This is a genomic window from Fodinicola acaciae (genome assembly GCF_010993745.1).
Lineage (GTDB): Bacteria > Actinomycetota > Actinomycetes > Mycobacteriales > HKI-0501 > Fodinicola > Fodinicola acaciae.
In genome coordinates this window covers 2416044-2529210 of record NZ_WOTN01000001.1, presented here as the reverse complement: position 1 = coordinate 2529210, position 113167 = coordinate 2416044, and the positions used below count along the sequence as shown (strand labels likewise).

Here is a 113167-nt window from a genome sequence, read left to right as displayed (position 1 = left end):
GCCGTTCAGATATGTGCGCACCAGGTCCGTCGAGACGGTCGCCTCGGCGTCCTGCCAGGTTTCCACCAACTGGAGTGCCACTGCCTTCGCCTCCTTCTATCCCCGCCGCCCCGTTCGGCGGTGTTGAGGAGGACTCTGCCTGGTGAGGCGTGAAGCGGCGGTAAGACGAATGTGTGATCCATGTGAGGTTTCCGCGCGGATCCACAGACTCTGGCCCGATTGGCGGTATCTGCTCTCCAGTGTGCGGTTCGTTGTCAAGCGCGGTCGGTCACCAGAGTTCTACTCGACGTAGAATGGGGTCGGGTCCGGGTGAGGTCTCGTCCGGCGAAGTGATAGCTCGGCTGGCGTCGTTGCCGGAGAATGGGACGACCGCTTGGCCATGCGAGAGGAGCCGGATGCTGCGCCTTGGTGAGCTCGAACGCGCGGTGATGGATGTGCTGTGGTCGGCCTCCGGCCCGGTCACGGCGCGCGTCGTCTCGGACGCGCTGTCCGACCGCGAGCTGGCACTGACCACGGTGTTGACCGTGTTGTCACGGCTGGAGGCCAAGGGTTATGTTGCGCGTACGCGTGACGGTCGGGCGCACCACTACGCCGCCACCGCGACCCGTGAGGAGCACGTCGCGGGCCTGATGCACGAGGTGTTGGACACCGCGGGAGAATCCGCGGACAACCGGTCGGCGGTGCTGGTCCGGTTTGTCGGACAGGTCAGCCGGGAGGAGGCCGAGGCTTTGCAGACCGCGCTCGCCGAGGCACTCGACCGCCGAGAGGCATCACCAGAGTGATCGCGCCGGCGATCTTTCTCGGCATGCTGGCCGTCGTGCTGGTTCTGCCAGCCGCGCACTGGCTGGCCTCGGCCAGGTGGACGGTCCGCGAGCCGCGCGCCGCGCTCGTGCTCTGGCAGGCGCTCGGCCTGTCCTCCGGTCTGGCCGCGGTCGGCGCCGTGCTGATGCTCGGCCTGTCTCCGCTCGGCTCGACCGTCGCGGAGGCCGCCTCGGCGTGGCTGGCCGCGATCGCTCGCGGTGACCTGACCGCCGGCCTTGGTCCGGTGCACCTGCTGTTGGTCTGCCTCGCCGTCGTGCTGTTCTCCCGGCTGGTCGGTGTGTTGCTGCTGTCGCTGTGGCGTACGGCCCGCACGCGCCGGCGGCACCGTGAGGTCGTCGACCTGGTCGGCACGCCGTACGAGCGGGACCGGTCGGCGACGGTGCTCGACCATCCGCACGCGGCGGCCTACTGCCTGCCCGGCGTACGCGGCCGGGTCGTGCTCACCCAGGGCGTGATGCACCTGCTCGATGACGCGGAGCTGGACGCCGTGTTGGCGCACGAGCACGCGCACCTGTCCGAGCGGCACGACCTGGTGGTGCTGCCGTTCGCCGCGTGGACCGCCGCGTTGCCCTGGCTGCCGCCGGTCCGCGCCGCCGGCGGCGCGGTCGGCCGGCTGGTCGAGATGGTCGCCGACGACCGCGCGTGCTTCGGCTGCGAGCGGCACGTACTCGCCGCCGCGCTGGCTCGGCTCGGCTCGGCGGCGCGCGGCTCGGCCCCGGCCGGCGCTCTCGGCGTCGCGGAGGCCGCCGTGCTGGATCGCGTACACCGCCTGCTGGCCCCGCCGCGGCGCACGCCGTGGCGTCGCCGTACGGCGTATCTGGCGGCGGCCGGGATGGTCGCGCTGGCCATGATCCTGCCCTGGGTCTCCCTGCCGCTGTAGACGACGCAATCGGATTCCGATTTCGTCGTCGGATGGTGGCTGACCTGCGTAAATGCTGCGCCAGGTGACATTCGGGCATGCCGCCGCGCGGCGGTCGGGCGAGGCGGTGGTCAGGCGAGGTCGAGCAGGATCGTCTGCGGTCCGTCGTTGACCGACTCCACCAGCATGTGGGCGCCGAACCGGCCGGTCTCCACCCGCGCGCCGAGCTCGCGCAGCGCGGCGACGACGGCGTCGACCAGTGGCTCGGCGACCGGTCCCGATGCGGCCGCCTGCCACGACGGGCGGCGGCCCTTGCGGGTGTCCGCGTACAGCGTGAACTGGCTGACCACCAGGATCTCCGCGTCGAGATCGGCGGCCGACTGCTCGTCGCCGAGGATCCGCAGCTGGTGGATCTTGCGTGCCATGGCCGCCGCGGTGGCCGGCGTGTCGGCGTGCGTGACGCCGACGAGTACGAGCAGGCCGGCGCCGATCTTGCCGACGACCTCGTCGTCGACGGTGACCGACGCGCGGGTGACGGTCTGTACGACGGCTTTCACAGTGGCCTCAGCAATCCATGCCGTACGAGCGGACCGACGACGAGCTCGGCGGCGGCATGCAGCGTCGCCGGATCGGTGTCATGCGCCTGCGCCAGCATGGTCAGCTGGTCGCGCAGCGACAACGTGCCGTCGCAGCCACCGACCAGCGCCACCACCAGAGGATCGACGGCATGGGCCGCGCGCAGCCCACCGCCAGTCAGCAGCTGCTCCTCGACCTCCCAGCCATCGGCACCACGTACTGCCTCCTGCGTCAGCCGCACCGACGGGTCGGCCACAAGATGCAGGTCGAGCAGACCACCGCGTACGGCCGAGAGCCGGCCGAAAAACTCGCGCACCTGGATGCCGAGTGGATGGTCGGTCTGCTGGCGCAGGTCTTCCAGCACCTGGCTCGGCGAGTCCACATTGGACGCTCGTACGGTCACCAATCCGAAGCCGACGCCTTCCACGTCGTGCTCGGCAAACCAGTCGAGCCAACGGTCCGCACGCGTCGCGTCCTCGCCGGCGTCGCGCAGCCACATCGCCACGTATTCGGCCGGGTCCAGCACCTCGCGTTGTACGACCCACGCGTCGCAGCGTTCCGGCAGCCAGCCGCCGACCCGCTCGGTCCACTCCTGGCCGGCGACGTGCAGCCAGTTTCCGAGCAGCTGCAGCCATCCGCCGTCGGTCAGCAGGCCGGTCGCGGCGCCGAGCATCTCGGCCACCACGCCGTCGGCTGACCGGCCGGAGTCGCGATAGACATGCGTCGCCTCGCCCGTGCCGATCACGAACGGCGGATTGGACACGACCAGGTCGAAGCGCCGGCCGGTCACCGGCTCGGCGAGATCGCCCTCCAGCAGCTCCCAGTGCAGGCCGTTCAGCGCGGCCGTGGTCGCGGCCATCGCGAGCGCCCGCGGATTGATGTCGGTGCCGGTGATCTTCCTGCTGTGCCTGGCCAAATGCAGTGCCTGGATGCCGCAGCCGATGCCGATGTCGAGCGCGCTGCCGACCTCCTGCCGGACGGTCGCGCTCGCGAGCGTGAGCGCGGCACCGCCGATGCCGAGCACGTGGTCGGCGGCCAGCGGACCGGGACGTACGTCCGTGCCGAGGTCGGACACGACCCACCAGTCGCCGTCGTCATCGCCGTACGGCCGGAGGTCGATCGCCGCGCGCAGCCCACCGCGTGCCGGCTCCAACAGCCCGACCGACAGCGCCTGGTCGACGCGCAGCGGCTCGATCGCGGCTTGTACGGCCGGCGTCGACAGCACACCGCCACACACGAAGAGGTTGATCAGCGTCTCCAGCGGCGAGCCGCCACTGGTCGCGCGCCGCGCCGGGAGCAGGTCGCCGCGTCCGAGCGCCGCGGCCGCCTGCGGTCCGAGCGCGGCGTTGACCCCGTCGACGGTGTAGCCGGCCTTCTCCACGGCCTCGCGCAGCTTGCCGATGACATCACTACTGAACAGCGGATCCACGCACTCATCCTGCTGCATGCCTGTCGACCGGCCGGGCCGCAGGGCCACCCGACGTGCGTGTGGTGCACGCAGGGTGGCCCTGCGACGGGTCCATTCCAAAGCGAATAGTCAATTCTGAATAGTCTGCTACGATCATCGAGTGAAACGAAGCCTGTTGGCGCTGGCGGCGCTCGGAGTGCTGGTCGAGCGGCCGATGCATCCGTACGAGATGGCCGCCGCGCTGCGCAGCCAGGGCAAGGAAGGCGGCCTGCAGCTGAAAGGCGGCTCGCTCTACGCCGTCGTGCAGACGCTGGAAAAGCACGGCTACGTCGCGGCCACCGGCACCAGCCGGCAGGGCAATCGGCCGGAGCGCACGGTGTACGCGATCACCGACGCCGGCCGCGCCGAGCTGACTGGCTGGCTGACCGACCTGCTGGTAGCGCCGGCGCGGGAATATCCGCGGTTCGAGGCGGCGCTGTCGCTGGTCGCCATCATCGCGCCGGAGACCGTGCAGACGTTGCTGAGCCGTCGTCTCGCCGAGCTCGACACCGTGATCACCGCCGAGCGCTCGCAGCTCGCGGCGGCCGCGTTACCGCGTGTTTTGTTGTTGGACAACGAATACCGGATCGCGCTGCTGGTGGCCGAAGCCGACTGGCTGCGCGCGGTGCTGGCCGATCTGGCGGATGGGACTTTCCACGAGCTGGCCGGCTGGCAGGAGTTTCACCACACCGGCCAGGTCCCGGCCGGGCTCGCCACCCCGACCGAGGAGGACACACCGTAAAACCCGGCCCGCCGGATGCGCGAACATCCGGCGAGCCGCGTCCACGAAACCGTCCCGCGCGAACGAGACGCACTCCGTGAGGTGTCGCAACCCGGAGTCTAGTTCCCGCGGACAGACAAAGGGATTTGCCATGCCACGACAGCGTTTCCACGTCATGATCATCGGTGCCGGCACCGGCGGGATGTGCCTCGCGCACGGCCTGCGCCGCGCCGGCGTCAGCGTCGCCGTCTACGAGCGCGACCGTACGCGTTCGGACTTCCTGCAGGGATTCCGCGTCGGGATCAACCCCGACGGCGTACGCGCGTTGCACGAATGCCTGCCGCCGGAGCTGTTCGCCACCTTCCTGGCGACCTGTGCCGCGCCGATGCGCCGCGGCAATCTCTACACCGAGCAGCTGGCCGAGCTGTGTTCGCTGAGTTTTCCGCTGGACCGCGGCGATCTGGACAGCGAGCGGTCAGTGAGCAGAGTGACGCTGCGCCAGGTTTTGCTGACCGGCGCGGAGGATTTCGTGCATTTCGGCAAGAAGTTTCACCATTACCAGAAAAACCCCGACGGCACGGTCACCGCGTATTTCGAGGACGGCACGTCGGCCACCGCCGACATCCTGGTCGCAGCGGACGGCACGCGGTCGCGCGTACGACAGCAATATCTGCCGCACGCGCGCCTGGAGGATGCCGATGTGGCCGGTGGTGGTGGAAAAGTGCCGCTGACCGATGAGGTGCGCAGGCTGCTGCCGCCGCACATGCTGCAGGGAATGTCGTTGATTTTCGCGCCGAAAGGCTATTTCTTCATCATGCACGTGATGGAGTTTCGGTGGGATCGCGACGGTGTGGTGAAACCCGGCACCGACGCGGAGCTGTTGCGCAACTGGCCGGGACTGTTGTTCGACAACACGCGCGACCACGTGAGCTGGGGACTAGCCGCGCCGTTGGACGCGCTGCCAGCCGATCTCGGTGAGGTGACCGGCGTCGCGGCGATCGAGATGGCGAAGCGGATGACCGCCGGCTGGTCGCCGACGCTGCACCGGCTGTTCGAGCTCAGCGATCCGGGCGCCTGCGCCATCAGCAACCGGAGCCAGGCCACTTCCGCGCCGGTGCCGCAGTGGGACACCACCAACGTCACGCTGCTCGGCGACGCGATCCACACCATGACGCCGGGCCGTGGTGTCGGCGCCAACACGGCTCTGCGGGACGCGCGCCTGTTGTGCCGCAACCTGGCGAAGGCCAGCCACGGCGAGTGGCCGGTGCTGACGGCGATCCACGACTACGAGACGAAGATGATCGACTACGGCTTCACTGCCGTACGCGACTCGTTGCGCAATCATGGCAAGGACAACCCGCTGCAGAAGCCGGTCGTCGGCGGCCTGATGCTGGCCGCCGTACGCGGCGGTGCGCGGCTGGTCAACGCGCTGCCGCCAGTCAAGCGCAAGCTGGTCGACAACCTGCTCAAGTCGCGTGGCGCCGGTCGGGAGGACTGAATTCATGGCACGATGATCGGCATGAGTCCCAAACGTGCCGCCGCACAGCTGCGCCTGGCGCTGCAGCCGGAGGCGGATGCTCTGCTGTCGAAGGATCCGTTGGCGCTGCTGATCGGCATGTTGCTCGATCAGCAGGTGCCGATGGAGAAGGCGTTCGTCGGGCCGTACGTGTTGACCCAGCGGATGGGGAAGGTGACCGCGCGGGGGATCGTCGAGGCCGGTGAGGACCGGCTGGTCGAGCTGTTCGTGGAAAAGCCGGCCATCCACCGTTTTCCGGCCGCGATGGCGCGCCGCGTGGTGGCGCTGGCCGAGCAGCTGGTGGCCGACTACGACGGCGAGGCGGCGAACGTCTGGAAAGGTGTCGACACCGGCGCCGAGCTGCTCGCGCGGGTCAGGAAGCTGCCCGGCTTCGGCGACGCGAAAGCGCGGATTTTCGTTGCGTTGCTGGGCAAGCAGCTCGGCGTACAGCCGAAGGGCTGGCGCGAGGCGGCCGGTGACTATGGCGTCGAGGGGGCGATGAAGTCGGTCGCGGACATCGTGGACGACGACAGCCTGGCCGAGGTCAGGTCATACAAGAAGGAGATGAAGGCGGCGGCGAAGGCGAGCAAGTGACGGCCGACCGTTCCTGGTGGCCGTTGTTCGACCTGCGCGTCAGCGCCACTGCCGCCGGCCACGACCTGCTCCTGCGTACGCCGACCGACGCCGACCTCCCCGCGCTGCTGGCGATCGCACCGGCGGAGCTGGAGATGGATCCGACGCTGCCTGGTGGCTCGCTGGCCGAGTGGGTCCCGCGGCACGTCTGGCGGGCCAGGGCCGAGTCGGGCCCGGACCGCTGGCGGTTGGTGTTCCTGCTCGAATGCGACGGCGAGCTCGCGGGTACGCAGGACCTGAAGGCGGTCGACTTCCCGCGGCTGCGGATCGTGGAGACCTCGTCGTGGCTCGGCTTGGCCTATCGCGGCCGCGGCCTGGCCAAGGCGATGCGCGCGATGGTCCTGCACCTGGCGTTTACGCAGCTCGACGCGGTCGCCGCCGAGTCCGAGTCGGAGGAGCACAACGACGCGGCGCTCGGCGTGACCAGGTCGCTGGGCTATCAGCCGTGCGGCGACACGTACGCGGCGCGTACGGACCGCGTCGACCACATGCTGCACGCGCGGCTGACGCGGCAGCGATGGGCTTTGCTACGCGGCGGCTATGGCGTCGACGATCTGCGCATTTCCGGCGCCGAACAGGCTCTTGCGTTGCTGGTTGGATAAAACTCACCCCCGCGCATCGCATCCTCGGCGCCGAAGGAGGACGATGGTGGGTGAGCCCGGAGAAGGAGGAGATCAGCGTGGCTAACTCGCACGCTCGGGATCCGATCGTGATCACCGAGGCGAAGGAGAGCCTGCCTGATCAGCTGCGGCGCCGGGAGATCCGCTACGTCGTGATGATGGGCCTGCGCGTGGTGTGCCTGCTGGCGGCGGTGATCGTTTTCGCCCTGCAGGTGCCGCTGACGCCGCTGTGGGTCGCGCTGTGCCTGGTCGGGATGGTCGCGCTGCCGTGGATGGCGGTGCTGATCGCCAACGACCGGCCGCCGAAGCAGGCCAGCCGCTTCCGCAACCGGCTGCACGGCCATCCCGCGCCGGACCGCGCCATCACCTCCGGCGAGTCCACCGACGGCATCGTGGTCGGCGAGATCGTGGACCCGCGCGACCTCAAGCGTTGAGCGTGCCGTCCAGCACGGTCACCGCCTGACCGGTCAGGTGTACGCGGTCGCCGCGCAGGGCCGTGCGCACCAATCCGGTACGTTTCGACGCCTGCAGGCCCACGAGCTCGTCGCGTGCGAGCCGCTGTGACCAGTACGGCGCGAGCGCGGTGTGCGCGCTGCCGGTCACCGGGTCCTCCGGAATGCCTTGGTGCGGACAGAAAAACCGCGACACGAAGTCGTACGCGCCATGGTCGGCCCGCGCGGTCACGATCACGCCGCGCGTGTCGGTGCGGCGGCCGATCTCGGCGATCGCGTTGAGGTCGGGCGTGAGCGTACGCACCGCGTCTTCGCTGGCCAGGACAACTACGACGTCGCGGAGCGCCCCGGTCTGGTAGGCCGCCAAGGCCTTCGCGCCGAGCGCGTCCGTCAGGCCGTCCGGCATCGCCGCCTCGACTGGCGGGTTGGCCGGAAAGTCCAGCGTGATCGCCCCATCGTCGGTCGGCTGCGCGATGAGTACACCGCTGCGCGTACTGAACCGGATCGCCTCCTCTGGTGCGATCACGTGCGTGGTCGCCAGCGTCGCGTGGCCGCACAGGTTGGTCTCGACCGTCGGCGTGAACCAGCGCAGCCCCCAGTCGGCCTCCGGGTCGTCCGGCGTCGGCCGGGCGAACGCCGTCTCCGACAGGCTCATCTCCATCGCCACCCGCTGCATCCATGCCTCGTCCGGCCAGTCGCCGTCCAGCAGGCACACCGCGGCCGGGTTGCCGGCGAACGGCCGGTCGGTGAAGGCGTCCACGACTCTGATCCTCATGCCGCGCAGCCTAAGCATCGGCGACCGTACGGGTCCAAGGCCAATCCGCGCCTCTTGGTGCTCCGACCGCCTGTCGCGCTGCTCGATGTCGAGTGTGCAAAGTTTGCCCACCTTCCTCGCTGAAAGTGGTCCTGCTTTGCACATTCGACTCGGGACACTAGAGAGCGGCGATCGGTACGGCGTCGGCCATCGCCTGGTAGCCGGCGTCGCCGGGATGCAGGTGGTCGCCGGAGTCGTAGGCCGGCAACATCCGATGCGGGTCCTGCGGATCGCGTACGGCCTTGTCGAAGTCGGCGACGCCGTCGAAGACGTGAGTCGTACGGACCCACTGGTTGACCGCCTCGCGCACATACTCAAGATCACCGGTGTAGTTCGGCGCCGGCGTCATCGTCCCGCCAATCACCCGCAACCCACGAGCGTGCGCGCGCTGCGCGATCTGGGTCAGGCCGTCGATCAGCAGCTGCGGGTCGCTGACCCGCGTGTTCTGGCCGATGTCGTTGATGCCTTCGACGACGATGACGGTGCGTACGCCGGTGCGGTCGAGCACGTCGCGGTCGAGGCGCGCCAGCGCCTTCTCGCCGGCCCACGCGCCGGGGCCGCCGGGCCGGGTGCCGTCGGCGAGGATGCAGTTGCCGCCGATGCCGGCGTTCATGACACCGTGCCGCTGCGGCGCCGGCCGCTGGTTGAGCCGCGCGGCGAGCCGGTCCGGCCAGCGGCTGTTGGTGTTCGGGGTGGACAGCGCGCCGTCGGTGATCGAGTCGCCGAGCGCGACGACGCTGTTCGGCGGTCCGCCGCGTACGTCCACTTCGTTGACGTAGTACCAGGATCCGGTCGCCTGCGTGTACGCCGCTGCGGACTCCTCGGCGCTGTGGTCGGTGCCGTCGCTGGTGAAGTACGAGGTCTGCCGCGCGTCGGAGTGGAAGGTCACCGGTCCGGCGTCGGCCGACACGTACGTGGTGACCAGCAGGTTGGTGCCGGCGCCGACCGCCATCGGCACCGGGTCGCTGACCGTCTCGCCGCCTTTGGCGATCGTCGTTTTGGCCTGGCCGTTGAAGGTCAGCGTACGCATCGACCCCGCGCGCGCGGCCGGCGACGCGGCGCCGGTGGAGACCGCGACGGTGGCGTGGTCGAGCGGTAACGCGCCGGTTCCCCAGGCGTTGGAGAAGTGGATCCGCAGCTGGCTGCCGCCGACGCTCAGGTGCAGCTCGTTACGCAGCGAATAGCCGGGATATCCGCGTCCCTGCAGACCGGGATCGCCGGCCGCCGGCGCCGCGGCCCAGCTGCCGGTCCAGGTTGGCGCCGCCGAAGCCGGCGCCGGAGCCACCAGTGCGGCGGCGACCAGCACCGCCGCCGACCATCTCGCCAGGCGCATCGCGAAACCTCCGTGTCAGAGTGGGCCAGCTCACTCTTACCGGCCAAACCGGCAAAAACCAGGTCCGTTAGCGGACAGGCCGAGCTCCCGGATGCGCGATGCAACGCGCGGCGAGCGCGCAGCCGGCCGCGAGCGCCGCGGCAGGTCCGTCCGCCAGCGAGGCGAGTACGCCAGCGGCGAACGCGTCGCCGGCGCCGGTCGTGTCGACGACAGTCGCTCGCGCGGCATCGCAAGCGACAACACTGTCGCCATCGGACCAGACCGCACCACGAGCGCCGCGCGTGACGACGGCGGCCGTACGACCACGTGCCAGGACCTTCGCGGCCACCTCGGACTCGCCGGTCACGACTGCCGCTTCGTCTTCGTTGGCAAGCAAAAGGTCGACGCCGTCGAGCCAGTCGAGGATCTTCGGGCCGACCGCCCGCAGCGGCGCGACCGAGGCGAGCGTCGCCGACGAGGTGACGGAGTGCTCGCGGCTCCACGCGATCGCCGCGAGACCGGCCGCGCGCGATCCGCGCCCCATCAGCGCATAACCGGAGACGTGTACGTGCGCTGGCCGCCGCTCGTCGAGCGCGCGCCGCACATGATCGGCAGACAGACCCTCGTTGGCGCCACGATCCGGCAGCAGGCTGCGGCCGCCGTCCGGCCGTACGAGCACCACGATCGTGCCGGTCGGCTCGCCTACGACCTGCGCCGCCACGTCCACGCCGGCCAGCTCGTCGATCCGTGCCTGGCCGTCGCCGCCGACCGCGCAGATCAGCGTTACGGGCGTGCCGAGCGACCCCAGCCAGGCGGCCGTGTTGGCGGCCGCGCCGCCGCCGGTGATCCGTACGCGTGCCGGCGTGTCGGTGTCGGCCTCCACCGGTCCGCTCAGCAGCGCCACCACATCGGTCACCAGGTCACCGACGACCGCGATCGGGGTTGGTCGCATGGCCACCATGCGTGCGTCCGACGCACGCATGGTGGCCATGCGCGCATCCGTCACCTCACTCAGCGGGCGGCCGCGGCCACACCGAGATGCCGGCGACCGGCACGTTGGCGCGCGCGGCACCGTCGGTCGCCGCGGCCACCGCCACCTGCGCGGCCAGCTCGGCGTTGCGCCGTACCAGCTCGATGTTGAGCTCCAGGCTGACGCCTTCGGTGTCCTGGTGAAACCTGGCCAGCAGATACGGCGTGACGTCCTTGCCGGTGACGCCTTCGGCGGCGGCGTCGGCCAGCGCGCGGGTCAGCACGCGGTCGTGCAGAGCCGGGTCCATCTGCCGGTCGGCCGGCACCGGATTGGCCACGACGATCGCCGCGCTGCCCAGCCCCAGCAGGTCGCGCGCCGCGGCGGCCGCGGCGACCTGGGCCGGGCTGTCCAGCGTCCACGGCACCGCGCAGCCGGAGTCGGTCAGGTAGAACCCCGGAAACCGGTCCGTACGATAGCCGGCGACCAGCACCGACAGCGTCTCCAGCCGCTCCAGCGTGGCCGGCACGTCCAGGATCGACTTGACGCCGGCGCACACCACGGTGATCGGCGTACGGCCAAGCACCCCGAGGTCGGCCGACTCGTCGTAGGTGCCGCCGCGATGCACGCCACCGAGCCCGCCGGTGGCGAACACGCCGATGCCGACGCGGTGGGCGATCGCCGCCGTGCTGGCGACGGTGGTGGCGCCGTCGGACTTGGTCGCCACCGCAAACGGCAGGTCGCGCGCGGACAGCTTCGGGATCTGCTCGGACAGCGCGATCCGGCGCAGCTGGTCGTCGTGCAGGCCCACCACGACACGGCCGTCGAGCACGCCGATGGTCGCCGGCGTGGCACCGGCGGCGCGTACGACCGCGCCGAGCTCGCGCGCGACCTCCAGGTTGCGCGGCCGCGGCAGTCCATGCGCGATCAGCGTGCTTTCCAGAGCGACCGTCGGCAGGCCCTGGGCCAGCGCGACGGCCACCTCGTCGCCGACCGCGATCTCGGGAGGAAACGGCAGGCAGCGCGCTGTTCCGGTCACGTCCGACACGCTATTACATCCGCGGCCCCGCTGGCGTCAGGTCGCCGGGTCGAAACCGTATCGCCGAAGACACGTCAGGAGGCTGCGCGCGGTCCGCGAAATCCCGTGCCAGACTGGAGAGCGGCCTTGAGAGGAGTGCGGTGTGAGTACGCAGACCGATGTCCGCCCGGAAACGCAGGACACCGAGACCGGTCCGGACATGTTCCATTACGTGGACAAGGACAAGATGGTCGAGAGCGCGGTGATGGGTAACTGGGTGATCGCGATCTGCGGCTACAAGTTCCCGGTCACCAAGGCGCCCAAGCCGGGCTCGCCGGTGTGCCCCGACTGCAAGGAGATCTACGAGTCGCTGGAGCCGTAGAGGTAGGCTTCGTCGGGCCTCCGCCGGCCGTCGCCGCGGGGGTCTCGTCATGTCCTGGGGGGAGTGCGCGGAATGTCGCTTGCGGCGGGGGTGTCGCAGGAGGATGAAGCAAGACCGGCGGCGCCGGGCCTGCGGGCCTGGCAGCGTAAGGCGCTGGTCGACTACCTGCGGAGGCGGCCACAGGACTTCCTGGCGGTCGCCACGCCGGGTGCCGGCAAGACGACCTTCGCGCTGCGGGTGGCGACCGAGATGCTGGCCGACGGCACGGTCGACCAGCTCACCGTCGTCGCGCCGACCGACCACCTGAAGTCGCAGTGGGCTCAGGCCGCCGCGCGGGTCGGCATCCAGCTCGACCCGACCTTCTCCAACACCGTCGGCGGCACGTCCAGCGACTTCCACGGCATCGTCGTCACATACGCGCAGGTCGGCCTCGCGCCGGCCGTGCACCGGCGGCGTACGACCTCGCGGCGCACGCTGGTGATCCTCGACGAGATCCACCACGCCGGCGACGCGCGCACCTGGGGTGACGGCGTGAAGCTCGCCTTCGACCCGGCCGTACGCCGGCTGGCGCTCACCGGCACGCCGTTTCGCAGCGACGACAACGCGATCCCGTTCGTCACATACGAGCGTGACCGCGAGGGTCTGCGGCGCTCGCAGTCCGACTACTCGTACGGCTACGGAGACGCGCTGCGCGAAGGCGTCGTGCGACCGGTCATCTTCATGGCGTACTCCGGCGAGACCCGCTGGCGCACGTCCGCCGGCGAGGAGCTGTCCGCCCGGCTCGGCGAGCCGCTGACCAAGGAGCAGACCGCGCAGGCCTGGCGGACCGCGCTCGACCCCAAAGGCGAGTGGATGCCGGCGGTGCTGCGCGCCGCCGACGCGCGCCTGAAGACCATCCGTCAGCACGTGCCGGACGCGGCCGGCCTGGTGATCGCCTCCGACCACCAGGCCGCCAAGGCGTACGCGGAGCTCCTGCGCAAGGTGACCGGCCAGACGCCGGTGACCGTCCTGTCCGACGACCGGACCGCCTCGGCCAAGATCGCCACCTTCACCGCCAGCGAGGACCGCTGGATGGTCGCTGTGCGGATGGTGTCCGAAGGCGTCGACATCCCGCGGCTGATGGTCGGCGTGTACGCGACGAGCGCGAGCACTCCGTTGTACTTCGCCCAGGCGATCGGCCGGTTCGTACGGGCGCGGCGGCCGGGGGAGACGGCCAGCATCTTCCTGCCGAGCGTGCCCAACCTGCTCGCGCTCGCCGAGGAGATGGAGGCGCAGCGCGACCACGTACTCGACCGACCGCACCGTGAGTCCGACGGCCTCGACGACGCGCTGTTGGAGGCCGCCAACAAGGAGGAGAACGAAGGCGGCGCTGATGGAGACCTGCCGAAGTTCACCGCGCTTGAGGCGTCGGCGCAGCTCGATCAGGTGATCTACGACGGCGCGTCGTTTGGCACTGGCGCGGTCGCCGGCACCGCCGAGGAGGAGGAATATCTCGGCCTGCCCGGCCTGCTGGAGCCCGACCAGGTCGCGATGCTGCTGTCCAAGCGGCAGGCCGACCAGATCGCCGCTCAAGCCAAAGCGCCCAAGCCGAGCGCGCCGCCGCTGGAGCAGGTGCGTACGACCTACCAGCGCCGCGCCGACCTGCGCCGGCAGCTGAACACGCTGGTCGCCGCGCACCACCACCGTACTGGCCGGCCGCATGGCCAGATCCACGCCGAGCTGCGCAAGATCTGTGGCGGACCGCCGAGCGCGCAAGCCTCGATCGAGCAGCTCGAGGAGCGCATTGTCGCCGTGCAGCAGCTCTGACTGGCTCGGGGCCATCCCGCGTGCGCCGGGCGCACGCAGGGCGACCCTGCGGTGTGGTCCTCAGAAGTGTCGTACGCGGCGAGGACTCTGGTTTGGGGGCAGCTTTTCATCCGACGACGCAATCGGATTCCGTTTGCGTCGTCGGGGCGTCGCTGACCTGCGGAAATGTCATACTGGCAACATTCGAACCTCGCCTCCGGCACCCGAATGTCACCTTGTCGGCCCCTACCCACCAGTAGGCGGTCAACAAAGCAGCAATCGGACGAACTACGCCACCCGCGCGGTAAGCACCGAGCGCCAGCTCGTCACTCATCGCCAGGATCGCCGTCGGCCCGCCGACCCGCACCGCGGTCGCGGTGCCCAACACCGCGACCGTGGCCGCATAACCAGCCGCGCGACCGTACGGCGACGCCTCCATGACGACCACCGAACCCCAGTCCAGACCGGCCGCCTCCACCTCGTCTCGATAACCCCGCAGCCGCTCCTGCCACGTAGTACTCACGCCTCCTGCCGCGCCGCATCGGCCTGACCGGCAAACCCGTCCGGCACCAGCGCCGACGCGATCACAGCGAGATCGCGGTGTCCCAGCTCCAGCACGTGCCGAGCAGCAAGCGCCGCCGCCGCGCGGTCGTCGATCGTGACATGACCGGCTCCATCACGGCGCGGGCCGTCCACGATGACGACGGGGTACGCCACGATCCATCGCGATGTCGACGCGCGGATCGCCACGCAGATCGCAGTGGCAGATGAATCCGTCGACCAGCGCGCCGGCGTGTTCGTTGGACCGGCGGCGATCGGCGTCATCGCCACCGGCAGCTTGCTGACGATCGCGCTGCTGCTGCCGGTGGCGTGTTGTGCGGCGGCCGCGGTGGCCGGTCTCAGCGGTACGTCAGAGTCCAGGTGATCGACTCGTCGTACTCCGGAGTCGCGACCGCGTTGAGCTCGTCGAGCTTGCGGTGTACGTCGTCGACGCTGATCAGGCAGTGGTGCGCGATCTCCTGCACGGACATGCCGAGCGTGTGCGCGTGGCGCATCGCCAACTCCAGCTCGTTGGACGCGCAGTCGGCGACAAAGCGCAGGTCACGCATGTGCTGGCGGACGCGCTCCATGCGAAAGTCGGTGATTTCCTCGGCCACGGGACCTCCGGTTGTGTGACGGTGCCATCACATGATGCTGTGCATCTGCGCAAAGCGCAATATCCCTCTCCGCATTTGCGTGGCATGGATGGTCGTAGCATCGCTAGGATGCCGATCATGACAAAGTCGACCACCTCGCCGACCACCGGTCCGACACCGTCGCTGCGCCGCCGCCGGCTCGCCGCCGTACTCAAGCAGCGCCGCGAGGTCGCACGCATGACCGCCGACGACGTGGCCGCGGTGTGCGATGTCGGCAAGTCGACGCTGAGCCGGCTGGAGAACGCGCAGATCAAGATCAAGCCGCTGTACGTGAGAGCCCTGTGCGACGCGTACGGCGTCGATCCCGACGAACGCGACGCGCTGACGCAGCTCGCGCGCGATGCCGATCAACGCGGCTGGTGGACACCGTACGGCGACTCGATCACCGCGCAGTACCTCGAATACATCTCCTTCGAAAACGAGGCCAACTCCATCCTGACCTACCAGCCATTACTCGTGCCCGGACTCCTTCAGACGCCGGACTATGCGCGAGCGGTCATTCGCGGAATGGTTCGGCCGGAGCTCGCTGAGGAAGAGGTCGATCGCGTTACCGGCCTACGGCTTGAAAGGCAGCGATGGCTCACTCGCGAGGATGGTGTATCGCTCTGGGTCATCGTGGACGAGGCCGTCCTGCACCGGCCAACCGGCGGCGTAGAGACGATGAGCGCGCAGCTTCGCCACTTGGCCGAGATGTCGCGGCTTCCAATCGTGACTTTGCAGGTCATGCCTAGCGAAGCCGGCGCACATGTCGGAATGCTCGGTTCGTTCTCGATCCTCGAGTTTCCAAGTCCGACGCACGAGGATGTGGTTTACGTCGACACGCCTGTCGGTGAGATCTTCGTCGAGGACGATGCGCAACTCCAAGCATGTAAAATTGCGTTCGATCACTTGCGGGCCGCGGCTCTGAACGAAGAGGAGTCGCGGATGCGAGTCCGAATGGCCGCCAAGGAGTTGCTTGATGACCGACCTCGCCGTCGCGGTTTGGCGGAAGAGCAGCCGTAGTAGTGGCACCGGCGAATGCGTCGAGGTCGGCGCCTTTCACCGTACGATCGGCGTCCGGGACTCCAAGGACCAGGCAGGCCCGATTCTGGCCGTACCGCCGACTTCCTGGCGTGCCTTCGTCGCCGCCGTACGCGCCGAGCACCTGACGCGCTGACCGCTATTCCGACCAGCCGGACGCCGAGCTCGCCGTCCAGCAGGTGCAGCAGCTCCTTCTCCGGTATGGCGGCGAAAGCCTGATAAATCGTCGCTCCAACGGCTTCGACCGGATCTGGATCGAGCGCAGCATGCGCGGCCTTGGACGCATGCATGACACGAGCTTCGGCCTGCAGGCGCTCGCGGACGCCTGGAGCCACCGGCTCGCCGGAGTCCTCGGCCTCTTCGATGTCCCCGCCGATGATGAGCGTTTCGGAGATGGGAAAAGCCGCGGCGATCGATTCCAACTGCCATCCTCGGTGTTGCTGATCGGGTCGTTGAATGAACGCCTGAAAGTATGCGATTATACGAAGTTCCGCGTGTTTCGGCGCTCCGTCCGCGATAGATCCGAGCGTCCTCACCGCGGTCGAATTCGGCACGCGCGTACTCCTGCTGGATGTGTGGCGGGCGTTGGTCCCACGGCATGCCATCCCACCAGCCCGGTCGGGGATCCGGTCGCGCGGATCGTCACCCACTCTCCGTATTGTCCACGTGTCACTGAGTTATGCCAAGCGCGCTTACGGGACCGTGTGATAAGCGAGTGCTATGACCTCGATCGAGTTGGAGCGCCTCGACCACCTGGTGCTGACCGTCGCCGACCTGGCCAGGACCGAGCGGTTCTACGTCGACGTGCTCGGCATGCGGCCGGAGACCTTCTACGGCCGCAAGGCCCTGCATTTCGGCCAGCACAAGATAAATCTGCATCAGGCCGGCGAGGAGTTCGAGCCGAAGGCGCTGCGGCCGACGCCAGGCTCGGCGGACGTGTGCCTCATCGCGCGTACGCCGATCGACGCCGTCATCGACCATCTGGCCGCCTGCGGTGTCGAGATCGAGCAGGGACCGGTGCGGCGTACAGGCGCGTTGGGGGAGATCACCTCGGTCTATTTTCGCGATCCCGACGACAATCTGATCGAGGTGTCCAACTACGCCGACATCGCGGTCTCGACGCGCCGGGCCGCCTCGACGACCACGCCGGCGTAGTGGTCTGAGGGCCGCGGGCACAGCCGGTCGATCGGACCGGACAGGCAGATCGCCGCGACGACCTCGCCGTGCACGCGCACCGGTGCGCTGATCGACGCGATGCCGGTCGCGCGCTCGCCGACGGTCTCGACCCAGCCGGCCGCGCCGGCCTCGCCGAGCAGCGCGTGCGCGGCTGAACCGAGCGGCAGCGGCAGCAACGTGCCGACCGGCAGGCCGGCGCGCAGCTCGGCGGGTGACTCGGCGGCCGCGACACACAGCCGGTGATCGCCGCGGCGGACCCAAAGCTGCGCCGACTCGCCGGTGCGGTCGCGCAGCTCGGCCAGCACCGGCCGGCTGACCTCGACCAACGCGTACGTGGCAAACCGCGGGCCGAGGCTGTAGAGACCAGCCTCGTCACGGCTCAGCAAACCGTGCGTGACCATCGCGTTGGCCAGCCGGTGTGCGGTCGACACCGACAGCCCGATCGCGCGTGCCAGCTCGCTGGCCCCAGCCGGCCGCAGCTCGACCAGGTCGAGGATCGCCACACCCTTGTCCAGCACGCCGACGCCGGTTATGGTCGCTGTCACATAGTGGAATGTATTTCCCATTATTTGGAAAGTCAAGGTGGTGGCAGATGACTTCCAGCGTGGTCAAGCCGACGATCGCGGCCCGGATGAACCGCCTTCCGATCGGCCGTACGCACAGACTCGCCACCGTCGCCGTCGGGCTCGGCCTGTTCTTCGATTTGTACGAGGTGTTTCTGGCCGGTGTGCTGAGCAGCGTCCTGGTCGAGGAGTTTCACCTCAGCAAAGCCGAAACTCCGATCCTGCTGGCCTCGGCGTTCATCGGCATGTTCCTCGGAGCGCTGATCCTCGGCCGGCTCGGCGACCGGCTCGGCCGGCGCCGCGCGTTTCTGCTCAACCTCGGCATCTATTCGCTGTTTTCCTTTGTCGGCGCCTTCAGCCCGGGTCCGGCGATGCTGGTCGTCACCCGTTTCCTTGCCGGCATTGGCATCGGCGCCGAGCCGCCGCTCGCCGACACCTATCTCAGTGACCTGCTGCCGGCTCGCCGCCGCGGCGCGTACATCGCCTGGGCCTACACGTTTGGCTTTCTCGGCGTGCCGGCGGCCGGATTCCTGGCGCGCGGCCTGGTGCCGCTTGAGCCTCTCGGCATCGCCGGTTGGCGGTGGATGTTTGTCTTCGGCGCAGTGGGCGCGGTGATCGTACTGTTCCTGCGCAGCTCACTGCCGGAGTCGCCGCGCTGGCTGGAGTCGGTCGGGCGCACGGCCGAGGCCGAGAAAGTCGCCGAACGCTTCGAAAACGAGGCTCGCGCGACCGGTGCCGAGCTGGCGAAGCCGGTCGCCGACGAGCCGGCCACGCCAGCTGGCGACCAGCGGATCGGCGTGCTTTTCCGCCCACCGTACGCACGCCGCACCTGGATGATGACCGTTTTCCACCTGCTGCAGACATTCGGCTATTACGGCTTTGGCACGCTCGTGCCGCTCGTACTCGCCGCCAAGGGCTATCCGATCGTCCAGTCGCTGCTGTTCAGCGCGCTGACCTTCCTCGGCTATCCGATCGGGTCGCTGATTTCGTTGCCGCTGGTGGAAAGGTTTGAGCGGAAGTATCTGGTGACGGTCGCCGTGCTCGCCATGGGCGCCTTCGGGCTCGCCTTCGGCTATTCCGGATCGGCCGTCCTGGTGCTCATGTTCGGCTTCCTCTACACGGTCGTCAGCAATGTCTTCTCGAACGCGTTCCACATCTACCAAGCCGAGATTTTCCCGACAGCACTGCGATCCACCGCATCGAGTGGCACATACGCGCTGTCGCGGCTGAGCACGGCCGCGATGCCGTTCATCCTGGTGCCGGTGCTGCACGCGGCCGGCGCCGGCGCGATGTTCATCATCGTCGCCACGGCGATGGTGCTGGTGTCGCTGGTGGTCGGCTTGTTCGGGCCGCGTACGACCGGTCGGGCGCTGGAAACCGTGAACGCGCGATGACCGGTCCGCTCGACGGCATCCGTGTGCTGGAGCTGGGAAACTTCATCGCCGCCCCGTTCGCCGGCCGGGTCTTCGCGGATTTCGGTGCCGATGTGATCAAAGTCGAGCGACCTGGTGGTGGCGACGAGCTGCGCGGCTGGCGGTCGCTGCGCGGCGGCACGTCGATGCTGTGGCGCACGATCGGACGCAACAAGAGATCGGTGACGCTCGACCTGCGCAAGTCCGCCGGGCAGCGGCTGATCCGTAAGCTGGTCGCCAAATGCGATGTGGTGCTGGAAAACTTCCGTCCCGGCACGCTGGAGCGGTGGAACCTCGGGCCGACGCAGCTGCAGGCCGTCAATCCGGAGCTCGTGCTGGTGCGGATCTCCGGCTATGGCCAGACCGGTCCGTACGCGGATCGGGCCGGGTTCGGCGGCGTCGCCGAGGCCTTTGGCGGTTTGCGTTACGTCACCGGCGATCCGGCCAGTCCACCGTCGCGGTCGGCGACCAGCATCGGTGACGAGGTCGCCGGTCTCTACGCGGTGATCGGCGCGCTGATGGCGATGTTGGCACGCGTTCGCAACAGGCAGGCCGTGCCGATCGTCGACGTTGCCTTGTATGAGGCGGTTTTCTCGCTGATGGAGTCGTTGGTGCCGGACTATGACGCTTACGGCGTCGTGCGTGAGCGTACCGGCGGCAACCTGCCGGGTGTGGCACCTTCCGGCGTTTTTCCTTGCAAGGAGGGCCATTGGGTGGTGATCGGCGGCAACGCGAACGCCGTTTTCGCTCGGCTGATGCGCGCCATCGGCCGGCCCGACCTGGCCGACGATCCTGATCTGGCCGACGGTCCAGGCCGCGGCCGGCGTTCCGACGAGCTGAACGCGATCATCGCTGGTTGGACCGCTGATCACCGAGTCGAGGAGGTCCTCGACGTGTTGACACAAGCGGGCGTGCCGGCCGGTCCGGTCAACGACGCCAGCGCGATCGCCGCCGACCCGCACTTCCAGGCGCGCGGCATGCTCGTGACCCACGAGGTCGAGGTCGACGGCTCGTCCCGGCCCGTACGCTTTCCTGGCGTGGTGCCAAAAATTCCGGCCGCGCCAGGGCGGATGCGGTGGCCGGGGCCGGAGCTCGGTGCGCACAACGACGAGGTTTTCCGCGACCTGCTTGACGTTTCAGCCGACGAGCTGGCCGATCTGCGTGCGGAAGGAGTGATTTCGTGAGGATCACCGACGTCGTGCTGCGCGACGGCCTGCAGGACGAGCCGGTCATCGTGTCCACTGTGGACAAAGTGCGGATCTTCGACGCACTTGTGGACGCCGGCGTACGCGAAATCGAGGCTGTGTCATTTGTGTCGAGACATCGCGTGCCACAGATGGCCGACGCCGAGTCCTTGCTTTCCGCGCTTGGTCGGCGGCCTGGCACACGGATCAGTGGCATCGCCTTGAATCTACGCGGTGCCTTGCGCGCCAGAGATTGCCAGCTGGACGAGCTGCGGCTCGTGGTGTCCGCAAGCGAAGGTCACAGTGCGGCGAACGCCGGACGTACCACCGAAAAAGCGCTCGACGAGATCGACGAAGCGGTCGCCTCTCTGCCCGGCATTGACCTGGTCGGCGCGGTGTCGACGGCATTTGTCTGCCCGTACGACGGCGTGCTGTCAGCCGCGCGCCTCCTCTGGGTCGTCGGCCGCCTGTTTTCCGCCGGCCTGCGCCGAATCAGCCTCGCCGACACCCTCGGCACCGCCACTCCGGACCACGTCCGCCGCTCCGTCGACGCCGTCCGCTCCGCGTACCCTGATGTCGAGCTTTCCTTGCACCTGCACAACACCGCCGGCCAAGCCCTCGACAGTGTCGATGCGGTCGCCGGCCTCGGCATCGTCGGCCTCGACAGCTCTCTCGGCGGCCTCGGCGGCTGCCCCTTCGCCCCAGGCGCCGCCGGCAACCTCGACACGGCGACTTTGGTGCGCCACCTCGACTCCCGCGACATCCCCACCGGCATCTCCCTCTCCGCCTTACACGACGCCACCACCCTCCTCACCTCCATCCTCAGCCACTCACCGGCCGCCTAATCGGTGGATGTCAGGCTGGCGCGACCGAACCGATGTTGGCGACGGTGAAGTCGCGTTCTCCGTTGCGGAGGTGACACCAGGCGGTCAGCCAGCGGCCGTACAGTTGGAGTGGTTGGATTTCCCGCCAGCTGCGAGTGCCGTTCTTGTCGCGATAGCTGATCAGGATGTCGTGTTTCTCGTCGAGCGCGTCGGCCAACAGGATGAGCTCTGCCTCGGTGAGCTGTGAGTTGAGGTTGGCCAGCTGCCGGTAGGTGTCGGTGGTCGCGGAGTTCGCGCCGTGCGGGTCAGCCAGCAGTCGCGCGGCGAGCTCGGTGGCCTCGACCCGCGCGCGGCCGGGAATTGCTGTCCTGCTTGCCTTTCCGGCAGCCTCCTGGTCGTCCGGGCGCTGGACGATGACGGCGCCGGTGGCGTCTTCGGCAACTGGCGCGAAACCGGCGGCCCGGAGCACGGTCAGCACGTCATCGGGTTCGGCGGTGCTGGCGAGCACGGTGGGAGAGAGCAGCGCCAGCTGAAGCTTGGCCAGTTTGCGGGTGTGCAGCATTTCGGCCGCTGTCGCCTCGTCCGCGATGACGCACGAGCGTACGCTGCGGACCCGCACGTGGCCGTGCTGCCGCCCGACGTCGGCGATGAGGTAGTCCAGCGGTTGCGGCAGCGGCCGGTCGGCGATCGCGGCGAGCTGTGCACGCAGGTCGTCCGAGGTCCAGCCGGCGTCCAGGGCCGCTCGTACGCTGTCGGCGCTGAAACGCCAGATGCTTGCCGCGCCATGGGTTTCGCGTACGGCGGCGGCGGTCAGCAGTCGGGAAACCGCCAGGCTCGGCTGGCCGGACACGACGGCGGTGAGGTCCGACTGCGGGATGACCTTGCACGCCGCGTCCGGAAACGCCGCCGCGACCCGACCGGCCAGCTGCTCTGGCGCGTCCTTGGTGGCGACCAGCTGCTCGCCGCCATCGGTCAACGTGTCGGCGGCGATGATGCCGAGCACTTCGCCCTCGCGTACGGCTGCGGCGAGTTTTTGCCGCGACTGTCCGGCGTCATAGCCGTGAAGTGGACAGAACCAGTCGATCTGCCGGCCAGCCGCCGTGACCGACCGTCCGCCGGCCGCGGCGCGCAGCAGTGCCCGCCGCATCATGCCTGCTCCGGACGCGAGGGGCAGCGGTGGCGGACACTCCTTGTCGTCCTGCGTCTCGCGGCTGGTCGGCGCGAGCTCCAGGGTGAACCAGGCGATCACCAGCTCGGCCCACTGCCGCGCGGGCTCGGCGTCGCGCCATTGGGCGTACGCCTCGGTCGGCGCGTACCCGCTGTCCGCTCGCCCGAGCAGGCCGGCGGCGTAGCTGACGTCGATGGCGAGTGAGACGACTTCGGTGTCGACAGCGAGCTGCGCCGCCAGCCGCGACCGCTCCCGCGCACCCACGCCGCCTTTCTTCAACGCGGCGATCGGCCGCGACCGGGCGTCGTCCAACAGGCCGGTCACCGTACGCACCGCGGTGGTGTGCACCGGCGATGGCGAGGTCGCCGCGACCGGAATGTCCGGCCGCCCGGTCAACGCCGTACCCTGGTCGGCCAGCCAGGCCGTGGCCGCGACCTCCTGCGGCAGCTCCCATCCGTGGTTGAGCTTGATGACCAGGCCGGCCTCCCGCAGCGGTTGGATCCGCTTGTCGATGCCGGCACCGTAGAAGTAGTAATCGCGGCCCTGGTTGTGCCGCATCGAGTCGAGGACGTCGCGCGCCGATCTTGGCAGCGCCGCGAGGATCTTCGCCAGCGCCTGGACATCCGTCAGCGCTTCGGACAGCCTGTCCACCAGCTCAACCTTGCGCAGCCCATCGGTGTCGACACCGAGCGCCGCGACCGTCGCGCGCAGGTCATCCGCGTACGCCGTCTTCGCGATCGTGGCCGCCGGCCGCCCACCGCCGATCTCCGCCAACCAGTGCGCCGCCAGCGGCTCCGGCAGTGACACCACACCCTCGTGCGTCCAGGCGAGGCCGCGAGCGCACAGCTCGGCCACCGATGTCCGTACGCTTTCCTCGGGTGCGTCCAGCATCCGCGCCACGCTTGCTGTTTTGGAGCTCCCGCCCAGTGCCGCGACAGCCCGGCTGACGGTCACCGCGTCCCGGTCGACCTCGCGCATCGCCGCGCCCAGCGATTCGTGGCCGCTGAGCCGCTCGGCCAACTGCACGAACCCCCTGGGCACCGGCTCTGCCCGTACATCCGGACGCCGCCGCAGCACCTCTGTCAGTGCCGCCTCGTCCAGCCCGGCCAGATACTCCGCGAATGACCCCTGCTCCACCAACCCATCCTGTCTGACGCCAGATCCCGGCGCCGGGGCGGTATCGATCGTGGCCTTTGACACATGGATCCGACCGTGACGTTGGCGGCGCGGGCGTGTCTGAGCAGGTGTCACGTAGAGCGGACTCCAACGAAAGTCGAGGGGAGTGCACGTCATGAGTCTGGGAGAGAACATCGGCAACCGGGCCGAAGAACTGGCCGGAAAGGCCAAAGAGGTGCTCGGAAAGGTCACCGGCGACAGCCGCACCGAGGCCGAAGGGCAGGGCCAGCAGCTCAAGGCCAAAGGCAAGGACGCGCTGGACAACGTGACCGGGAAGGTCAGCGGATTCGTCGACGGTGTGACCGGCGGCGACAAGCAGTAGGCGCATCAACCGTTCCAGGGGGTGATGGTGGTGGCTGGTGTAGTCAGCGAGGTGGTGGCCGGGCCGGTCGCCGGGGTGTTCCGGTCGTGGTTGGGGCGTGCCGTCGAGATCGGTATCGACGGTGTGGGTCCGTTTCGTGGGGCCGTCGCGCTGGCCGCGCCGCTGGTGCGGCGAGGCGTTCCGGCGGAGCAGGTGATCGACCGGCTGACGATGACGCAGAGCGGCCATGCCGCGCTCCAAGGGGCCGTCACCAGCGTTGGAGGGATCGCGACCGCCGCTTTGGGCGCGCCTGTCGGTCTTGCGGCCGCTCTCATGGTGCAGGCGCGCCTTGCCGCCGCCATCGCTCACGTCTACGGTCATGACCTGGCCGACTCCGACGTACGGGCAGCTGTCGGGGAGTGTGTCTGGGGCACGACGGAGACCACGACCGCTCGAAGCAGTGGTGTCACCGCTGGTACGAAGGCGGCCGGCGTGATCCTGCCGCGAGTCCAAGCCGCGGCGGCTCGACGCAGCGCCGCGCGGTTGGCCGCAGGCAAGTCCGCGGGTGCGATCGCATCGCGAGTCGCCAGCTCCAGCGCTACCAAGATCGTTCCTGTTGTCGGGGCAGTCATCGGCGGCGCGTTCGACCTCATCTCGACCCGACGTGTCGCCAAACGCGCGAAAACCCGCTTCGGCACCCTCGTCCTGTCTGACACCGGATCCTGCGGCGCAGGCGATCCTAGTCCGCGACGTACGCGGGCCGGAGGAGGTCGACGAGCGACTGGTTGCGGATGGTGACGGTCAGAGGGGGCAGGTCGTCAAGGAGGCTGGGTGAAGGCGAGGCCGGAGCGACGACGACGTCGGACTGGCGGGCGAAATAGGACTCCAGACACTCGGACAGGGGAGTGCCGCGGCGGTCGGCGTCGGCGGCCGGCGGGCCGGACGTACGGGTGGCGCGGAGGTTGTCAAGGAGGTCCTCTCGGGCGCGGCCGCGCCACGCGAGGATCTGGAACGGGTCGTCGTCAAAGGCTTCGGCCAGCAGATAAAAAACCGCGGCGAGGTGTTTGCAGGGCACTTCCCAGTCGGGGCATGAGCAGTCCATCGACAGTTCCGCGGCATCCGCCGGGAAAAGCGACAGGCCGAGCTCGGCGAACACGTCCTCGATGTCCTCGGGCATGTCGCCGGCGAGCATTTTGGCCGCGTACCAGGCATTGTTTGCCAGCGTACGTTCCAGTTCGCTCCAGTCGCGCTTGCCGTACGCGGTGATGCCGATGCGCGTCCGGTAGGGCCGGGGCCGGCTGCCTTGGACGAGAGCGGTGACCGATCCGGCGCTGACCTCCAGTGACAGCACCTGCCCCTTCCGGGCATAGCTGCGCCCGCGCTGCAGCCGGTTGCCGAGGCCTATTCCCTCCAGGACCTCGACAAAGCGCGATGACCACCAGGTCTGCCCGATCGCGCCGCGTGCGCTGCGGGCCTTGATGCCGCCTTCCACGGCCAGCGGGCGCGACGGCGGTGGGAACCAGTCACTCATCGACGGCACCTTCCGAGAGGGTGAAGAGGTTGCGTAGTTCGCGGGTCGACAGCTCGGTCAGCCAGCCTTCGCCGTCGCTGATCACCAGGTCGGCGAGCGCCTTCTTTCCTCGATCATGTCGTCGATCTTCTCTTCGAGCGTGCCGGTGCAGATGAACTTGCGCACCTGTACGTTGCGTTTCTGGCCGATCCGGAAAGCCCGGTCGGTGGCCTGGTTTTCCACTGCGGGATTCCACCATCGGTCGAGGTGGATAACGTGGTTGGCGGCGGTCAGGTTGAGGCCGGTGCCGCCGGCTTTGAGCGACAGCAGGAAAATCGCCGGGCCGTCCGGCGACTGGAACCTGCTCACCAGGTCGTCGCGCCGCTTTTTCGGCGTACCACCATGCAAGTATGCGATGTCCGTACGGAAACGTGCGGACAGATGTGGCAGCAACATCTCGGCGAACTCGGTGTATTGGGTGAAGCACAGCACCTTGTCGCCCTCGGCGATGATCTCATCGAGGATTTCCTCGAGTCGGATCACCTTTCCGGACCGGCGCCCGACCGAGGATCGGTCGTGCAGCAGCTGGGCCGGATGGTTGCAGACCTGCTTGAGCTTGGCCATCGCGGCAAGTACGTTGCCGCGGCGCTCGATGCCCGTGGTGTTCTCGATTTTCTCCATCATGTCGTCGACGACTGACTGGTAAAGCGAGGCCTGCTCGGTCGTGAGCTGGCAATATTGCTTGATTTCGATCTTTTCCGGCAGGTCGTCGATGATCGCCGGGTCGGTCTTCAGCCGGCGCAGAATATATGGCCGAGTGACGGTCCGCAGTCGTTGCGCCGGCGCGGTCTGGCCATAACGTTCCACCGGAATCGCATAGCGCGTACGGAAAAGCTCCGACGAACCGAGCATGCCCGGGTTGAGGAATTCCATGATCGACCACAGCTCGGCGAGCCGGTTTTCGACCGGCGTACCGGTGAGCGCGACCCGATGACCGGCGCGCAGTTGCCTTGCCGCTTTCGCCGACCGGGACAGGCTGTTTTTGATGGCCTGCGCCTCGTCCAGCACGACCCGCTCCCAGTCGTACGAGGTCAGGTCGTCGATGTCGCGAACGGCGGTCGCGTACGTCGTGACGACCAGGTCCGTTTCGGTCAGCCCTTCCGCGAGGGCGTCGCCGCGGAGCCGCTCGCGGCCGTGATGGGCGTACACGCGCAGGCTCGGCGCGAATTTCGCCGCCTCGCGCTGCCAGTTGCCGACCAGCGACATCGGGCACACCAACAGGGTTGGCTTGGCGTCGGGATTTTGGCTTCGATAAACGGCTTCCAGCGCCAGCAGTTGCACTGTCTTGCCCAGCCCCATGTCGTCGGCCAGGCAACCGCCCGGGCCGAGGGAGGACAGGAACGCCAGCCACGACAGGCCGCGCTTCTGGTATGGCCGCAGCGTCGCCTCGAAGTTGGGCGGCAGATCGACCTCTTCGAGTGTTTGGGCGGCTGTGCCGGACAGCAGGTCGCCCAGCCAGCCGTCGGCCCGTACGTCGGTCACCGGCAGCGGCGTGTCGATGTCGTCGGGATGGGTGGCGGCCAGCGCGAGGATCTCGGCCGCTGTCTTCGTCTGCCGCTTCTTTCTGTTCTCCCGCTTGAGAAACTGCAGCCCACGCTTGAGCTGGTCGGGATCGACGGCGACCCACTGCCCACGCAGCCGGATCAGCGGGGCCTTCGTCTCGACAAGCGCGGCGATCTCCTCGTCGGTGAGCGTGTCGCCGCGTCTTGCAGTTTAGTGCTGGCGTCCATGCGGCGATGCTCGGTGGCTTCCTCATCCTCTCGTTCCCGCAAAACTCGGAGCCACAAACGGTCTACCAGGACGGTACGAACGGAGCGATTTACCACGAGAAACCGCATGAAGTAGAGCCATACCGGAAACAGTTTCAGGACCTTGAACAGCTCGCACTCGACCAGAAGCGGTCCCACGACCTATTGGCGGCGGCAGAAAGGGAGTTCCGCAATGTCGTCTAGTTGGCGTAAGAGCACGCGCTCAGGAAACAACGGGGGTGAATGCGTAGAGGTGGCCACCAAGGCCACGCGGACCTTTGTACGAGACACCAAACTCGGTGAGACGAGCCCCGTGCTTGGGTTCAGCTCAGACGCGTGGAAGCGATTTCTGGGCACCATCAAGTAACAGCGCCAACCCACACAGTGGCTCGCGTTCGATAGTGAGGCCACTGTTTGCTACGTCGGCTAGGCGGACGGTGGTCGTTCGGGGAGAGTGCTGGCGAGTACGTTGAAATACGGCAGGTTGCGCCACTTGTCTTTGTCGCCAATGACGTAGAGGCGCCGCTTCGCCCGCGACACGGCGACGTTGAGGAGGTTGGGCTTGTCCGCCGCCCATCGACGTGCACCGTTGTTGTCGGGTTTGCTGCCGAGGACCAGGACGACAACGTTCGCCTCCTGACCTTGGACCGTATGTATCGTGCCGACGTTCTCCTCGGTGAATTCCCTGGCGGTCTTCGGATCGAACAGGCTCCTTAGCGTCGTCCTGGCTACTCCTTTGCTGCCGGCCACGGCGTCGCGGAACGGGCTGATCACGCGAATGTTCTTGGCGTCGATTCCATTCCTGATCAACTCGGTCAGAAGCTCGGCCAGTGCTTCACCTTCGGCCGGCACCCAGTTGTCGGATGCGGGTCCGGAGACGTTGATCCACGCGTTGTCGCCGGCGAAAGGCTCTCGTGGGGGAGTCCCGAAGACCATGAGGTCGCCGCCGTACGCAATCGTGTTGGAGATGTCGAACATCGGCTGGTCGCAGCGACGGTGGACGCGCAGGGGCGAGCCGACCCAGATCTCCTCGTCGCTGCCGGGATCACGCAGCGAGGTGCCGAATCGCGCGTGGCGGTCGGCCACCAGTTGGACCGAGGTCTTGTCCGGAGTCCATTGTTCGGATACGCCGTAGTAATTGCGCAAAGCGTCCTGAGCGGGCCGGGGCAACGTGACGATGGGCTCGAGCTGTTGTGGATCACCGACGATGACGGCTCGGCGGCAACGCCACAAACCACCCGCGGCCTGTTGTGCGGTGGCCTGGCCGGCCTCGTCGATGAAAAGCCAGCCGAGGGATTCGCTGCCCAAACCGGCGAACAGGCGCGGCAGCGATGCAAACGTGGTCGACACCATGGGTACGACCAGAAAAAGCGTCTGCCAGGCCGCCAGAAGTGTCTCCGGCCGCAGTTTGACTCTGCCACGGACAAAGGCGACGATCACCGCCAGGTTGTGCCGAATCTTCTTCTCCGAGTGGAAGATGAATGCCTTGTGCAAGCGCAACGCGGCAAGAAACAGCTTGTTGCGTGCCGCGGTGAACTCCGGATCTCCCCACGGGGCACACAACTGGAATTCCGTCTCGTCCGCGAGAGCGTTGGGGACGCATCCCGGCCAGTGCCGCTGGGCGAAGGTGATTTTCACCTGAGCATTGGCGAGGCGTCGCTCCGCCTGTTCGTGTTCTTTTCTTTTCGCTTCCAGAGCGTGCAGCGCCTGCGACAGGTGCGACTGGTGCCGTGCCGCGGCGTCACGGTGACTGTCTCGCTGCGTTCGTACGCCGTCCCGCTGGGCGGCCAGTTCGTTATGCCGCTGGTGCCACTCGCGACCTGCGCGGCCCCACGTGGACAGTACGACCCAGAAGCTCGGCTTGTGGCGGGGCCAGTCCTGGTATTCGCGGTCGACGTCCTCGAAAATGCGCTGTGTTTCCCGCTCGAGCTCGCTGGCTCGCCTGGCGGCATTCCGGTGATCGTCGCAGATGGCCTGGAGTTGGCCGATCGCGTTCGCGAGATCGCGGACCGCGGCCTCATACTGGGGAAGCTTGCTGATCTCGTCCGCGATCGCCTGCCGGCGGGCCGCGTGGACGGCGAGCGCGGACTCGGCGTCCTGGAACGCCTGAACCGCGGCGGGCCAGCTCTGGACTGTGCCGGGCTGTTCGCGGACTTTCTTGAAAATCTCCTGCATTCCCGCGCGCGTGTCGTCCTTGTCGCTCCACCAGAATCGATGACCAAAAGTGTTGCGATTCTCCATGTTTCCCAGTGCGGCGGCAACCAACCCCCAGGCGGGACGATCCAACACGCGTGACGCCAGGTCCGTGAAGTAGTCCGTCGCCACGGCCTCGTCCACCGCGCCTTCGACCGCGCCGAGCGCCGGAATTTCGGCGGTGACGTTCGTGGCGGCGTTGTTGCTCGCGGTGGCGACGACGATCTCGAAACCGGTCAGGTCGGGCCGTACGCTGTGAACCTTGGCGGTCGCTCTGCTGTAGACCTCCTCGACCTGATCGACCTGCTCGCCGAAAGCGTCCAACGGATCCCGCAGCCCGGCGAGTTGTCTCGCGCGGTCGACGACAACGGCCGCGAGTACGTCTCGCAACATCGTCGTCTTGCCGGTGCCCGGTGGGCCGTTGACAGCGAAAATTCCCGAGTGGTTGGCCAGCTCGCGCATAATCTGGTTGACGGAGAACTGCTGGCTCATCACCAGCGGCCAGTCCGTCGTTACCGGCCACCGCCCGCCAGGGATCGCCTCAGGCTCAACCGATGACAGCACAGTCGCCCGATCGGAGCGTACGTCGATTTTGGTAGCAACCGATGCTTCGGCCAGATAGGTCGAGAGTGCAGCACCAAAGCTGTCGGCCGCCACTGCCTGCTCGATCTGCGCCAGATCGTTGGCGATAAAGCTGTTGAGGAAGCTCTGTTCGGTGCCGGCCGCGTCATCGCTCTTCACGTGAACCTGAACGCATTTCACCCTGACGCCGGCGATGTCGAGTTTCTTCTCGATACCCATCGCCGCGGCCAACTGGGAGACGAACGAGTGGAGATCTGACATCGTCAAACGAAGACGCGGGAGGGTCGGACCAGCGTCGCTCTCAGCTGGCTGCGTGTTGTCATCGGCAGCCGTACGCCGACGGCCGGGCGTGAGCAGCCGTTCGGCGAACTTCCCGGCAACGGCGCCGGCGATGCCTCCGGCTATTGGTCCGGCAACCGAGCCCACGCCGACGCCGACGGCGGCGCCAACCGCCACGCCGGTTGCTTTGGCGCCTTCCGCGATCGCGTCTGCGGCCGCGCCCTTGACATGCTGGGCAACGGCTTCGCCAACGGACGCAAGTGCACCCGTCGGCTCGGCGACGGCCTCGGGTTTGTGCGGCGCCAGCCGGTCCAACGCATCGACGAATGCGCGTTCCTCGAACTCGAATCCATCCAGCCACCCGCGATGGTTCGGTCCCGGCGACTGCAACCTGCTGAGTGCCCATGCGCAAGCGGACAACGTCGCCGTGCCGGCGATCAAGCATCCGTCCGCGTCGACGGTGAACGCGAAAAGCGCTGTCTCGCCACCCACACGGCCGTCGGCCTCCTTGTCGTCGCGTCCAAACGTCTCGACCAGTTCCTTGCGTGCCAAGCCCACGTCGTACCGGCCGCCATAGACGATGAACTGCCAGCTCTTGTCCTCCGGCAGGGGCTTGGCGGTGAGAGGATGGCCCGGCTCCCACGGCGCAAGCTCACCCGGTGAGACGTCCAGGACCACCGACTCCGACTTCTCGCTGCGGCCGAGACCGGTGCGCTTCGGTACGCCTTGCGGGCTGAACATCTCGATCGCTCGCCAAAATCGAACAACCCGAGCAGCTTGCTGACGCCCTCGCACCACGACCCCCGTGTCTTGTCTTGCTGAACGGCCTTACATGCGTATCAGACAACCGGGGCCACGCGCAGGGATCTTGCAGAACTCTCCGTACCCTTCTGGTGACAGTCGGATGGAAACGTGCCTGACCAGTTTGTTCGATGATCGACATTTGTGCTGCGCGCAGGGTCCTGATCTCGATACAGTCGGTGAGATGGATGGCTTCACTGAGATGAACGCTGAGCTGCGGCGGATCTTTCGCGGTGAGCAGGCGTACGGGGACGGGCCGGCGGCAGACCAGGCGCGCAGGTTCCGGATGGAGAAGTTGCTGCCGTTCGTGATCGAACAGGCCAAGAAGAATTCGACCCTGCCGGATCGGCAGGTTGACCTGCTGGTCAGCCTGTCGGGATTTTCGCCGGAGACGACGATTCTGGCGTGCAAGATTCTCGAACCGAAACGTCTGATGACGATCGGGTCGGACGAGACGCGCGACAGCGTGGATGTCATCCAGGAGGTGTTGGGTTACCGGGCTTCCCAGCTGGACATGCGGTATGTGGACCCGACCGACCCGCTGCATCTTTATCGGCACATCCAGGACGCGGCAGACAACGCGCGGCCGGCGTCGGGTGGCGAGCGGCCGTACGTCATGATCGACATAACCGGTGGGAAGAAGGTCATGAGTGCCAGTGCGGCGCTGGCCGCGTCGCAACTTGACCTTCCGATGTGTTACATCGAGAGCAAGTTCGACCCCGAGATGCGCCAGGCGGTGCCCGGCACCGAGACGCTGCTGATCGTGCCCAACCCGACGTCGTTGTTCGCAGATCGGGAAATGGACGCGGCCGGTGTGGCTTTCCGGATCGGAAACTACGCCGAGGCCCAATACCGGTACAAGAAAGTGGCAGACAACGGCTACCGGCCGGTCAAGGCACGGTTTTTCCGCGATCTCTCGGATCTTTATCAGGCGTGGTGTGACCTGGATTTCGAGGTGCTGCCGGAACGCGTATGCACCATGCGCGCCCGGCTCGAGGACGCTTCCTACACTCCTGTTCGCTCGCTAGCCCAGCGGATCTCCAAACAGGTCGACTTCGTCGAGGACCTGGTCGAGAAGCGAGAGGGGTGGCCCCTCCTGCTGAACTTCTACCTCCTCGGCAAACACTACCAACGGCTCTCGCGGCATGATTTCGCGGCTTTGCTCTACTATCGGACGCTGGAGTACGGTCTCGCGCTCCGGCTGGAGAAACACGCACCCGGGTTCTCCTGCAGACGCCCCGACTACTCACTGCTGGCCGACGACGTTTCCGGCCTTGCCGAGCGGTTCTCGTCCGCTGCGAGCAAAGTGACCGGCCACTCCGTGACGGGTCTACCGGCACGCGTCGGGTTGATAGACGCCGCGGTCCTGCTCCGTACGCTGGACGAGAACGCCGCCAAGTTTGGCGTTGGTAATGACAAAGCGATCAGCAATCTGCGGCTGCGAGCCGAGGCTCGGAACAGCTCGGTGCTGGCCCATGGCACCGACTGTGTTACGGCAGGACTCTGCGAAGATCTCGGCGGTCGCGCGCTGAATGTGTTGCGTGCGTTGTGGACTCTGGAGAACGCCGAGAGGCGGGAGAGGCTCGACAGCCGCATTGCGACGCTGCAGTTCGTAGGTGAGTTGTGACCGCGCGGTTCAGTCCGCCCAATGCTTGGGTGGAGGAACTTGCCCGGCGGCGGATCGGACCGGTGCCGCCGCTGGCGTTGAGCTACTTGCCGCCACCGAACGGCATAAAGCTGCCGGATGGCGTGACGTTGGATGCGATCGAGGCCGATCTGGACGATGGGATCTGGATCGCACGTGACGAGCGGCGCAAGGGCTGGTATCGGGTGGGCGGCCACGAGTTCGGCCTGGAGGTGTATTCCCGCTCCGCGCAAATCGGCGGGCATCTTCTCGCCGTTGCGTACACGGCATACGTGCTGGACGAGGTGCGGGCGAGTGTCCGCATCCGGCCGAAGATCAGCTTCGTTCCGGTCAAGGACGAAGTCGGTTGCAACCTTCCGGCGGTTTTCAAAGTCGCCTACAAGGACGATGCCATACGCAGAGAGCTGCGCCGGCCGGTTCAACAGGACGAACTACTCCAGCGGCGAGCTTTGCACGGCAGTGTAAGAAAACATTACGGACAGCTGAAGACTTTGCTGAATGTGTTGGATGAGCGTGCCAGAACGATTCCAGAGGCCGAACTGGTGGGCACAGTTGAAGGCGTGGAACCGGCGCTGCTGATCAGGTTGTCCGAACAACCTGCGAAACCGCTGCGCCAACAGCGGGTGATCGTGTGCGCGGAGGAGCGGGAGTATCGCACACAGGTGCAGAAAGTGGCTGGGCGAATGTTGACAGTCGAGCCCGTGCGAGACTGGACCGCACGCCCGGGTGCCGCGGTACGAGTCGTTGTCAAGACTCGGTTTACGATGCGCCAGAACACGGAGGCACTGGAGCGATTTCGTAACTCGGACGTACGAGGCAACTGGGAAAACCTCGCGACCCTTCTCTGCGACCCCAGTGCCCTGCGCATGCCGGAGCCGGTGCGTATGCCCGAGCGTTTCTTCTGTGATATCGACCCGAAAACCGAGCCGTTGAACGACGCTCAACGGAAGGCGGTCGCGGGGGCGCTGGCGACACCGCACGCGTTTCTCGTTCAGGGGCCGCCAGGAACCGGCAAGACGACGGTGATCAGCGAGCTGATCCAGCAACTCGTCGTGCGGGGAGAACGAGTTCTGGTGCTCGCACCGAGCCACGTGGCGGTCGACGAGGTGCTGCGCAGGGTCGGACCGCTGCCGGGGGTAAGGGCTCTGCGGATCACCTGGGACGTCAACAAGGTTCACCAGGATCTGCATCCCTATCTGTGGGACAAGGTGGGCAGGGACCTGGCGCGGCGTGCATTCCGGGAAGGCGACGCCAGACGCGCCAGGTGGCGTGGAAGAGCTTCCGAGATCGAGAAGCAGCTGGACGATCTGGCTGAGATCGAGGACGTGATTCGGCTTGAGCAAGAGCGAGAGCACGCCCACCTGGCGGCCGTGGCCAACCTGGCCCGGTCGCAAAGGGAAGGCTACGGGCGAGTGCGAACGCTGGAAACACAGCTCGTCCTCCGCGAAAACCAGCTCGTGGCAAGCGAACGCGACCTCGTCTACGCGGCGCAGGAAGCTGAGAAGGCGACCACGAATCTGGCCGCATGGGACGAGGGCGTACGTCCGAAGCTGCTCGCGCTGCTGAACGCTGTCGAGACTGCCTACGCACGAGGGCAAACGCTGCGCGATCAGCTGCCGCGCGACGAGGTCGTTCAGGACGCGGCGAGGCTGGCCAGGGACATCGCCGCTGTCGAGACCCGGTCCGCCGAAAGGCGGGAATTCGTACGGCGAGAAGGTCCGGCAATCCACCGCGCGATGGCCGACGCTGCCAGTCATCTGGCGTCCGTACGATCCCAGCTGGCGGCAAAACGACGACCGATGGGAATAGCGGCCTGGTTGGACAAGGTGGGGTTTGGTGATTATTCGCGACTGGAAACCGCGGTGCGGGGAGCGGAGTTCGCCTGGCAGGACTTGGCGACGCGACAGTCCCAACTGGAAGCCCTGGCGGCGACGATCGCCAAGGACGTTATCGTCCTGGAGCGACTGCGGTCCGAGCTTGCGGTGCGTCAGCGAGAGATCGACGAGCAGACGCGGCGTTCGACGCAGGCCGAACAGGACTGGATCGCCGCTGTGCTGCAGATGTCGCGCAGCTTGGCGGACGTGACCAAGAGCCACTTCCGCCCACACAAGGTGTACCGCAGTGAGTTGGCCAGGCTACAGAAGATCTGCTCCGAGGTCGCCGTCGCCCTCGAAGACGTGCTGTCGGAGCCGATGAAAGTGCGACTCCTGGCTGGCGGCCTGGAGGCGTACGAAGAGCTCAACGACGTCTTCGATGGTTATCGCCGCGCAGCAAAGAAGAAAAGCGACTGCGCTGCTGAGCTGAAAGCCGCGCACGATGAGCGCACCTATGCCGGCAATGCCGTGGTAGTAGCGGAGACCGCATTGAAGGAAGCGCGTGTCGCGGCTACGGCTGGGGTGGCCGAGGCGGAGGCGCTGGTGCGTGAACGGGTCAGGGAGAAGGTGATCGCCTCTCGGCGGCGCGAGGATCTGGCGGAGAAACAGGGATTCCCGTGGAAGACCGACGTGGTCGAAGCGCGTGTCGCGGCACTGAAAGCCGAGCGGGAAAAGCTGTGGACGTACGAGAAGCTGCGCAACCGTTGGGAACAGCTTACCGCCGACCGGCAGAACGACGATGTTGTCGAGGACGTACGGCAGTCGTACATACGCGCGACGAATCTGGTTTGCGCGACCACCAAAGGCATTGTCAGCGGTGGCAGCCAGCGGGTGAGAGACACCGACTACGACACGTTGATCGTCGACGAGGCGAGCAGGGTGACCGACAGTGAGTTCCTGATCGGTGCCGTACGCGCTCGCCGCTGGGTTCTGGTCGGCGACGAGCATCAGTTGCCGCCGCACGTCGACGACGAGGACGAGCGCCATTTACACGCGCTGACAGCGATCTATCGACATCAACGCGGAGCCGCCGCCTCTCTTGCGGAGAGCGTCGAACACCTTGCCGCGCTGTGGCAGGAAGACGACGAGCAGCGGATTTTCCGGCGTCGCGAAGTCACCGAACTGGCCGAGCAGATCACGTCGGGCGATTGGGTCGACAGCTGCCGCGCTACGTTCGCCAAGGCGATGAAACGGTTTCCCGGTGACACCGGCGACCGGGATCTGCTTCAGGCGATGCGCCGGCATCTGGTGCACAGCTTGTTCCAGCGCGTGGTCAAGGAGATCGAACCGCGGCTGCGGGAACGCATGGTCGTGCAACGGCGGATGATTCCGGCGTTGTCGCAGGTGGTCCGTCAACCGGTTTACGGTGGTGATTACCGTGATCCGCCGGAACGGGATCTGGAGCGGATCGGCCTGCGGCCGCTCATCACCCCGGCGTTTTCGGCCCCACTCGTATTCATCGACACCAGCAAATATCGCGACGACGCCTTGGACAGGCAGGTGGGTACGGGATTCGTCAACCCGTTGGAGCAGAAAGCCGTGTTGTGGGCGCTGAAGACGTATGACGACGAGCTCAGCAGTGCCGGCGTCAGTGGAGTTACCGTGAGTGTGTTGGCGTTCTACCGTGTCCAGGCGACAGCGCTCGATCGCGCGATCAATGACATGCGGCTCAAAGCCCTGAAGACGAAGGTTATCGATGTGATCGACGCGATTCAGGGTCAGCAGTCGGATATCGTCGTGTTGTCTTTCACACGTGCTGCCCGTGGAAGGGTCGGCCCACGCTTCGGCCGTTGGCTCCAGGACGTACGCCGGCTGAACGTAGCCTGCACCCGGGCTCAGCGCGCGTTGGTTCTCGTCGGTCACCGTCAAACGCTTCAGCAGTTGACGGGTGTGGATGGCGCGAAGGTCTTCTACGACCATCTTTTCGGCCTTTTCGACAGTGGTTCGCAGTGCCAGGTGGTGGCACGCTTCTGATGACCGTCGCCTACGAATGGAAGCCCGATTCACCGAAGCTCGATCAGCGCGGTTCGATCGAACTGGTCGAGGCGGTCGTGCCGATTCTGTTCTGGCGGGCGCCGGTGACCAAACTGGTCGCGCACGGGCTGTCCGTGGTGGAGCGGTTCGTCATCGAGGCGGCGCTCCAACTCGGTGTCGTCACGGTGGCCGACGTGGTCGAGGTGACCGGACTGCCGGAGCATCTGGTCGTACGAGTGATGTCGCACATCGCCGCGGTCGGCGTTCTTGAGGTGGTGCAACGGGATCGTTCGTACGCGGTGATGCGAGACAGGGCCAGGGAGTCGCTCGCGGCCGAGCAACTGTTCGAAAGTCATCCGGCGACGTTGACGTTGCTGTACCTGCCGCGGACGGACGATCTCGTCGCCTTCGAGGATGCGGCCGTGCCGCTGATCCATCGGATCACGCCGGTGTTTTCCGCGCCGATGCCAGAGGACCTCCACCAGACCGGTCGCGCCGCCTTCCTCGATCGGCGTATCCAGCTTGGTGCCGTGGAAGGCCTGCCCGACTGGGTGCACACAGTCGTCGCTGACGAAACGCCCTTCCCGGAAACCTGCCCAGCGTACCGATCTCGCGGCTGGGCCGGGAAGGACACCGGAATCCTTTCTCTCCTGGACCACAATGATCGACATCGTGCTCCGACCGTCGAGATGGCGGCGCCAAACGGCATGGTTGGCTGGATCTCCCGGCTGAGCGCGAACGTCGGCGGCGCACTCGCGGCCTACGGGCAGGCCCGGACGACAGCGTCCACCGGTGATCCCGCTCGCATCATCAAGATCGGTGCCGACGTTGCGCAGAGGATGAGTGACGATCGGCACTCGGTCGTACGACCGCTGCGCCTTGAGGTCGCAGATCGGAGCGAGCGTCTCGTGGTGGCTGTGGCGGTACGACTGGAGCCGGCCGATGAGGCCGCGAAAGCCGTCTTCGCGCTGAGCCGTGCCGTGAACACCGTGCTGGAAACGCCACTTGACGAGCTCGATCAGCAGACGGTTCAGGCGGGCATCCGGGAAGCAATGACCGAGTACGGGCACGAAGTGACCGGCGCGCAGGTTCGTTCCGCGCTGTGGCGGCGGAGTGAATTCCACCGGGTGTATGTGTTGAGGGCGATGGAAGACTTCGCCTATGCCTGAGGTCATTGATCTTGGTGACGTGACGGTGCCCGGCGATTTCTTTGTGGAACGTGCGAGTCCGTCGCGTACGGAGTTTGTGCCCTCGACGCCGGACGACGCCGGCATTCGGCACACCTTCACCTATCTCGGCGGCGGCTCGCGCATTCGGGACGATCTGATCGAGCTTATTGATGGGGCTTCCCGCAAGGTGTTCGTTGCGAGTTTTTTCATCGGTGACGACGCGCTGCGGGAAGCTCTTTATCGCGCGGCCGAACGCCTGACCGGCGGTGTCTATGTCATTTCGGCGATGACCGACAGGGATCTTGACAAGGCCATCAACGAGGTGGACGAGGACGCGCAGGTCGACAAGCAGCTTGAGCGCAAGCGTTTCGAGGACCTGACCAGACACGGCATCGCGGTCCGTGCGTACGAGGGATGCCATGCGAAGTTCGCGGTGATCGACGATCGCGTCGCCTTGGTCAGCAGCGCCAATCTGATGACGCGTGCCTTCGAACAGACCGGTGAGAACGGTGTCGTCGTCGACGTACCGGCTCACGTCGATCGGCTTGCCCGGTTTTTCGCCGTCCTCTGGCAGGAGGCCCAATGGGAGATGCCGTTGACCGAGAGCCCGGTCGTCACGAGGATTGCCCGAACGCATCGGTCGAAGGTGGCGTTGCCGGCGGCAGATCCGGACGCTGTTGGACCGATCTGGACTTTCGACGATCAGCACCTGATCAAGGACGCCATCGCCAGCGTCATCGCGTCAGCGCGTACGGAGTTGTTGCTTGCCACCTACAGTCTCGTCGGCATCGCCCGTCGCCCTGATCTACTCCTGGATCACGTACGCGCGGCGGTCGAGCGCGGCGTCAGAGTCCGGATGCTCCTGCGGGGGAGCAGCAGATTTCTGGCCGATGCCGGTGTGCTCGCCGACGTCGGTGTCGACATCTATCCTTGTCTGCTCAACCACGCGAAGGGACTCATCGCAGATCGTCGGCGTGGCGCCCTTTTCTCCGCCAACTACGATGCCGTCCACGGAATTGAGGAAGGGGTCGAAGCCGGATTCAGACTGGATGGCACGTCCGCCCTGGCGGAGGCATTGCGTTATTTCGAGCAGGCAATGGCCGAGCGTGATCTCGACTTCCTTAGAAACCCGCATGCCGCTGCCTTGGCAGGTCGTACGTTCGCTTCCACCGTGTCGAAATGGCCGCTGCCGGCGACGCTGGAGGTGATGGCGGAAGATGCGGCGTGGGACGCCCTGAAAGGCGTGTCGGGTCCGACGATTTTCCATGCAGCGGAAGGTGTGGTGCTACTTTCCCGTGGCCGGCGGACCTGGCGCCTTGACGTGTCGAGAGATCCAGCGACTCCGGCGAAGTTGGTGGTCGAGTCCCAGCGCGAGCGAACAGCCGCCGGTGACCGGCTGCGGTCCTGGCTGACCGAGCGGCGGACCGACGGTTCGGGGGGACGTGGGATTTGCGCCGCGGTCTTTCGTCGGGCGGGCAACTGAGTTTCGCCGGAGCCTCGGCTGGTCAAGGCCCGACGGCTCAGCTGCGTCGGCAGAGCGGTTCGAGACCGCCGCTCACCTTGTCGGAGGTGAGCGGCGGAACGCTAATGGTTGTGGTTAGGGGAGATTGACCCAGCGGAATGAGCGGATGTTCTTGGCGAGAGTGTAGGTCTGGCCGTCGTAGCGGTACATCCGGAGATCGCTCAGGATCGCGCTGCGATAGATGCCGCGGGTGGCGCCGGTGAAGTTCACGTCGTGGTACACGAGTACGTCATCGAGTCCGCTGCTGGTGGCGTATCCGTTGTTCCAGGCCGACAGCGCGGTGGTGCCGTACGAGCCGGTGTTGAGGCTGTAGCCACCCCAGTGAGCGCACGGCCCCCCGAGGTTGTAGTCGGCGCACAGGTAGAAATAGCCGTTCGGTGCCGGAAGAGATTGTGTTGCGGCGTTGGCGGCCATCGGTGTGACCGCGAGTGCGAGCACTGAGAAGATGCCGGCGAGGAGCGTGCGGACGAGACGCATGTGTTTCCTTTCGGACAGATGGAATTGTGGCCGTTCTATGAAATGCTTTCGGATTGGACAATTGATCGCGCTCGAGGCAGAGCGTTTGTACGCAGCCGCTCGTACGTGGTGACGACGCCTCGATAACGCGTACGTAGGATTTCGTCATAATGCTTGTCAAGAGATGCGGCGGTCGCCGAAAGGCCGGACGATGAGGCGCAGGTCGCCTCGGCGACGGCGAGCTGGACTTCTTTCGTACGTGTGCCAGGCGGCGCGGCGCGGATTGCGGCAGGGTTTGCGTAGTGATAGCCAGAGCGTTGCATGCAGGCGGACCAGGTGTGGCCGGCCTGCAGGAATGCCGGATCGCGTTGTACGGTGGTGATCCGCAGGTATTTTATCGAGTCCATCGAGGCTTTCGAACCGAACCAGCCGGCGAGGTCGCCGTAGAGTTGTTGTTGCGCCTGAGAGCTGCAGCTGTGCGGATTTCGGCTGTATTGCAGGCCATCGACGGTGGTGATGGTCAGTCCGCTTGGACTGGGCCCGTTTTCGGCGGCCAGCAGTGCGGCTTGACGCTGCGAGGACAGGCTCTGCACGTATTTGGCGTTGGGGTCGTTTCGGCGCGCCTGGTCCTGTGCGCGCTGGATGTCCGTGCCATAGCCGTGTTGGCGAGCCCAGGCGACATCGTCGATGACGTATGGAAACTCGCGGGCCTGCGGCAACGTACGCGGATCAGTGACGATGAAGTCGAAGCCGAGTTTGCGCAGACAGCCGCGCAGCAGAATGTCCTCGGCCACCTGGAGCGCCTGTGCGTCGGTCAAGCCGGTGAGCGGTGTGGCGGAACAGGCGGTGAGCGCGGCGAGCAGCACACCGACGATCAACGTACGCATAGCGATGGACATCAGCAATGACCTGTTCTGCTTTTGGACACACAGCGCCGGAAGGGCGCGGATAAGGACACCTCAATGAGGTGTACGTGTCAAGCGGCAGCGGCGATTTTTCAAGCTAACGCACGAAATTCACGGCAAGCTTTTCGCAAGGTCGGCTGCAAGGATTTTCTCAGATCGACATCAGAGATTGAGGGCGGCGCGGAGGCGGCGAGGGCTCGTCGCTCCTGGATTGCTTTCGTCGTCGGGAAAGGAGTCGAGGAGGCGGGTCAGATCGTCGCGGCGGGTGGGGTCCGCGGCGGCCTCGCGTGGAGTGTGACCGGACAGCGCCGGAATCGGCTCGTCGAGCCATTTTCGTTCGTATTCGCGGACATGCTGCTCCAGGATGTGCGCCGTTTCGGTGTCGTACGCGGGAAGCGACGGTGCGGTGGTTGTACGCACGTCGTCCATCGACTCGCGGGACTGGTCGACGACCACGAGCGACGGGTCCAGCGTACGCAGCTGGTCCAGTACGCGGTCGAGGCGGTTTTCGCTGTTGGTCGACACACGCAGCTGCGTGTCGAGATGGAGCGTCGCGCGGATGTGTTGCGTGTTGTTGAAATCCATCCATTCATCCGAGCCGTCGTCATTTCTTTCGTACGCGCGATCAAGGGCATCGCGGAGAGCGTTGCGGTCGGTGACAGCGAGGGTTGCCTCGCGCACCATGAGTGGATCGCCGTCGGTGTTGACCAACTGCGGGGGAGCGAAGCGCGCGGTGAGGAAGTCGACAAGTTCCTCGGCTGCCGGCCCGCGGTCCAACAGCTCGATCAGCTTGTCCCGTTGTCCCAACGAAACCGGCTCGATGCCGCCGAAGATCTGCATGGTGTCGCCGGCCGGTACGACGCGGCAGCAGACCAGGTCGCCGGTCCGCAGTGTCCGGCTCGCGGTGCGTTCGCGGACTTCGTGCACGTCACCCGTACGCAGATCGCGCATCGTGAGCCCGCGGCCCGGTCGGATGTGCTTGATCTGGTGAACGGACCGCTCCACCAGCAGCCATTGTTCGGCCAGGATGTGTTCGTCCGCGGGCAACAGGGCGCCGCGTACGGCCAGAAACCTGGCGAACATTCCGCCTTCGAAGAGCATCGCGTCAGCTGGCAACGGGTCCTCGTGCCAGCCGCTGTGGCGCGCTCGGCGGTAGGCCAGCGTTTGGAGAAGCTCCGCGGACTCGATGTTGTCCAGCTGGAAGACTTCCGCCTTCTGATAGAGCCAGGAGGCCCGCACGTCCAACGGCAGGATCTCGCTTCTCAGGTGGCACGCCTTGTATTTGCGGCCGGAGCCACACCAGCACGGCTTGTTGCGGCCCAGATCCGGCCGCGGTTGTGGCTGGAACTTCTGGAAAATCGGCGACAACGGGTGACCGGACCCGAGCCGCCGCAGCAGCTCCAGGCCGCGGGCCGCGTTGCCGCGGTCGTTCGCGTAGTAGAGCAGGTCGCTGACGATGGGCTCCCACTGCGAGTCGAGTTTTTCAGCGGCCAGCAAGGCGTTTTCGGCCGCGATGACGTCGCCGTCCAGCTCGTACGCGCGGCCGTGCAGCCAGTGTCCGACGGCCGCGAGTCGCTGGCCAACGGACTCGGCGAAGACGTGCAGTCGATCGGGATCGGCCGGTTGCAGCTCCAACAGGACCGCCTCGGCAACAGCCGAGTCGGACATGCCCAGCAAGAGGTCGTCCTCACCGGGCTCGCCGCGCTGAAAGTGAGAGATGATGGCCGCCGCCGAGCGTGCGTCCTTTTCGTCCAAGCCGTAACGATGGCTCAGAACCTCTTCCGGCGGCATCGCGAGCTGGAGCCAGTCGCCGTACCGAATGAAGCCGAGGTCGGGAAGAGTCGTCCCGAGCGGTGGCAGCGGCTGAGTGAACAGCGACGGGTCGTTCGCGCACGTGGTGACGATCGCGAGCTGAAGATCGACCGCGTGACGGTCGTCCAGAAGTGCGGTCAGGGCTCCACCCAGCGCGGCGGTGTCCGTGGAGACCGTGTCTTCGTCGACCTTCTCCAGTGCGATCCCGGCCTCGACGCGGCGCACGCCGACCAGGTCTCCGCCACGCAGGCCCATGCCGGCGAGGTGACCGCGAGGCAGGAGGAGAAAGAAGCTTCCTTCTCCGTCGGGAATGCCGCGCTCGGCGACCAGTCCCGCGTCCATCGGGAAGGTCACCACGGTGACAGCAGAGCCGTCGGCGAGGTGGTCTCCACCCTCGATCTCGGTCGTGACGATGACGGCGGTCAGGTCGGGGTCGAGCGCGAGCGTGTCACGCTCGATCTCCCACTCGCTGAGGCGATGGGTGAAGACGCGGCCGGCCAGCAGCTGCGGCGCCCAGGCCGAGCGGTCGTCGACGAGCATCACGACGTTGTGGTCCATCGCCTCGAGCGCGTCCAGCAGTGTGTCCTCCGGGTGTGGACCGAGGTCCACGCCGTCGGCGGTCAACCGCTCGACGAGGTCGTCGTCGGTCGCCGGGCCGTCCGTGATGAGGATCCGCCTGATGGCCTCGCCGATGTCCGTCTCGCTCATGACTCGACCGTATCGCCGCTGGTGGACCGGCGTACGAGCGGCCTTGATGTAACGCTACATCGTTGCGGTGGCACTGGTCTACGCCGATCCTGCCGATTGGCGTTGGACCTGCGCGCGAGCGCAGACATGGCCGTGGACCGCCGTTATGGTGCCTGCCAACTGGCCCTTGCGCTCGGAGGAGCGGCGATGTCCCGAGTCCGGAACGTGATCGTGAGTCTGGCGGTGTCCGCGCTGGTCGCGGCTGGATTGGCGGTGCCGGAGCCGGCGCCGGTGGCGGCGGAGGTGCCAGGTGGTGATGTCCTGGTCGCCACGTCCAACGGCGCGAGTGCGTTTGGCGCCGGCGGCAAGTGGCAGGACCAGTTCGCGTTCAACGGCGACCTGCCGCTGGTCGGAGATTTCAACGGCGACGGCAAGGACGACGTGGTGTCGTTCACCCGTGGCACGGACGCGGACGTGTTCGTGTCGTTGTCGGATGGCTCCAAGTTTGACGCGTCGGCGGTCAAGTGGCACGACTTCTTCGCGTACGGCACGGAAATCCCGGCGGTCGGCGACTTCAACGGCGACGGCAAAGACGACATTGTCACCTTTACCCGAGGCTCGAGCGCGGACGTTTACGTCGCGTTGTCGGACGGTACGAAGTTCAACGGCACGTCCGTCAAGTGGCACGACTCTTTCGCGTACAACGACGAATATCCGATGGTCGGCGATTTCAACGGTGACGGCAAGGACGACATCGTCACGTTCACGCGCGGCACGACCGGTGATGTGTACGTCGCCCTGTCCGACGGTACGAAATTCAACGGCAACGCGATAAAATGGCACGACGATTTCGCGTACAACGACGAAATCCCCGCGGTTGGTGATTTCAATGGTGACGGCAAGGACGACATCGCCACCTTCACCCGTGGTACGACCGCGGACGTTTACGTCGCGCTGTCCGACGGCTCGAAGTTCAACGGAAACGGCGTCAAGTGGCACGATCATTTCGCCGTAGGCAACGAAACGCCGGCGGTCGGCGATGTCAACGGTGACGGCAAGGCGGACCTCGTCACGTTCACCGGCGGCGCGGACGGCAGCGTTTACGTGTCCTTGTCCGACGGTGGCCGTTTCGTGCAGGACGGTTGGAAATGGACCAGCGGCTTCGCGCGTAATGGCGAGACGCCGCGGATCGGCGATGTCAACGGCGACCACAAGGCCGACATCGTCAGTTTCACCGGTGGCGGCAGCCCGACGACCGTCTGGACCGAGCCGGCGTCGACCAACGTTTTCCGTGACACGCAACCAGATCCGTCGTCCGGGCAGTCGGTGGCGCTGGACGCGGCGCGCAACGAGTACGAGGCCGGACAGATCGTCCTGCGCCGGCCGGACGCGTTCGCCATCACCGGCGTCGACTTCAGCGCGCTGACCAGCGGCGGAAACTCGATCGCGGCAACCAACCTGACCTACAACTTCGTCGGCTACCGGCATCTGAACGCCAACTCGGCCTTCAACGGCGCGACTGGACCGCAGCCGATCTATCCGGTCCTGCGCAAGGCGCCGGCCGACTTTCCGGACGATCTCTCGAATGATCCCGCCGCGGCGGTCGACGCGAACAGCACGCAGGCGATCTGGGTCAAGACGTACGTGCCGAAGACGACCGCGGCCGGCACGTACACCGGCACGGCGACCATCCACACCAACAAAGGCGACTCGACCGTCCCGATCTCGGTGAACGTACGCGCTGTCACGATCCCCGATCCAAAGGATGGCGCCTTCACCGTTTCCATGTGGCACACGTTTGTCGGTGAGCTGTCGTGGAAACCGGACGGCGACACCATCAACCTGACGTACGGAATGGACCGCTACACACCGGAATGGTGGCAGCTGCAGACCGATGTCGCGCAGCAGATGAGGGAACACCGCACCAACGACTTCGCGTTTCCGATGATCGGCCTGCTGCTCGACGGTGGCACGACAGCCAATGCGGACGGCACGTACACCTTCAAGTGGGACAGGTTCGACCAGGTGATCCAGTTCTATCTGGACCACAGCTCGGTGAAGCGGCTGGAAGGCATGACCGGCATGGCCGACACCGACAACTACCACGGCCATGACGGAATCCGCGACATGGAGATGATTTCACGGAACGCCAGCGGTGCCTCCGTACGCGATTACGTCACGTGGAGCTCCTCGACGGTGGCCAACTGGGTCCAGAAGTTCTATCCGGCGCTGAAGGCGCATCTGGACCAGAAAGGCTGGACCGGCATGTTCTGGACGCATCTCGGCGACGAGCCGCAGAGCCAGAGCGACCAGGACGCGTGGAACGGCATGGCGCAGAAAATCCGCGCGGTGTGGCCGGACGTCCGGCTCGGCGACGCGATTTTCCACGAGCCGTGGGCTTCCAACCTGGCGCCCAACATGAGCGTGATGGTGCCAAACCTGCTCAACTACAGCCCCACCAACCATCCGAACGTCTACGACCAGCTGCGCAGCGAGGACAACAACCACGACGGCGTGCCGGACCGCGATCTTTTCCTCTACAACTGCAACATCCCGGTGGCCAACTATCTCAACCGGTTCCTCGACCAGCCAGAATGGCACCAGCGGCTGACGATGTGGTATGCGTACGGCAGCAACGCCAACGGTTATCTGCACTATTCGATGTCCGGCTGGCTCGCCGGTCTGGACACTGATTCTGTCAAGGGTGACCACTACATCGTCTGGCCGGACAAGCAAAACCACCGGATCATGTCGACGATCCGGTATGAGTCGCAGCGCGACGGCGCCGAGGACTATGAGGTGCTTGCCATTCTCGGCAGGACGAATCCGGGGCTCGCACACGACTTGGCGTACGCACTGACGCAGAGCGCCGACAAGTATTCGGCCGATCCCGGTTACATGGCGCGGATCCGCGCGCTCGTGCTGGACGCGGCCAGCGGAAAGCCGGTCGTCGCCAACGATCTGGCGCGCGCCGCGACCGCGTCGGCATCCAGCCAGGCAACCGGTCACGAGGCCGGCGACGCCATCGACGGCGACCACGGTACGAGCTGGCAGCCGACGGCCGCCGGCACGCAGACATTGACCGTCAATCTTCCGCAGCAGGCGCAGGTCGACGGCCTGCGGCTGTCGTGGGGGAGTGTCTTCGCCAAGAGCTACAGCGTGCAGGTTTCCTACGACGGCACGAAATGGGCCACCGCGGCGGCCAACCCGGCCGGTGACGGAGGTGACGATTTCGTCGGCCTGAACGCGAAAGCGCAATACCTACGGCTCGTCGTCGACAGCACCAGCAACGGCCAGCCGGTCAGCCTCGACGACCTGGAGATCGCCGGATTCTCCTTGCCGCACGCCAATGTCGCCGGAGGTCGCACGTACGAGGCAACACCGAAACCGGCCGGCGACCCGAAATACCTGGATCCGGCGGTCACCGAGTCGACCGACGGCGTGCTGGCCGACGACTGGGGCGACAACCGGTCATACGGTTACACGTCCGCGACCTCGGTCACCGTGCTCGTCGACCTCGCCACCGTCCAGTCGATCAACAAGGTGCGTTTCCACGCGTACGAGGAATATCCCGACTATCGGCCCAGCTCGGTGACGGTCGCGACCAGCACCGACAAGGTCAACTTCACAACGGTCGGCACGCTCGGCCAGACCAACGACGCCAGCCGCGTCTGGTATGACTTCGGCATGGCGCCGACACAGGCGCGGTGGGTGCGGCTGACCTTCAACAAGACCTACGGCGGCAACGCGACCGCGATGTTCCTGGACGAGATCGAGGCGTACGCCGCGTAGTCGCCAGTCGCGGGCACACACGCCATCGCTGACGACTGTAACGCTAAATATCTGCCTCGCCCGTTGTGTCTTGGCCGCAAGGACGCCATACGTGCGCCTGACGCACGTATGGCGTCCTTGCAAACATCGAGCGACGGCCGGAGCGTTACTGATGTGACTACTGTGGCTGACAATGCAGGTGAGGCGACCTGACTGCGTAACACCTGTCTGACAAGACATAAAACGGGATATTGAGCGCTCGATTTGCAGTTGCGAGACAGCTCCTCCTAGCCACATGTATGTCCACACCACCTCGAGAACCGCACCCGGCACCCAACCCAACCACAAACAAAACCCGGTCCTCCCCTTGAGGTCGCCCGCCGCGAAAACGAAAACCCTCCCAACGCAACGAACATGCAGCAGTTTCCCAACGCAAGAAACCCACCACCACCGAACGCAAGAACCAGAAACCCAGCCCCGACGACCACACGCCTCACAGCCACACCTACGTACCGGCATCCGCAGCCGCTAGAACCAGGCCGAAAGCACGCTCTCGAGAGGTGACGACGATCACTGCCGGTTAAGGTCAGCATCGCCGTGACGATTACCGCCCCGCGGTGTCCTAGCCGGCAGAGGGTCGATCCGAGGGGAGTGCTGTGGCGACCGCCGTCGAGCTGGACGACGTCACCCTGGTGGCGCGTGCCCGGGACGGCGACGTGCCAGCGTACGAGCAGTTGGTGCGCCGCTATCAGGGGCCGATGTACCGGCTCGCCGTGCGCATGCTGGCCAGCCGTGGCGACGCCGAGGACGTGGTGCAGGACGTGTTTCTGACGGCTTGGCGGCGGCTGCCGCAGCTGCAGGAGGACGCGGCGTTCGTCGGCTGGCTCTACCGTACGACCACCAACCGCTGCCTCAACGTGCTGCGCGCACGCCGGCCGCAGGCGGAGCTGGACCCGGAGGCGACGCACTCGCCGGATCCGCCGCCGGACCGCGCAGCCGAGGTGAGCGCGCAACTGGCCGCGCTGACCGGCGCGTTGCAGCAGCTCACGCCTGAGCAACGGGCGTGCTGGCTGCTGCGCGAGGTGCACGGCCGTTCGTACGAGGAGATCGCCGCCGCTGTGAACAGCACGACCACCGCCGTGCGCGGGCGGATCGCCCGGGCCAGGGCCCAACTGGCGGAGGTGATGCGGCCATGGCGGTAGACCAGACCGGCACCGACTACCTGCTGCCCTGTGGACGCTCGCTCGACGAGGTCTGGGATGGCTTGGACGCGCCGGACACCCATGCGCGCGGCTGCCCGCACTGCCAGACGGCGGCCGGTGGCCTGCGGGCGTTGCGGGAGTCGACCGAGCAGCTCGCGGCCGACATCGAGGAGCCGTCGGCGGGGTTGACCGACCGGATCATGGCGGCCGTATGCGCCGACCTGCGGCGCCGCGACATGGTGCCACTGCCGACCGCGGAGCCAGGCGGAGTGCGGGTCAGCGAGCAGGCGGTCGCCGCGGTGTTGCGATATGCGGCCGACGAGGTGCCGGGCGTACGCGCGCGCCGCTGCCGGCTGTCGGTGACCGGCTTCGACGAGGACGGGAACGCGCTGGTGGAGGCCGAGCTGACGCTGGCGGTGAGCTATCTCAGTTACACGCACGGTGTGCTGGAGACCGTACGCGACCGCGCGTACGTCGCCTGCCACAGCCGCGTCGGACTGCGGTTGCGACGGCTCGACCTGGTGGTCGGCGACCTGTACGAGGGGCCGTGATGGCGGAGCTGGTGATCGGTCCGGACGTGATCGCCGCCGTCGCCGCGCAGGCGACGCTGGCGACCCCCGGCGTGCTGCGGCTGGAGCCGGGCGTGGCCGAGCTGATCGGCGGCTGGGGTCGCGCGGCGCGGCAGCAGGTGCTCGGCATGGCCCGTGCGGCCAGCACCGGCGTCACGGTGGCGGACGGTCCGGTCGTACGCGTCAGCGTCAGCGTCACCGGCCGCGCCGCCGACGTCGGCCAGGCCGTGCAGCGCGCGGTGGCGGCCGCGGTCGAGGCCGGGACCGGCGAGTCGTTGGCCGGAGTCGAGGTGTCCATTGTGGACATCGTGATGGCGCCATGACCGCGCGGGTCGAGCTCACCGACCGGCTGCTCGCCGCGCTGGTCGGCGTGCCGGGACTGCGGCCGGCGCGGCCGCGGATGAACGCGCTCGGCGGCGTTTTCCGCACCGGCCTGGACGCGCTCGCCGTGGACGCGACGCCGGAGGTGGTCGAGGTGCGACTGGTCGCCATCGCGCTGCCTTTGCCGCCATTGCTGGAAAAAGCGGCGGCCGCGCTGGAGCCGGTGGTGGCCGCCAGCGGCTACGCCGGCGCGCGGCTTCGGTTGGTGGTCATCGATCTGGACCGGTCCGCCTTCGGCGAGTGAGCGGCGTCACAGTGACGATGTCCGCCGCGCTGTGTCTTTCCGTATGAGCGACGCGAAAAACGGCGTTCGCATCGGACGGAGAGGGGTTTTTCCCATGGCCAACACGACAACCGACGTCAGCAAGCAGAGCGGCGCCGCCGGCACGCTGGTCACCAGCCAGGGCTCCACGACCATCGCCGACACCGTCGTGCAGAAGATCGCCGGCCTCGCGGCTCGCGAGATCGCCGGCGTACACGACCTCGGTGGCGGCGTGGCGCGTGCGTTCTCGGCCCTCCGCGAGCGGATTCCGGGCGCCACCGCGAGCGCCGGTCAGGGTGTTTCGGTGGAGGTCGGCGAAAAACAGGCCGCGGTCGACCTGCAGATCCTGGTCGAGTACGGCGTGGCGATCGCCGACCTGGCGCATGCCGTACGCCGCAACGTCATCGCCGCCGTCGAGCGGATGACCGGCCTGGAGGTCGTCGAGGTCAACATCGCCGTCTCCGACGTGCACATCCCGGGTGAGGACAGCGACGACGACGCCGCCGCGACCGGCCGCGTCCAGTGACCGCCGGCCGGGTGAGGCGGCGGAGGGGGTCGCCTCACCCGGACGGCCCTTTTTCGAGGAGAACACTGATGAACTCGACCCAACTCGGCCTGATCACCGGCCTGGCGCTCGCGCTGATCGCCGCGGTCGGCGGTTTCGGTGCCTTTCTGGCCGCGCTGGTGCTCGGCGCCGCCGGCCTGCTGGTCGGCCGCGTCCTGGACGGCCGACTGGACATCTCCCGGTTCGTCGGCCGGAGCTGAGCCGATGGCCGACAATGGCATAGTCACCATCTCCGAGCGTGCTGTCGAGCGGATCGCGGCGCACGCGCTGACGGAGTTGTCCAGGCATGGCGCGAAAGTCGGCGCACATGTGACGGCTGGCAGCGCGATTTTGGACGTACGGCTGGCGATCGGCTATCCGCAGCCGGTGACCGCGGCGACCGAGGCTGCGCGCGACCACCTGACGCGGCGCGTCGAGCAGTACACCGGCCTGACCGTGTCGCGGGTCGACATCGCGGTGACCGCCTTGCGTGCCGCGGAAAGCGTACGGAGGAGAGTGCGATGAAACGCCGGACGAGGAGGCGGCTCCCGGCGACCGTCACCGCGGTCGTGCTGCTGGCTGCGTGTGCCGCGGTCGCCGTCTTCGCCATCCAGATGATCCTCGGTCGTACGCCGGTGGTCGATTTTCCGGCTGTGGCCGGCACGTTGCATGCCACGCGGTGGAGCGACCTGGCGCCGGCCGTCATCGCCGCCGTGATCGCCGTGCTCGGCCTGGTGCTGCTGGTTTTGGCCATCCTGCCGGGCAAGCTGCGCGTGATCCCGCTGGACGGGCCGGTGCCGTCCGGCGCCGCGCGGCACAGCTATCGCGGCATGTTGCGGACCGCCGCGTCCACAGTGGACGGTGTCGCCGGCGCGAGCGTACGGCTGCGCGGAAAGCGGCTGCTGGTCAAGGTTTCCACGCGGCGTACGGAAACCGCCGGCCTGGCCGACGCCGTACGTGCCGCGGTCGGCGAACGGCTCGACCGCATCGGACCGGCCATGCGGCCGACCGTACGCGTGCGGGTCAGGAGGACGCGATGAACCGGCCAGCCGGCCTCAACCGCGGTCTTCTCGCGTTGATCGGGGTGATCGCGCTCGGCGCCGGGGCTCTGGTGTTGGCCGTACGTTTCCGTGCCATCGCGACGATCGATCCCGACTCACCGCTGGTGCCAGGCACCGCGTTGCCGCCGGTGTGGGTCTGGTACGTCGTCGCCGCGGTGGCGATCGTCGTCGGTCTGCTTTTGCTGCGTTGGCTGTTCGCGCAGCTCGCGATCCGTCCGGCGGCGCGGGTCTGGCGGCTGGAGCGCGAGCCGGCCCGCGGTCAGACCGAGCTGCGGACCAGTGTCGCGATCGCGCCGTTCGTCGAGGAGGTCAGCGGCTATCCCGGCGTACACACCGCGAGGGCCAACCTGACCGGCACGCGCGAGCGGCCGGCGGTCGCCCTCGTCGTGGAGGTCGAGGAGGACGGCGATCCGGCCGGCCTGCGCGACCGGCTGACCGGAGAGGGTCTGCCGCGGCTGCGCCAGGCACTCGACGTGGACGACCTGCCGGCGACCGTGGAGTTTCGCTTCACCGACAGGCGAACCACCCGCGTCCGCTGATTTTGTCAGCTAGCTGCCGTCCGGGACCCGTCCCGAGCGGAACCGGTTTAGATGCCATCCATGCGGGAAAGCCAGCGCGCGGAGGTCGCGCAGATCGCGTCGGAGGTGACCCGGCACGCGTTGACGCACAGCAACGTGCTGCTGGAGATGGCCGGCGAGATGCAGGTCAGGTTGCCGGACATGATCCGCGGATACGCGCAGCTGCTGCTGCCGGCGATGGCGGCCACCGCCGTCCAGGCCGCGACTCCGGACCCGGCCGCGACGCATTCGGCCGCGATCGCCGCGATACGCGCGTCGATCGACGCCGACCTGCCGGGTGTGCTGTCGCACACCGCCGACCGGCTGCTACCGGAGCTGGCCGACCGGGCCGTGCGGGAGGCGGCGCCGGACGTACGCGCCGAGCTGGTCGCCTCGGTTGACGACAAGGTCACCGAGGCGGCTCGGGACGCGACCACGACGGTGATCCGCCAGGCGACCGACCAGGTCAGCGCCACGGTCGCCAAGACGCTGGAGGCCGAGTGCGACCGGCTCGCCGCAGAGGTGGTCACGCGCGCCACCGCCGCGGCGACCAAGGAAGCCGCGACCGTACGCGCGGAGCTCGTCCGCGAAGCCACCGAGGCACTCACCAAGCGGATCCGGCAGGCGACCGAGCAGGCGGCGCGTGAGGCCGTACGCGCCGGGGACATCCGCGACACGCTCGCCGAGCTGGTCGCCAAGACGGCCGCGGAATTGTTGCCGGACCAGGCAAAAGAGGCCGTCGAGCAGGCGACGCCGGATGTCGGCGGCCTCTACACCGTGATGACCGACCACGTGAGGAGGAAGGTCGCCGCGCTCGTCGACGACGCCAGGCCGGGGCTGGTCAAGTCGTCCGCCGCCGACATCGCGAAGGAGGCCCGCAGAGCGCTCCAGTCGGAGCGCGACAAGGCGACCGCGGCGATCGGCGCCAGCGTGGACGAGGCGGTCGACCGCAAGCTCGCCGAGTTCACGCCGAACATCGTCGAGGTGCATCTGCCGCGCCAGCGCAAGGTGCGGCTCGGCTCGGACACGCACCAGGTGCTGCCGGAGCTGCTGATCGCGCTCAACGCGCGCTGCCACGTGCTGCTGGTCGGTCCGGCCGGCACCGGCAAGTCGATGCTCGCCAAGCACGCGGCCGAGGCGCTGAAGGTGCCTTTTCAGGCGCTGTCGCTCGGACCGACCACGCCGATGAGCAAGGTTTTCGGCTATTTCGACGCACACGGCGCGTACCACGACACGCCGTTTCGCCAGGCGTTCGAGCACGGCGGCGTGATGCTGCTGGACGAGCTGGACAACGGCCATCCCGGCCTGCTCGCCGAGCTCAACCAGGCGCTGGCGCTGGGCACCTGCGCGTTCGCCGACCGGATGGTCGAGGCGCACGAGGACTTCCGGCTGGTGGCGACCGGCAACACCTACGGCACCGGCGCCAGCCGGCAGTACGTCGGCCGGCAGACTCTCGACGCGGCCACGCTCGACCGGTTCGTGGTGATCGACGTGCCGATCGACGAGGGCCTGGAGGAGCGGATCGCGCTGCGGCACGCGCCGTCGTACCAGGAGACCGCGAAGGACCTGGTCGCGCGCATCCGCGACCTGCGGCGTACGGCCGAGGAGAAGAAGCTGCCGGTGATCCTGTCGCCGCGCGCGAGCATCGACGGCGCGAAGCTGCTGCAGGCCGGCGCCACCGTGCAGCAGGTCATCGACTGGCGGGTCAGCAGGGGACTGTCGGAGAGCCAGCGCAAGGCTCTGGGGCTCGATGCTTGAGCTGGTCCTGCCGCCGATGCTGTCCTGGCAGGCGTTTCTGGACGCGGCCACCGCGCCGCCGACCGCGATGGCGGACAAGTGCGACAGCCGCTGCACCTGCGAGTCGGACTGGCACGGCGCGTCCTGGGCCGAGGCGATCGACCTCGCGGTCGACGGCTGGCCGCTCGCGTTGGAGGAGGCCGACGTGAGCATCGGCGAGCTGCGCGAGCACTCCGGGCTGTCGCACGCCGCGACGATCCTCGAACCGTCGTGGGATGTCACCGGCTCCGAGGTCGACATCGGCGCGTACCTGTCCGGCATCCCGGAGTGCATGGTCGACGCCGTGCCGCGCGCGACCTCCCGGCGCGGCAAGGTGGTCACCTTCCTGATCCCGGCCACGTACTCGCACCGGATCGGGCACGACGTGATCACCAACCGCGGTCTGGCGCTGGCCACGTTGTGCGCGGCGATCATCGACGCCGGCCACAGCGTGGAGATCTGGGTCGCCTACACCGGTTGGCTGAAAGAGGAGCGTTTTTCCGCGGCGGCGCGGGTGATCGAGGCAGGAGAGCCGTTCGACGTGGGACGGTTGATCTTCGCGGTCGCGCATCCGGCGATGCTGCGGCGGCTCTGGTTCGGCGTGTGGGACGGGCGGCCGGTCGAGGTGGCGAGCGCGATGAAGAAGGCCAACTATGGCCGGCCACCGTACGACTGCAAGCCGGACGACCTGCCGCCGGAGATCACCGACCCGTACGTCTTTCCGTTTCTCAGCGAGGAAGACGACCAGTGGGACGACCTGGACACGGCGCTGTCGTGGAGCCGGCGGATGTTCGCCGACCTTGGGCTCATCCATGACTAAGGTGTCTGGATGGCAGTTGATTTGTTTGCGGGGATTCCGGTGAGCGACTACCGCGCCGCGGTGTCGTGGTACGAGGGCCTGCTCGGCGCGCCACCGGCCTTCATTCCCAACGATGTCGAAGCGGTGTGGGAGCTCGCCGAGCATCGATACGTCTACGTCGAGGTGTTGCCGGAGCATGCCGGCCATGCCAACAACACCGTCTTCGTGGACGACTTCGACGCGCGGTTGGCGGCGATGGCCGAGCGGGGTCACCGGCCGGCCGAGACGGAAACGTACGACAACGGCGTACGCAAGGCGATCTTCGTGGATCCGGACGGAAACCGGCTCGGCTTCGGCGGTGCGCCGGCCGGATAATCGGCGGCATGACGACACTGGGGAAACTGGGCACGTTGCGTACGGCACTGGCGGTGCTGACCGGCATCACCGCGGTCTACTTCACCCTCGTCGTGGTCGGAAACCTCACCGACTTCGGCACCAACTGGCAGTTTGTCAGGCACGTGCTGGCGATGGACACCACCTTCGGCGACCCGGACGTGACCTGGCGGCGGATCACCGCGCCGGTGCTGGCGGTCGTCGCGTACGCGCTGATCATCGCCTGGGAAGCGGCCGCCGCCGTGGTGCTGACGCTCGCCTGCGTGTGGTGGATCCGGTCGTTCCGGCAGCCGGCGCACGGCGACCTGGCGCGGCGGTTTTCCACCCTCGGCTGGACAATGTCGATCCTGCTCTTCGCCGGCGGCTTCATCGTCATCGGTGGCGAGTGGTTCCAGATGTGGCAGTCCAAGAGCTGGAACGGCCTGCAGCCGGCGCTGCAGAACTTCATCATCGCGGCCGTCGGCCTGATCGTCGCGCACCTGCCGTCGAAGGAGCTACCTAGTGCGGCAACCGATTAATTAGGGGACCGACCCCCTTTTCAACCATGATTCAAGCCATGTACGAAGTGCTGAACGGTTGAAAGGGGTGTGGCAATGAGAAAAGCTCTGCTGGTGGGTGTGCTCGCCGCGGCGATGCTGGCCGGCACGACCGGCGTCGCGTACGCCGTGCCGGTCGCGCCGAAGGACTGCCCGTCGATCCCGTCCACCGCCGACGACAACATTCTGCGTACGCTGCGCGACATCGGCAACCAGCGCGGCGTCGACGACCGCGTCCGGCTGGCCGAGTTCGAGACGGCGTGGGTCGAGTCGCACGCCAACAACCTGCCGTGCGGCGACCAGGACTCGCTCGGCGTCTTCCAGCAGCGGCCGAGCCAGGGCTGGGGGACGCCGGACCAGGTCATGGATCCGGTCTATGCCACCAACAAGTTCCTGGACTACGCGATCCCCAACGCCGCCAACAACCCCGGCTGGACCGCCGGCCAGGTGGCGCAGAGCGTGCAGCGCTCAGAGTTTCCGGACCGCTATGACCAGGCCGAAGGCACTGCGCGCGACCTGATCGCCCGCTCCAACGGACTGTGAGCCTCAGCGCGGAATCCCGAGGGTGGCGAGCACGTCCTCGTGCAGTTGGAACCAGACGATGTGATAGGACGCGAAATCGTCGGTGAAATAGCGGGTGAAACCGCGATCCAGCTGCTCGAGGGCCGCCGCCAGCCGGACGCGATAACGCTCGAATCGTCGCAGCGCGGCGGAAAACTCGGCCAGGACGACATCCGCGCGGTGGTGGAAGTCGGCGAGGCGGTCCAGGACCAGAGCGTCATATGCCGGATCGGTGTGGTCGTTGAGTTTCATGGCGCCGTCGGACGGCAGGAGCTGCCACGCCGTACACACGTCGAGCATTTCCTTGTTGAGCGGCAGGAATCTGTCGTACGCGGCGGCGAGGTCAGCTCGAGTCCCGGCTTTTTCCAGCTCTGCCGCGACATTTCGTGCGTCGGTGTCGCGGCCGGCCTCGGTGAGACCCCAGCTGCCGAACTCGCGGCTGACCAGGCCGGCGGCGGCGAGGTCGATCAGCTCCGCCTCGATGTCGGCCTCGGCCAGGCCGGTCACCTCCACGAGCCGTTCTGGTGCAACAAAACCGACGCATCGCAGTGTGTGCAGGATCGTCATGACGACACCTTCGCTGCCGCGTGACCGGCGCCGCGGCCGTGGGCGCGCGCCACGATCCGGCCCCGGTGGAGGCGTACGGCGGTCTCCGTCGCGTCCGTCGCGTCAGCTCCGACACCGACGTCTTCGCCCAGTATGAGGCGAAAACGCGGCCAGGCGTCCGGCGCGAACACGCGTCGCAGGCAGCCGGTGAGGTCGCGGACCCGGAGCCGGACCAGCCGGCCGGTCTCGGCCGGATCACCGGTCACCGCCACCACGGTCACCTCGTCGCCAGGGCCAGCGGCGCGTACGACTTCTTCAGTGGCCGACAGCCGCTCGCTGCCCAACACCGCGATCACGCCGTCCGCGCCAAGCCCGACCGCGCGGCCGCTGATCTCGTCGAAGACCGCTGCCGGCGGTTCGAAGGCCTCGTCGCACGGCTGTGCCGCTTCCACGTACGGCAAATGCGCCGGCTGCCAGCTGTCGGCGAGGTCGAGCGCGGCCAGGTGCTCGCAGGCGCGCGTCACGTCGAACGGATCGCCGAAGCCGGGAGCCGCGTCGGCCAGCCGGGCCGAGCCGTTGAGCATCGTCAGCACCAGCCCGGCCAGCCGTACGCACCGTCGCGGCACCCGCGATTCGAGCGCCAGCGCCAACATCAACGCTTCCAGCTCGGTGACCTGGGCGAGGGCCGTCCGCGCGCGCTCGTCGTCGAGCACGCCGTTCAGCGACCGCAGCTGCAGGTGGCCGTCGGCGCGCGAGTCACCGGCCAGCGGCAGGCGCTCGAGCCAGACGCGCGCGAAGTTGCCGATCGCCTCGGTCGGCGGCGGCGTCGACCTCGCGACCTCGCCGGGACCGCCGACCAGGTCGGTCAGCACCTCCAGATACAGCGCGCGTTTGCTGGGGAAATTCGAGTAAACCGCGCCGCGGGTCAGCTCGGCCTGCTCGGCGATCCGGTCGATCTTGGCGTCCGCGTATCCGTGCCTGGCGAACTCCACGCGCGCGGCGGTCAGTACGGCGCCGCGAGTGCGCTCCTGCTGTTGTGCCCGTGTCAGCCTCACGAGCCATAGGATACTCTCACCATCCAGATGATCAGAACATCTGAAGGGAGTGTCGTGTTCGAGGCGGAGAACCTGACGAAACGGTTCGGCCGGACCGAGGCACTGGCCGGGGTCAGCCTGGCCGCCGGCCGCGGCCGAGTGCTCGGACTGCTCGGACCCAACGGCGCGGGGAAGACGACAGTGATCCGGATCCTGGCCACACTGGTGCGTCCGGACGGCGGCCAGGCGCGCGTCGCCGGTTTCGACGTCGTACGCCAGCCGGCGCAGGTGCGGCGGCGGATCGCGCTGTCCGGCCAGCACACCAGCGTCGACGAGGAGCTGACCGGCCTGGCCAACCTGGTGATGATCGGCCAGTTGCTGGACCTGCCGCGCGGTCGGGCCAGGCTGCGGGCGTACGAGCTGCTGGGTCGCTTTGGCCTGGAAGACGCGGCGAAACGGCCGGTCGCCGGCTATTCCGGCGGCATGCGCCGGCGGCTCGACCTGGCCGCCAGCATGGTCGGCCGGCCGGAGGTGGTCTTCCTGGACGAGCCGTCGGTGGGTCTGGACCCCGGCAAGCGCGACGAGCTGTGGCAGACGATCCGAGGCCTGGCCGCCGACGGCGTGACCGTCCTGCTCACCACGCAGTATCTGGAGGAGGCCGACGCGCTCGCCGACGCGATCGCCGTCATCGACCACGGCCGGGTCATCGCCACCGGTACGCCGGCGCAGCTGAAGCGGCAGGTCGGTGGCCACACGGTGGCCGTACGGCCGGACGATCCGGCGGACCTGGACGAGGTCGCGACGATCCTCACCGAGGTCACCGGCCGGCATCCGGAGCCCGCCGGCCAGCTGGTCGTGCCAGCCGGCGAGGAGGCGTTTTTCGCGATCGCCGCGCGACTCCATGAGCGGCGGATCGGTGTCAGCGAGCTGTCGCTGCGGCTGCCGAGCCTCGACGAGGTCTTCCGCGCACTCACCGGATCACCGACCTCGGAGGAGGCCGCATGACCACCATCGCCTACGACCACCGGCCGCTCGGCTGGCTGCGGCACAGCCTCGTCCTGGCGCGGCGCAGCCTGGCCAAGACGACCCGCAGCCCCGGCGTGATCATGAACGGCGTCGTGACCCCGGCGCTGTTCCTGGTGCTGTTCCTGTATCTGTTCGGCGGCTCGGTGGCCGGCTCGACCGGCGCGTACCTGCGCTATCTGTTCCCCGGGATCCTGGTCATGAGCGCCGGCCTGGCCGGACTGGTCTCCACCGGTACGGCGATCAACCTCGACCTGAAAAGCGGGGTGACGGACCGGTTTCGCAGCCTGCCGATCAGCCGGCTCGCGCCGCTGCTCGGCTCCGTGCTCGCCGATCTGGTCCGCTATCTGGTCGGCGTCGCGATCCTGTTCGGCCTCGGCGCGCTGCTCGGTTTCCGCGCGCAAGGCGGCTTCCTCGCGGTGCTGGAGGCGTGTGGGCTGGCCGTGCTGTTCGGCTTCTGCCTGAGTTGGGTCACGGTCTTCGTTGGCGTACTGGTGAAAGACGCCAACGCCGTGCTGGCGATCAGCTTCGTCAGCTTTCTGCCGCTGCAGCTCGGCACGAGTCTGGCCGCGCCGGTCGGCACGCTGCCGGGATGGCTGCACGCGTGGACCGGCGTCAATCCGATCACCTACGCGATGGACGCGTGCCGCGGCTTGCTGAACGGCACGGCGGCCGGTGGCGCGGTCGTCACGACGTTGATCTGGTGTGCCGCGCTGTTCGTGGTGTTCTGTCCGCTGGCCGTACGCGCGTATGGCCGCCAGCAGTGAGCCCACCGGCCGGGGATGGTCGCATGGCCACCATGCGTGCATCCCGTGGGGTGCCGAGGAGATTCATGTCGGCGAAAGTGTCCATCGGCGGCGACGGCCGTTCGTCCTTACTCTGAATGCCGGCGATCGGCGCCGGCGCGGACTATGGAGGAACGGATGCCGTTGTACGTGGCTCTCACCTACACCAAGGACGTCGACTGGTCGGCGCCGGAACAGGCCGAGGAGCTGAAGGAATACCAGGAGTTCGGCGCCGCGGCGGCTGCGGTCATCCGTGGCGGCCACGCGCTCTATCCGACCGCCACCGCCACCACCGTACGAGTGGCCGGCGGCAAGGGCGGCGACGTGGTCGCCAGCGACGGGCCGTACGCCGAGACCAAGGAAGCGCTCACCGGCTTCTACCTGCTGGAATGCGCTGACCTGGACGAGGCGGTGAAGGTCTCGGCCGGCCTGCCGGCGGCCTGGGACGGCGCCGTCGAGGTGCGTCCGGTCATCCCTCGCGTCTGACCGTGGAGGCCGTCGCGCGGCTGGTCCGCGACGAGGGCGTGCGCGTACTGGCGACGCTGATCCGCGTCACCGGCAACGTCGACCTCGCCGAGGACGCGACCCAGGACGCGGTCGTCCGCGCTCTGGAGACCTGGCCGCGCGACGGCGTGCCGGACAACCCGCGCGGCTGGCTGCTGGTGACCGCGAAGCGGCGCGCCATCGACGTCATCCGGCGTGAGGCGCGGCGCGCCGGCAAGGAGGCGGCGGCGATGGACTGGACGAGCGAGCCGGAGGACGAGCGTCCGGATCTCCTCCGGCTGGTGTTCACCTGCTGCCATCCGGCGTTGTCGCTGGACGCGCAGGTGGCGCTGGCGCTGCGTACGCTCGGCGGCCTGGCGACCGCCGAGGTCGCGCGTGGCCTGCTGGTGCCGGAGGCGACGATGGCCAAACGGCTCACCCGCGCCAAGCAGAAGATCCAGCGCGCGGCCATCCCGTACCGCGTGCCGGACGCCGACGAGCTGCCCGACCGGCTCGCCGGTGTCGCCGCGACCGTCTACCTGATCTTCAACGAAGGCTATTCGGCCGGCGGGGGCGCTGACCTGGTGCGCGTGGAGTTGACGGTCGAGGCGATCCGGCTCGCGCGGTTACTGGCCGAGCTGATGCCGGACGAGCCGACGGTCCTCGGCCTGCTGGCGCTTTTGTTGCTGCAGAACGCTCGCCGCGACGCGCGCGTCGGACCGTCCGGCGAGGTCGTTCTGCTCGCCGACCAGGACCGGTCGCGGTGGGACGCTCGCGCGATCAAGGAAGGCGTCGAGCTGGTCGGCGCGGCGCTGCGGCGTACGCCCGACCGGCCGAACAGCTATGTCGTCCAGGCCGCGATCGCCGCCTGCCACGCGCTCGCGCCGACCAACTGGGACACCATCGTGTCCTGGTATGACGTGCTGTTGTCCGTGCACGACACTCCGGTCGTACGGCTCAACCGTGCGGCGGCGGTCAGCGAGCGGGACGGCCCGGCGGCCGGACTGTCCATTGTGGACAGCATCGGTGATCTGCAGGCCTATCCCTGGTGGCACGCGACGCGAGCCGAGCTGTTGTGCCGCCTTGGTCGCGATGTGGAGGCACGTGCGGCGTACGAGGAGGCGTTGCGGCTGGACCTCAACGAACCCCAGGCCGCGCACCTGCGCCGCCGCCTCGCCGACCTCAGTCCTTGACGGCCATTTCGCCGAGCTCGGACCAGTCGTTCTGCTCCAGCGTCGTGTTCACGATCTTCGGAGTGGCGACCAGGTGCGGCGGCAGCGTCTGCTGTGCCTTCTTGAAATGGTCGGAGGTCACGTGCGCGACGCCGGCGTCGCCGTCCTTGAACGCCTCCACCAGCACGTACTCGGTGGGGTCGTCGAGGCTGCGAGACCAGTCGAACCACAGGCAGCCGGGCTCGCCGCGGGTCGCCGCGGTGAACTCGGCGGAGATCTCCGGCCAGCGGTCCGCGTCTTCCGGGCGGACCCTGAACTTCGCGGTAATGAAGATCATCTGTGCTGCCTCCAGTGCTGCGTACGAGAGCGCCTCCTGCGCCGATCACGGTATCCGAGCAGCCACCGGTCGCAACTGTCGCAATTTGCGACAGTCGACGGGTTAGTTAGGGAGACGGCGGTCCAGGACGGCCAGACCGAGTGCGGTCAGGTCGTGCCGCACCGACATGCCGTTGCGTCGCGTGGTGACCAGGCCGGCCTCGCGCAGCACGGTCGCGTGATAGCTGGCCGACGCGGGCGAGATCCCGGCGCGCCGGCCAAGCTCGGTCGTCGTACAGCCGTCGGCGGCGGCGACCAGGACCTTCGCTCTGGTCGGTCCGAGCAACGCGACCAGGGCCGTGCGGTCATCCGGCTCGCCGACCGGCTCGAGCCACCCGGGGATCTCGTTGACCGGATAGACCAGCACCGGCGGCAGCGAGTCGTCCTCCAGTACGGTTGGCGCGCCATAGCAGAAAAACGACGGGATCAGCCGCAGTCCGCGGCCGGCCAGCCGCAGCTCGCCGTCGACGTGCTGGCCGGTCAGCTCCAGCACCGGCGGCCGCCAGCGCAGGCTCGGATGCAGCGCGTCGAACAGGCCGGCGATGCCGCGGTTCATCAGGGTTTCGGCGCGTCTGGCGCGATCGCTGGCGACCGTGGCCTGCAGCATCTGCCAGCGCGGTTCGAGTACGGCCCGGTGGAAGTCCCGGATCGCCTTGGCGATGCCGCCCAGGGCCGCCTTGTCGCCGTCGGCGAGATCGCCGAGCCATGATCCGGTCGCCGACCGGCCTGCCTGCAGTTTTCCTATTTCCCGGCGTAACTGGCTGCGCGGCGTGGACATGATGGCGTCGATGCCGGCGTCGACGCCGCCGGCGCCTTCGGCCGGGGTGAGGAAATCAGGCGAGTAACCGCGCGGAGGCGCGAGTGCCAGCAGTCGTTTCGTCGCGGTGGTTATCGGGACCGGACCGGTCCACTGCTGGAACGCGGCCGACACCGGACGCGCGTTTATCAGGTGGAGAGCCAACAACACTTCCCAGAACGGATCTGGCGTGCGCGAAATCGTTATCTTGGCCAGATCCGCCGCGGAGAACTCGATGCGCAGGCTCATCGAGACGTTCCCGCGAACGTTCCCACACCAACGATCATCCCACATTTCGGCGCCGGGTAAGGAACGGTTGAAGCGCACCTGAGGCCTTCGAAGGCAGCCGAAAAGCTTGCCAGCGCCGGACCGTATCGGCAGCATGCCGATATGCCCGGGTCGGTGGGCGGTTTTCCGTGTTGGGGCCGGAAAGGCGTGACGACCCGCGGTCGGATCCGCGACGAAGCGTGGCCAGCCGCCGGCCGCCGATCGGCGGCCGGCCGTAATACACGGAATGCAGGGGTTCCATGGTGGATGTACTGACGATGACCAAGACTCGGCCGATCAGGGTGATGGTGGCCGAGGACCTGAACATGGTTCGCGGTGCGCTGGTCGCGCTGCTCGCACAGGAGGACGGCATCGCCGTGGTGGCCGATGTCGAACGAGGCGACGAGGTGTTGCCGGCGGCGCTGCGCAGCCGGCCGGACGTGGCCGTCCTTGACATGCGGCTGCCGGGCCTGGACGGGGTCGCCGCCGCGACCGCACTGGCCGAGCGGCTGCCGGACTGCCGGACGATCATGCTGACCGCCTGCTCCAGTCCGGCGCGCGTACGCGACGCGCTGGCCGTGCCGATCCGCGGCCTGCTCACCAAGGAGGCGCCGGCCAGCCAGCTGGCCAGCACGGTCCGCCGTGTGTACGGCGGCGAGTTCGTCCTCGACCCGGAGCTGGTCGGCGCGGCGCTGGAACGCGGCGAAAGTCCGCTGACCGTACGCGAGGCGCTGCTGCTGAAGGAGGTGGCCAGCGGTGCGCCGATGGTCGAGGTGGGGATCCGGATGCGGCTGTCCAGCGGTACGGTCCGCAACTACCTGTCCGCGGTGATCGGCAAACTCGGGGCGCGCAACCGCCTCGACGCCATCCGCATCGCACGCGAAGCTGGCTGGATCTAGCCTTCCTGGTGGCACACTGAGTGGATGACCGCACACGGTCTGGGATTGGCCGACCCGGAGCGCGAGAACGCGCTGCTGGTCGGCATCATCGAGGCGATCTCGGCCGGGCCGGCGATCGACGCGCTGGCCGCACGGGTGGCCGCGCTGATCGTCGCCGCGACCGCCACCGACGTGTGCTTCGTGCACGTACTGGACGACACCGACCGGTCGCTCACGCTGGCCGGCGCCACGCCGCCGTTCGACCGCGAGGTCGGTACGGTGAGCCTGCCGCTGGGGGAGGGGGTGGCCGGTTGGGCCGCTTATCACCAGCGGCCGGTTTTTATCATGGAAGGCAAGGAAAACGATCCGCGCTACCGGTATTTTCCGCAGCTGCGCGGCGAGGACTACACGTCGATGGCGTCGGTGCCGATGGCCAGCTCGCCCGGCGGCCTGGTCGGCGTCCTCAACGTGCACACGCGTGAGCGCCGCGAGTTCACCGTACGGGACTCGCGGCTGCTGACCTCGATCGGCAGCCTGATCGCCGGCGCCATCCACCAGGCCCGGATGCACCGCCGGCTGGCCGCCAGAGAACGCGCGCACGAGCGCTTCACCGAGCAGGTGATCGCGGCGCAGGAGGCCGAGCGGCGGCGGCTCGCCGGCGACATCCACGATGGCATCACGCAGCGGCTGTGCAGCCTGCGCTTCCACCTCGACGCGGCGATGGAGTCGCTCGGCGGCGACAACGCGGACCGCGACTTCGCCGCGACCCAGCTCGTACGCGCACACGAGCACGCCGATCTCACGCTGGCCGAGGCACGCGCGGCGGTCAAACATCTGCGGCCGCCGGTGCTCGACGACCTCGGCCTGGCCGACGGCCTGACCAGCCTCGCGCGGTCGGTGCCGGGTGTGGACGTACGCGTCGAGGTCGAGCAATGCCAGCTGCCCGAGCACGTGCAGATCGCGCTCTACCGGATCGCGCAGGAGGCGCTGCAAAACGTCGTCAAGCACGCCGGCGCCGGGCACGCCGAGCTCACGTTGCGGCACCGCGAGGCGGAGATCGAGCTGCGGGTCGCCGACGACGGCCGCGGCTTCGCCGAGGTGGCCGGCGGCTATGGCATGGGAAGCATGGCCGAGCGCGCCGAGCTGATCGGCGGCCAGCTCGACGTGGAGTCCCGCGTCGGTGTCGGTACGACCGTGGTCGCCACCGTGCCATGCGCCTCCCCCTCGACGATCCCCCGATCGGGGGATCGGTTTGGCGTGACGGACTGTTAGTCTGACTCGCTCAGGGTCCGGTTTCGATTGGTACGGACCCGATTCAGGTGATTGCAGGGCACCGTCGCCGCCATCTCCCGGCGAAGGGAGGCCCGCGATGATCACGCGTACCAGGCCACGGGCCGTCCTGCCGCTCACCGGACCGGTGACCGACCTTCGCGACTACCACCGGCGTGGGGGACTGATCGGCCTGGCGATCGCGCGTGAGCTCGGGTCGCGGTGGCTGGCCGCCGAGGTGTCCGCGTCGGGTTTACGCGGTCGCGGTGGTTCCGGATTTCCGGTCGCGACGAAATGGTCCTGCGCGCCACCCGGCGCAGCGGTCGTCTGTGACGACCGGTCGGACAAGGGCCGCTTTTTGTTGCGCTGCAACCCATACCAGGTCATCGAAGGCATGCTGATCGCGGCGGTCGCAGTGCATGCGACCAATGTTCGCATTGTCAGTCGCGAACAGCGATGGCGTGACGTGTTGTCGGAGATGGCCGGCGAGTTGCACGGTCTGGACGCACGTGTCGTCGCCGGTGCCACCGGCGTCGTCCATACCGCCGAGACTTTCGCGCACCTGCCGCGAATCGCGCGCAAAGGGGCCGACTGGTTCCGGTCGGCGGGTACGCCGTCGTCGCCGGGTGTGGCGGTCTTCGCCGTACGCGGCAACCTACGCCGGCCCGGTCTCTACGAGCTGCCGCTTGGCCGGCCGGCCTCCTCGCTGATCGACCGGGCCGGCGGTGCCGCGAACGGCGGTCGCGTCAAGGCGTTGTATCCGGCCGTGCCGGCCGGACCGCTGGTCGACCTCGACGTGCCGCTGGACTATGACGAGCTGCGGCTGGCCGGCTCCGCGCTCGGTGACGGCGCGTTCGTCGCGTACGACGACTCGGCCTGCATGGTCGCCGCGGCTCTGGCACACAGCCGGTCGCCGGCGCTGGCGCGCATCGAGGCCGGTGTCGGCGGCATGGCCGACCTGTACGCCGTACGGTCGTCGGCCGATCCAGTGGCACGCGCGGCCGCCGAGGTGTTCGACGAGGAGTTCTCGCGCCACCTCGGTCGCCGCTGCGCGGGTTGGCGGTGTTGACCAGAACTGAACGTCGATGTAAACACTGAACCATGAGTGTTCGACGGTCGTCGCCTGCCTCGTTGCTGGAGATCGCGACCGAGCAGCTGCTGGCCGACCCGTCCGCGTCACTGGCAGACGTGGCGCAGGCTGCCGGGATGAGCCGCACCAGCCTGCACAAGCGATATCCGACGCGGCGGGCGCTGCTGGTCGCGCTTGCTCACGATGCGCTGGACACGGTGGAGAAGGCGTTCGTGGATGCCGGGCTCGACGTCGATGGGCGAGAGGCGGCCGCGGCGCTGCGGCGACTGGTGACGATCCTCATTCCGCTCGGCCCCCGGCTGGAGTTCCTGCTGCGTGAGCGCACTCTGGACGCCGAGAAGGAGCTGCAGGCCCGCTATCTGGCCGTCGACCGGCCGGTCCTCAGGCTGGTCGAGCGCGGTCAGGCGGCCGGTGTCCTGCGCCAGGACCTGCCGAGCTGGTGGATCACCACCACGACCTTCAACGCGATCTACGGTGCGTGGGAGGCCATCGACCTGGGCTACCTGGCGCCACGCCTGGCGCCGGACCTGGTGCTGTCCAGCCTGCTGCGCGGCGTCGCCGGCGATCGTACGGAGGACGCCGATGACCTCGGTCGATGACCTCCGATTGGCCGTACGGTTGACCGCGCGGCGGCTGGCCACCTACGCCCTGGCCGGCCTCGGTGACGATGTCTGCCGGCTCGACATTGAGCGCTACATCGCCGATCCGTATCCGCTCTACGAGAGCATCCGCGCCAAGGGGCCGGTGTATCGCAGCCGCACGGGCTACTCGGCCGTCACCTCCCACGCGCTGTGTGCCAAGGTGCTCCGCGATCCGGGATTCGGTGTCCAGCGCGTGTCGACGTCGCAAGGCCCGATCGACGACACCTACCGTCCGCTGGCGGACGCGTTCCTCGGGCTCGATCCACCCGACCACACCCGCCTGCGGCGGCTTGCCGCACCGGCGTTCCGGCCGAAGCTGATGCAGGGCTATCGAGCCAGGGTGTACGCACTCGCGCATCGCCTGCTCGATGAGGCGCAGCGCAGAGCCTCGACCGACGGCGGCTTCGACCTGGTCGCGGATTTCGCCGCTCCACTGCCGATCGCCATCATCTGTGACCTGCTGGGAATCCGCGATGCCGATGCCGACCGGTTGGCACGGTGGGGAAAGGTCATCGGCCAGTCCTTGGACGGCATCCGCTCGGTCGCCTTCGCGCACGAACTGCGCGCGGCCAGTGCTGAGCTGACGGCGATGTTCGCCGAGCTGATCGAGCGCCGGCGTCGCCAGCCCGGCGAGGACGTCGTCAGCATGCTCATCGCCGCCGAGGCCGACGGCCGGCTCACCGTTCGGGAGCTGGTCGCGACCTGCCAGCTGTTGCTCATCGCCGGCTTCGAAACCACCGTCAACCTGATCGGCAACGCCACCCGCCTGCTGCTGGCACATCCGCGACAGTGGTCCCTTCTGCGCGAGGACCCCGATCTGGCCGTCGGAGTGGTCGAGGAGACGCTGCGCTACGAGCCACCCGTACAGCTCACCGAGCGCGTCAGCCACGCCGAGGTCGACTTGGCCGGCCGGCGCCTTCCGGCCGACTCGATGGTGCTGGTGCTCATCGCCGCCGCCAACCGCGACCCGGAGGTCTTCCCGGCCGCGGACCGGTTCGACATCACCCGTGAGCGCGGCGTCGAGCACCTGACGTTCTCCAGCGGAATTCACTACTGCCTTGGGGCACCACTCGCCCGGATGGAAGGTGAGATCGCGCTGCGCGTCCTCGCCGAACGGATGCCTCGCCTGCGGTTGTCCGGACCGGTGGGGCTGCGGCGCAGCCTGACGTTGCGAGGCCCGTGGCGGATGCCGGTCGCGGCGTGAGCTGATGGGGCCGGTGACAGCGTCGACGGTCGTACAGGTGCTCGCGATGGCCGCCGCCGACAGCATCGACCCCATCGCGATGATGCTGGTCACCAACGCGCTCGGCAGAGCTCACGGTTTTGCCGTGGCCGTCACCTTCGCCGGGGACAGAGCTGATCGCGAACATCGCCGCCGGCATCGCCATCACCGCGGGACTTCATGGCCTGCTACCGATGCGGGTCGACGGGCTCTCGTACCTGTGGCTCGTTCTCGGCCTGGCGCTGGTCGCGATCGGCTGCCACGGCCTGATCCGGCGCCGCCGGCCGCCGCCACTCCTGCCGCCGTCGCCGGTGGCGACGGTGCCCGTCGCTGTCGCCTATTACCTGACCGGACTGCCGTTCGCGGTGCTGATGTTCGCCGCGATTCTGAAGATCAGCGACGACATCGCCCCGATGCCGCGATCCTGGTCGCCCGAACCGGCACCCAGCTGCTCAGCCGTTGACAGCCGTAGGCCCTAAGCTCTGGTCATGTCGACGCCGCTGCGGCTGGTGCTCGTCGACGACCACGAGATGGTCCTCGAGGGCCTCAAAGCGGTGCTCGCGCGGTTTCGCGACCGCGTACGCGTGCTGGCGCAGGCGGTGACCGCTGACCAGGCCGAGGGGCTGGTCGCGGCGCTCGACCCGGATCTCGTCGTGACGGATTTGCGGCTGCGCGGGCAGTCCAGCGGCCTCGACCTGTGCCGGCGGCTGATCCAGGCGACGCCGAGCCGGCGCGTGGTGCTGCTCAGCGCGTACGACGACGAGCAGTATCTGTTCCAGGCCATCCGCGCCGGCGCCGCCGGCTATCTGCTGAAGTCGATCGGCGGCGACGAGCTGGTGCGGCAGCTGGAGCGCGCTGCCGACGGTGAGACCGTGGTCGATCCGACCATGGCCGGCCGCGCGGTCGCGTCGGCGGCGCGGCTGCAGTCCGGCGAGTACTGGCCAGGTGCGCACGTCGGGCTGACCCAGCGGGAGAGCGAGGTGCTGGGGTTTCTGGTCGCCGGCATGTCCAACCGCGCCATCGCGCGTGAGTTGGTACTGGCCGAGGAGACGGTGAAGACGCACGTACGCGCGATCTACCGGAAGCTGGACGTGAGCGACCGGGTAAGCGCGGTCGCGGTGGCGCTGCGCGAGGGGATCTTCCGCTGAGCGTCAGTTGCCGGAGTCGTCCCCGCCATCGCCGCTGTTGCCGTCGTTGTTCTTGTCGTCCTTGCAGCTCTTGCCACCGAGCAGCTTCTCCAGCTTGCGCATCAACGGCGAGCAGACGACGTTGTTGAGCTGCTGCGCGGGATCGGGCCCCTTGCTGATGACCACCTTGACGTCGGTGCCGCGGCGCAGCTTCGTGCCGGCCTTCGGATCGGTGGAGATCACCCGTCCGGCGGCGACCTTGTCGCTCCACGCCATGGAGGTCACCGGCACCAGCGTGGCGTTGCGGATCGCCTGCAGCGCGGTGTCCTGCGCCTTGCCGACGACGGATGGCACGGCGTGGCGCTCCGGCCCCTTCGACAGCACCAGCGTCACGACACTGTTGCGCTCCAGCCGCGTGCCCTGCGCCGGCCGCTGCGTGAGTACGTTGCCGGCCGGCACCTTCTCGTCGTAGGCGGCGGTGCCGTACTGGACACGCAGGTTCGTGTCTCGCAGCCGCGACTCGGCGAGTTCCTTCGAGAGACCCGTCAGCTGCGGCACGCTCGTGTAGCGCGACGCGGTCGACCACCAACCGATGCCGATCGCGAGGGCCAGCACGAGCAGCAGGGCGGCCGCACCGAGCAGCCACCAGCGCAGCCGCGACGGCACGCGCCGCGGTGGTGGTGGAGGCGGCTCGTCGAGGTCCGGTGGCGGGTCCTCGTGCACCGGCCGTTGGCGCAGGTACGCCGGTCGGGTCGGGCCGGCCGGCATGTCGTCGGGCCGGTAGATCAGCGTGTCATGGCGCGTCGGCTCGGTCGGCGCGCTGTTCGCCGCCGGCTCGGCGAGCCCGACGCGCAGCGTGTCGACCTCGTCGGCGTGTCCGCGCAGGTCGGCCAGCATCGCCGCGGCGTCCGCCGGCCGCTCGCCGGGCTCGCGCCGCGTCGCACGCAACACCAGCGTGTCGAGCTCCGGCGGCACGCCGTCGACCCGCTCCGACGGCGCCGGGATCTCGCCGTGTACGTGCTGGTAGGCCACCTGCACCGGCGAGTCACCCTGAAACGGCGGCTCGCCGGTCAGCATCTCGAAGAGCACGATGCCGGTCGCGTACACGTCCGCGCGCGGGTCTGAGTGGCCGGCGGTGACGATCTCCGGCGCCACGTACGCGACGGTCGCCATCATCACGCCCTTGGTGGTCTGCGCGCTCGCCTCGGCGACCCTGGCCAGGCCGAAGTCGGCGACCTTCACGGTGCCGTCCGGGGCGATCAGCACGTTTTCCGGCTTCACATCGCGGTGCACCATGTCGATCCGGTGCGCGGCGGCCAGGCCGGCCAGCAGCGGCTCCAGCACGGCGACCGCCTCGGCCGGCGTGAGCCGCTTGCGCTCGACCAGCAGCTGGCGCAGCGTCCTGCCGGGCACGTACTCCATCACCAGATATGCCAGGCCGTGGAAGCTGCCCTGGTCGTAGACGGCGACGACGTTGGGATGCGACAACCGCGCGATGCTCAGCGCCTCGCGGACGAACCGGTCGACGAACGACGGGTCGGCGGCGTACGCGGGATGCATGACCTTGACCGCGACGGTACGCTCCAGCCGGTTGTCCACCGCGTGGAAGACCGTCGCCATGCCACCGCGCGCGATCAGTCCGGTGATCTGGTAGCGCTGGTCCAGCACCATGCCCGGCTGGATCTCGGCAACGACCGTCTCACTCACGGGGGCCAGCATACGGGCCGTACGCACGGTGACGGCGTGCAGTCGACCAAGCGAATCTGTGCGAAATATCCCCGGAAAAAGCCGCAAACCCCTATACATCAGGCGGGATCTGTGGGACGGTCTGCGCCCGTGGCTTCCGGTGGAGGAGTGAGACAGATGGCCGAACGAAAAGCGCTGCTCCTGGGTACGCTGCCCGGCGCGTCGGCGGAGGAGGCGATGCGTGCGGCGGTCGACCGGCTCGGACCGCACCTGCGGCAGCTGCCGGACGGCGAGACCGGCGACCGGCGGATCTGGATCGTCGGCCTGATCAACAGCTTCCGCGACCATCCGGACCTGGAGGTCGCGCACGAAGGCGACTGGTCGGACTACAAGCATCAGCTCAACTACCGCGTACGCCGTGGCCACCAGCTGCGCGGCGAGTCGCTGGACCTCGGCTATCTGCACTGGTACCAGGTCAACCGGCCGGTCTTCGACCAGCTGGACACCGGACTGGACTTCCAGGTCGGCATCCCCGGCGACCTGGACATGACCATGTTCACCCTCGGTCCGACCCGGATGCTGGGCCACCGCGAGCCGTTCCGCGAGGCGACCGTGCGCGACATCACCGCGATCCACGCCGAGTCGCCGTCCGGTGTGGTCTATCAGGTGGAGGTGCCGGCCGAGACCGTCTTCGTCGCCAAGGCCGGCCCGCTCGGCGGCATCGTCGCCGCACGCCTGGCGGCCGGCCTGCACCGTACGGTCGCCGCCGCGCCGGACGGCACGAGCTTCGGCATCCACCTGTGCCTCGGCGACCTCGGGCACAAGGCGCTCAGCGGCCTGAAGTCGGCGGCGCCGCTCGTCCGCCTCGCCAACGCCATCGCCGACGGCTGGCCGGCCGGTCGGGAGCTGCGCTACGTTCACGCGCCGCTGGCCGCGGGCGAGGACCCGCCGGTCACCGACCGGGCCTTCTACGCGCCGCTGGCCGGACTGCGGCTGGCCGAGGGGACGCGGTTCGTCGCCGGTTTCCTGCACGAGGACCGTACGGTCGACGAGCAGCGCCGCCTGCTCGAGACGATCGACGGCATCGTCGGATATCCCGTCGACGTAGCGGCTTCGTGTGGCCTCGGCCGGCGAAGCGACGAGGCGGCCTTCGCGACGATGGACCAGGCTCGCGCCCTCTGCGAGGCCGAAGCCAACGCCTAGTGTCACGAATTTCAGACTCGGGACACTAGGTCAATAGTGACAACCCCATGATCAACAACTCGGGTGCGGGCGGCGGTTTCGCGGGGCTGAGTTTTCTGGGCTTGCTCGGTCACCTTGGGGAAGCACCCGTCGGCATGGACGCCAAACGATCGTGCTGGAGCGCGCCTAACGTGCGTAATACTTGTTTAACAAGACATCAAACCGGACATTTATTCTCGGGCGGCAGTCACAACAGCATTACTAGCGTCAATAGCCACACCCGCCACAGCATCCGGCGGTCGTGATGGTGTGACGGCCCCGTTACGTGCGTCCAGCGCACGTAACTCGACATTCACATCTTCACTGAACCTCACAAGACAGACGTTTAGCGTTACACAGGTCTTCTCGTCCCACATACTGGACCTTCCCGTCACCCACCGGGACGCCACCCACCCACCCCCACAACGCGACAACCATGAAACCCGACGAAACCCCCCACGTTACGCTGCCACGCCCGGCGGGTCCCGCCGCACCGCCAGACGACGTTTGGATCTCGCCTCTCATCCACGGGGGACTTCGAAACAGACCCTAGCTGGCGACTGCTGAGGATCGGGACGGAGGCAGGATCGCGACCGGGCCGGACTGGCGGCGGTGTGTCCAGGTGCGGTGAAACTCGCTGCCGGGGGCGAGCTGGTCGCGGGTGGCCGGATCGCGCGGATCGACCGGGCAGCTGATGCTGTCGCGCGCGACCGGCAGCGTCGGCGGCTCGTTCGCGGCCAGCGCCAGCACGTCGGCGACCGGCTTGCGTTGGTGGTCGACGGTGAACAACCCGAGGCTATACTCGCGCCGCGGAAAGTCGAGTAGCCTCGGGTCGATGTCGTGCGAGCACCACCAGGTGATGCCGCACAGCGCCGGGTTCGCGCGTACGGCGTCGATCGTCGCGTGCGCGAACGCTGCGGCGGTGTCCGGTGGGATGTCCGGCTCGGCCGCGCCGACCTCCTGCAACCACACGGCACGGTCCGGCTGGCCGGCCGCCGCGGCCAGCTCCACCAGATAGTCGGCGTGCGTCGTGGTCGCCGGTCCGAGCGGCGCGTCGAGGCCACCGACTCCGTTGAACGTCCAGGAATGCACGGTCGTCACGTCGCCGAGGTCGACGGCGGCGGACTGCGGAAACGGATGCGCCGGGTCATACCAAACGTCGTCGTAGAAGGACGTCAGGCAGGCGACATCCGGCGCGGCGGTGCGGACGGTCTCGACGAGCTCGGCGGTGAAGTCGTACGTGCCCTCCAGCGTGGTGGCATTCGCCGGCCACAGGTTGTTGACCTCGTTTCCCAGCGTTATCGCGAAAACGTTCGGCCGGCCGCTGACCTCGCCGGCGACCGCACGCGCGTACGCCTTGATGCCGGCGCGCGCCGTCGCGTCGGTGAACAGGCTCGCCTGGTGCCAGGTGAGCAGCCAGGACGGCACGAAGTCGAAACTCGACAGATGTCCCTGCAGAAGGTCGACGGCGACGGCGAGGTCAAACTCGGCGGCGCAGTCGATGAGTGCGAGTACGTCATCGACGGCCCGCCTGCGGATCAGGCCTCTGTTGGGTTGGATCCACGGCCAGATGGGGAAAATCCGTATGTGGTCGAGGCCGATCGAGGCCAGGTCGGCGAAATCGCGGCGGGCGTTGTCGGCGTCGAAATCCAGCCAGCTGTAGAACCAGCCGGCCGACGGCACGTAGTTGGCGCCGAGCATCGGCGCGCGTCCTGTCTCGCCGATTCGCAGCAGCCGTTCCGACGACACCGGCGCGCACCCTTCAGCCAACGGCCGGCACCGCGCGCGGCCGACCAGAACACTAAAGCGATTTAGTAATCTCGGCAAGTGCCGGCACCGGTCAACCGGCCGGCGGCGCCGTGCTCTCGCGTACGACCAGCTGCGGCGTGGCCAGCTTGAGGCTGGCGATCGCCTCCCCCTCGATGACGGTCAGCAACGTCGTCGCGAGCAGCTCGCCGACCGCGAAAGTGTCGCGCGTCAGCGCGGTCAGCGCCGGATGCATGAGCCGCGCGAGCAGCGAGTCGTCGAACGACACCACGGAAAGGTCCTCTGGCACGCGCAGGCCCATCTCCAGCGCGACGCCGAGTCCGGCGACCGCCATGATGTCGCTGTCGTAGACGATCGCGGTCGGCCGTGGCCGGTTGGACAGCAGCCGGCGGGTCGCGGCGGCTCCTTCGGCGTCGCTGAAGTCGGTCGGCCAGGACCGGGCGTCGGCCAGCTCGAGCCGGCTCGCCGCGCTTTTGAGCGCGCGGATCCGGCGCTGCGTGTGCCACAGCTCCGGCAGGCCGGCGATGTGCGCGATCCGCGTGTGGCCGAGCGCCGCCACGTACTCGACGATCTGCAGCATCGCCTCGCGGTCGTCGATCCACACGTTTGGCAGCGAGCCGTGCTTTCCGGGGCCGCCGAAGACCAGCGCCGGCAGTGTCGAGCGCTCCAGCTCCTCGATCCGCGGGTCGCGGGCGCGCAGGTCGAACACCACCACGCCGTCGACACGGTTTTCCGAGCGCCAGCGCCGATAGACCGCCGCCTCGGCCTCGATGTCCTCGACCACCAGCAGCTGCAGGCCGACTCCCCGGGTGGACAGGCCGGCCTGCAGGCCGGACACCATCTGGGCGAAGAACGGCTCGACGCCGAGCGTACGGGCCGGCCGCGCGGACACCAGGCCGACCATGTTGGCCTTGGACCCGCGCAGCGCGCGTGCGGCACTGTGCGGCCGCCATCCCATCTGCTCGGCGATCGCCAGGATCCTGCTGCGGGTCGCCTCGCTGACCCCTGGCCGGCCGTTGAGCGCGAAGGACACCGCACCTTTGGACACGCCGGACCGGCGCGCGATGTCGCCGATCGTCGGCCGTGCCATCTGGGTCCCTTTGCTGAGTCGAGTGAAGATCCGAGCCCGGTCATCGTACGCGCCGTGACCGCCCGGACGGCCTTGACAGGCCTGTGTGCGCGGCGCCATAGTGCGGCAACTAGATCAGTTTAGCTCCGCCTCCGGACGTCGTCCCGAGAGAGGAAGAATCATGCGCGGCAAACCCTGGCTCGCCGCGGTGGCAGCCATCCTCCTGTCCGGCGGCCTCGCCGCGTGCGGCATCGGCGGCGGCTCCGGCGGGGATCAGGCGGTCGCCACCGGCGGACCGCTCAAGGGCGAGATCACTTTTCAGACCTGGTCGCTGAAAAATGACAAGTTCACGCCGTATTTCAGCAAGCTGGTCGCCGATTTCCAGCGCCAGCACCCCGGCACGAAGATCAACTGGATTGACCAGCCGGGCGACGGCTATCCGGACAAGGTCTCCAGCCAGGTCACCAGCGGCAGCCTGCCGGACGTGGTCAACCTGCCGCCGGACATCGCGTACGCGGTGCAGCAGGCCGGCGGATTGCTCGACCTGTCCAAAAACGTGCCGACGCTGGCGAAGGACTACGTGCAGAGCGGCCTGAGCGCGTACAAGTATCCGGCGGCCACCGGCACGTACGCTTTCCCGTGGTATCTCGGCACCGACGTGAACTACTGGAACAAGGCGTTGCTGCAGAAAGACGGTCTCGATCCGGCCAGGCTGCCGACCACTCTCGACGAGCTGATCGCGCAGGCCAAAACCATGCACGACCGGTCCGGCGGCAAGGACTACCTGATGAGCCGCGCGCCGGGATTGATCGACATCGTCAACTCCGGCACCAAAATCGTCAGCGACGACGGCAAGAAGTTCGTCTTCGACACGCCGGCCGCGATCGCCGTCGTCGACAAGTACGCCGCCGCGTACAAGGCCGGTTATCTGCCGCGTGACGTGCTGACCAAGACCTACGAGGGAAACTCGGCGCTGTTCGTGAAGCAGGTGGTCGGCTGGACGACCGGCACGGGTAACTACATCCAGAGCACCGCGCAGACCAACCCCAACCTGGCCAAGCAGATCGTCCCCAGCAAGGCGATCGGCACGCCGCCGCTGTACGTCCAGGGCATTTCGGTGTCGGCGAAGAGCAAAAACGCGCCACTGGCACTTGCTTTCGCGCTGTACGTGACGAACAACGCCAACCAGGAGGCGTTTATCAAGCTGGCACCGGGATTCCTGCCGGGCACGGCGGCGGCCGGCTCGGACCCGGCATACAGCAAGAGCGACGGCACGCCGGCCGGCGACGCCGGTGTGCTCGCGTACGAGTCGCTGAAGACCGCGGTCAACGTCACTCCGCCGATGTGGACGAGTGCGATGGACACCTACTTCAGCCAGCAGGTCGCCTTGGCCATGACCGGCAAGCAAACCGCGAAGCAGGCGCTGGACAACGCGGTGGCCAAGTGCAACCAGCTGCTGGGTAGCTGAGCGCTTTGGCCGTGCTGAAGGAAGAACGGGTGGCGCTGCCGCGGCGCCACCCGTCCGCTCGGTCGCGGTCGGTGTCGCTGCACCGCTGGTTCACGCCGTGGGTCCTGGTGATCCCGGCGGTGCTGTGGCTCGCGATTTTCAGCCTGTGGCCGGCGATCAACACGTTCGTGCTGTCGTTCAGCAACGTGCGTACGCTCACCGGCGGCCAGTTCGTCGGCCTGCGGAATTACCTGCAGATGCTGGCCGACCCGCAGTTGCACGACGCGGTCTTCAACACCGTGCTCTACATGGTGGTCTGCATTCCGCTGCTGACATTTTTGCCGCTGTTGCTGGCATTGCTGGTGGAGAAGCAGCTGCCGTTCATCGGCTTCTTTCGCACCGTCTTCTATTTCCCGGTGATCGCGTCGGCGGTCGTCGTCGCGCTGATCTGGCAGTGGCTGCTGGACGACCGCGGTGTGATCAACGGCCTGGCGCAGTCGATCGGCCTGGTCCACGGCGCGGTTCCTTTCCTCACCGACCGGTGGCTGTTGTTGTTCAGTGCCATCGCGCTCACGGTGTGGAAAGGTCTCGGCTATTACATGATCATTTTCCTGTCGGCGCTCGGAAACGTACGCCGTGACCTGCACGAGGCGGCGGCGGTGGACGGCGCCGGCCTGGTCCGCCGGTTCTGGACGGTCACGGTGCCAGGCGTACGTGCGACGATGACGCTGGTCGCCGTACTGATCTGCGTCAACGCGATGCGGATCTTCACCGAGCTCTACATCCTCGGCGGCTCGACCGGCGGCGTCGGCGGACAGGACGTGTCGATCGTGATGCTGATCCAGGGCGCGGCATCGGGCAGCAACGGCCAGTTGGGATACGCGTCCGCGCTCAGCGTTTTCCTCTTCGTCATCACGGTCGGCCCGATGATCGCGCTGGCCAGGCTGAACAGGTCGGCCGACCGATGAGCCGCTCGCGTACCTTCGGAAAGTCGACGCCGGCCGGCATCGTTGCGCGCTATCTGACATTGTTGGCCGTGCTGGCGATCACCATCGGACCGCTGCTGTGGGAGCTGTCCACCTCGCTGAAGGCCAAGACCGAGGACGTTTTCACCGCCACGCTGCGGTTTCTGCCGTCGCAGCCGACGCTGCAGAACTACGCCGAGGTGGCGCGTACGATCCCGGTCTGGCAGTTTGCCGCGAACTCGATCGTGGTCGCGGTTTTCTACGTCGGCGGCAACCTGGTCGGCGCGACGATCGCCGGTTTCGCCCTGGCGCGGCTGAGGTTTCGCGGCCGGAAGCTGGTTTTCGGCCTGTTCCTGTCGACTTTGGTGCTGCCGGCCGAGGTGACGATCATCTCGCAGTTCCAGACGATCGTGAAGCTCGGCCTGGCCGACACCCTGCTCGGTGTCGCGCTGCCGTCCATGATCGGCGCGCTCAACGTTTTGTTGCTGCGCAACGCCTTCATGGCCATCCCGCCGGACATCGACGAGGCCGCGATCATCGACGGCGCGAACGTCTGGCAGCGCCTGGTCCACATTGGACTGCCGAGCGTGAAAGGCATCCTCAGCGTGGTGGCGATCCTGTCGTTCATCGGAGCGTGGGACGACTTCCTGTGGCCGCTGCTGGTGCTGCAGAGTCCGGACAAGCTGACCCTGACCGTCGGCCTGGCGTATCTGCACAGCACATTCTCCGCCGACCCGCGGACCATCGCCGCCGGAGCGATGATCGCGTTGCTGCCGATTGTGGTGCTATTTGTTGCGTTACAGCGGTTTTTCTTTCGAGGTGTCGGCGAAGGCGCCGTCAAGGGCTGACTCCTGCGGCGGTGGCCGGCGGCCCCCTCCGAATCGAATGTGCAGATGGGGACCACTTTCGGCGGCAAAAGTGGCCCCCATTTGCACATTCGAGGCAACCACAAAGAGGGTGAGGTCAGGAGGCGAGGGTGCGTACGTCCCAGAGCCAGGTGTCGCCGACGCGTTTTGGAGAGAAGCCGACCAGCTCGGTGGTCGCCTGCTTCAGTGCGTCCTCGTGGTTGGCTTTCGGCAGTACGATCACGGCCGCCCGCCAAAATCGTAGGTCGGTCACCGCCTGCGTACGCATGGCCGGGGTGATGGGCGGGACCACGCCGGTGGAGTACACGGAGTTGATCAGCGTCGACGTAGGCCGCGGCGGCGACGTGAAGATTCCCCAGCGTTTGGCCGGGTCGCCGGACGGGCCGAGGAAATAGCCGTGGGTGATCCGGAAGCTCAGTCCAGCGGCGGCGGCCCACTGTTGGGCGTCGGGGATGCCGGAGCGCGATGGCGGCAGGATCAGTGCCGAACGGTCGGCTGGCACCAGTTTGGCGAGTTGGCCGCTGGCGATCAGCTCCGGCGCGGGGTGCCGCGCGGCGGTCGGCAGTGGTGTCGGCGCGACCGGGACGAGCGCGGCGACGATGAAGATCGGGATGGCCCACTGCGTCACCGAGCGAGGCGCGAGAGCGGCGGTCGATCGCCAGCGGTCCCAGGCGATGGCCAGTACGATCCCGATCGCCGGCACGACGACGAGCGCGAAGCGGGTCGGCACGATCGAATCGAACAGGGGCACGTGCCGCATCAGCATCCACGGTCCCGGCAGGATCGCCCGACCGTGCCAGAGGACCCACGGGCCGAGTGCGCACAGTGCCGCGACGACCGCGACCACGGCGAGCGCGATGACCGTACGGTTGCGGCGCAGCCAGGCCACCAGAGCGACGAAGAGGATCAGCAGCGGCCAGCCGAAGAAGGCGTTCTCCTCGGTCGGTCCGGACGCGAGGCCGCGTACGCCGGCGGCCGTGCCGGCCAGCGACTCGCGCGCGAAGGCCGGGAAGGCGCCGAGGTCCGCGCCGTACTCCTGGATGTCCGGCCGCAACCCGTGATAGGCCTGCGGACCGAAGAACTGGAACCACAGCGGATACGCGAGCAGCGCGACCGCCAGCACGCCGGCGACGCCGAGGCCGGTGACGAACGGCTTCCACCGGCGCCGCAGGTCGGGCCGCAGGATCGCGATGAGTACCGTGAAGGAACCCACCCCGAGCGCGGTCAACAGCAGCGTCTCCTCGCCGATGAAGGCTTCCCAGGCGATCAGCAGGCCGAGGACGACGCCGGAGCGTACGGACCGGCGCACGGAGTCCGCGTCGGTGAGCGCGAGCGTACGCCAGACGATCAGCGGCACCAGGAAGCTCACCGACATGTGCAGGTGTGCGTTGCTCTGCGAGATCATCCCTGGCGCGAAAGCGCAGAACGCGGCGCCGAGGAAGGCCGCCGAGCGGGACCGGACCAGCCGCCGGGACAGCAGGAAATACCAGCCGGTCGCCGCGCCGGCGAAGCCCAGCACCAGCAGCACCGCGAAGGTCACGTGCGGGCCGAACAGCCAGGTCACCGGTGCGAGCGGGACCGAGACGCCGAGCACCGAGGTGTTGGCCATCAGGTTCACGCCGTCCGGCACGTTCAGCCGGTCCGAGAACAGCGGGTTGCCGCCGTGCGCCACGAAGTACGCGCCGTGCGCGAGCATCCACTCGAACAGTGACTGGTCGCTGGGGTTGGAGCCGAGCGTGCGGTCCGGCAGGTGGACCCACAGCCGCGCGGTGACATAGAAGCCGGCCAGCACGTACGCGACGACGGCGCCGATGTCCCACCAGCGTCCGCCGGCCGGTGCGCCGGGACCGGACCCGGTGGTCTCGGTGCGTACGGTCTCGGTCGTCTCGGCCTGCGTCCCCATAGGCGGCCGAGCCTATCCGACAGCTCCCGCGTCACGAGGTGGCGGCACGGACGTACGGTGACCGTGCGGACCGGATCGGGGCCGTTGGTACCGGTCAGCGGCACATTCGGGGCCCGGCCGGCCGCCGTGCGGCATCCTGGACCCGACCGCCGGGGACATCGGTGGGGGATTTGGCTGTATCAGGGGGAGCCCCTGCCGCGTCATAGGTGACAAGGACCGGGACGGAGGCGTGGCGCACGCGCCGGCCCGGTCAGGCGACAGGGGTGGAGAAATGGCGCGTGTATCCGGCCACGGGCAGGACGGTGCGGTGCGGTGGGTCGACGCGGTCGTCGTCGGCTCCGGGTTCGGCGGCGCGGTCGCGGCCTGCCGGCTGGCCGAGGCCGGCCGGTCGGTGTGCGTGCTGGAGCGAGGCAAGACCTATCCGCCCGGCTCGTTCCCGCGCCGGCCGGACGAGATGGCCCGCAACTTCTGGGACCCCAGCGAAGGCATGCAGGGGTTGTTCGACATCTGGTCCTTCCGCCGGCTGGAGTCGATCGTGGCCAGCGGGGTCGGCGGCGGCTCGCTGATCTACGCCAACGTCATGCTCCGCAAGGACGAGCGGTGGTTCGTACGCGACACCGGCCCGGCCGGCGGTTTCGAGTCGTGGCCGGTGACCAGGGAGGACCTGGAGCCGTGGTATGACCGCGCCGAGAAGATGCTCGGCGCCACCGGCAACCCGTATCCGCACACGGACCGTACGCCGAAGACACAGGCGATGCGCAAGGCCGCCGGCCAGCTGGGGATGGACTGGTTCCGGCCGCCGCTGGCGGTCACCTTCCACGCCGAGGGTGGCCGGCCGGGCGACGCGGTGCCGGACTCGTCGGACAATCTCCACGGCGCGCAGCGGCAGTCCTGCCGGCTCTGCGGTGAGTGCGACTTCGGCTGCAACTTCGGCGCGAAGAACAGCCTCGACTTCACCTATCTGAGCGCGGCCGTACGCGCCGGCGCGGAGATCCACGACCGCAGCGAGGTCAAGGAGTTCTTCCCGGTCGATGGCGGCTACGAGGTGCGCTACGTGCGCCATCATGCCGAGAACGAGGGGATCCGGCGCGGCTCCGGCCGGCAGCCGCGGCACGTCCTGCGCTGCCGTTCGCTGATCCTCGGAGCCGGCACCTTCGGCTCGACGTACCTGCTGTTGCGCAACCGCGACTCGCTGCCCAACCTCAGCTCCGCGCTCGGTACCCGGTTCTGCGGCAACGGCGACCTGCTCGGCCTGGTGCTGGAGAGTCCCGACACGCTCAACGCCTCGACCGGTCCGGTCATCACCAGCACCATCCGCGTGCCCGACACGCTCGACGGCGGTAACGGTCGTGGCTACTACATCCAGGACGGCGGCTTCCCCGGTTTCGTGGACTGGATCGCCGAGACCGGCGGCGTGATCGGGCCGAGCAAGCGGATCGCGAAGTTCGCGATGGAACGGCTGATGCACAAGCTCGCCGGCGGTCCGCGGCAGAGCCAGATCGGTACGCAGATCGCCGGCCTGGTCGGCGACGGCCGCTTCTCCTCCGGAGCGCTGCCGCTGCTGGGCATGGGCCGCGACGTTCCCGACGGCCGGCTGCGGCTGGAGCAGGGCCTGCTGGAGCTGGACTGGTGCGACGACACCTCGCGCGACTATTTCGCCCGCGTGGAGGCGTCGATGGCCGCGATCGCCGAGCAGCTCGGCGGCCGGTTCGTGATCAACCCGACGCGGCACATGCACCGGATCATCTCGCCGCATCCGCTGGGCGGAGTGCCGATGGCGACCGACCCGGAGCACGGCGTCGTCGACGCGTACGGCGAAGTGTTCGGTCACCCCGGCCTCTACGTGGTGGACGGCTCGGTGATGCCGGGGCCGGTCGGCGCCAACCCGTCGCTGACCATCGCGGCGCTCTCGGAACGGTTCACCGACCACCTGCTGGAGCCGGCGGCATGACGGTCCCCAAGCCCCGCGGCGAGAGCAGCCCGCCGGTCCGCCGCGCGCTGATCATGGCAGGTGGCGGCCTGAAGGTCGCCTACCAGGCCGGCGTGCTGCAGGTGTGGCTGGACGAGGCCGGCATCGAGTTCGACCTGGCCGACGGCGCGAGCGGCGGCACGCTGAACCTGGCGATGTGGTGCCAGGGGATGACCGGCACCGAGATCGCCGACAACTGGCGCGCGTACCAGCCGCTGCTGGCCGGCACGCCAAACGTACGCGGCCTCCTGCACGGTCCGTGGAGCCCGTCGCTGCTGAGCTTCGGCGGCCTGCGCCGGTTTGCGCTGCCACGCTTCGGCCTGGACTGGCACGCCATCCGGGCGACGGGCCGCGAGGCGACCTTCAACCTGTTCAACGTCACCAAGCAGGAGCACGAGGTCCGGCCGGCGGCCGAGATGACCGAGGACCTGCTGCTGTCCGCGATCGCGCTGCCGATGTGGTTTCCGCCGGTACGCAGCGGCGGCGACACCTACATCGACGCGGTCTTCGCCTGCGACGCGAATCTGGAGGAAGCGATCCGGCGCGGCGCCACCGAGCTGTGGGTCGTCTGGTCGGTGAGTACGCGCGGCACGACGCCGCCGGGCTTCGTCGGGTCGTACTTCACCATCATCGACGCGGTCGCCAACTCGCGGCTGAAGGCGATGCTGGACCGGATCGAGCGCAGCAACGCCGCGATCGACACCGGCCGGCCGGGTGAGTTCGGCCGCCGGGTCACCGTGCACGTGCTCTCCGCCGAGGTGCCGCTGCACTATCTGCTCAACTTCCGCAAGTCCAGCTTCGAGCACGCGGTCGAGCTTGGCATCCGCGACGCGCGCGCGTGGTGTGCGCGCAAAGGCATCCCGACCGCGCGGCCGGCGCCGGGGCCGGTGCCGGCGGTCAGCAGCACGTCGTCGCTGGACGCGGTGAGCTTCCACGAGGTCATGAGTGGCACCGTACGGCTGGACCGACCGCCGGCCGGGCGGCCGGCGCGGCTCGCGCTGGAGATGGACGTCGTCGTGAAGGACACGGCGCGGTTCGTACGCGACCCGGAGCACGTCGCGTCGGTCTCCGGCACGGTCCGGTGCGCGGCGCTCGGCGGCGAGCTGGCGATCCGCGAAGGCACCTTCAACATCCTGGTCGACACCTCGTTGCAGCCGAACGTACCGACCGGCACTCCGCCGACCAAGCTGATGGTCTATGACCTGCGGGTCACCGACGCGAACGGTCGTGACCTGGAGATCCACGGGGTGAAGACGGTCCGGCACGACACCGGCTGGGACATGTGGCCGGACACGACCCGGTTGGTCACCGAGGTGCGCGCCGACGACGGACGGGTCGTCGCGGCCGGTGTGCTGAAGCTGACCATGGCCGGGTTCCTGCGCCAACTGGCCAGCTTCCGTGCCACCGCCGGATCGCCGGCCGAGCAGGCCGCCGCGCTGGGCCGCTTCGGTGCCTTCTTCCTCGGACACCTGTGGGAGGTCTACCGGAAGCGCTATCGCAGCACCGGCGGGCCGGTGCCGCTGCCGCGGTGGCTGCGGAAAGTCGCCAGATGAGCGGCGGTTGGAGCGGCCAGCCGCTCGTGGCAGCGGCGCGACAGCCAGGTAATGCGCCCGGAGACCTCCCCATCAGGAGGACTCCGGATGAGCTCGACAGGGTCGGGGTGTACGACGCCCCACGGGGGACCTTGCGAGCGCCTGGCGGGGTCCCTGTGGAGTCGCCTGGTGGACTCGGGGGCGGTTTCGCGGGGACCTCGCCGCGGTCGTACGACCGTGTGAACGTGCCGGCGGACAGCGCCGCCGGCGGAGACGGTCCCGCGGGGCCGTCCGGCCGGCGTGGGGAGGTCCCCGCGGGGACGCCGGCCGGCAACGGGGGCGGCTCCGCGGGGGCACCGGCCAGCGTTCGGTTGGGGGCCATCAAGAGAGCCATCGACGCTGGCCGGCCGGGGGCGATGGCCGGTGGCGGCCGGCACGGGGCGGCCGCCACCGGGCCTGATCCGAGCCGGCGGGTCATCCTGGTGGACCGCGCCGGTGAGCGGCTGCGGTCAGGTCGTGCCGCCGCCGGCGTACGGTCGTGGTCGAGCCGGTGAGGTCAGGCGCCGGCGAAGGCCTGGTCGCCGATCGCCTTGGCGAGCTGACCGCGGGACCGCAGGCCGAGCTTTCGATAGACGTTGGACAGGTGATACTCGATGGTCTTCGGCGACAGGAACAGCTGCGCCGCGGCCTCGGCGTTGCTCGCTCCTTCGGCCACCACCAGCGCCACCTGCAGCTCCTGAGGGGTGAGCTGCCCGGACGGCGACTCGCGGCGGGGCCGCGCGGTCGCGCCGGTCGCGCGCAGCTCGGTCAGCGCCCGGTCGCTCCACGGTTTGGCGCCGAGCCGCTCGAACTGCTCGGCGGCGGCCTCCAACGCCTCGCGCGCCGCGGCTCGCCGCCGGTGCCGGCGCAGGGCCTCGCCATAGCAGAGCATCGTCCGCGCCGTCTCGAACGGCTGGCTGGACCGGCCGTGCCATTCGATGGCCTCGGCGAAGGCCTTCTCCATGTCGTCGGCGGAGTCGGCGAGCAGTCCGCGGCAGCGCATCGCGATGGCGATCTCGGTCGGGCGGCGGCTGTTGGCCGCCTCGGTGACCAGCACCTCGTACGGCTGCTCCGCGCGCTCCGGCTGGCCGGCGCGGACGTACGCCTCGACCAGGTCACCAGCCCAGGTGAGCAACACCGGGTCGCCGAGCCCCTGCTCGGCGCTGAACCGGGCGACCTCGGCGAGCCGGCCGGCTGCCTCGGCCGGCCGGCCTTCGGCGAGGTCGAGCATGCCGAGCGCGCCGGTCGCGCGTACGGCCCACACCTCCAGGCCCTGCGTGTGCCGCAGCGCGCGGTCGGCGTGCTCGCGGCAGTCGTCGGCGCGGCCCATCGCGGCCTCCATGGTGGCCAGTGTGACCAGGCTGTTGGGCAGCTCGGTGAGAAAGCCGGTCTGCTCGGACAGCTCCAGCGCCTCGTGCGCGTACGAGTAGGCGGCCTGCCAGTTGCCGGTGCGAAACTCCAGCATCGCCAGCCGGGACAGCGGAAACGGCAGGATCCCGACCGCGCTCGCGGCCCGCGACGAGCGGATCTGAAACTCCAGCAGCCGGCGTGCTTCGGGCAACCCCTCCAGCGACTCCCACGCCTGCGCGCCGATCAGCAGCGGATGCTCGGCGCTGGTCGGGTCGCCGGCCAGCAGGAACCGCTCGCTGTCGGTGAGGATCTGCCGGGCCCGCTCGCCGTCGCCGCCGATCGCCAGCGTCAGCGCGTGGATCACGTGCACCAGCGGCGTCGCCTCCGGCGGCAGTCCCTCGACCAGCGCCGCCGCCTTGCTCGCCGCCTCGAAGGCGAGCCGCTGCTCACCCATCATCACCGTCGCCATGCCGACCTGCGCGTACATGAACGCGGCCCACACCGGCTCGTCGGTCTCCACCTGGCGTGCGGTCGCCAGCGTCACGTCCCTGGCCTCGCGCGGCTGGCCACCCCACATGCCCAGCCGGCCCCACAGAAACCGCGCCTCGGTGCGCAGCTTGGCGTCGTCGGTCTCGGCCAGGATGCCGTCGACCAGCTCCTGGCCGAGCTCGATCTGGCCGGCCGGCATGCTCACGTAGCCGGCTTGCATCAGCCGCCGTACCCGCAGCTCGCCAGGCGGCGTCAGCCGCGCCGCGCGGCGATAGAGCTCCAGCGCGGTCGCGAAACTGTTGCGCTCCAGCGCCGCGTCGGCGCCGGCCGCCATGTCCGCCGCGGCCGCCTCGTCGGTGCCGATGGTGGCGGCGGCCAGGTGCCAGCCGCGCCGCTCGGCGGCCCGCGGACCGCCGATGCGCCGGAACGCCTCGGCCAGCGCCCGGTGCGCGGCACGGCGGTCGGCCGGCGAGGCGGCCTGGTAGAGCGCGGAGCGTACGAGCGGATGGCGAAACCGGATCCCCTGGTCGTCGATGTATGCCAGGCCGCTGGTCTCGGCCGGCTCCAGGTCGGCCGCCGACAGGCCTTCGGCGTCGAGCGCCGGCAGCAGGACCTCCTCGGCGACACCTGGCTGCGACCCGACGGCGGCCAGTACGAGCAACGCGCGCTGCGTCGACTGCGGCTGCGCGGCGATCTGGCTGCCGTAGGCGAGCTCGAGCCGGCGGCTGATCGGCAGCGGCTGCACCGGCGAGACCTCGGCGCTGATCCGCGGGAACTCCAGCAGAGCCAGTGGATTGCCGGCCGACTCCTGGATCCGCTGCGCCAGCAGCCGGCGGCTGAGGCCGGTGCTCTGTCCGTCGAGCAGTTCCCAGGCCGACGACTCGTCCAGCGGCGGCACCATGACCTCCGGCAAGGTGCCGATCCACCGGTTGAGACCGGAGGCGACGTCGTCGGGCGTACGCGCAGCGAGCACCACGGCGATCCGCTCGGCCTTCAGCCGCCGCGCGGCGAAGATCAGCGCCTCCATCGAGGGCAGGTCGAGCCAGTGCACATCGTCGACGACGACCAGCAGCGGTTGTTCCTCCGCGGCGGCGGCGAGCAGGGTGAGCGTCGCCGCGGCGACCGCGAGCCGGTCGCCGCCGGTCACCGGTCCCCAGTGCAGCGCGCCGGCGATCGCGTCGGCCTGCGGACCTGGCAGCTCCGGCGCCAGCCGGGCGAGCGGGTCGAGCAGCCAGGACAGGCCGGCGAAGGACAGCTCGCTCTCGGCCTCGTGTCCGGACGCGCGCAGGACCGTGAAGCCGTCGTTGGCGGCCTCCTCGGCCACGAAGTCGACCAGCTGGGTCTTGCCGATGCCGATCTCGCCGCGTACCAGCAGGACGCCGGCGTCCCCCTGCCGAGCAGCTGCCAGGAGCGCGCGAAGGTTCGCACATTCCGCGGTCCGGCCCACCAGCACAGGAGAAGCCTAGAGGGCTGCGCTGGTGAGCAGAAGGCGCGCACCGGTAAGTCCGACCGGCCCGTGACGCAACGTTGCAGAGGAGCCCAAAACCGCTCCGAAACGTGAGTACGCGCGGCTGTTTCATAGCATTTGCTTAGATTCGTGACCCCTGGCGCGTACCCCTGGCCGGGACCCTGGGGTTTTCCCGGATTCGACCGCTGCCCGGGGCTGGCACATTTCCCGTTAACGCCTTCGCAGGAGCACTGGCGACCTGCGGAAACAGCAGCGGAAAGGTGGGCCTGCCATGCCGCCGGCAGTGACGATCGACCTGCGGACCAACGTCCCGACGCCCAGAAGTGCCGAGCAGGGTCAGCCGCTGGAGCCGAGCAACGCCCAGCTGGCCGCCGAGGCGGCCGCTGGCAACACCGCGAGCTGGGAGGAGCTGGTTCGGCGGTTCGGACCGCGGCTGCACCGGATCGCCGGCTCGCACGGTCTCGACGAGGCGACCAGCGCCGACGTCGTGCAGACGACCTGGCTGCGCGCGCTGGAGCGGCTGCACATGCTGCGCGAGCCGGCGGCGATCGGTGGCTGGCTGGCGACGATCGCGCGGCGCGAGAGCGTCACGGTCGTACGGGGCCGCAGCCGCGAGCGGCTGGTCGACACCTACGACCAGCTGGACGCGCCGGACGACGACCGTACGCCGGAGGACGAGGTCGCCGCGCTCGACCAGAACGCGCAGGTGCGTGCCGCGCTGCACCGGCTGCCGCACCGCGACCGCCAGCTGCTGACGTTGTTGATGGCGTCGCGTACGCCGAGCTACACGGCGGCGTCGGCGGCGCTGAACATGCCGGTCGGCAGCATCGGACCGACCAGAGCCCGGTCGCTGGCCGCGCTCCGCCGCCAGCTGGTGGCGTCATGAGCCGGGCCGGTTTGGAGCCAGTTTCATCGCAACTACGGGGAGAAACGATGACAGCGTACGCGGCGGGGGCCGCAGACATCAGCTTTTTCACGCCGCCGGCACCGGCGCCGGCCGCGCGCGTGTGCACCTCCGGCGCGCCGCGGTCGACCCCCGGCCGGCTGCCGATGTGGTGGCTCGGTGAGGCGGTGAACGGCGCGTCTGAGGGGGGTGCGCCGCTCGCCGCCGTACCACCGCCCGGGGCGCAGCTGCCGGCGGTCCAGACGCTCGGCCGGTTTCGCGTCCTGCCCAGTGGCCGCGCCGCACCGGCCGTGGAGTGGCACTCGAAGAAGGCGCGTGACCTGCTGAAACTGTTGGTCGCGCGGCGAGGCCGGTCGATCCCGCGCGAGGCGCTGATCGACGCGCTGTGGCCGGGGGAGAGCCCGGCCAGGTGCGCCAACCGGCTCTCGGTGGCGCTGTCCACCATCCGCTCGGTGCTCGACCCGGCCCGGTTGCATCCGGCCAGCCACTTCGTCAGCACCGGCAAGCACTCCGTCGCGCTCACCAACATCCGCGTCGACGTCGAGGAGTTCCTCGCCGCCGCGCGGCACGCGCTGATGGGTCAGCATCCGACCGAGATGGTGCGTACGCGCGCGTTCCGCCGCGCGGCCGCGCTCTACACCGGCGACTTCCTGGAGCAGGACCAGCACAACGACTGGGCCGTGAGCCTGCGCGAGGAGGCGAAGGCGACTTACGTCGAGTTGCTCCGCACGCTCGCGTCCACGGCCGCCATCGCTCGGTCATACGACAACGCCGCGCAGTACAACCTGCGCATCCTGGAACGCGACGGCTACGACGAGCAGGCGCACCTCGGCCTGGTCGCGGTGTTGCGCGGCGCCGGCCAGCACGGCGAGGCGCGACGGCGTTACCAGGTCTATCTCGACCGAATGGACGAGATCGGCATCTCGCCGATGCCGTTCCCGGGCGAAGCCGGCCTGCGACCGTACTAGGGCCTGTTTCGAAGTCCCACGCGGCGATAGCCGAGCCGCTGTCACATCTGTCTCGGGCCGCCTGGCGGCACGGCGAAACCGCCCACGTGGCGCTGCCACGCCGGGCGGCTCCGCCGCACCGGCGGACGACGGTTGGATCTCGACTCTCACCCCCCCGGAATGGAGACAGGCCCTAAGCGCTGGAGAACAGCACCGAGCGGTGCGTCGCGGTGCGGTCATACGAGGCCAGCATCGCCTGCGCTTCCGGCTCGACGATCGAGACGCCGATGTCGTCGCCGGCGAAGGCGCGGATCGCCTCGAGCGACTTCCAGAGCGTGTGCGCGGTCAACTCGACCTCACCGCCGAGGTCGCGGGAGAGCAGGTACGCGCCGAGGAAGCCGGGCAGCTCGCGAAGCTGAGGTTGCAGGGTTTCTTTGAAATAGGTGGCATATTCGCGCGCGCCGGCGGTGTCGGCGCGCGCCGACCAGGTCCTGACGATCATGTCGCCATTGTCGGCACCACCGTACGATAAAGTAAAGGTGAACTATCTTCATCCGTACGGAAGAAAAGCTTACTCGTGATCGATCCTCGGCGGCTGCGAGTGCTGCGGGCGCTGGCGACCTCCGGCAGCGTCGCCGGCGCGGCGGCCTCGCTGCATCTGAGTCCGCCGGCGGTGTCGCAGCAGCTGCGGGTCCTGGAGCGTGAGGTCGGCGCGGAGCTGCTGGATCGCTCCGGCCGGCAGGTGACGCTGACCGCCGCCGGCCGGCTGCTGGTCGCGCATGCCGAGCGGATCGCGGCGCAGTTGCGCCAGGCCGAGGCGGAGCTGGCCGAGCTGACCGGCAGGGTTGCCGGACCGGTGCGGATCGCGGCCTTTCAGAGCGTCATGGCGGTGCTGGTTGCGCCGGCTTTGCGCCGTCTCGCACAGACACATCCGGCAATCCGTCCGTCGGTCGTCGAGCGCTACGGTCCGCCGGCGCTGGCCGCGCTGCGGCGCGGTGACCTCGACATCGTGCTCACCGAATACGACACCGCCGCGGCGCAGCCCCAGCTGGAGGGCCTGCGGCTGCGACGGTTGTTCGTCGACCCATACCGGCTCATCGTGCCGCCGGACTGGCCGGCAGGTCTCGCCTCGGTCGCCGACCTCGCCGGCCGTCCGTGGGTCGCCGGACCACCGGACACGGCCTGCGACCACGCGTTGCGCCGACTGGCGGCCGAGGCCGGCATCCCACTTGCCATCGAGGACGTCTGCGTCGAGTTCCCGTCCGTGCTGGCGCTCGTCGCCGCCGGCCGTGGCGCCGCCGTGGTGCCATCGTCCACAGTGGACACCTCGGTCCGGGTCACGCCGGCCAGCATCGGCGGACGGCAGGTCGGCGCGTACGTCCGCGCCGGCAACCGGCATCCGGACCCGGCCACCCGGTCCACATTGGACATCCTCAGCGAGACAGCAGCCCGGTGAGCTCTTCGCCGCACTGGCGAAGAAAGTCGCGGTGCGCGGCGTCCACGCGCTCGGGGTCGGAGCAGCCGAGCCGGTCGAGCAGCAGGCCACGGTGAGTGCCGATCGCTCGCGTCGCGAACGATCTCGCCGCGTCTTTGGGAACGCCGTTCGCTTCGATGGCGGCGGCGAATGGGTCATGCCATTCGGCGACGACGTGTCCGAGGAAATCGCCGTAGTCGGCCGGATTGCGCAACGCCGCCGCGTACGTTTCGTAGAACAACAGCAAAAACGACCGCGCCGGATCCGTCGTAGACTTTTCCCAGACCTGCGCCATTATTCCGACGATGACGTCCTGAAATGAGCCGGTCGGCTCACTGTCGAGGATCGCCCGCAGCGGACTGCGTTCACGTGACTCGGACAGTGCCTCGTCGATGAGTCGTTCCTTGGAACCAAAGTGATAGAGCAACGTACGCGCAGTGGTGTCGAGCGCTGCCGCGAGCGGTCGTAACGACAGTCCGGCGAGACCGTGCCGCTCGAGATAGCGCGCCGCCGCGGTGAGTAGCGCGGCTCGGCGGTCCGGATCGGGGTGGCGTCCCATGGCTCTTTTCTACCACGACCGTTTCATGTAGCGTTCGTTTCATGAAACGCTTCCTCCTGCCACTCTCGTACGGTTTTGGCGTCTGGGTGATCGGGACGGCGCTGTTCGTGATCGCCGGAAACTGGGTGATCCCGGCCGCCGGGACCCCGCTCACCGTCCCGGTCCTGGTCGGCCTGACCGTGTTGACCGGCGGCCTGGTGTGGCTGATCGGTGTCGACTTCCGGAAGCGGGTCGGTCCGGCGCCGGCCGACCGGCTCGCGCTGATGGCCGGGCTGGCCGGCACCGGACTGCTGCTGGACGGCCTGATCCTGCTGGTCAACGGCACGTACTATCCGCTGATGTCGGCGGACCGCCAGTCCAGTTTCGCCACCTACCTGCTGCTCGGCTATGGCGCGGCGATCGGCGCGCTGCTGCTGCCGACTGGCCGCGCCGTCGACGACTAGATGGTCTATTCCAAGGGTTGGGGCAGCTTGAGTTCTTGACCTGGTGCTCGACAGTTGGATGCCCGTCGCGGTCGAGGAAAGCGCGAGCAGGGCGTTGGATCATGGGATTGTCACGCACTTTTGAGCTTGACGTGCGCGAAAACCCCATGGTCAACAACACACAGCCTCTAAGGCCGTAGCTTTCTAAGCGGTCGTGGGTCCCGGCGCGAGTGCCAGGCCGCGGTTGTCGACGACCTGGCGGATCAGCACCAGCGCCTCCGGATGGGTCCGCATCTGTTGGTCGTCGGTGAAGCTGAACCCGTAGAGGCCGGCGTTGCTGAGCTGGTCGAGCATCCCGGGCGCGTCGAACAGGCTCTCCACGTCACGCTCGAAGACGCCAGGCACCAAGCCCCGGTGCGGGCCGTAGTTGGTCACCACCACGGGACCGTACTGGCCGAGCTGGTCGACCATCTGCTTGACGAACACCACGTTGCTCAGGTCGTCGATCGCCTCGAAGCTCATGAAGTCCGAGCCGCGCAGCACGTCGGCGAAGTACGGAAACATCGACAGGCCGCCGCCGGTCGACGGCTGGTCGAAGCTTGCCTGCCAGTGTTCCCAGCCGATCGCGACGCGGGCGTTTGGCGCCTCGGTGAGGATGATCTTGCGCAGCGTCCAGAACCGGTCCTTCAGCGCCCGGAAGTACGCCGTGGTCGCCGCGTCCTGGCGAAACCGGCCACCGACGGCGTCGGCGTTGCAGGTCAGGTGTTCGAGCCGGCCGAAGAGCGTGATCAGCAGGGGCGGATCCGTCGCCCTGCCGGCGAGCGCGTGAGCCAGCCGGCGGATGTGTTCGGGATAGCTCGGCGACAAAGGGTCGACGGCACCGCAGGCCGGGCCGTACGCGGTGCGAAGCGGCCGCCGTTCGCTGCTGTCGCGTACGACCACGTTGATCGCACGGCCGCTGCGATAGGCGCGGTCCACGTCGGCGCGGTGCGTGCCGGTGAAGGCGGCCAGGTCGGCCGGCCGCTGATACGAGGCACTCAGCATCGACACGCGCGCCTGCCGGGTCAGCGGACTGGCGGCGGCCGCGGCCAGGCTGGGGCCGACGCCGAACAGCACCTGTCCGGTGCGGCCGGTGCTGGCCTTCTCGGTGCCGGGCCCGGCGTGCAGGCCCGGATAGGACCAGCCGGGCAGCGGCCGGCGCGCCGGTTGGTCGGCCGGCCGGCTGTCCATCAGGATCAGTGGACTCGGCGAGCTGACCGGCTCGGCGGCCAGCAGCGGCGGATCGGCGAACGTGTGGTTGGCGGCCAGCACCGCCAGACTGGTCAGCACGCAGACCGCGGCCACCAGCAGGATCGCGGTCCGTAGCCGGTGGTGCATCCGGCCGGACGCCCGCTGCCACCAGGACCGTCGGGCTTTCGGCTTCGGGTCGCGGACCAGGGTCCGCGGCTGCGCGGGCGGCTCGGCCGCGCCGCCGGCGAGGATCCGCTGGTGCAGCTGCCGCAGCTGCGGACCCGGTTCGACACCGAGCTCGCTGACCAGCGCGCGGCGCGCCTCGCCGTAGGCCGCCAGCGCCTCGGAGCGCCGGCCGGCCAGGTGCAACGCGACGACCAGCCGTTCCCAGGTCGGCTCGCGCAGCGGGTCCTCGCTGGTCAGCGGCCGCAACAGGACCACCGCCTCGGCGGCCCGCTCCCCGGCGAGCAGGCTGTCGGCCAGCCGGTCGCGCGCGACCCAGCGCAGCTCCTCCAGCCGGCGCGCGGCCAGCACCGCGTCCTGGCCGGCCAGTGGCGCGTACGGCTGGCCGTGCCACAGGTCCAGAGCCCTGCGCAGCTGGTCGGTCGCCACCGCGGTGTCGCCGCGCTCCACCGCGGCCCGCGACTTTTCCATCAGTTCGACGAAAAGCTCAGTGTCCAGCTCAGCGCCGGTGACGTTGAGCCGGTAGCGGCCGGCGCTGCTGTCGATCCGGCCGCCACCGCGGTCGTCCGGTGCGAGCAGCCGGCGTAACCCGTGCACGTACGTCTTGATGTTGCCGCGCGCCGACGCCGGCGGCCGGTCCGGCCAGACGGCGGCGATCAGCTGCTCGACGGTGACCCATTCGTTGGCGTGCAACAACAATGTGGTGAGCAGCCGGCGCTGCTTGTCGGCGGTCACCTCCACCAGCCGGTCACCCGGCGCGCGGATCTCCAGCGGTCCCAGTACGCGAAATGACATCGGTTCAGTGCCGATCATCTGCACCCCCGTGCGGATTCCTTGGCGGCATCAGCCGAACGTAAACGCAGTATTCGATGCTACATAGGCGGGAACGGCCTGATCCGGGAATTCGACACCGATTGACCCTGGATCGACCGAAAGTTTGTCCGGTACAAATAGCTTTGACGATAATTGTCGGCGCCGTCCGGTCCGTGCCGTCGAATGGAAGTTACAAGAGGTTCAAGAATTGTTCGATCTGCTCGCCGCCGCAGGTCGAACCCGAATTGAACCGGTTCAAGGCATGGTCGTCCTACCAACTCCGATGGTGGACGGACAGGAGTGAAGGTGGCCTGCGCGGCGGCGTGTTTCCGGGTCCTCGGACCGGTGGAGGCCGTGGACGACCGCGGACCGATCCCGCTCGGCGGATCGCGGCAGCGGCTACTGCTGGCCGTGCTGCTGACCGCGCCGAACCGCGCGGTCAGCGTGGAGCGGATCGTCGCCGCGGTGTGGCCGGACGGGCCGCCGCGTACGGCGACTGGACAGGTCCGCGACCGGGTCCGGCTGCTGCGCCGCCGGCTTGGCCGCCTGACCGGACCGACCGGCGGCGACCGGCTGGGCACCAGGGCCGGCGGATACGCGCTGCAGGTGGCCGAGGATGAATACGACGTCGAGCTTTTCGCGCACCGCGCCACCGAAGGCCGCCGGTTGCTCGACGAGGGCCAGCCGGAGCAGGCCGCCGACCGGCTGCGCTCGGCGCTGGAGCTGTGGCGCGGCCAGCCGCTGCAGGGCCTGAACTCGGCCGGTTTCGCCGAGGACATCGCGCGCTGGGAGGAGACCCGCTCGGTCGTCCACGAGCACCTGATCGACACGCAGCTGGAGCTCGGCCGGCACACCGAGCTGCTCGGCGAGCTGGCCTCGCTGACCGCGGCCAACCCGCTGCGCGAGCGGTTCTACGAGCAGTGGATGCTCGCGCTCTATCGGTCGCAGCGGCGCAGCGACGCGCTCGAGGTGTTTCGCCGCGCCCGTACGACCCTCGCCGAGGAGCTCGGTCTCGAGCCCGGGAATGCCTTGCAGGGCCTGCATCAGGCGATCCTGGCCGGCGATCCGGCGCTGGACCGTCCGCCGGAGCCGGAGGTGCTGGCGGTCTCCCAGACGCCGGCGCGACGGTCGTGCGCGCCCAACCAGCTGCCGCCGGACGTGCCGCATGTCGCCGGCCGCCGCCAGCAGCTCACCGAGATCTGCGCCGAGCTCGCCAAGGAAGGACCGCCGGGCACCGCCGTCGTCGTGATCAGCGGACCGGCCGGTGTCGGCAAGACGACGCTGGCCGTACGCGCGGCGCACGCGTTGCGACCTGCATTCGCCGGTGGCCAGCTCTACGTGGATCTCAGTGCTGGCAACGCGATCCAGCCGTACGACGTGCAGGCCGCCGTGCTGCGCGGACTGCGCGTCACGCAGGTCCCGGACGACCCGGCCGAGCGGACCGCCGCCTACCGGTCGGCGCTGGCTGGCCAGTCGTCGTTGCTGGTGTTGGACGACGCGGCCGACGAGGCCCAGGTGCGTCCGCTGCTGCCCGGCTTCGGCTGCGCCGTGTTGGTCACCAGCCGCCGCCGGCTGACCGGCCTGCTGGACGCGCGGCATCTGCCGGTCGGGCCGCTGACCACCAGGCAGGCGGTGGAGATCCTGGGCCAGGTCGCCGGGCGTGAGCGGGTCGCCGCCGATCCGGTGGCGGCAAAGGCGGTGGTCGCGGCCTGCTCGCATCTGCCGCTCGCGGTGAAGATCGCGGCCGCGCGGCTCGCGGCACGGCCGTACTGGCCGATCGCCGCGTTGGCCGACCGGCTGGCCGACGAGGACCGCCGGCTGGCCGAGCTGACCGCGGGGGATCTGGACGTACGCGCGTCGCTCGTACGCGGCCTGTGCCGGCTCGGCCGCGCCGAACGTGCACTCGTCATGCGGCTGGCCCGCCGCGGCGGCGGTCCGGTGACCCTGGCCGAGCTGGCCGGCGACCCGGACCTGCCGGCGCTCGACGAACTGCTGGAGACGCACGTGGTGAGCCGGGTCGATTCTCCGGACGCCGAGCCGCGGTTCTGGTTGGACGACCTGGTGCGGCTCTGTCTGCTTGGCCTGCCGGACTGACCGTACGCGGTGACATATGCCATATGTCAAAAGGAGATTTCTCTCGGCGTCCGAGATTTTCGTTGGCGGCCGCGGCATTTATTTGACGTAATGCGTAAACATTGCGGTCGGGGCGCCGGTTTTGCTGGTACAGACCGGTTTTGAGGCTCGCTGAACCATCGCGATGCAAACGATCTCATGGCCACCTCGGTTGAACCTGAGGAAAAACAGATCGGCGCCAGACGACAACCAGATCTGTCAATTGCACGATGACTGCGGCGGGTGGAAATGCGCCGGCGATCCTCGCCTGTGCGTGCCGGAAGCGAAATGTTATCCAGATGTTTCCTTGAAACATAAAGGAAACATCACGGTGGTCAACGGAGAGGTTGTTTTCGGATGGAATTCAAGGTCCTGGGGAGCCTGGAGATCGGCATCGGCGGCAACGTCGTCAGACCCAGCGCGCCGAAGCAGCGGACCGTGCTGGCGCTGCTGCTGGCATCGGCCAACGAGGTCGTCTCGACCGGCGCGCTGATCGACGAGTTATGGTCGGACCGGCCGCCGCTGAGCGCGCAGACGACCCTGCAGACGTACATCTATCACCTGCGCAAGACGCTCGGCTGCGGCGACGGAGGATGGGCCGCCGAGCACGTGCTGCTGACCCGGCACGGCGGCTACCGACTGGTCGCACCGGCCGAGGACGTCGACGTCGCCCGGTTCGAGAAACTGGCCGCGCAGGGACGGTCGGCGCTGGACCGCGGCGAGCTGCAGAACGCGTCGGACACGCTGCGCGCCGCGTTGGCGCTGTGGCGGGGGCCGGCCCTCGCGGACGTGGCGACCGGTCCGCGGCTGGAGACCCACCGCGTACGGCTGGAGGAGGCCCGGATGCACGTCACCGAGCTGCGGATCGAGAGCGAGCTGCGGATGGGCCGGCACCGCGAGCTGATCGGCGACCTCAAGCAGCTGGCCGCGACACACCGCCTCAACGAGTGGTTCCACCTGAAGCTGATGACCGCGCTGTCCCGTGCCGGCCGGCGGCAGGAGGCGCTGGAGGTCTACCAGAAGCTGCGCCGGACGCTGATCGACGAGCTCGGCGTGGAACCCGACCACAGCATGCGCCAACTGCAGCACCGGATGCTGACCTCAGAAGCGGTCTGACCGTCCCTGCGGCCGAGTCGAATGTGCAAGATAGGACCACTTTCGGCGCCGGAAGTGGTCCTATTTTGCACATTCGATTCTCGGTGAGCCGGTCTTTTCAGCTGCCGGCCTCCCAGCGATAGAACTCGTGTGCCATCGCGTCGGCCGGCGACCGCCAGGTCCGCGGGTCGTACGCGCTGATGTGCGCGGACAGCTCGCGGCTCAGCTTCAGATAACCGGGATGTTCGCGGATCTCCGCGATCGTCGCCGAGCGCGAGTCGGCCACCTCGGTCAGGTGGAAGTACAGGTCGTGGAAGCGCAGCAGCGTACGGCTGATGGTGCCGGCGACCCGGGGAAGATCCGTGGCGTCGGACTCGCCGAACAGCCGCGCCACCTCTGCGGCCGACTCCGGCCGCATCCGCGCGACGATCAGTGCACGTTCCATCTCTCACTCCTGTGGTCGGCCGGTTTTCCGTGTCCGGCAAAGCATGCCGGCGTCCGCTCGTGGCCGGGTCGGGAATAAATCGCACGAATCTGCTCGAGATCTCCTCGACACACCGTCGAGCCGGCGGTGCCAGTGTCGTCGCATGACGACCGCGAAGCCCGTGATGCGATTTCCCTTTCCGGCGACCAACAAGTTCGACCCGCCGGCCGAGCACGCGGCGCTGCGTGCCGCCGAGCCGGTCGGCCGGGTCGCGCTGCCGACCGGCCACACCGCCTGGGTGGTCAGCCGGTACGCGCAGGTGAAGCAGGTCTGCACGGACCCGCGGTTCAGCAAGGAGGCGATCACCCGGCCGGACGCGCCGCGGCTGATGCCGATCCAGCGCGGCTCGAAGTCGCTGGTGATCACCGACCCGCCGGAGCACACCCGGCTGCGCAAGATCGTCTCGCGCGCGTTCACCTCCCGCCGGATCGCCGGCATGCGGCCGCACATCGCCGAGCTGACGACCGCGCTGGTCGACCGGATGGTCGGCGCTGGGCCACCGGCCGATCTGGTGTCCTCACTCGCGTTGCCGCTGCCGGTGACGGTGATCTGCGAGATGCTCGGCGTGCCGGCCGGCGACCAGGAGCGCTTCCGTGGCTGGACCGACGCGATGCTGACCATCGCCGGTGGCCCGACCGAGGAGCTGAAGGCAGCGGTCGGTAGCCTCCGCGCGTATCTTGCCGGCCTGATCGCGGAGAAACTGCGCGGCTCCAGCGACGACCTGCTCAGTGTGCTCGGCCGCGCACACGCCGAGGACGACCGGCTCGATCGCGAGGAGTTGTTGGCTTTCTGCATGACATTGCTGGCGGCCGGCTATCACACGACGACGGCCGCGATCACGCATTTCGCCTACCACCTGCTGCACCAACCCGAGCTCTATCGCCGGCTGGTCGCCGATCCGGCGCTGATCCCGTCGGCGGTCGAGGAGCTGCTGCGTTTCAGCCAGATCGGCGGTGGTGCCGGCACCATGCGGATCGCCACCGAGGACGTGGAGCTGGACGGCGTGACGATCCGCGCCGGCGAGGCGGTCATCCCGTTGTTCAACTCGGCCAACCGCGACGAGGACGTGTTCGCCGATCCGCAGCGGATCGACCTGGCGCGTACGGACAACCCACAGATCGCCTTCGGACACGGCATCCACTACTGCCTCGGTGCACAGCTCGGACGGCTGGAGCTGCAGGTGGTGCTGGCCGAGCTGACCACGCGGCTGCCGGGCCTGCGACTCGCCGCGCCGACGGCGGAGATCTCCTGGCAGGCCGGCCTCGCGTTTCCCCGGCCGGTGGCATTGCCGCTCGCTTGGTAGGTTTGCGGTGGCGTGCGATTTTAGGTGAGGTTTGGGCGATCTGCGCATCGCCGCGACTGGAAATCCAGCGATATCCAAGAAAACGGTTGCCTAATGTGACTCATGATGATTGTCATAGTCACCAGTGGAAGCCGCGGCGACACCGAGCCGTACGTGGCGCTGGGCCGGGAACTGGTCGCGCGCGGACACCGCGTGCGGCTGGTCGCCAGCAAGAGCTATCGGGGCCTGGTGGAGCAAGCGGGTGTCGAGTGTTTTCCGCTCGACATCGACATGTCCGCGCATCTGGGCAGCGCGGAGGCGAAGCGGTGGACGGGCCGTGGACACAGTTCGCTGGCCGCGATCCGCGGTTTTCGCCAGGTGGTGGTGCCGATGGTCGAGCCGTTCCAGGCGGCCGCGGCGCAGGCCTGCCGGGACGCCGACGTGGTGCTGTTCTCGCACACCGGGGTGGCCGGCTATCACATCGCCGAGGCAAACGGTGTTCCGTGCGCGATGGTGGAATACCTGCCGCGGCAACCCAGCGGCGGCCATCCGAGCTGGCTGGTCCCCGGCCGCAGATCGCTGGGATGGTGGGGAAACCGGGCCAGCCACCTGGTCGCGCGGCAGTTGACCTGGCGGATCCGCCGGCCCGGCACCAACCGGTGGCGCACCGACGTGCTCGGCCTGGCCCCGCTGCCGTGGTGGGGTGGCCCGGAGCGCGCGATCGCGGCCGACCGGGTGCCGCGGCTGTGCGGCTACAGCGCCGCCGTCGCGCCGCGGCCACGTGACTGGCCGGAGCGCGTACGCATCACCGGATACTGGTTTTTGGAGGATGACAACGAAGACTGGCAGCCGCCGGCCGACCTTGCCGGTTTTCTGGCCGCCGGTCCGGCGCCGGTCTACGTCGGTTTCGGCAGCATGGTGCCGGCGGATCCGGTCGAGCTGGATCGCACCGTACGCGCCGCGCTGGGCCGCGCCGGCGCACGTGGCGTGCTGCTCGGCAACCCGTCCGGGCTGCCGGCGACCGACCAGTTCTTTCCGGTCGAGGACGTGCCGCACGCGTGGCTCTTTCCGCGAATGGCCGGGATCGTGCACCACGCCGGCGCCGGCACCACGGCGGCCGCGTTGCGCGCCGGCGTACCGAACATCGTCTGTCCGTTTTTCGTCGACGCCTTGTTCTGGGCCGAAAGGGCGCATCGGCTCGGTGCCGCGCCGGCGCCGATCCCGATCGGCGGCGTGGCCGAGGAGTCGCTCGCCGCGGCCGTGACGGAAGCGTTGTCGACCGACTCGATCAAACGCGCCGCGGCCGACCTCGGCCGGCGGATCCGGAGTGAGAACGGCGTACGCGTCGCGTGCAACCTGTTGGAGGAGTGGCTCGCCACCAACCCACCACCGGCCGGCTGGTCGCGCCGCCGCTGGCACGCCGGTGTCCCGCGCAGGACTCGTACGCCGATGCGACCAAGCCAGCCGCTCGCCTGAGCCGCCGGCCGACTTTTGGTCGCCTGAGGATCCGCGGCAGTCGCTGAAACTGTCGGTGGCGCGTGGCAGTGTCGATTTCGGGGGGGACCATTTTCCGGCCGATTTTCGGCCCCCCGAATATCAGCCTGCCAGCGCGGGCCGACAGTTTCTGGCCGGTCGGCTAGGTCGGCGGGTTGGTCGGGTCGCCGGCCGGCCGGGCGGCTAGCTCGGGGTCGGGGTCGGCGTCGGCTCGGTGGAGCCGGCGGTCGGTGCCTGCCCGGCGGGGTGGCTGTCGGTCGGCGATGGCGATGGCACCTCCGGCCAACGAAACCCGGGGGCGGTGGTGGCCGCGGCGGCGACGCGACGGAGTGCCGGCAGACCGCCGTACGACGACAGGTACGCCGGGTCGCTCGCCTCGGCGAAGATGCCGCTGCCATCGGTGAACGTGACCGACGTGGCCGTCTCGACGGCCGGTCGGCCGCCGACCGTCGAGCTGCCTGCGCCGCGTTGCCCCGGACTGGTCAACCCGGCCGCGATCCAACCGCCCTCATCGTCGATGCCGTAGAGCACCTCGACATAGCGGTGTGGCCGCACCTTCGGACCGATCGTGCTGCGATAGCCGACGATCCGATAGCCATCGCCGATGGTGCTCGGTGGTACGACGACCGGCGCCGTCACCGGGTCGTGGGCGCCGGTGGTGACGCTCAGCGCCACCTTGTACGCGCGGTCGCGGCTCGCGCCGCGGCCGGTCACCGTCACGAAGCCCCAGGCGTCCGGCGCGTACTGCCAGGCCAGCTCGACCGGGTTGGCGCCGTCCGCGGTGATCCAGTACGCCGGCCGGCCGTCGACCGGGTCGGTGGGGCTGCCGGTGGGGGAGGCGACCGCGCCGCGCGCATACATCGTGACCGCGGCGGTGATCCCGCTGAGGCCGCTGCCGTCCGCCGGCCCCAATTCGACGCGCTGCCGGAAGCGGCCCGTCTGGTATGTCAGCGGCGTGAGACCGCCGGCCGAGCCGATCCGGAAGGCCTGCTCGGCGACCGGAAACGCGCCACGGCCTGCGACCGGTTGCTGCGCGCCGCGGGTCTGCTGGACGACGAGCGCGAGCGTCGCCACCAGCAGGATGACGGCGAGTCCGCCGGCGGCCGGCAGCACCGAGTGGCGCATCCGCACCTGCCGGCGGCCGGAGCGTACGGCGCGCGACACGTCCACCGAGGTGTGATCGTCGGGCTCCACGCCGCGCAGCGAGGCGAGCAGCCGCTTTCCGTCGACCTCGTCGTGTCCCAGCTCCGGCATGGCTACCTCCCTCCGAGCGCGGAGACCGCGGTGTCGCCGAGCAGCTTGCGCAGCCGCTTGAGGCCCTGCGCGGTCTGGCTGGTCACGTTGCCCTCCGAACAGCCGAGGACCCTGGCCACCTCGGCGACCGGCAGGTCGTACAGGAACCGCAGCACCAGCACCGCTCGCTGCTTCGGCGCGACCCGCGACAGTGCGGTGTGTACGACCGTACGGGTTTCCACGTCCGGCGGCTGCGCGGCCGGCAGGTTGGGGGTCTCGACCGGCGCGCCGACCAGCCGCACGCGGGCCCAGGTCATCCGCTGCTCGTTCAGGAAGGACCGCACCAACGTCGTACGCGCATAGCCGTCGAGGTTGCCGGCCGCCTTCGCCCGATGCCAGTGCACATAGAGCCGCGTGATCGCGGTCTGTACGACGTCTTCGGCGCGGTGCGGATCGCGGCAGAGCAGCAGCGCGAGCCGGCGCAGCGCAGGCAAAGCGGAGGTCACGTAGTCGACGTAGGCCTGCTCGTCGTCGGCTCGCACCCCGCTCCTTCCGCTCGCCGGCCGGTCCCATCCTCGCCGATCGGCCGGCTCCGCCGATATCCCCGCGAACACCGGACCAGAGAACACGCCGTCCGCGCTGGTCATCGGACCCGCGCCGGCCAGACCCGGACGCCACCGGCCTGGCGCCCGGGACCGAGCAGGTCGTCCAGCGTCCGGCGCAGCGGCTCCTCCCGCGGTCCAGGCGGCAGCACCACGATGTCGGCCTGCCAGTACGCGAAGTCCGTACGCGCCGCGTCCCGCTCGTCGGCACCGATCGCCTGCGGCTGACCGGTGTCCCTGACCCTGCGCAGCAGGTCGGCGGTGGCGCGCGGCTCCGCGCCGTACGCACCTTGCCGCCGCGGTCCCCACGGTCCGACGAAATAGCCGTCCGGCAGCGCGAACCCCATGCCGGCCTCGACCTGCCAGTGCAGGGCGGTCGCGTCGGCCGGCTCGGGCACCGGGACCGGCACGATGACCGGCAGCCGACTCCGCGCCGGCACGTAGTCGCGCCAGATCCCCTGGCTGAAGAACGCGGGCGTCGGTGGCCGGTCGGCGGCGGCGAGCGGCGTCGGGAAGATCGGCAGCAGGGCCGCCGCGAGTCCGGCGCTCCACGCGAGCCGTATGTGCCGCCGCCGCTCGGTGCGCAGCCGGCTGATCGCCAGCGCGAGCAGGATGCCGATCGCTGGTACGCAGATCATCGTGAGCCGTGACTCCAGCACCGACTCGTAGAGCGGCAGATGCGAGAACAGCAGCCACGGCCCGGGTATCCGCGTCGTGTGGCCGGCGGCCACCAGCCACGACCCGAGCGACAGCACGGTCGCCGCGAGGATCGTGATCGCCAGCGCTCGCGCCGCCACCATCCGCCAGGTGGCGACCGCGGCCACCACCAGCAGGATCGCCAGCGGCCAGCCGAAGAACGAGTTCTGTTCGGTGGGGCCGAAGGACAGTTGCAATGCCGTCGGGTCGCCGGCCAGCGACCGCGCCGGAAACGCGAGCAGCGCGGCCAGGTCGTTGCCGGCGTTTCCGTGCAGCAGCGAGCGATAGCTCTGCGGCCCGAAGAACTGCCAGCCGAGCGGCAGCGCCACCAGCGGTACGAAGACCGCGACGGCGACGCCGATCCCGGAGAGCACCGGCCGAGCGGCCGCCAGCGCCTCGCGTGGCCGCATCACGGCGTACGCCACGGTGAACAGGCCCAGGCCGGTGGCGCACAGCAGCAGTGCCTCCTCACCGAGGAAGACCTGGTATGCGGCCAGCAGGCCGAGCGTGACGCCGGTCCGTACGACCGGTCGCTCGCGGAGCCGGAGGAAACGACCGACGATCAGCGGCAGGACGAACAGCACCGCGAGGTTGGGATGAGCGTTCGCGTGCGACACGATCGGCGGCGCGAAGCCGGCGAACGCCGCTCCGATCGCGGCGGCCCCGCGCGGGATGCGCAGCTGGCCCGCCATCAGCGCGTACCAGCAGGCGGCCGTCGCGGCGACGCCGCCGACCAACACCACGGTCCAGGTGACGGCGGGCCCGAACGCGAGCGTGACCGGCGTGAGCGGCACCGACAGGCCCAACATGGCCGTGTTGGCCATCATGTTCACGCCGAGTGGATGGTTCTGCAGCGCGCTGATCAGCGGGTTCTCGCCATGTGCGAGCGCGTACGCGGTCGCCGAGAAGAACCATTCCCACTGGGTCTGGTCCTGGTTGCTGTCGACCAGATAGCGCGGACCGACACCGGCGAGTAGCCCGGCGTAGAGATAGCAGGACAGCAGCACATACGCGCCCACCACCGCCACGTCGACCGGCCATCTGGGAGTGCGCGGGATCGCCGTCGGCTGCGGCGGCTCGGTCACGCGGTCCGCGGCGATCGTCACGGCAGCCTCCTCGTGCCGTGGATCAGCCGCACGCGTACGACGTCCGCGAGCACTCGCGGATAGTCCAGCGGCCGCACCTTGGACCCCGGTTGGTGAGACCAGCGCACCGGCACCTCGGCGACCGGCCAGCCGGACCGCCGGAACAGGTGCAGGATCTCGACGTCGAAACCCCAGCCGTCGATCCGCGCGAGTGCGAACGCGCGTCGCGCCTTGTCGCCGTCGAACATCTTGAAGCCGCACTGCGTGTCGGCTATCTCCGGCACGGCGAGCAGGCGGATCAGCCGGTTGCCCGCCCGGCCGAGCGCGACCCGCACCGGATGCTGGCTCACTTCGACGCGGTTGTCGCGACCGGAGCGCGAGCCGATCGCCGCCGCGAACCCGCGGTCGAGCCGGTCACGCAGCCGCGCCAGCTCGCCGATCGGCGTGGCCAGGTCGGCGTCGCAGTACGCGACCCGCCGGCCGTGCGAGGCCGCGACGCCACGTCTCACGGCGTGGCCTTTGCCGCGGTTGACGATGCTCCGCAGCAGCCGTACGCGCGGATCGGCCGCGGCCACCGGACGCACCAAAGCGGCCGTCTCGTCGGTCGATCCGTCGTCGCAGACCAGCAGCTCCCAGCTCTCGCCGGACGCGTCGAGATGCTGTCGTACGGCGGCCAGCGTCGCGCCGAGCCGCTCGTGCTCGTTGTAGACCGGGATGACCACGGTCAGGTCGACGACCCGTGGTTCGCGCGCGCGGCGGCCGGGCCAGACCCGCGGCTCGACGGGGGACAGCAGCGCCGGTCGCGCACTGGTCGCTCTCATGCCCCATGGACACGACCGACCACCGGCGGCACTGTATGAGCTAGGTCACTCCGCGATCGCGTGGCCGAGATACGTGACGTGTACGCGATCGCCTGACGCGAGCTCGAGGTTGACGATCGACGGGATCTCCGCGTCGCCGACCTCGCCGCGCCGACGCGCCAGCACGGCGGTCAGCAGCCGCCGCGGATCCTTCGGCCGAAACTCCCGGATGCCGGCGTTGCGTAGTCCGTGGCGAGCGAGTGCCGCGGTCATCTCCGCCGGCGTACGCAGCCGCGCCGCGGCGTAGCGGCCAGGTGGCACGATCCGGGTCATCGGGATGGCCTGGAAGGCGCCGAGATAGACCAGTCTCGACAGGAGACTCCGCGTGACCGTGTCGTAGACGAGCACACCGCCAGGCCGGATCGCGCGCGCCGCCTCCGCGAGCACGCGGTCCAGTTGCGAGGTGACCTCGAAGGTGTCCTCGTAGTAGGCGAGGTCGAAGCGCGCGTCCGCGAGGCCGAGATCTTCCGCCGGAGCCGTCCGGAAGTCGATGCCGGTGCGTCCGTACGCCTGCCGCGCCAGCGCGGTCGCCGCTTCCGACGGATCGATCGCCACGACGTCGAAGCCAAGCTCACGTAGGCCGGCGGCGACCAGGCCGCGGCCGCTGCCGACGACCAGCGCGCGGCTGCCGGCCGCCGGCAACCCGGTCGCCGTGAGCGTGTCGGACACGTACGCCATCCGGACGGCCTGGAAGGTGACCGCGCGGACGTGCCGTCCGTCGATCGCTTCCGCGGCCGCCGAGTCCAGCTGGATCAGTGGTGCCATCGCGCGCGCCTCCTCGATGAGTTCCCTGAGGGAACTTATCAAGCCGAGTTCCCTGAGGGAACTCGACTAGTGTGGTGGTGTGACGAGGATCCCGCTGGCCGGCGTGGCCTGTTCGATCGCGCGCGCGACCGACCTGTTCGGCGACGCCTGGACAGCGTTGATCATGCGTGACGTGCTGGCCGGCCTGACGCGCTTCGACGACATCGCCTACGACCTGGCGATCTCTCGCAAGGTGCTGGCGGCGCGGCTGTCCCGGCTGGTCGAGGAGCAGGTGCTGGTCCGCGAGCGCTACCAGGAGCATCCGCCGCGCGAGCACTATGTGCCGACCCAGAAGGGCAAGGAGCTCTATCCGGTGCTGCTCGCGCTGATGGACTGGGGCGACCGCTGGTACGGCAAGGATGGTCCGCCGGCGATCCTCCACCACATCGACTGCGACCACGACACAACGCCGGTGACATGCTGCGCGCATTGTGGGGAGCGGCTCACGGTCGACAACACCTTCCCCTCGCCGGGCCCCGGCGGCCGCGTCGGACCCGGCACGTACATGTTCGCCCGGCTCTTCACGGTGATCCGGGACGCGCCGCAGTGAGCAGCTGGTCGGCCAGCACGGTCCGCGCGTAGAGCACGCGATGGCCGCGCCGGTGGCTGGCGACCAGGCCGGCGCCGCGCAGCGCGGTCAGATGTGTGGAGACATTGCCGGCGGCCAGTCGCAGAAACTCCGCCAGCTGCGTCGTCGTGAGCGGACTGTCGAGTTGCACCAGGATGCGCGTACGCGACAGGCCGAGCGTGCGTACCAGACCCGCCGGCGGCTCGGTGTCGTGCCGCGGGCCTGCGCTGGCCGCCAGTGACCACAGCTCCGCCGTGCCTCGCGCGCGGTAGGTCAGCGTCGCCTGGAGCTCCGGATCGGCCGCGCCACCGATCAGGTCGGCCGCGAAGACCGACGGCAGCAACACCATGCCGCGGTCGTCGACGCGTACGTGCAGCGACGCCGGCCGGTCGGTGATCAGCGTGCCGGCCTGCCACCGTACGCCGGGATGCAGTGCGTCGAAGGCTGCCGCCGGTCCATACTGTGCCAGCTGCGCCGACCGTACGGCGATGTCCCGGTCGAGCACGGCCTGGATCCCCGGCCAGATCGGTTGCAGCGCCACCTGCCAGAAGGATTCCAGTGCCACCACCGCGCGGTCGCGAGCCTCTTCGGGATTTTCGGCGAGACCGCGGAGACGGTCGGCGCGACGTTTGCCGGTGCCGTGCGGCATCACGCGGATCGCCTCGTGGATATGCCGCACGACGGTCGCCGCGTCGGTCGCGCAGACCCGGCTGAGCTCGGCGGACAGCTCCGGCGGCGTGCCAGGCGGCGGAGCCGGCGCGAGGAACCCCGGCACATAGCCGGACGGCGCGACGAAGGTGTGCAGCAACGCCAGGTCGACCGTCGAGTCGGCGAGCGCGGCGAGCGTACGCGGCCGCCAGCCGGCATAGACCGGATGGTCGCTGCGCCGCAGTGGATGCAGCACACGCAGAGCGTTGCGCACCTCCAGCAACGGCGACCAGCCGAACCGCGTGGCGGCCAGCGCGGCGACGGTGAACTCGTATCGGATCACCTCAACATTCTGGCTGAGCGAAATCTTTGGCGCCGGCTGGACTGGCTCGACAGGATCGGCGAGGTGAACGATCGAGTGATGCCGGACGGCCTGGCACGGCAGGCCGTCGAGCGGGCCTGTCCCGGCATTGAGGTGCGGTGCGTACGACCGGTGGCCGCCGGTCACTCCGGTGACCACTGGCTGGTCGACACCGACGACGGCCGGCTGCTGCTGAAGGTGCCGCGGCGGATCACCGATCCCGGCCACTTCCGCCATCTCGTCGCGGCCGCCAACCGCGCGGTCGAGGCCGGCCTGCCGGTGCCGCGGTTTCGCTCGTTCGTACCGTTCGACGAGATCGTCGGTGGTCCGGTGCTCGTGCAGGAGTACGTGCCAGGACGGATGGCGACCGAGGCGTGGCCGCATCTGACGCCGGCCGAGCGTCACCGAGTCTCCGCGCAGATCGGCGAGCTGGTCGCGCGGTTGCACCAGACGAAAGGTGACGCGCTCACCGACGTACTCGGCGACCGGCCGTATCCGAGCATTGCCGACTATGCCGAGAAAATTCTGCGTCAGGCGCTGGCGGAAACCACGGACGTGTCGCTGGATGTGGTCGGCGGCTGGAAAAGTGTGGAGACCGTGGTGCGCTCGGCCGTCGAGCGGATCGGTGTCGTCGAACCGACGCTGGTGCACCTGGATCTCTACCTCGACAACATCCTGCTCGCCGAGGACGGCGCGGAGGTGGCCGCGATCATCGACTTCGAGCACGCGCGGTTTTCCGACCAGTACGAGGAGTTCGGCAAGATCACCGACCTGCTGTTCGACTGGCATCCGCAGACACGCGAGCCGTTCCTGCGCGCTTACGCGGACGTACATCCGCTGGATGACCAGGCGTGGCAACGAATCGACGCGCACGTCGGCCTCTACAACGTCCGGATGTGCGGATATTTCCGTCGCTGGCAACCGAACCTGGTCGCCGACTACCAGAAGCGGATCGCGGAATGGATGGCGGACAGATGAGCGACCGGCGTGGCCAGTTGCGTTGGCTCTCCGCGACGATCACCATCGACATGGTCGGCACCGGCACGTTTTTGCCGGTATCTCTGCTGTTCTTCACCAAGGTCAGCGGCATCGACCTGGCGACGGTGGGATGGTGTCTCGGTGCCGCCAGCCTCGTCGCGCTGCCACTTCCGTTCGTCATCGGGCAGGTCGCCGACCGATACGGCTCACGTCAGCCGGTGCTGGTCGGGCTTGTCCTGCAGGGCCTTGGATTTCTCGGCTATCTGATGGTGACCAACGCCGCCGGCCTGTTCGTCGCGGCGCTCACAGTGGCCGTAGGCCTGCGGATCTACTGGTCGTCGGCGTTCACCTTGGTCGCGGACCTCACCGAGCCGCACGAGCGCGACCGCTGGTTTGGCATCGCCGCGGCCACGAGAAACATCGGCGTGGCCTGCGGTGCTCTGCTGGCCGCGGCATTGCTGGCATTGGACACTGACGGCGCTCAGCGGCTCATCGTCGTCCTCAACGGCCTCACGTTCCTGTTGTCGGCCGCTTTGCTTGCCTGGCGCGTACGCAATCCGCGCCGCTCCGCAGAGCCGGCGGAGGAGGAGGCTGGTACGCCGTACCGCGACCGGCCTTTCCTCGCGTTGACAGCGATCCAGACCGTCTACGCGACCTGCGTGGCGCTGCTGTCGGTCGGCATTCCATTGTTTGTCAACGACAGCTTGCACGCGCCAGCGTGGATCGCCGGTGCGGTGTTCACCGTCAACACCGTGCTGCTGGCGACCTGTCAGACGATCGCCGTACGTCTCATCCGCGGTTTCCGTCGTACGAGGGTGATGGCGGTGTGCGGACTTCTCTGGGCTTTCTGGGGCCTCGGCACGGCCGGCGCGCTCTATGTGCCCGCGGTCGTCGTGGCGCCGGTCCTCATCATCGCCACCCTCGGTTACACGTCCGCCGAGCTTTTGTCGGCATCGACCGGAAACGCGATCGCGACGGCCACCGCGCCGGTGCGGTCGCGCGGGCAGTATCTGTCGGCCTTCCAGCTCGGTTTCGCGGTGGCCAACACGGTCGCGCCGGTCCTCTACACCCAGCTCGTCACGCTCGGCGCCGCCGTACCATGGCTCGCCGTGGCGATTGTCGCGATCGTCGCAAGCGTCGCGATGTCGATGCTGCAACGCTCGTTGCCGATAGCCGCGACGCGAGCCCCAGCCACAGATCCGGTGCCAAGCTAGCGTTTTCGCTCAGTAGTAGTGCGGTTCACCCGAAGCAACCAACGAAGGCGCTTGACTCATTGGCCTCGCCCAGCCGCCAGCCCAGTCGCATGGCCACCATGCTTGCGTTGGACTTGAGTTTCAACCTGTTTGGCTCTGGCGGTCTTGGGGCTGTGTCTGTTTTGCGGTCGGTGCCGGCGTGCCGCAGCCGCATGGCAGGTTCTGGGTTGTGCTCGTGTGAGCTGTCGCGGCGGACCAGTATGGGACGCAACGACGCGCCGCGCCGCCGCGATCCAGGCGCACGTAAGGGGCTCTTTGTGAACGTCCAGCGGCGGCTAGGGCGGTGCTGGTGTGACTGCTGTGGCCAACCATGCGGGTGAGACGGCCTGACCCGGCAATACTTGTTTAAGAAGACATCAAACCGGGCGATTGGCGCCCTCTGGACATTGAGCTCGGCCCGGCGAGCGGTCACTACGGCATTACTGGCCTCGGCAGTCACACCCACCACAGGGGCTGGCGGTCACGCAGGCGTGAAAGCCATGTTTCGTGCGTCTAGCGCCAGTAACTCGACATTGATCTCACCGGTAAGCCTCACAAGACAGACATTTAGCGTTACATGGACCGGTGGATCCCATTGAGTGGACCCCTTTCGCCACTTAGCGGGACGCCATGACACCTTCCGCGCCGGTCCGCGCAGCCGATGACTGGAAGGACATCACCCGGTCGCTGCGCCACCGGCCGATGACCCGGATGAGCAGCTCTGGGAGCAGGGGGTGGGTCAGCCGGGACCTCACGTTGCCAGCTGTCGGGCGTCCAGTGGCGCGGAACCACTCACCAACCCAAAGGTCAAAACTCAAGTTGGATGCACGCATGGTGGCCATGCGGGCGTTTCCATGGCAGCCGTCACGCTACAAGCCAGCGGCCTGGTCCAACCAGTGACCGGCGGCCATGACGACTTTCTCGCGCATCTCACCGCGGTCCCGCCAGGCCTGGACGCGTTTCGGAGTCAGGAAAAGATAGACACAACCAGGCACCCGCGACGGATGCAGCGGCAGCTCGGCGGCCACCGCTGGTACGTCGGCGTCGGGCGCCGAGATCGTGACGTCACCGTCGACCAACACGACATCCGTCGGCGAGCCGACCGCCAGCCGGCCGCGGCCATTTGCGCGCAGATTCCGCGCAGTGCGCGAGTCCTCGCGCGTCGACATCACGATTTTCTCGCCATCCCACACGAAAGCCAGCGGAACGAGATGCGGAACACCGTCCGCGGAGGCGGTGGACAGCCAGCCATTGCGATCGTTGGCCAGGGCCGCCAGGACGTCACGGCGGCGTTGGTCGAGCGGTCGCGGCGGTGCGCCGGTCAGGCCACGGGTCATGTTTTCTCCTCCGTCAGTGGAAAGTCAGCGCGACCGCGGTGGCGGCGAAAGCGACCAGCGCGAAGGACGTACGAGCCAGGTTCCACCGGCCCCAGGACCGGCGCGGATCGTCCCAGCCGGTCGGTACGGCACCGGCCGGCAGCGCCTTCACGCGCTTGTTGATCGGCACGTTACGAAACTGCGAGACAACCGACACGCCGACCAGAAACACCGCCGCCACAACGAAAAGCGCTCGTGCGGCCGGCCGGTCGTCGATGATCGCCAGCGCGATGTCGAGCAGCGTCGAACTGATCACCATGATCGGCATCATCGGGTCGTACGCTCGGCCGATCAGCTTGTGCGCCGCGACGTACTGCTCCGGTGACATCGCCCGCAGCGCCGGCCACACGCCGACGGCGTGGGTGAACAGGACACCGGCCGCCACGCCGCTCGTGAGCAGCACCAGCGCGCCGAGGATCGGTGCGAGCATGCGGATTTCTCCCTTCGTCCGGGTCCGCATCGTGCCAACACGTCCTCGACCGCGCCTTGAGCGCCGACTTTCAAGCCCCTTCCGAGCGGGTTTCTAGCCCCTGCGGGGAGTGTGCCTACGACGGAGCCGCACCGAGAGGAGTGTCTGGTGGACGCCACCCGACCCACTGATCTTCCTGGCAAGATCGCCTGTGCCGACATCGCGCCCAACCGGCGCCGCGGCGGCGACATCCGCGTGCTGCTCAGCCCGAAGACGGTGGGATCCACGTCCGGGTTCATGGGTTTCCTGCGGCTGGCGCCGGAGGAGTTCGTCGCCGAGCACTATCACCCCTATTCCGAGGAGTTCCTTTACGTCGTACGCGGCGAGGTCACCGTCCGTCTCGATGGCGCGCCGGTCGTCGTCGGACCCGGCGAGGCCGTGATGGTGCCGGTCAAGGTCCGCCACCGGGTGGAAAATCACGGCACGCAGACCGCCGAGGCGGTCATCCACCTCGGCCCGCTGGCGCCGCGGCCGGAGCTGGGTCACGTCGACACCGAGCCGCTGCCGCACGCCGACCAGCCGGTCCAGGCCGTCGGAGACGCCAAATGACCGGTCGGCGCGTCGCGGTCACCGGCATTGGTGTGGTGGCTCCCGGCGGCACCGGCCGCAAGGCTTTTTGGAGCCTGCTCACCGAAGGCCGTACGGCCACTCGCGCCATCTCGTTGTTCGACGCCACCGGGTTCCGGTCGCGGATCGCCGCCGAGTGCGACTTCGACGCGGCCACGGAAGGCCTGACCCGACAGGAAATCCGCCGGATGGACCGGGCCGCACAGCTGGCCGTCGTCAGCGCGCGCGAGTCCATTGTGGACAGTGGGTTGGAGCTGGCCGAGCTGGATCCGTCGCGTACGGCCGTGACGCTCGGCAGCGCGGTCGGTTGCACGATGGGGCTGGAGGAGGAGTACGTCGTCGTCAGCGACACCGGCCGCAACTGGCTGGTCGACCACAGCTACGGCGCGCCGCAGCTTTATCGCTATCTGGTGCCGAGCTCGTTGGCCGCGGAGGTGGCCTGGACGGCCGGCGCGGAAGGCCCGGTTTCGTTGATCTCCACCGGATGTACGTCCGGCCTGGATGCCGTCGGCTATGGCGCGCGGCTGATCGCCGAAGGGTCGGCCGATGTCGCGATCGCGGGCGCGACGGACGCGCCGATCTCGCCGATCACCGTCGCCTGTTTCGACGCGATCAAAGCGACATCGGCCAACAACGACGATCCGGCGCACGCGTCCCGGCCGTTCGACGGCGAGCGCGACGGGTTCGTACTCGGCGAAGGCGCCGCCGTGCTTCTGTTGGAGGAGCTGGAAAGTGCGCGCCGGCGAGGCGCGCACATCTATTGTGAGATCGCCGGCTACGCGACCCGCAGCAACGCGTATCACATGACCGGCCTCAAACCGGACGGCCGCGAGATGGCCGAGGCGATCCGGATCGCTTTGGACGCCGCGAAACTCGACCCGGCGGCAGTCTCGTACGTGAACGCGCACGGCTCGGGCACCAAGCAGAACGACCGGCACGAGACGGCGGCTTTCAAGCGGAGCCTCGGAAACCACGCGTATGAGGTGCCGGTCAGCTCGATCAAGTCGATGGTCGGCCACTCGCTCGGCGCGATCGGCTCCATCGAGGTCGCCGCCTCGGCGCTGGCTATCGAGCACGGGGTCGTGCCACCGACCGCCAACCTGCACACCGCCGACCCGGAGTGCGACCTCGATTATGTGCCTTTGGTCGCCAGAGAACAGAAAACCGACGTCGTGTTGAGCGTCGGCAGCGGTTTCGGCGGCTTTCAGACGGCGATGGTGCTCACCGCACCGGAACGGAGTGCCGCGTGACCGCGGTCATCACGGGCATCGGCGTCCTCGCGCCGACCGGCATCGGCCTCGAGGAACACTGGTCGGCGACGCTGCGCGGCAAAAGCGCGATCGGTCCGCTGCAGCGTTTCGACGCGTCGTCGTATCCGGTCAGCCTCGGCGGCGAGGTGCCGGATTTCGTGACCAAGGAACGTGTTCCTGGCCGGTTGATCCCGCAGACCGACCACTGGACGCATCTCGCGCTGGCCGCCACCGACCTCGCTTTGACCGACGCCGGCATCACGCCGGCGGAGCTGCCGGAGTACGAGATGGCCGTGGTCACGGCGAGCTCGTCCGGCGGCGTGGAGTTTGGCCAGCAGGAGATCCAGCGGCTGTGGGCCAACGGTCCGCGGCACGTCAGTGCTTACCAGTCGATCGCCTGGTTCTACGCCGCGACGACCGGACAAATCTCGATCCGGCACGGCATGCGCGGTCCGTGCGGCGTCGTGGTCGCCGAGCAGGCCGGCGGCCTGGAGGCACTCGCACAGGCACGCCGGGTGCTCGCCGACGGAGCGCGGATCGTGGTCAGCGGCGGCACCGACGCGCCGTTCAGTCCGTACGGCCTGATCTGCCAGCTCAGCAACGGACTGCTGAGTCGTGCCACCGATCCCGACCAGGCCTATCGGCCGTTCGACCGTGCGGCCGCCGGCTATGTGCCTGGCGAAGGCGGCGCGATCGTGATCGTCGAGGACGCGGAGTCCGCGGCGCGAAGAAATCGCCAGCCGTACGGCGAAATCGCCGGCTATGCGGCCAGCTTCGATCCGCCGCCATGGAGCGACCGCCAGCCGGCTCTCGGCTCGGCGATCACCGGCGCTCTGCGCGACGCCGGCATCCAACCGTCCGATGTGGACGCCGTGTTTGCCGACGCCGCCGGCGATCCGTATCTGGACGCCGTCGAAGCTGTCGCGATTTCGGAAGTATTCGGTGACTACGCGGTGCCAGTGACGGCTCCGAAGACGATGACCGGCCGGCTCTACGCCGGCGGGGCGCCGCTCGACCTGGTGGACGCGCTGATGGCGATCCGCGACGGTGTCCTGCCGCCGACCGTCGGCGTACGCGCGTTGTCGGCCGACTGCCAGCTCGACCTGGTGCGCGACCGGCCGCGCAAGCTGCGCGTGCGTACGGCTTTGGTGGTCGCACGCGGCTATGGCGGCTTCAACGCCGCGCTAGTTGTCCGTGAACACAACGAAAGGAGAGTGTGATGGCCGAACGCAGTCTGGACGAGCTCCGCGAGCTGATGATCGCCAGCGCCGGTGTCGACGAGGACCAGCTCAAGCTGGACGGCGACATCCTGGACACGCCGTTTGCCGACCTGGAGCTGGATTCGCTTGCCGTGCTGGAGATCGCGAGCCGGGTCGAGCGCGACTGG

110 protein-coding genes and 1 pseudogene (2 of these 111 only partly in view) are annotated in these 113167 nt (G+C 68.6%); 72 read left to right on the top strand and 39 right to left on the bottom strand.

Annotation, left to right across the window (positions count from 1 at the left end):
• Nucleotides 1-81, bottom strand: the 5' end (the start) of a protein-coding gene (gene sigB / locus GNX95_RS11755; RefSeq protein ID WP_163507120.1) for an RNA polymerase sigma factor SigB. It extends 873 nt beyond the left edge of the window; the window shows 81 of its 954 coding nt (coding positions 1-81); its start codon is at nt 79-81; the stop codon falls past the left edge of the window.
• 314 nt (nt 82-395) lie between these two features.
• Here sigB and GNX95_RS11750 point away from each other — a divergent pair, with 314 nt between their 5' ends.
• Both GNX95_RS11750 and GNX95_RS11745 read left to right on the top strand, forming a co-directional pair.
• A complete protein-coding gene (locus GNX95_RS11750; protein ID WP_163507119.1) occupies nt 396-782 on the top strand; it encodes a BlaI/MecI/CopY family transcriptional regulator in 387 nt (128 codons plus the stop codon).
• Nucleotides 779-1702 carry a M56 family metallopeptidase gene (locus GNX95_RS11745; RefSeq protein ID WP_163507118.1) on the top strand — a complete coding sequence of 308 codons (924 nt, stop codon included), beginning with the start codon at nt 779-781 and terminating at the stop codon, nt 1700-1702. The genes GNX95_RS11750 and GNX95_RS11745 overlap by 4 nt, the downstream gene beginning before the upstream one ends.
• A gap of 110 nt (nt 1703-1812) precedes the next feature.
• Here the strand turns inward: GNX95_RS11745 and dtd are convergent, their stop codons facing one another.
• Together dtd and GNX95_RS11735 are read right to left on the bottom strand one after the other, a co-directional pair.
• Entirely contained in the window at nt 1813-2238 is a 426-nt protein-coding gene (dtd, locus tag GNX95_RS11740) for a D-aminoacyl-tRNA deacylase (RefSeq protein ID WP_163507117.1), read from the bottom strand.
• Nucleotides 2235-3686 (bottom strand): DUF7059 domain-containing protein, encoded by a 1452-nt coding sequence (locus tag GNX95_RS11735; RefSeq protein WP_222853524.1) that lies wholly within the window; start codon nt 3684-3686, stop codon nt 2235-2237. The genes dtd and GNX95_RS11735 overlap by 4 nt, the downstream gene beginning before the upstream one ends.
• Before the next feature lie 139 nt (nt 3687-3825).
• Between GNX95_RS11735 and GNX95_RS11730 the strand changes: the two genes are divergently transcribed.
• The 5 genes from GNX95_RS11730 to GNX95_RS11710 all read left to right on the top strand — a co-directional run bounded on the left by GNX95_RS11730 (nt 3826) and on the right by GNX95_RS11710 (nt 7628).
• A complete protein-coding gene (locus GNX95_RS11730; protein ID WP_222853523.1) occupies nt 3826-4446 on the top strand; it encodes a PadR family transcriptional regulator in 621 nt (206 codons plus the stop codon).
• 130 nt (nt 4447-4576) lie between these two features.
• The gene (locus GNX95_RS11725; protein ID WP_163507115.1) at nt 4577-5923 is read left to right on the top strand and encodes an FAD-dependent oxidoreductase; all 1347 of its coding nucleotides are present in this window, start codon (nt 4577-4579) and stop codon (nt 5921-5923) included.
• A 21-nt stretch (nt 5924-5944) separates the two neighbouring features.
• Complete coding sequence (locus GNX95_RS11720; RefSeq protein WP_222853522.1) at nt 5945-6535, top strand: HhH-GPD-type base excision DNA repair protein; 591 nt, start codon at nt 5945-5947, stop codon at nt 6533-6535.
• Nucleotides 6532-7176, top strand: coding sequence for a GNAT family N-acetyltransferase (locus GNX95_RS11715; protein ID WP_163507113.1), 645 nt, complete (start codon nt 6532-6534; stop codon nt 7174-7176). Before GNX95_RS11720 ends, GNX95_RS11715 begins: the two co-directional genes overlap by 4 nt.
• 50 nt (nt 7177-7226) lie before the next feature.
• Nucleotides 7227-7628 (top strand): DUF3099 domain-containing protein, encoded by a 402-nt coding sequence (locus tag GNX95_RS11710; RefSeq protein ID WP_222853521.1) that lies wholly within the window; start codon nt 7227-7229, stop codon nt 7626-7628.
• Here GNX95_RS11710 and GNX95_RS11705 read toward each other — a convergent pair.
• The 4 genes from GNX95_RS11705 to GNX95_RS11690 all read right to left on the bottom strand — a co-directional run bounded on the left by GNX95_RS11705 (nt 7618) and on the right by GNX95_RS11690 (nt 11778).
• Nucleotides 7618-8421, bottom strand: a complete 804-nt coding sequence (locus GNX95_RS11705) for a PhzF family phenazine biosynthesis protein (RefSeq protein WP_163507111.1) — start codon at nt 8419-8421, stop codon at nt 7618-7620. The two genes, GNX95_RS11710 and GNX95_RS11705, sit on opposite strands and share 11 nt — an antisense overlap.
• A gap of 157 nt (nt 8422-8578) precedes the next feature.
• Nucleotides 8579-9793 (bottom strand): SGNH/GDSL hydrolase family protein, encoded by a 1215-nt coding sequence (locus GNX95_RS11700; protein WP_163507110.1) that lies wholly within the window; start codon nt 9791-9793, stop codon nt 8579-8581.
• A 67-nt stretch (nt 9794-9860) separates the two neighbouring features.
• Nucleotides 9861-10763 (bottom strand): carbohydrate kinase family protein, encoded by a 903-nt coding sequence (locus GNX95_RS11695; RefSeq protein WP_222853520.1) that lies wholly within the window; start codon nt 10761-10763, stop codon nt 9861-9863.
• Nucleotides 10764-10779: 16 nt separating this feature from the next.
• On the bottom strand, nt 10780-11778 hold the full coding sequence (locus GNX95_RS11690) for a pseudouridine-5'-phosphate glycosidase (RefSeq protein WP_246281574.1): 999 nt from the start codon (nt 11776-11778) through the stop codon (nt 10780-10782).
• Nucleotides 11779-11920: 142 nt separating this feature from the next.
• Here GNX95_RS11690 and GNX95_RS11685 point away from each other — a divergent pair, with 142 nt between their 5' ends.
• Nucleotides 11921-12139: a DUF3039 domain-containing protein gene (locus GNX95_RS11685; RefSeq protein ID WP_425483879.1), complete on the top strand. Its 219-nt coding sequence runs from the start codon at nt 11921-11923 to the stop codon at nt 12137-12139.
• Between the two features lie 72 nt (nt 12140-12211).
• On the top strand, nt 12212-13945 hold the full coding sequence (locus GNX95_RS11680) for a DEAD/DEAH box helicase (RefSeq protein ID WP_163507109.1): 1734 nt from the start codon (nt 12212-12214) through the stop codon (nt 13943-13945).
• Nucleotides 13946-14051: 106 nt separating this feature from the next.
• On the opposite strand, the gene GNX95_RS11675 is transcribed toward GNX95_RS11680, so the two are convergent.
• Both GNX95_RS11675 and GNX95_RS11670 read right to left on the bottom strand, forming a co-directional pair.
• Nucleotides 14052-14363, bottom strand: coding sequence for a hypothetical protein (locus tag GNX95_RS11675; protein WP_163507108.1), 312 nt, complete (start codon nt 14361-14363; stop codon nt 14052-14054).
• Nucleotides 14364-14443: 80 nt separating this feature from the next.
• Nucleotides 14444-14674 (bottom strand): type 1 periplasmic-binding domain-containing protein, encoded by a 231-nt coding sequence (locus tag GNX95_RS11670; RefSeq protein ID WP_163507107.1) that lies wholly within the window; start codon nt 14672-14674, stop codon nt 14444-14446.
• A gap of 10 nt (nt 14675-14684) precedes the next feature.
• On the opposite strand from GNX95_RS11670, the gene GNX95_RS11665 reads away from it, so the two are divergent.
• Nucleotides 14685-14849 carry a hypothetical protein gene (locus GNX95_RS11665; protein ID WP_163507106.1) on the top strand — a complete coding sequence of 55 codons (165 nt, stop codon included), beginning with the start codon at nt 14685-14687 and terminating at the stop codon, nt 14847-14849.
• Here the strand turns inward: GNX95_RS11665 and GNX95_RS11660 are convergent.
• The gene (locus GNX95_RS11660; RefSeq protein WP_163507105.1) at nt 14824-15081 is read right to left on the bottom strand and encodes a hypothetical protein; all 258 of its coding nucleotides are present in this window, start codon (nt 15079-15081) and stop codon (nt 14824-14826) included. The genes GNX95_RS11665 and GNX95_RS11660 overlap by 26 nt on opposite strands.
• 108 nt (nt 15082-15189) lie before the next feature.
• Here GNX95_RS11660 and GNX95_RS11655 point away from each other — a divergent pair, with 108 nt between their 5' ends.
• The 3 genes from GNX95_RS11655 (at nt 15190) to GNX95_RS11645 (ending at nt 17295) form a co-directional block, all read left to right on the top strand.
• Nucleotides 15190-16122, top strand: coding sequence for a helix-turn-helix domain-containing protein (locus GNX95_RS11655; protein WP_163507104.1), 933 nt, complete (start codon nt 15190-15192; stop codon nt 16120-16122).
• Nucleotides 16079-16276 (top strand): DUF397 domain-containing protein, encoded by a 198-nt coding sequence (locus GNX95_RS11650; protein WP_163507103.1) that lies wholly within the window; start codon nt 16079-16081, stop codon nt 16274-16276. The genes GNX95_RS11655 and GNX95_RS11650 overlap by 44 nt, the downstream gene beginning before the upstream one ends.
• A gap of 584 nt (nt 16277-16860) precedes the next feature.
• Entirely contained in the window at nt 16861-17295 is a 435-nt protein-coding gene (locus tag GNX95_RS11645; RefSeq protein ID WP_163507102.1) for a VOC family protein, read from the top strand.
• Here the strand turns inward: GNX95_RS11645 and GNX95_RS11640 are convergent.
• On the bottom strand, nt 17238-17861 hold the full coding sequence (locus GNX95_RS11640) for an IclR family transcriptional regulator (RefSeq protein ID WP_246281573.1): 624 nt from the start codon (nt 17859-17861) through the stop codon (nt 17238-17240). The two genes, GNX95_RS11645 and GNX95_RS11640, sit on opposite strands and share 58 nt — an antisense overlap.
• 47 nt (nt 17862-17908) lie before the next feature.
• Here GNX95_RS11640 and GNX95_RS11635 point away from each other — a divergent pair, with 47 nt between their 5' ends.
• The 3 genes from GNX95_RS11635 to GNX95_RS11625 are packed head-to-tail and all read left to right on the top strand — an operon-like array spanning nt 17909 to nt 21320.
• A complete protein-coding gene (locus GNX95_RS11635; RefSeq protein WP_163507100.1) occupies nt 17909-19273 on the top strand; it encodes an MFS transporter in 1365 nt (454 codons plus the stop codon).
• On the top strand, nt 19270-20475 hold the full coding sequence (locus GNX95_RS11630) for a CaiB/BaiF CoA transferase family protein (protein WP_163507099.1): 1206 nt from the start codon (nt 19270-19272) through the stop codon (nt 20473-20475). The genes GNX95_RS11635 and GNX95_RS11630 overlap by 4 nt, the downstream gene beginning before the upstream one ends.
• Complete coding sequence (locus GNX95_RS11625) at nt 20472-21320, top strand: hydroxymethylglutaryl-CoA lyase (protein ID WP_163507098.1); 849 nt, start codon at nt 20472-20474, stop codon at nt 21318-21320. The genes GNX95_RS11630 and GNX95_RS11625 overlap by 4 nt, the downstream gene beginning before the upstream one ends.
• Nucleotides 21321-21330: 10 nt before the next feature.
• Here the strand turns inward: GNX95_RS11625 and GNX95_RS11620 are convergent, their stop codons facing one another.
• Nucleotides 21331-23604 carry a helicase-associated domain-containing protein gene (locus tag GNX95_RS11620; protein ID WP_163507097.1) on the bottom strand — a complete coding sequence of 758 codons (2274 nt, stop codon included), beginning with the start codon at nt 23602-23604 and terminating at the stop codon, nt 21331-21333.
• A 154-nt stretch (nt 23605-23758) separates the two neighbouring features.
• Between GNX95_RS11620 and GNX95_RS11615 the strand changes: the two genes are divergently transcribed.
• Nucleotides 23759-23965, top strand: coding sequence for a CsbD family protein (locus tag GNX95_RS11615; protein ID WP_163507096.1), 207 nt, complete (start codon nt 23759-23761; stop codon nt 23963-23965).
• Nucleotides 23966-23995: 30 nt separating this feature from the next.
• Entirely contained in the window at nt 23996-24742 is a 747-nt protein-coding gene (locus tag GNX95_RS11610; RefSeq protein ID WP_163507095.1) for an EcsC family protein, read from the top strand.
• On the opposite strand, the gene GNX95_RS11605 is transcribed toward GNX95_RS11610, so the two are convergent.
• Together GNX95_RS11605 and GNX95_RS11600 are read right to left on the bottom strand one after the other, a co-directional pair.
• A complete protein-coding gene (locus GNX95_RS11605; RefSeq protein WP_163507094.1) occupies nt 24684-25475 on the bottom strand; it encodes an SWIM zinc finger family protein in 792 nt (263 codons plus the stop codon). The two genes, GNX95_RS11610 and GNX95_RS11605, sit on opposite strands and share 59 nt — an antisense overlap.
• Nucleotides 25468-27212, bottom strand: a pseudogene (locus GNX95_RS11600) (DEAD/DEAH box helicase); the annotation flags it as partial. The pseudogene GNX95_RS11600 and the gene GNX95_RS11605, both read right to left, overlap by 8 nt.
• Before the next feature lie 8 nt (nt 27213-27220).
• On the opposite strand from GNX95_RS11600, the gene GNX95_RS44265 reads away from it, so the two are divergent.
• Together GNX95_RS44265 and GNX95_RS44260 are read left to right on the top strand one after the other, a co-directional pair.
• Nucleotides 27221-27466: a Scr1 family TA system antitoxin-like transcriptional regulator gene (locus tag GNX95_RS44265; protein ID WP_425483878.1), complete on the top strand. Its 246-nt coding sequence runs from the start codon at nt 27221-27223 to the stop codon at nt 27464-27466.
• Nucleotides 27456-27629: a DUF397 domain-containing protein gene (locus tag GNX95_RS44260; protein WP_163507093.1), complete on the top strand. Its 174-nt coding sequence runs from the start codon at nt 27456-27458 to the stop codon at nt 27627-27629. Before GNX95_RS44265 ends, GNX95_RS44260 begins: the two co-directional genes overlap by 11 nt.
• 59 nt (nt 27630-27688) lie before the next feature.
• Here the strand turns inward: GNX95_RS44260 and GNX95_RS11590 are convergent, their stop codons facing one another.
• A complete protein-coding gene (locus GNX95_RS11590; RefSeq protein WP_163507092.1) occupies nt 27689-31057 on the bottom strand; it encodes a DEAD/DEAH box helicase in 3369 nt (1122 codons plus the stop codon).
• A 244-nt stretch (nt 31058-31301) separates the two neighbouring features.
• Between GNX95_RS11590 and GNX95_RS11585 the strand changes: the two genes are divergently transcribed.
• From GNX95_RS11585 to GNX95_RS11570, 4 genes are read left to right on the top strand one after another with little or no spacing between them, the layout of a single operon-like run.
• The gene (locus tag GNX95_RS11585) at nt 31302-32744 is read left to right on the top strand and encodes a hypothetical protein (RefSeq protein WP_163507091.1); all 1443 of its coding nucleotides are present in this window, start codon (nt 31302-31304) and stop codon (nt 32742-32744) included.
• The gene (locus tag GNX95_RS11580; RefSeq protein WP_163507090.1) at nt 32741-36610 is read left to right on the top strand and encodes an AAA domain-containing protein; all 3870 of its coding nucleotides are present in this window, start codon (nt 32741-32743) and stop codon (nt 36608-36610) included. Before GNX95_RS11585 ends, GNX95_RS11580 begins: the two co-directional genes overlap by 4 nt.
• A complete protein-coding gene (locus GNX95_RS11575; protein ID WP_163507089.1) occupies nt 36610-37779 on the top strand; it encodes a hypothetical protein in 1170 nt (389 codons plus the stop codon). Before GNX95_RS11580 ends, GNX95_RS11575 begins: the two co-directional genes overlap by 1 nt.
• Nucleotides 37772-39262, top strand: a complete 1491-nt coding sequence (locus tag GNX95_RS11570) for a phospholipase D-like domain-containing protein (RefSeq protein WP_163507088.1) — start codon at nt 37772-37774, stop codon at nt 39260-39262. The genes GNX95_RS11575 and GNX95_RS11570 overlap by 8 nt, the downstream gene beginning before the upstream one ends.
• Before the next feature lie 114 nt (nt 39263-39376).
• On the opposite strand, the gene GNX95_RS11565 is transcribed toward GNX95_RS11570, so the two are convergent.
• The 3 genes from GNX95_RS11565 to GNX95_RS11555 all read right to left on the bottom strand — a co-directional run bounded on the left by GNX95_RS11565 (nt 39377) and on the right by GNX95_RS11555 (nt 43182).
• The gene (locus GNX95_RS11565) at nt 39377-39778 is read right to left on the bottom strand and encodes a hypothetical protein (protein WP_163507087.1); all 402 of its coding nucleotides are present in this window, start codon (nt 39776-39778) and stop codon (nt 39377-39379) included.
• 35 nt (nt 39779-39813) lie between these two features.
• Nucleotides 39814-40656: a hypothetical protein gene (locus GNX95_RS11560; protein WP_163507086.1), complete on the bottom strand. Its 843-nt coding sequence runs from the start codon at nt 40654-40656 to the stop codon at nt 39814-39816.
• A gap of 168 nt (nt 40657-40824) precedes the next feature.
• A complete protein-coding gene (locus GNX95_RS11555) occupies nt 40825-43182 on the bottom strand; it encodes an SEC-C metal-binding domain-containing protein (protein WP_222853518.1) in 2358 nt (785 codons plus the stop codon).
• 186 nt (nt 43183-43368) lie between these two features.
• Here GNX95_RS11555 and GNX95_RS11550 point away from each other — a divergent pair, with 186 nt between their 5' ends.
• The 15 genes from GNX95_RS11550 (at nt 43369) to GNX95_RS11480 (ending at nt 55555) form a co-directional block, all read left to right on the top strand.
• Nucleotides 43369-46953 carry an FG-GAP-like repeat-containing protein gene (locus tag GNX95_RS11550; RefSeq protein ID WP_222853517.1) on the top strand — a complete coding sequence of 1195 codons (3585 nt, stop codon included), beginning with the start codon at nt 43369-43371 and terminating at the stop codon, nt 46951-46953.
• 635 nt (nt 46954-47588) lie between these two features.
• A complete protein-coding gene (locus GNX95_RS11545) occupies nt 47589-48134 on the top strand; it encodes an RNA polymerase sigma factor (RefSeq protein WP_163507083.1) in 546 nt (181 codons plus the stop codon).
• A complete protein-coding gene (locus tag GNX95_RS11540; protein ID WP_163507082.1) occupies nt 48125-48685 on the top strand; it encodes an anti-sigma factor in 561 nt (186 codons plus the stop codon). The genes GNX95_RS11545 and GNX95_RS11540 overlap by 10 nt, the downstream gene beginning before the upstream one ends.
• Nucleotides 48685-49026, top strand: coding sequence for an Asp23/Gls24 family envelope stress response protein (locus GNX95_RS11535; protein WP_163507081.1), 342 nt, complete (start codon nt 48685-48687; stop codon nt 49024-49026). The genes GNX95_RS11540 and GNX95_RS11535 overlap by 1 nt, the downstream gene beginning before the upstream one ends.
• Nucleotides 49023-49328 (top strand): hypothetical protein, encoded by a 306-nt coding sequence (locus tag GNX95_RS11530; RefSeq protein ID WP_163507080.1) that lies wholly within the window; start codon nt 49023-49025, stop codon nt 49326-49328. The genes GNX95_RS11535 and GNX95_RS11530 overlap by 4 nt, the downstream gene beginning before the upstream one ends.
• A 43-nt stretch (nt 49329-49371) precedes the next feature.
• Nucleotides 49372-49872 (top strand): Asp23/Gls24 family envelope stress response protein, encoded by a 501-nt coding sequence (locus GNX95_RS11525; RefSeq protein WP_425483877.1) that lies wholly within the window; start codon nt 49372-49374, stop codon nt 49870-49872.
• A gap of 68 nt (nt 49873-49940) precedes the next feature.
• A complete protein-coding gene (locus GNX95_RS11520; RefSeq protein ID WP_163507078.1) occupies nt 49941-50111 on the top strand; it encodes a hypothetical protein in 171 nt (56 codons plus the stop codon).
• A 4-nt stretch (nt 50112-50115) separates the two neighbouring features.
• A complete protein-coding gene (locus GNX95_RS11515; protein ID WP_163507077.1) occupies nt 50116-50415 on the top strand; it encodes an Asp23/Gls24 family envelope stress response protein in 300 nt (99 codons plus the stop codon).
• On the top strand, nt 50412-50930 hold the full coding sequence (locus tag GNX95_RS11510) for a DUF6286 domain-containing protein (RefSeq protein ID WP_163507076.1): 519 nt from the start codon (nt 50412-50414) through the stop codon (nt 50928-50930). Before GNX95_RS11515 ends, GNX95_RS11510 begins: the two co-directional genes overlap by 4 nt.
• Nucleotides 50927-51490: an Asp23/Gls24 family envelope stress response protein gene (locus GNX95_RS11505; protein WP_163507075.1), complete on the top strand. Its 564-nt coding sequence runs from the start codon at nt 50927-50929 to the stop codon at nt 51488-51490. The genes GNX95_RS11510 and GNX95_RS11505 overlap by 4 nt, the downstream gene beginning before the upstream one ends.
• A gap of 60 nt (nt 51491-51550) precedes the next feature.
• Nucleotides 51551-53266, top strand: coding sequence for an AAA family ATPase (locus GNX95_RS11500; protein ID WP_222853516.1), 1716 nt, complete (start codon nt 51551-51553; stop codon nt 53264-53266).
• Nucleotides 53259-54104, top strand: a complete 846-nt coding sequence (locus GNX95_RS11495; protein WP_163507074.1) for a DUF7192 family protein — start codon at nt 53259-53261, stop codon at nt 54102-54104. Before GNX95_RS11500 ends, GNX95_RS11495 begins: the two co-directional genes overlap by 8 nt.
• Nucleotides 54105-54113: 9 nt before the next feature.
• On the top strand, nt 54114-54458 hold the full coding sequence (locus tag GNX95_RS11490; RefSeq protein WP_163507073.1) for a VOC family protein: 345 nt from the start codon (nt 54114-54116) through the stop codon (nt 54456-54458).
• 8 nt (nt 54459-54466) lie between these two features.
• Nucleotides 54467-54994, top strand: coding sequence for a DUF2165 domain-containing protein (locus tag GNX95_RS11485; protein WP_163507072.1), 528 nt, complete (start codon nt 54467-54469; stop codon nt 54992-54994).
• 75 nt (nt 54995-55069) lie between these two features.
• Complete coding sequence (locus GNX95_RS11480) at nt 55070-55555, top strand: hypothetical protein (RefSeq protein ID WP_163507071.1); 486 nt, start codon at nt 55070-55072, stop codon at nt 55553-55555.
• A 3-nt stretch (nt 55556-55558) separates the two neighbouring features.
• Here GNX95_RS11480 and GNX95_RS11475 read toward each other — a convergent pair whose 3' ends face one another.
• Nucleotides 55559-56140 carry a transcriptional regulator gene (locus GNX95_RS11475; RefSeq protein ID WP_163507070.1) on the bottom strand — a complete coding sequence of 194 codons (582 nt, stop codon included), beginning with the start codon at nt 56138-56140 and terminating at the stop codon, nt 55559-55561.
• The gene (locus tag GNX95_RS11470) at nt 56137-57174 is read right to left on the bottom strand and encodes a TetR/AcrR family transcriptional regulator (RefSeq protein ID WP_222853515.1); all 1038 of its coding nucleotides are present in this window, start codon (nt 57172-57174) and stop codon (nt 56137-56139) included. The genes GNX95_RS11475 and GNX95_RS11470 overlap by 4 nt, the downstream gene beginning before the upstream one ends.
• Before the next feature lie 54 nt (nt 57175-57228).
• Between GNX95_RS11470 and GNX95_RS11465 the strand changes: the two genes are divergently transcribed.
• From GNX95_RS11465 to GNX95_RS11450, 4 genes are all read left to right on the top strand, one after another.
• Nucleotides 57229-58158 carry an ATP-binding cassette domain-containing protein gene (locus GNX95_RS11465; protein WP_246281572.1) on the top strand — a complete coding sequence of 310 codons (930 nt, stop codon included), beginning with the start codon at nt 57229-57231 and terminating at the stop codon, nt 58156-58158.
• Nucleotides 58155-58943 (top strand): ABC transporter permease, encoded by a 789-nt coding sequence (locus GNX95_RS11460; RefSeq protein ID WP_163507068.1) that lies wholly within the window; start codon nt 58155-58157, stop codon nt 58941-58943. Before GNX95_RS11465 ends, GNX95_RS11460 begins: the two co-directional genes overlap by 4 nt.
• Nucleotides 58944-59099: 156 nt before the next feature.
• Nucleotides 59100-59447, top strand: coding sequence for a YciI family protein (locus GNX95_RS11455; RefSeq protein WP_163507067.1), 348 nt, complete (start codon nt 59100-59102; stop codon nt 59445-59447).
• Nucleotides 59444-60637 (top strand): RNA polymerase sigma factor, encoded by a 1194-nt coding sequence (locus GNX95_RS11450; protein ID WP_163507997.1) that lies wholly within the window; start codon nt 59444-59446, stop codon nt 60635-60637. The genes GNX95_RS11455 and GNX95_RS11450 overlap by 4 nt, the downstream gene beginning before the upstream one ends.
• Here the strand turns inward: GNX95_RS11450 and GNX95_RS11445 are convergent.
• Both GNX95_RS11445 and GNX95_RS11440 read right to left on the bottom strand, forming a co-directional pair.
• Nucleotides 60627-60953 carry a putative quinol monooxygenase gene (locus GNX95_RS11445; RefSeq protein ID WP_163507066.1) on the bottom strand — a complete coding sequence of 109 codons (327 nt, stop codon included), beginning with the start codon at nt 60951-60953 and terminating at the stop codon, nt 60627-60629. The genes GNX95_RS11450 and GNX95_RS11445 overlap by 11 nt on opposite strands.
• Before the next feature lie 102 nt (nt 60954-61055).
• Entirely contained in the window at nt 61056-62036 is a 981-nt protein-coding gene (locus tag GNX95_RS11440; protein ID WP_163507065.1) for an ArsR/SmtB family transcription factor, read from the bottom strand.
• A 296-nt stretch (nt 62037-62332) separates the two neighbouring features.
• Between GNX95_RS11440 and GNX95_RS11435 the strand changes: the two genes are divergently transcribed.
• The 7 genes from GNX95_RS11435 to GNX95_RS11405 all read left to right on the top strand — a co-directional run bounded on the left by GNX95_RS11435 (nt 62333) and on the right by GNX95_RS11405 (nt 68302).
• Nucleotides 62333-62953 (top strand): response regulator transcription factor, encoded by a 621-nt coding sequence (locus GNX95_RS11435; RefSeq protein ID WP_163507064.1) that lies wholly within the window; start codon nt 62333-62335, stop codon nt 62951-62953.
• A gap of 24 nt (nt 62954-62977) precedes the next feature.
• The gene (locus GNX95_RS11430) at nt 62978-64204 is read left to right on the top strand and encodes a GAF domain-containing sensor histidine kinase (protein WP_163507063.1); all 1227 of its coding nucleotides are present in this window, start codon (nt 62978-62980) and stop codon (nt 64202-64204) included.
• Nucleotides 64205-64301: 97 nt separating this feature from the next.
• Complete coding sequence (locus GNX95_RS11425) at nt 64302-65270, top strand: hypothetical protein (RefSeq protein WP_163507062.1); 969 nt, start codon at nt 64302-64304, stop codon at nt 65268-65270.
• A gap of 32 nt (nt 65271-65302) precedes the next feature.
• Nucleotides 65303-65890 carry a TetR/AcrR family transcriptional regulator gene (locus GNX95_RS11420; RefSeq protein ID WP_163507061.1) on the top strand — a complete coding sequence of 196 codons (588 nt, stop codon included), beginning with the start codon at nt 65303-65305 and terminating at the stop codon, nt 65888-65890.
• On the top strand, nt 65874-67136 hold the full coding sequence (locus GNX95_RS11415; RefSeq protein ID WP_163507060.1) for a cytochrome P450: 1263 nt from the start codon (nt 65874-65876) through the stop codon (nt 67134-67136). The genes GNX95_RS11420 and GNX95_RS11415 overlap by 17 nt, the downstream gene beginning before the upstream one ends.
• 212 nt (nt 67137-67348) lie before the next feature.
• Nucleotides 67349-67633, top strand: coding sequence for a hypothetical protein (locus GNX95_RS11410; protein ID WP_163507059.1), 285 nt, complete (start codon nt 67349-67351; stop codon nt 67631-67633).
• A 9-nt stretch (nt 67634-67642) separates the two neighbouring features.
• Entirely contained in the window at nt 67643-68302 is a 660-nt protein-coding gene (locus GNX95_RS11405; protein WP_163507058.1) for a response regulator, read from the top strand.
• A 3-nt stretch (nt 68303-68305) separates the two neighbouring features.
• Here the strand turns inward: GNX95_RS11405 and pknB are convergent, their stop codons facing one another.
• The gene (gene pknB / locus GNX95_RS11400) at nt 68306-69988 is read right to left on the bottom strand and encodes a Stk1 family PASTA domain-containing Ser/Thr kinase (protein WP_163507057.1); all 1683 of its coding nucleotides are present in this window, start codon (nt 69986-69988) and stop codon (nt 68306-68308) included.
• A 156-nt stretch (nt 69989-70144) separates the two neighbouring features.
• Here pknB and GNX95_RS11395 point away from each other — a divergent pair, with 156 nt between their 5' ends.
• On the top strand, nt 70145-71170 hold the full coding sequence (locus GNX95_RS11395; RefSeq protein WP_163507056.1) for a hypothetical protein: 1026 nt from the start codon (nt 70145-70147) through the stop codon (nt 71168-71170).
• 567 nt (nt 71171-71737) lie between these two features.
• Here GNX95_RS11395 and GNX95_RS11390 read toward each other — a convergent pair.
• Both GNX95_RS11390 and GNX95_RS11385 read right to left on the bottom strand, forming a co-directional pair.
• On the bottom strand, nt 71738-72937 hold the full coding sequence (locus GNX95_RS11390) for a glycoside hydrolase 5 family protein (RefSeq protein ID WP_222853514.1): 1200 nt from the start codon (nt 72935-72937) through the stop codon (nt 71738-71740).
• 91 nt (nt 72938-73028) lie between these two features.
• Complete coding sequence (locus tag GNX95_RS11385) at nt 73029-74045, bottom strand: LacI family DNA-binding transcriptional regulator (RefSeq protein ID WP_163507055.1); 1017 nt, start codon at nt 74043-74045, stop codon at nt 73029-73031.
• 160 nt (nt 74046-74205) lie between these two features.
• Here GNX95_RS11385 and GNX95_RS11380 point away from each other — a divergent pair, with 160 nt between their 5' ends.
• The 3 genes from GNX95_RS11380 to GNX95_RS11370 are packed head-to-tail and all read left to right on the top strand — an operon-like array spanning nt 74206 to nt 77284.
• A complete protein-coding gene (locus GNX95_RS11380) occupies nt 74206-75492 on the top strand; it encodes an ABC transporter substrate-binding protein (protein ID WP_163507054.1) in 1287 nt (428 codons plus the stop codon).
• A 29-nt stretch (nt 75493-75521) separates the two neighbouring features.
• Complete coding sequence (locus GNX95_RS11375) at nt 75522-76439, top strand: carbohydrate ABC transporter permease (protein ID WP_222853513.1); 918 nt, start codon at nt 75522-75524, stop codon at nt 76437-76439.
• Nucleotides 76436-77284 carry a carbohydrate ABC transporter permease gene (locus GNX95_RS11370; protein WP_163507053.1) on the top strand — a complete coding sequence of 283 codons (849 nt, stop codon included), beginning with the start codon at nt 76436-76438 and terminating at the stop codon, nt 77282-77284. Before GNX95_RS11375 ends, GNX95_RS11370 begins: the two co-directional genes overlap by 4 nt.
• Nucleotides 77285-77399: 115 nt before the next feature.
• Here GNX95_RS11370 and GNX95_RS11365 read toward each other — a convergent pair whose 3' ends face one another.
• A complete protein-coding gene (locus GNX95_RS11365) occupies nt 77400-79205 on the bottom strand; it encodes a glycosyltransferase family protein (protein ID WP_163507052.1) in 1806 nt (601 codons plus the stop codon).
• A 271-nt stretch (nt 79206-79476) separates the two neighbouring features.
• On the opposite strand from GNX95_RS11365, the gene GNX95_RS11360 reads away from it, so the two are divergent.
• The 3 genes from GNX95_RS11360 (at nt 79477) to GNX95_RS11350 (ending at nt 83260) form a co-directional block, all read left to right on the top strand.
• On the top strand, nt 79477-81156 hold the full coding sequence (locus GNX95_RS11360) for a GMC oxidoreductase (RefSeq protein WP_163507051.1): 1680 nt from the start codon (nt 79477-79479) through the stop codon (nt 81154-81156).
• Nucleotides 81153-82727: a patatin-like phospholipase family protein gene (locus GNX95_RS11355; protein WP_163507050.1), complete on the top strand. Its 1575-nt coding sequence runs from the start codon at nt 81153-81155 to the stop codon at nt 82725-82727. Before GNX95_RS11360 ends, GNX95_RS11355 begins: the two co-directional genes overlap by 4 nt.
• A gap of 224 nt (nt 82728-82951) precedes the next feature.
• On the top strand, nt 82952-83260 hold the full coding sequence (locus GNX95_RS11350; protein WP_163507049.1) for a hypothetical protein: 309 nt from the start codon (nt 82952-82954) through the stop codon (nt 83258-83260).
• 2 nt (nt 83261-83262) lie between these two features.
• On the opposite strand, the gene GNX95_RS11345 is transcribed toward GNX95_RS11350, so the two are convergent.
• Nucleotides 83263-86037, bottom strand: coding sequence for a helix-turn-helix transcriptional regulator (locus GNX95_RS11345; RefSeq protein ID WP_163507048.1), 2775 nt, complete (start codon nt 86035-86037; stop codon nt 83263-83265).
• 286 nt (nt 86038-86323) lie between these two features.
• Here GNX95_RS11345 and GNX95_RS11340 point away from each other — a divergent pair, with 286 nt between their 5' ends.
• Together GNX95_RS11340 and GNX95_RS11335 are read left to right on the top strand one after the other, a co-directional pair.
• Complete coding sequence (locus GNX95_RS11340) at nt 86324-86938, top strand: RNA polymerase sigma factor (RefSeq protein WP_163507047.1); 615 nt, start codon at nt 86324-86326, stop codon at nt 86936-86938.
• 47 nt (nt 86939-86985) lie between these two features.
• Nucleotides 86986-87924 carry an AfsR/SARP family transcriptional regulator gene (locus GNX95_RS11335; RefSeq protein WP_163507046.1) on the top strand — a complete coding sequence of 313 codons (939 nt, stop codon included), beginning with the start codon at nt 86986-86988 and terminating at the stop codon, nt 87922-87924.
• Between the two features lie 172 nt (nt 87925-88096).
• Here the strand turns inward: GNX95_RS11335 and GNX95_RS11330 are convergent, their stop codons facing one another.
• Nucleotides 88097-88405 carry an antibiotic biosynthesis monooxygenase family protein gene (locus GNX95_RS11330; protein ID WP_163507045.1) on the bottom strand — a complete coding sequence of 103 codons (309 nt, stop codon included), beginning with the start codon at nt 88403-88405 and terminating at the stop codon, nt 88097-88099.
• A 75-nt stretch (nt 88406-88480) separates the two neighbouring features.
• Between GNX95_RS11330 and GNX95_RS11325 the strand changes: the two genes are divergently transcribed.
• Nucleotides 88481-89359, top strand: a complete 879-nt coding sequence (locus tag GNX95_RS11325; RefSeq protein ID WP_163507044.1) for a LysR family transcriptional regulator — start codon at nt 88481-88483, stop codon at nt 89357-89359.
• Here GNX95_RS11325 and GNX95_RS11320 read toward each other — a convergent pair.
• Nucleotides 89337-89936 (bottom strand): TetR/AcrR family transcriptional regulator, encoded by a 600-nt coding sequence (locus GNX95_RS11320; protein WP_163507043.1) that lies wholly within the window; start codon nt 89934-89936, stop codon nt 89337-89339. The two genes, GNX95_RS11325 and GNX95_RS11320, sit on opposite strands and share 23 nt — an antisense overlap.
• Before the next feature lie 41 nt (nt 89937-89977).
• On the opposite strand from GNX95_RS11320, the gene GNX95_RS11315 reads away from it, so the two are divergent.
• Entirely contained in the window at nt 89978-90379 is a 402-nt protein-coding gene (locus GNX95_RS11315; protein WP_163507042.1) for a hypothetical protein, read from the top strand.
• Between the two features lie 183 nt (nt 90380-90562).
• Here the strand turns inward: GNX95_RS11315 and GNX95_RS11310 are convergent, their stop codons facing one another.
• Nucleotides 90563-92584, bottom strand: coding sequence for an AfsR/SARP family transcriptional regulator (locus GNX95_RS11310; RefSeq protein WP_163507041.1), 2022 nt, complete (start codon nt 92582-92584; stop codon nt 90563-90565).
• Between the two features lie 306 nt (nt 92585-92890).
• Between GNX95_RS11310 and GNX95_RS11305 the strand changes: the two genes are divergently transcribed.
• Nucleotides 92891-94678: an AfsR/SARP family transcriptional regulator gene (locus tag GNX95_RS11305; protein WP_163507040.1), complete on the top strand. Its 1788-nt coding sequence runs from the start codon at nt 92891-92893 to the stop codon at nt 94676-94678.
• A gap of 375 nt (nt 94679-95053) precedes the next feature.
• Nucleotides 95054-95812, top strand: a complete 759-nt coding sequence (locus GNX95_RS11300; protein WP_163507039.1) for an AfsR/SARP family transcriptional regulator — start codon at nt 95054-95056, stop codon at nt 95810-95812.
• Between the two features lie 97 nt (nt 95813-95909).
• Here GNX95_RS11300 and GNX95_RS11295 read toward each other — a convergent pair whose 3' ends face one another.
• Nucleotides 95910-96236, bottom strand: coding sequence for a TcmI family type II polyketide cyclase (locus tag GNX95_RS11295; protein WP_163507038.1), 327 nt, complete (start codon nt 96234-96236; stop codon nt 95910-95912).
• Nucleotides 96237-96378: 142 nt separating this feature from the next.
• Here GNX95_RS11295 and GNX95_RS11290 point away from each other — a divergent pair, with 142 nt between their 5' ends.
• On the top strand, nt 96379-97578 hold the full coding sequence (locus GNX95_RS11290) for a cytochrome P450 (RefSeq protein WP_163507037.1): 1200 nt from the start codon (nt 96379-96381) through the stop codon (nt 97576-97578).
• 102 nt (nt 97579-97680) lie between these two features.
• Nucleotides 97681-99033 carry a glycosyltransferase gene (locus GNX95_RS11285; protein ID WP_163507036.1) on the top strand — a complete coding sequence of 451 codons (1353 nt, stop codon included), beginning with the start codon at nt 97681-97683 and terminating at the stop codon, nt 99031-99033.
• 201 nt (nt 99034-99234) lie between these two features.
• Here the strand turns inward: GNX95_RS11285 and GNX95_RS11280 are convergent, their stop codons facing one another.
• The 5 genes from GNX95_RS11280 to GNX95_RS11260 all read right to left on the bottom strand — a co-directional run bounded on the left by GNX95_RS11280 (nt 99235) and on the right by GNX95_RS11260 (nt 104292).
• Nucleotides 99235-100305, bottom strand: coding sequence for a hypothetical protein (locus GNX95_RS11280; protein WP_163507035.1), 1071 nt, complete (start codon nt 100303-100305; stop codon nt 99235-99237).
• A 2-nt stretch (nt 100306-100307) separates the two neighbouring features.
• Nucleotides 100308-100826 (bottom strand): sigma-70 family RNA polymerase sigma factor, encoded by a 519-nt coding sequence (locus tag GNX95_RS11275; RefSeq protein ID WP_222853512.1) that lies wholly within the window; start codon nt 100824-100826, stop codon nt 100308-100310.
• Between the two features lie 101 nt (nt 100827-100927).
• Nucleotides 100928-102688 carry a glycosyl transferase gene (locus GNX95_RS11270; protein ID WP_222853511.1) on the bottom strand — a complete coding sequence of 587 codons (1761 nt, stop codon included), beginning with the start codon at nt 102686-102688 and terminating at the stop codon, nt 100928-100930.
• Nucleotides 102685-103488 carry a dolichyl-phosphate beta-glucosyltransferase gene (locus tag GNX95_RS11265; RefSeq protein WP_163507033.1) on the bottom strand — a complete coding sequence of 268 codons (804 nt, stop codon included), beginning with the start codon at nt 103486-103488 and terminating at the stop codon, nt 102685-102687. Before GNX95_RS11265 ends, GNX95_RS11270 begins: the two co-directional genes overlap by 4 nt.
• 45 nt (nt 103489-103533) lie before the next feature.
• Nucleotides 103534-104292, bottom strand: a complete 759-nt coding sequence (locus GNX95_RS11260) for a class I SAM-dependent methyltransferase (protein WP_163507032.1) — start codon at nt 104290-104292, stop codon at nt 103534-103536.
• A 79-nt stretch (nt 104293-104371) separates the two neighbouring features.
• Here GNX95_RS11260 and GNX95_RS11255 point away from each other — a divergent pair, with 79 nt between their 5' ends.
• A complete protein-coding gene (locus GNX95_RS11255) occupies nt 104372-104881 on the top strand; it encodes a winged helix-turn-helix transcriptional regulator (protein WP_163507031.1) in 510 nt (169 codons plus the stop codon).
• Here the strand turns inward: GNX95_RS11255 and GNX95_RS11250 are convergent.
• Nucleotides 104853-105890 (bottom strand): winged helix-turn-helix domain-containing protein, encoded by a 1038-nt coding sequence (locus tag GNX95_RS11250; RefSeq protein WP_163507030.1) that lies wholly within the window; start codon nt 105888-105890, stop codon nt 104853-104855. The genes GNX95_RS11255 and GNX95_RS11250 overlap by 29 nt on opposite strands.
• A 63-nt stretch (nt 105891-105953) precedes the next feature.
• Between GNX95_RS11250 and GNX95_RS11245 the strand changes: the two genes are divergently transcribed.
• Both GNX95_RS11245 and GNX95_RS11240 read left to right on the top strand, forming a co-directional pair.
• A complete protein-coding gene (locus GNX95_RS11245; RefSeq protein WP_163507029.1) occupies nt 105954-106886 on the top strand; it encodes a phosphotransferase family protein in 933 nt (310 codons plus the stop codon).
• Nucleotides 106883-108100 carry an MFS transporter gene (locus tag GNX95_RS11240; RefSeq protein ID WP_163507028.1) on the top strand — a complete coding sequence of 406 codons (1218 nt, stop codon included), beginning with the start codon at nt 106883-106885 and terminating at the stop codon, nt 108098-108100. The genes GNX95_RS11245 and GNX95_RS11240 overlap by 4 nt, the downstream gene beginning before the upstream one ends.
• 887 nt (nt 108101-108987) lie before the next feature.
• Here GNX95_RS11240 and GNX95_RS11235 read toward each other — a convergent pair.
• Nucleotides 108988-109455, bottom strand: coding sequence for a pyridoxamine 5'-phosphate oxidase family protein (locus GNX95_RS11235; RefSeq protein WP_163507027.1), 468 nt, complete (start codon nt 109453-109455; stop codon nt 108988-108990).
• Between the two features lie 13 nt (nt 109456-109468).
• Entirely contained in the window at nt 109469-109924 is a 456-nt protein-coding gene (locus tag GNX95_RS11230; protein ID WP_163507026.1) for an anthrone oxygenase family protein, read from the bottom strand.
• Nucleotides 109925-110071: 147 nt separating this feature from the next.
• On the opposite strand from GNX95_RS11230, the gene GNX95_RS11225 reads away from it, so the two are divergent.
• The 4 genes in view from GNX95_RS11225 to GNX95_RS11210 are tightly spaced (each overlapping or abutting the next) and all read left to right on the top strand, a layout consistent with a single transcriptional unit that may run on beyond the window.
• A complete protein-coding gene (locus GNX95_RS11225; RefSeq protein WP_163507025.1) occupies nt 110072-110512 on the top strand; it encodes a cupin domain-containing protein in 441 nt (146 codons plus the stop codon).
• On the top strand, nt 110509-111780 hold the full coding sequence (locus GNX95_RS11220) for a beta-ketoacyl-[acyl-carrier-protein] synthase family protein (protein WP_163507024.1): 1272 nt from the start codon (nt 110509-110511) through the stop codon (nt 111778-111780). The genes GNX95_RS11225 and GNX95_RS11220 overlap by 4 nt, the downstream gene beginning before the upstream one ends.
• Nucleotides 111777-113000, top strand: a complete 1224-nt coding sequence (locus tag GNX95_RS11215; RefSeq protein ID WP_163507023.1) for a ketosynthase chain-length factor — start codon at nt 111777-111779, stop codon at nt 112998-113000. The genes GNX95_RS11220 and GNX95_RS11215 overlap by 4 nt, the downstream gene beginning before the upstream one ends.
• Nucleotides 113000-113167: the 5' portion of an acyl carrier protein gene (locus tag GNX95_RS11210; protein ID WP_163507022.1), read on the top strand. The gene runs 90 nt beyond the window's last position; 168 of the gene's 258 nt are visible here — the first part of the coding sequence; its start codon is at nt 113000-113002; the stop codon falls past the right edge of the window. The genes GNX95_RS11215 and GNX95_RS11210 overlap by 1 nt, the downstream gene beginning before the upstream one ends.

Bases quoted from the DNA above. Each gene is read 5' to 3' on its own strand.
- GNX95_RS11750 (WP_163507119.1), top strand. From the start codon at position 396: ATGCTGCGCCTTGGTGAGCTCGAACGCGCGGTGATGGATGTGCTGTGG.
- GNX95_RS11725 (WP_163507115.1), top strand. From the start codon at position 4,577: ATGCCACGACAGCGTTTCCACGTCATGATCATCGGTGCCGGCACCGGC.
- GNX95_RS11720 (WP_222853522.1), top strand. From the start codon at position 5,945: ATGAGTCCCAAACGTGCCGCCGCACAGCTGCGCCTGGCGCTGCAGCCG.
- GNX95_RS11705 (WP_163507111.1), bottom strand. From the start codon at position 8,421: ATGAGGATCAGAGTCGTGGACGCCTTCACCGACCGGCCGTTCGCCGGC.
- GNX95_RS11700 (WP_163507110.1), bottom strand. From the start codon at position 9,793: ATGCGCCTGGCGAGATGGTCGGCGGCGGTGCTGGTCGCCGCCGCACTG.
- GNX95_RS11695 (WP_222853520.1), bottom strand. From the start codon at position 10,763: ATGGCCACCATGCGTGCGTCGGACGCACGCATGGTGGCCATGCGACCA.
- GNX95_RS11680 (WP_163507109.1), top strand. From the start codon at position 12,212: ATGTCGCTTGCGGCGGGGGTGTCGCAGGAGGATGAAGCAAGACCGGCG.
- GNX95_RS11675 (WP_163507108.1), bottom strand. From the start codon at position 14,363: ATGGAGGCGTCGCCGTACGGTCGCGCGGCTGGTTATGCGGCCACGGTC.
- GNX95_RS11655 (WP_163507104.1), top strand. From the start codon at position 15,190: ATGCCGATCATGACAAAGTCGACCACCTCGCCGACCACCGGTCCGACA.
- GNX95_RS11650 (WP_163507103.1), top strand. From the start codon at position 16,079: ATGACCGACCTCGCCGTCGCGGTTTGGCGGAAGAGCAGCCGTAGTAGT.
- GNX95_RS11645 (WP_163507102.1), top strand. From the start codon at position 16,861: ATGACCTCGATCGAGTTGGAGCGCCTCGACCACCTGGTGCTGACCGTC.
- GNX95_RS11635 (WP_163507100.1), top strand. From the start codon at position 17,909: ATGACTTCCAGCGTGGTCAAGCCGACGATCGCGGCCCGGATGAACCGC.
- GNX95_RS11630 (WP_163507099.1), top strand. From the start codon at position 19,270: ATGACCGGTCCGCTCGACGGCATCCGTGTGCTGGAGCTGGGAAACTTC.
- GNX95_RS11615 (WP_163507096.1), top strand. From the start codon at position 23,759: ATGAGTCTGGGAGAGAACATCGGCAACCGGGCCGAAGAACTGGCCGGA.
- GNX95_RS11605 (WP_163507094.1), bottom strand. From the start codon at position 25,475: ATGAGTGACTGGTTCCCACCGCCGTCGCGCCCGCTGGCCGTGGAAGGC.
- GNX95_RS44260 (WP_163507093.1), top strand. From the start codon at position 27,456: ATGTCGTCTAGTTGGCGTAAGAGCACGCGCTCAGGAAACAACGGGGGT.
- GNX95_RS11590 (WP_163507092.1), bottom strand. From the start codon at position 31,057: ATGTTCAGCCCGCAAGGCGTACCGAAGCGCACCGGTCTCGGCCGCAGC.
- GNX95_RS11585 (WP_163507091.1), top strand. From the start codon at position 31,302: ATGGATGGCTTCACTGAGATGAACGCTGAGCTGCGGCGGATCTTTCGC.
- GNX95_RS11575 (WP_163507089.1), top strand. From the start codon at position 36,610: ATGACCGTCGCCTACGAATGGAAGCCCGATTCACCGAAGCTCGATCAG.
- GNX95_RS11570 (WP_163507088.1), top strand. From the start codon at position 37,772: ATGCCTGAGGTCATTGATCTTGGTGACGTGACGGTGCCCGGCGATTTC.
- GNX95_RS11565 (WP_163507087.1), bottom strand. From the start codon at position 39,778: ATGCGTCTCGTCCGCACGCTCCTCGCCGGCATCTTCTCAGTGCTCGCA.
- GNX95_RS11560 (WP_163507086.1), bottom strand. From the start codon at position 40,656: ATGTCCATCGCTATGCGTACGTTGATCGTCGGTGTGCTGCTCGCCGCG.
- GNX95_RS11555 (WP_222853518.1), bottom strand. From the start codon at position 43,182: ATGAGCGAGACGGACATCGGCGAGGCCATCAGGCGGATCCTCATCACG.
- GNX95_RS11550 (WP_222853517.1), top strand. From the start codon at position 43,369: ATGTCCCGAGTCCGGAACGTGATCGTGAGTCTGGCGGTGTCCGCGCTG.
- GNX95_RS11540 (WP_163507082.1), top strand. From the start codon at position 48,125: ATGGCGGTAGACCAGACCGGCACCGACTACCTGCTGCCCTGTGGACGC.
- GNX95_RS11535 (WP_163507081.1), top strand. From the start codon at position 48,685: ATGGCGGAGCTGGTGATCGGTCCGGACGTGATCGCCGCCGTCGCCGCG.
- GNX95_RS11530 (WP_163507080.1), top strand. From the start codon at position 49,023: ATGACCGCGCGGGTCGAGCTCACCGACCGGCTGCTCGCCGCGCTGGTC.
- GNX95_RS11525 (WP_425483877.1), top strand. From the start codon at position 49,372: ATGAGCGACGCGAAAAACGGCGTTCGCATCGGACGGAGAGGGGTTTTT.
- GNX95_RS11520 (WP_163507078.1), top strand. From the start codon at position 49,941: ATGAACTCGACCCAACTCGGCCTGATCACCGGCCTGGCGCTCGCGCTG.
- GNX95_RS11515 (WP_163507077.1), top strand. From the start codon at position 50,116: ATGGCCGACAATGGCATAGTCACCATCTCCGAGCGTGCTGTCGAGCGG.
- GNX95_RS11510 (WP_163507076.1), top strand. From the start codon at position 50,412: ATGAAACGCCGGACGAGGAGGCGGCTCCCGGCGACCGTCACCGCGGTC.
- GNX95_RS11505 (WP_163507075.1), top strand. From the start codon at position 50,927: ATGAACCGGCCAGCCGGCCTCAACCGCGGTCTTCTCGCGTTGATCGGG.
- GNX95_RS11500 (WP_222853516.1), top strand. From the start codon at position 51,551: ATGCGGGAAAGCCAGCGCGCGGAGGTCGCGCAGATCGCGTCGGAGGTG.
- GNX95_RS11495 (WP_163507074.1), top strand. From the start codon at position 53,259: ATGCTTGAGCTGGTCCTGCCGCCGATGCTGTCCTGGCAGGCGTTTCTG.
- GNX95_RS11490 (WP_163507073.1), top strand. From the start codon at position 54,114: ATGGCAGTTGATTTGTTTGCGGGGATTCCGGTGAGCGACTACCGCGCC.
- GNX95_RS11485 (WP_163507072.1), top strand. From the start codon at position 54,467: ATGACGACACTGGGGAAACTGGGCACGTTGCGTACGGCACTGGCGGTG.
- GNX95_RS11480 (WP_163507071.1), top strand. From the start codon at position 55,070: ATGAGAAAAGCTCTGCTGGTGGGTGTGCTCGCCGCGGCGATGCTGGCC.
- GNX95_RS11475 (WP_163507070.1), bottom strand. From the start codon at position 56,140: ATGACGATCCTGCACACACTGCGATGCGTCGGTTTTGTTGCACCAGAA.
- GNX95_RS11460 (WP_163507068.1), top strand. From the start codon at position 58,155: ATGACCACCATCGCCTACGACCACCGGCCGCTCGGCTGGCTGCGGCAC.
- GNX95_RS11455 (WP_163507067.1), top strand. From the start codon at position 59,100: ATGCCGTTGTACGTGGCTCTCACCTACACCAAGGACGTCGACTGGTCG.
- GNX95_RS11445 (WP_163507066.1), bottom strand. From the start codon at position 60,953: ATGATCTTCATTACCGCGAAGTTCAGGGTCCGCCCGGAAGACGCGGAC.
- GNX95_RS11440 (WP_163507065.1), bottom strand. From the start codon at position 62,036: ATGAGCCTGCGCATCGAGTTCTCCGCGGCGGATCTGGCCAAGATAACG.
- GNX95_RS11435 (WP_163507064.1), top strand. From the start codon at position 62,333: ATGACCAAGACTCGGCCGATCAGGGTGATGGTGGCCGAGGACCTGAAC.
- GNX95_RS11430 (WP_163507063.1), top strand. From the start codon at position 62,978: ATGACCGCACACGGTCTGGGATTGGCCGACCCGGAGCGCGAGAACGCG.
- GNX95_RS11425 (WP_163507062.1), top strand. From the start codon at position 64,302: ATGATCACGCGTACCAGGCCACGGGCCGTCCTGCCGCTCACCGGACCG.
- GNX95_RS11420 (WP_163507061.1), top strand. From the start codon at position 65,303: ATGAGTGTTCGACGGTCGTCGCCTGCCTCGTTGCTGGAGATCGCGACC.
- GNX95_RS11415 (WP_163507060.1), top strand. From the start codon at position 65,874: ATGACCTCGGTCGATGACCTCCGATTGGCCGTACGGTTGACCGCGCGG.
- GNX95_RS11410 (WP_163507059.1), top strand. From the start codon at position 67,349: ATGCGGGTCGACGGGCTCTCGTACCTGTGGCTCGTTCTCGGCCTGGCG.
- GNX95_RS11405 (WP_163507058.1), top strand. From the start codon at position 67,643: ATGTCGACGCCGCTGCGGCTGGTGCTCGTCGACGACCACGAGATGGTC.
- GNX95_RS11395 (WP_163507056.1), top strand. From the start codon at position 70,145: ATGGCCGAACGAAAAGCGCTGCTCCTGGGTACGCTGCCCGGCGCGTCG.
- GNX95_RS11385 (WP_163507055.1), bottom strand. From the start codon at position 74,045: ATGGCACGGCCGACGATCGGCGACATCGCGCGCCGGTCCGGCGTGTCC.
- GNX95_RS11380 (WP_163507054.1), top strand. From the start codon at position 74,206: ATGCGCGGCAAACCCTGGCTCGCCGCGGTGGCAGCCATCCTCCTGTCC.
- GNX95_RS11370 (WP_163507053.1), top strand. From the start codon at position 76,436: ATGAGCCGCTCGCGTACCTTCGGAAAGTCGACGCCGGCCGGCATCGTT.
- GNX95_RS11365 (WP_163507052.1), bottom strand. From the start codon at position 79,205: ATGGGGACGCAGGCCGAGACGACCGAGACCGTACGCACCGAGACCACC.
- GNX95_RS11360 (WP_163507051.1), top strand. From the start codon at position 79,477: ATGGCGCGTGTATCCGGCCACGGGCAGGACGGTGCGGTGCGGTGGGTC.
- GNX95_RS11355 (WP_163507050.1), top strand. From the start codon at position 81,153: ATGACGGTCCCCAAGCCCCGCGGCGAGAGCAGCCCGCCGGTCCGCCGC.
- GNX95_RS11340 (WP_163507047.1), top strand. From the start codon at position 86,324: ATGCCGCCGGCAGTGACGATCGACCTGCGGACCAACGTCCCGACGCCC.
- GNX95_RS11335 (WP_163507046.1), top strand. From the start codon at position 86,986: ATGACAGCGTACGCGGCGGGGGCCGCAGACATCAGCTTTTTCACGCCG.
- GNX95_RS11330 (WP_163507045.1), bottom strand. From the start codon at position 88,405: ATGATCGTCAGGACCTGGTCGGCGCGCGCCGACACCGCCGGCGCGCGC.
- GNX95_RS11320 (WP_163507043.1), bottom strand. From the start codon at position 89,936: ATGGGACGCCACCCCGATCCGGACCGCCGAGCCGCGCTACTCACCGCG.
- GNX95_RS11315 (WP_163507042.1), top strand. From the start codon at position 89,978: ATGAAACGCTTCCTCCTGCCACTCTCGTACGGTTTTGGCGTCTGGGTG.
- GNX95_RS11310 (WP_163507041.1), bottom strand. From the start codon at position 92,584: ATGATCGGCACTGAACCGATGTCATTTCGCGTACTGGGACCGCTGGAG.
- GNX95_RS11300 (WP_163507039.1), top strand. From the start codon at position 95,054: ATGGAATTCAAGGTCCTGGGGAGCCTGGAGATCGGCATCGGCGGCAAC.
- GNX95_RS11295 (WP_163507038.1), bottom strand. From the start codon at position 96,236: ATGGAACGTGCACTGATCGTCGCGCGGATGCGGCCGGAGTCGGCCGCA.
- GNX95_RS11290 (WP_163507037.1), top strand. From the start codon at position 96,379: ATGACGACCGCGAAGCCCGTGATGCGATTTCCCTTTCCGGCGACCAAC.
- GNX95_RS11285 (WP_163507036.1), top strand. From the start codon at position 97,681: ATGATGATTGTCATAGTCACCAGTGGAAGCCGCGGCGACACCGAGCCG.
- GNX95_RS11280 (WP_163507035.1), bottom strand. From the start codon at position 100,305: ATGCCGGAGCTGGGACACGACGAGGTCGACGGAAAGCGGCTGCTCGCC.
- GNX95_RS11265 (WP_163507033.1), bottom strand. From the start codon at position 103,488: ATGAGAGCGACCAGTGCGCGACCGGCGCTGCTGTCCCCCGTCGAGCCG.
- GNX95_RS11260 (WP_163507032.1), bottom strand. From the start codon at position 104,292: ATGGCACCACTGATCCAGCTGGACTCGGCGGCCGCGGAAGCGATCGAC.
- GNX95_RS11240 (WP_163507028.1), top strand. From the start codon at position 106,883: ATGAGCGACCGGCGTGGCCAGTTGCGTTGGCTCTCCGCGACGATCACC.
- GNX95_RS11235 (WP_163507027.1), bottom strand. From the start codon at position 109,455: ATGACCCGTGGCCTGACCGGCGCACCGCCGCGACCGCTCGACCAACGC.
- GNX95_RS11230 (WP_163507026.1), bottom strand. From the start codon at position 109,924: ATGCTCGCACCGATCCTCGGCGCGCTGGTGCTGCTCACGAGCGGCGTG.
- GNX95_RS11220 (WP_163507024.1), top strand. From the start codon at position 110,509: ATGACCGGTCGGCGCGTCGCGGTCACCGGCATTGGTGTGGTGGCTCCC.